General features: G+C 72.2%; 105 protein-coding genes, 1 tRNA gene, 6 pseudogenes and 1 riboswitch (2 of these 113 running past the window's edge). Of the genes and pseudogenes, 67 read left to right on the top strand and 45 right to left on the bottom strand.

What is annotated here, in order from left to right; all coding sequences use genetic code 11:
• The 6 genes in view from ACTMS0_RS03475 to ACTMS0_RS03450 are tightly spaced (at most 12 nt apart) and all read right to left on the bottom strand, a layout consistent with a single transcriptional unit that may run on beyond the window.
• Positions 1 to 332: the 5' portion of an ATP/GTP-binding protein gene (locus tag ACTMS0_RS03475; protein WP_441153599.1), read on the bottom strand. The gene continues 1144 nt to the left of window position 1, outside the view; 332 of the gene's 1476 nt are visible here — the first part of the coding sequence; its start codon is at positions 330 to 332; the stop codon falls past the left edge of the window.
• A gap of 9 nt (positions 333 to 341) precedes the next feature.
• On the bottom strand, positions 342 to 1811 hold the full coding sequence (locus tag ACTMS0_RS03470) for an SCO6880 family protein (protein ID WP_441153598.1): 1470 nt from the start codon (positions 1809 to 1811) through the stop codon (positions 342 to 344).
• A complete protein-coding gene (locus tag ACTMS0_RS03465; protein WP_441153597.1) occupies positions 1808 to 3088 on the bottom strand; it encodes a hypothetical protein in 1281 nt (426 codons plus the stop codon). Before ACTMS0_RS03465 ends, ACTMS0_RS03470 begins: the two co-directional genes overlap by 4 nt.
• Before the next feature lie 12 nt (positions 3089 to 3100).
• Entirely contained in the window at positions 3101 to 3844 is a 744-nt protein-coding gene (locus ACTMS0_RS03460; protein ID WP_441153596.1) for a hypothetical protein, read from the bottom strand.
• Between the two features lie 11 nt (positions 3845 to 3855).
• Entirely contained in the window at positions 3856 to 4149 is a 294-nt protein-coding gene (locus ACTMS0_RS03455) for a hypothetical protein (protein ID WP_441153595.1), read from the bottom strand.
• Positions 4146 to 4625 carry a hypothetical protein gene (locus ACTMS0_RS03450; RefSeq protein WP_441153594.1) on the bottom strand — a complete coding sequence of 160 codons (480 nt, stop codon included), beginning with the start codon at positions 4623 to 4625 and terminating at the stop codon, positions 4146 to 4148. Before ACTMS0_RS03450 ends, ACTMS0_RS03455 begins: the two co-directional genes overlap by 4 nt.
• A 537-nt stretch (positions 4626 to 5162) precedes the next feature.
• Between ACTMS0_RS03450 and ACTMS0_RS03445 the strand changes: the two genes are divergently transcribed.
• Both ACTMS0_RS03445 and ACTMS0_RS03440 read left to right on the top strand, forming a co-directional pair.
• Positions 5163 to 5420, top strand: coding sequence for a hypothetical protein (locus ACTMS0_RS03445; RefSeq protein WP_441153593.1), 258 nt, complete (start codon positions 5163 to 5165; stop codon positions 5418 to 5420).
• Positions 5417 to 6556: a M23 family metallopeptidase gene (locus ACTMS0_RS03440; RefSeq protein WP_441153592.1), complete on the top strand. Its 1140-nt coding sequence runs from the start codon at positions 5417 to 5419 to the stop codon at positions 6554 to 6556. Before ACTMS0_RS03445 ends, ACTMS0_RS03440 begins: the two co-directional genes overlap by 4 nt.
• A gap of 71 nt (positions 6557 to 6627) precedes the next feature.
• Here ACTMS0_RS03440 and ACTMS0_RS03435 read toward each other — a convergent pair whose 3' ends face one another.
• The gene (locus ACTMS0_RS03435) at positions 6628 to 6885 is read right to left on the bottom strand and encodes a hypothetical protein (RefSeq protein ID WP_441153591.1); all 258 of its coding nucleotides are present in this window, start codon (positions 6883 to 6885) and stop codon (positions 6628 to 6630) included.
• 77 nt (positions 6886 to 6962) lie between these two features.
• Between ACTMS0_RS03435 and ACTMS0_RS03430 the strand changes: the two genes are divergently transcribed.
• The gene (locus ACTMS0_RS03430; RefSeq protein WP_441153590.1) at positions 6963 to 8033 is read left to right on the top strand and encodes a hypothetical protein; all 1071 of its coding nucleotides are present in this window, start codon (positions 6963 to 6965) and stop codon (positions 8031 to 8033) included.
• Between the two features lie 47 nt (positions 8034 to 8080).
• On the opposite strand, the pseudogene argS (ACTMS0_RS03425) reads toward ACTMS0_RS03430, so the two are convergent.
• From argS (ACTMS0_RS03425) to ACTMS0_RS03415, 3 genes and pseudogenes are all read right to left on the bottom strand, one after another.
• Positions 8081 to 9792 (bottom strand): annotated as a pseudogene (argS, locus tag ACTMS0_RS03425) (arginine--tRNA ligase).
• A gap of 297 nt (positions 9793 to 10089) precedes the next feature.
• Entirely contained in the window at positions 10090 to 10845 is a 756-nt protein-coding gene (locus ACTMS0_RS03420; protein WP_441153589.1) for a serine/threonine protein kinase, read from the bottom strand.
• A pseudogene (locus ACTMS0_RS03415) lies at positions 10839 to 11036 on the bottom strand (SitI3 family protein); the annotation flags it as partial. The pseudogene ACTMS0_RS03415 and the gene ACTMS0_RS03420, both read right to left, overlap by 7 nt.
• Before the next feature lie 103 nt (positions 11037 to 11139).
• On the opposite strand from ACTMS0_RS03415, the pseudogene ACTMS0_RS03410 reads away from it, so the two are divergent.
• A pseudogene (locus tag ACTMS0_RS03410) lies at positions 11140 to 11517 on the top strand (FkbM family methyltransferase); the annotation flags it as partial.
• On the opposite strand, the gene ACTMS0_RS03405 reads toward ACTMS0_RS03410, so the two are convergent.
• From ACTMS0_RS03405 to gltX, 3 genes are all read right to left on the bottom strand, one after another.
• The gene (locus ACTMS0_RS03405) at positions 11446 to 11658 is read right to left on the bottom strand and encodes a hypothetical protein (RefSeq protein ID WP_441154023.1); all 213 of its coding nucleotides are present in this window, start codon (positions 11656 to 11658) and stop codon (positions 11446 to 11448) included. The pseudogene ACTMS0_RS03410 and the gene ACTMS0_RS03405 sit on opposite strands and share 72 nt — an antisense overlap.
• 212 nt (positions 11659 to 11870) lie before the next feature.
• Positions 11871 to 13589, bottom strand: coding sequence for an arginine--tRNA ligase (gene argS, locus ACTMS0_RS03400; RefSeq protein ID WP_441153588.1), 1719 nt, complete (start codon positions 13587 to 13589; stop codon positions 11871 to 11873).
• A gap of 123 nt (positions 13590 to 13712) precedes the next feature.
• Positions 13713 to 15116, bottom strand: a complete 1404-nt coding sequence (gene gltX, locus ACTMS0_RS03395; RefSeq protein ID WP_441153587.1) for a glutamate--tRNA ligase — start codon at positions 15114 to 15116, stop codon at positions 13713 to 13715.
• 152 nt (positions 15117 to 15268) lie between these two features.
• Here gltX and ACTMS0_RS03390 point away from each other — a divergent pair, with 152 nt between their 5' ends.
• A complete protein-coding gene (locus ACTMS0_RS03390; RefSeq protein ID WP_441153586.1) occupies positions 15269 to 15619 on the top strand; it encodes a hypothetical protein in 351 nt (116 codons plus the stop codon).
• Between the two features lie 721 nt (positions 15620 to 16340).
• Positions 16341 to 16415 (top strand) — tRNA-Lys (locus ACTMS0_RS03385).
• Positions 16416 to 16835: 420 nt separating this feature from the next.
• On the opposite strand, the gene ACTMS0_RS03380 is transcribed toward ACTMS0_RS03385, so the two are convergent.
• Together ACTMS0_RS03380 and ACTMS0_RS03375 are read right to left on the bottom strand one after the other, a co-directional pair.
• A complete protein-coding gene (locus tag ACTMS0_RS03380; RefSeq protein WP_441153585.1) occupies positions 16836 to 17381 on the bottom strand; it encodes an IS1096 element passenger TnpR family protein in 546 nt (181 codons plus the stop codon).
• Positions 17382 to 17708: 327 nt separating this feature from the next.
• Positions 17709 to 19712 (bottom strand): annotated as a pseudogene (locus tag ACTMS0_RS03375) (DUF5682 family protein); the annotation flags it as partial.
• 295 nt (positions 19713 to 20007) lie between these two features.
• Between ACTMS0_RS03375 and ACTMS0_RS03370 the strand changes: the two are divergent.
• The 3 genes from ACTMS0_RS03370 (at position 20008) to ACTMS0_RS03360 (ending at position 22004) form a co-directional block, all read left to right on the top strand.
• Positions 20008 to 20484 (top strand): anthrone oxygenase family protein, encoded by a 477-nt coding sequence (locus tag ACTMS0_RS03370; RefSeq protein ID WP_441153584.1) that lies wholly within the window; start codon positions 20008 to 20010, stop codon positions 20482 to 20484.
• Positions 20485 to 20549: 65 nt separating this feature from the next.
• Complete coding sequence (locus tag ACTMS0_RS03365) at positions 20550 to 20855, top strand: hypothetical protein (RefSeq protein ID WP_441153583.1); 306 nt, start codon at positions 20550 to 20552, stop codon at positions 20853 to 20855.
• Positions 20856 to 20942: 87 nt separating this feature from the next.
• Positions 20943 to 22004, top strand: coding sequence for an NAD-dependent epimerase/dehydratase family protein (locus tag ACTMS0_RS03360; protein WP_441153582.1), 1062 nt, complete (start codon positions 20943 to 20945; stop codon positions 22002 to 22004).
• Between the two features lie 16 nt (positions 22005 to 22020).
• Here ACTMS0_RS03360 and ACTMS0_RS03355 read toward each other — a convergent pair whose 3' ends face one another.
• From ACTMS0_RS03355 to ACTMS0_RS03330, 6 genes are all read right to left on the bottom strand, one after another.
• On the bottom strand, positions 22021 to 23211 hold the full coding sequence (locus ACTMS0_RS03355) for a GNAT family N-acetyltransferase (protein WP_441153581.1): 1191 nt from the start codon (positions 23209 to 23211) through the stop codon (positions 22021 to 22023).
• A gap of 46 nt (positions 23212 to 23257) precedes the next feature.
• Positions 23258 to 23977 (bottom strand): PP2C family protein-serine/threonine phosphatase, encoded by a 720-nt coding sequence (locus ACTMS0_RS03350; RefSeq protein ID WP_441153580.1) that lies wholly within the window; start codon positions 23975 to 23977, stop codon positions 23258 to 23260.
• A 77-nt stretch (positions 23978 to 24054) separates the two neighbouring features.
• Entirely contained in the window at positions 24055 to 24411 is a 357-nt protein-coding gene (locus ACTMS0_RS03345) for a hypothetical protein (protein ID WP_441153579.1), read from the bottom strand.
• A gap of 29 nt (positions 24412 to 24440) precedes the next feature.
• On the bottom strand, positions 24441 to 24686 hold the full coding sequence (locus ACTMS0_RS03340) for a hypothetical protein (RefSeq protein WP_441153578.1): 246 nt from the start codon (positions 24684 to 24686) through the stop codon (positions 24441 to 24443).
• Between the two features lie 82 nt (positions 24687 to 24768).
• The gene (gene mscL, locus ACTMS0_RS03335) at positions 24769 to 25230 is read right to left on the bottom strand and encodes a large conductance mechanosensitive channel protein MscL (RefSeq protein ID WP_441153577.1); all 462 of its coding nucleotides are present in this window, start codon (positions 25228 to 25230) and stop codon (positions 24769 to 24771) included.
• A gap of 39 nt (positions 25231 to 25269) precedes the next feature.
• Positions 25270 to 25953 carry a FadR/GntR family transcriptional regulator gene (locus ACTMS0_RS03330; RefSeq protein WP_441153576.1) on the bottom strand — a complete coding sequence of 228 codons (684 nt, stop codon included), beginning with the start codon at positions 25951 to 25953 and terminating at the stop codon, positions 25270 to 25272.
• Between the two features lie 125 nt (positions 25954 to 26078).
• Here ACTMS0_RS03330 and ACTMS0_RS03325 point away from each other — a divergent pair, with 125 nt between their 5' ends.
• Positions 26079 to 27380, top strand: coding sequence for an MFS transporter (locus ACTMS0_RS03325; protein ID WP_441153999.1), 1302 nt, complete (start codon positions 26079 to 26081; stop codon positions 27378 to 27380).
• Between the two features lie 4 nt (positions 27381 to 27384).
• On the opposite strand, the gene ACTMS0_RS03320 is transcribed toward ACTMS0_RS03325, so the two are convergent.
• On the bottom strand, positions 27385 to 27741 hold the full coding sequence (locus tag ACTMS0_RS03320; RefSeq protein ID WP_168003172.1) for an STAS domain-containing protein: 357 nt from the start codon (positions 27739 to 27741) through the stop codon (positions 27385 to 27387).
• 434 nt (positions 27742 to 28175) lie between these two features.
• Between ACTMS0_RS03320 and ACTMS0_RS03315 the strand changes: the two genes are divergently transcribed.
• Both ACTMS0_RS03315 and ACTMS0_RS03310 read left to right on the top strand, forming a co-directional pair.
• A complete protein-coding gene (locus ACTMS0_RS03315; protein WP_441153575.1) occupies positions 28176 to 28361 on the top strand; it encodes an ATP-binding protein in 186 nt (61 codons plus the stop codon).
• A gap of 2 nt (positions 28362 to 28363) precedes the next feature.
• Positions 28364 to 29902, top strand: coding sequence for a SpoIIE family protein phosphatase (locus ACTMS0_RS03310; RefSeq protein WP_441153574.1), 1539 nt, complete (start codon positions 28364 to 28366; stop codon positions 29900 to 29902).
• Positions 29903 to 30294: 392 nt separating this feature from the next.
• On the opposite strand, the gene ACTMS0_RS03305 is transcribed toward ACTMS0_RS03310, so the two are convergent.
• Entirely contained in the window at positions 30295 to 31140 is an 846-nt protein-coding gene (locus ACTMS0_RS03305) for an AraC family transcriptional regulator (protein WP_441153573.1), read from the bottom strand.
• A 31-nt stretch (positions 31141 to 31171) separates the two neighbouring features.
• Here ACTMS0_RS03305 and ACTMS0_RS03300 point away from each other — a divergent pair, with 31 nt between their 5' ends.
• From ACTMS0_RS03300 to ACTMS0_RS03275, 6 genes are all read left to right on the top strand, one after another.
• Positions 31172 to 31747 carry a TIGR03086 family metal-binding protein gene (locus ACTMS0_RS03300; RefSeq protein WP_441153572.1) on the top strand — a complete coding sequence of 192 codons (576 nt, stop codon included), beginning with the start codon at positions 31172 to 31174 and terminating at the stop codon, positions 31745 to 31747.
• Between the two features lie 79 nt (positions 31748 to 31826).
• Entirely contained in the window at positions 31827 to 32363 is a 537-nt protein-coding gene (locus ACTMS0_RS03295) for a PadR family transcriptional regulator (RefSeq protein ID WP_441153571.1), read from the top strand.
• Positions 32360 to 33061: an ABC transporter ATP-binding protein gene (locus ACTMS0_RS03290; protein WP_441153570.1), complete on the top strand. Its 702-nt coding sequence runs from the start codon at positions 32360 to 32362 to the stop codon at positions 33059 to 33061. Before ACTMS0_RS03295 ends, ACTMS0_RS03290 begins: the two co-directional genes overlap by 4 nt.
• Positions 33058 to 34575, top strand: coding sequence for an FtsX-like permease family protein (locus ACTMS0_RS03285; protein WP_441153569.1), 1518 nt, complete (start codon positions 33058 to 33060; stop codon positions 34573 to 34575). The genes ACTMS0_RS03290 and ACTMS0_RS03285 overlap by 4 nt, the downstream gene beginning before the upstream one ends.
• Positions 34576 to 34680: 105 nt before the next feature.
• Complete coding sequence (locus ACTMS0_RS03280) at positions 34681 to 35097, top strand: hypothetical protein (RefSeq protein ID WP_441153568.1); 417 nt, start codon at positions 34681 to 34683, stop codon at positions 35095 to 35097.
• Between the two features lie 2 nt (positions 35098 to 35099).
• On the top strand, positions 35100 to 37217 hold the full coding sequence (locus ACTMS0_RS03275; protein WP_441153567.1) for a bifunctional polysaccharide deacetylase/glycosyltransferase family 2 protein: 2118 nt from the start codon (positions 35100 to 35102) through the stop codon (positions 37215 to 37217).
• On the opposite strand, the gene ACTMS0_RS03270 is transcribed toward ACTMS0_RS03275, so the two are convergent.
• Complete coding sequence (locus ACTMS0_RS03270) at positions 37204 to 37383, bottom strand: hypothetical protein (protein ID WP_441153566.1); 180 nt, start codon at positions 37381 to 37383, stop codon at positions 37204 to 37206. The two genes, ACTMS0_RS03275 and ACTMS0_RS03270, sit on opposite strands and share 14 nt — an antisense overlap.
• A gap of 115 nt (positions 37384 to 37498) precedes the next feature.
• Here ACTMS0_RS03270 and ACTMS0_RS03265 point away from each other — a divergent pair, with 115 nt between their 5' ends.
• On the top strand, positions 37499 to 38443 hold the full coding sequence (locus ACTMS0_RS03265) for a threonine ammonia-lyase (protein ID WP_441153565.1): 945 nt from the start codon (positions 37499 to 37501) through the stop codon (positions 38441 to 38443).
• Positions 38444 to 38495: 52 nt separating this feature from the next.
• Here the strand turns inward: ACTMS0_RS03265 and ACTMS0_RS03260 are convergent, their stop codons facing one another.
• On the bottom strand, positions 38496 to 40589 hold the full coding sequence (locus ACTMS0_RS03260; protein WP_441153998.1) for a S9 family peptidase: 2094 nt from the start codon (positions 40587 to 40589) through the stop codon (positions 38496 to 38498).
• 142 nt (positions 40590 to 40731) lie between these two features.
• Between ACTMS0_RS03260 and ACTMS0_RS03255 the strand changes: the two genes are divergently transcribed.
• Positions 40732 to 42081, top strand: a complete 1350-nt coding sequence (locus tag ACTMS0_RS03255) for an FAD-binding oxidoreductase (protein WP_441153564.1) — start codon at positions 40732 to 40734, stop codon at positions 42079 to 42081.
• Positions 42082 to 42131: 50 nt separating this feature from the next.
• Here the strand turns inward: ACTMS0_RS03255 and ACTMS0_RS03250 are convergent.
• Positions 42132 to 44261 (bottom strand): annotated as a pseudogene (locus tag ACTMS0_RS03250) (SpoIIE family protein phosphatase); the annotation flags it as partial.
• Positions 44262 to 44403: 142 nt separating this feature from the next.
• Between ACTMS0_RS03250 and ACTMS0_RS03245 the strand changes: the two are divergent.
• Positions 44404 to 48774, top strand: coding sequence for a HAMP domain-containing protein (locus tag ACTMS0_RS03245; RefSeq protein ID WP_441153563.1), 4371 nt, complete (start codon positions 44404 to 44406; stop codon positions 48772 to 48774).
• Positions 48771 to 49328, top strand: coding sequence for a response regulator (locus ACTMS0_RS03240; protein ID WP_441153562.1), 558 nt, complete (start codon positions 48771 to 48773; stop codon positions 49326 to 49328). The genes ACTMS0_RS03245 and ACTMS0_RS03240 overlap by 4 nt, the downstream gene beginning before the upstream one ends.
• A 126-nt stretch (positions 49329 to 49454) precedes the next feature.
• Here the strand turns inward: ACTMS0_RS03240 and ACTMS0_RS03235 are convergent, their stop codons facing one another.
• Positions 49455 to 49790 (bottom strand): STAS domain-containing protein, encoded by a 336-nt coding sequence (locus ACTMS0_RS03235; RefSeq protein ID WP_441153561.1) that lies wholly within the window; start codon positions 49788 to 49790, stop codon positions 49455 to 49457.
• A gap of 155 nt (positions 49791 to 49945) precedes the next feature.
• On the opposite strand from ACTMS0_RS03235, the gene hemL reads away from it, so the two are divergent.
• The 6 genes from hemL to ccsB are packed head-to-tail and all read left to right on the top strand — an operon-like array spanning position 49946 to position 56017.
• The gene (gene hemL, locus ACTMS0_RS03230) at positions 49946 to 51283 is read left to right on the top strand and encodes a glutamate-1-semialdehyde 2,1-aminomutase (RefSeq protein WP_441153560.1); all 1338 of its coding nucleotides are present in this window, start codon (positions 49946 to 49948) and stop codon (positions 51281 to 51283) included.
• A 4-nt stretch (positions 51284 to 51287) separates the two neighbouring features.
• Complete coding sequence (locus ACTMS0_RS03225; RefSeq protein WP_441153559.1) at positions 51288 to 51935, top strand: histidine phosphatase family protein; 648 nt, start codon at positions 51288 to 51290, stop codon at positions 51933 to 51935.
• The gene (locus tag ACTMS0_RS03220; RefSeq protein WP_441153558.1) at positions 51935 to 52507 is read left to right on the top strand and encodes a TlpA family protein disulfide reductase; all 573 of its coding nucleotides are present in this window, start codon (positions 51935 to 51937) and stop codon (positions 52505 to 52507) included. Before ACTMS0_RS03225 ends, ACTMS0_RS03220 begins: the two co-directional genes overlap by 1 nt.
• Positions 52507 to 53370, top strand: a complete 864-nt coding sequence (locus ACTMS0_RS03215; RefSeq protein WP_441153557.1) for a cytochrome c biogenesis CcdA family protein — start codon at positions 52507 to 52509, stop codon at positions 53368 to 53370. The genes ACTMS0_RS03220 and ACTMS0_RS03215 overlap by 1 nt, the downstream gene beginning before the upstream one ends.
• The gene (gene resB, locus ACTMS0_RS03210) at positions 53370 to 55043 is read left to right on the top strand and encodes a cytochrome c biogenesis protein ResB (protein WP_441153556.1); all 1674 of its coding nucleotides are present in this window, start codon (positions 53370 to 53372) and stop codon (positions 55041 to 55043) included. Before ACTMS0_RS03215 ends, resB begins: the two co-directional genes overlap by 1 nt.
• Positions 55043 to 56017 (top strand): c-type cytochrome biogenesis protein CcsB, encoded by a 975-nt coding sequence (gene ccsB, locus ACTMS0_RS03205; protein ID WP_441153555.1) that lies wholly within the window; start codon positions 55043 to 55045, stop codon positions 56015 to 56017. Before resB ends, ccsB begins: the two co-directional genes overlap by 1 nt.
• 16 nt (positions 56018 to 56033) lie before the next feature.
• Here the strand turns inward: ccsB and ACTMS0_RS03200 are convergent, their stop codons facing one another.
• Genes ACTMS0_RS03200 through ACTMS0_RS03190 form a run of 3 tightly spaced genes read right to left on the bottom strand, consistent with a single transcriptional unit; the run spans position 56034 to position 58389 of the window.
• Complete coding sequence (locus tag ACTMS0_RS03200) at positions 56034 to 56591, bottom strand: hypothetical protein (RefSeq protein ID WP_441153554.1); 558 nt, start codon at positions 56589 to 56591, stop codon at positions 56034 to 56036.
• On the bottom strand, positions 56588 to 57433 hold the full coding sequence (locus ACTMS0_RS03195; protein WP_441153553.1) for an ABC transporter permease: 846 nt from the start codon (positions 57431 to 57433) through the stop codon (positions 56588 to 56590). The genes ACTMS0_RS03200 and ACTMS0_RS03195 overlap by 4 nt, the downstream gene beginning before the upstream one ends.
• Positions 57430 to 58389, bottom strand: coding sequence for an ABC transporter ATP-binding protein (locus ACTMS0_RS03190; RefSeq protein WP_441153552.1), 960 nt, complete (start codon positions 58387 to 58389; stop codon positions 57430 to 57432). The genes ACTMS0_RS03195 and ACTMS0_RS03190 overlap by 4 nt, the downstream gene beginning before the upstream one ends.
• 172 nt (positions 58390 to 58561) lie before the next feature.
• On the opposite strand from ACTMS0_RS03190, the gene ACTMS0_RS03185 reads away from it, so the two are divergent.
• From ACTMS0_RS03185 to ACTMS0_RS03175, 3 genes are all read left to right on the top strand, one after another.
• Entirely contained in the window at positions 58562 to 59239 is a 678-nt protein-coding gene (locus ACTMS0_RS03185; protein ID WP_441153551.1) for a response regulator transcription factor, read from the top strand.
• A complete protein-coding gene (locus ACTMS0_RS03180; protein WP_441153550.1) occupies positions 59229 to 60605 on the top strand; it encodes a sensor histidine kinase in 1377 nt (458 codons plus the stop codon). Before ACTMS0_RS03185 ends, ACTMS0_RS03180 begins: the two co-directional genes overlap by 11 nt.
• A gap of 316 nt (positions 60606 to 60921) precedes the next feature.
• Positions 60922 to 61692, top strand: coding sequence for an AfsR/SARP family transcriptional regulator (locus ACTMS0_RS03175; RefSeq protein WP_441153549.1), 771 nt, complete (start codon positions 60922 to 60924; stop codon positions 61690 to 61692).
• 14 nt (positions 61693 to 61706) lie between these two features.
• Here ACTMS0_RS03175 and ACTMS0_RS03170 read toward each other — a convergent pair whose 3' ends face one another.
• The 3 genes from ACTMS0_RS03170 to ACTMS0_RS03160 form a co-directional block, all read right to left on the bottom strand.
• A complete protein-coding gene (locus ACTMS0_RS03170) occupies positions 61707 to 64901 on the bottom strand; it encodes an efflux RND transporter permease subunit (RefSeq protein ID WP_441153548.1) in 3195 nt (1064 codons plus the stop codon).
• A gap of 34 nt (positions 64902 to 64935) precedes the next feature.
• Positions 64936 to 65322, bottom strand: a complete 387-nt coding sequence (locus tag ACTMS0_RS03165) for a hypothetical protein (protein WP_441153547.1) — start codon at positions 65320 to 65322, stop codon at positions 64936 to 64938.
• A 157-nt stretch (positions 65323 to 65479) separates the two neighbouring features.
• On the bottom strand, positions 65480 to 68695 hold the full coding sequence (locus ACTMS0_RS03160; RefSeq protein WP_441153546.1) for an efflux RND transporter permease subunit: 3216 nt from the start codon (positions 68693 to 68695) through the stop codon (positions 65480 to 65482).
• A 118-nt stretch (positions 68696 to 68813) separates the two neighbouring features.
• Here ACTMS0_RS03160 and ACTMS0_RS03155 point away from each other — a divergent pair, with 118 nt between their 5' ends.
• Genes ACTMS0_RS03155 through ACTMS0_RS03145 form a run of 3 tightly spaced genes read left to right on the top strand, consistent with a single transcriptional unit; the run spans position 68814 to position 69628 of the window.
• The gene (locus tag ACTMS0_RS03155) at positions 68814 to 69041 is read left to right on the top strand and encodes a hypothetical protein (RefSeq protein WP_441153545.1); all 228 of its coding nucleotides are present in this window, start codon (positions 68814 to 68816) and stop codon (positions 69039 to 69041) included.
• 3 nt (positions 69042 to 69044) lie between these two features.
• Positions 69045 to 69449 (top strand): DUF5753 domain-containing protein, encoded by a 405-nt coding sequence (locus ACTMS0_RS03150; protein ID WP_441153997.1) that lies wholly within the window; start codon positions 69045 to 69047, stop codon positions 69447 to 69449.
• Complete coding sequence (locus ACTMS0_RS03145; protein WP_441153544.1) at positions 69440 to 69628, top strand: DUF397 domain-containing protein; 189 nt, start codon at positions 69440 to 69442, stop codon at positions 69626 to 69628. Before ACTMS0_RS03150 ends, ACTMS0_RS03145 begins: the two co-directional genes overlap by 10 nt.
• An 87-nt stretch (positions 69629 to 69715) precedes the next feature.
• Here ACTMS0_RS03145 and ACTMS0_RS03140 read toward each other — a convergent pair whose 3' ends face one another.
• Positions 69716 to 70306 carry a protoglobin domain-containing protein gene (locus ACTMS0_RS03140; protein WP_441153543.1) on the bottom strand — a complete coding sequence of 197 codons (591 nt, stop codon included), beginning with the start codon at positions 70304 to 70306 and terminating at the stop codon, positions 69716 to 69718.
• A 185-nt stretch (positions 70307 to 70491) separates the two neighbouring features.
• Here ACTMS0_RS03140 and ACTMS0_RS03135 point away from each other — a divergent pair, with 185 nt between their 5' ends.
• Both ACTMS0_RS03135 and mqnP read left to right on the top strand, forming a co-directional pair.
• Positions 70492 to 71952: a menaquinone biosynthesis decarboxylase gene (locus ACTMS0_RS03135; protein WP_441153542.1), complete on the top strand. Its 1461-nt coding sequence runs from the start codon at positions 70492 to 70494 to the stop codon at positions 71950 to 71952.
• Positions 71952 to 72863 (top strand): menaquinone biosynthesis prenyltransferase MqnP, encoded by a 912-nt coding sequence (mqnP, locus tag ACTMS0_RS03130; RefSeq protein WP_441153541.1) that lies wholly within the window; start codon positions 71952 to 71954, stop codon positions 72861 to 72863. Before ACTMS0_RS03135 ends, mqnP begins: the two co-directional genes overlap by 1 nt.
• 3 nt (positions 72864 to 72866) lie before the next feature.
• On the opposite strand, the gene ACTMS0_RS03125 is transcribed toward mqnP, so the two are convergent.
• Positions 72867 to 73829 (bottom strand): terpene synthase family protein, encoded by a 963-nt coding sequence (locus tag ACTMS0_RS03125; protein ID WP_441153540.1) that lies wholly within the window; start codon positions 73827 to 73829, stop codon positions 72867 to 72869.
• A gap of 171 nt (positions 73830 to 74000) precedes the next feature.
• Between ACTMS0_RS03125 and ACTMS0_RS03120 the strand changes: the two genes are divergently transcribed.
• Complete coding sequence (locus tag ACTMS0_RS03120; protein WP_441153539.1) at positions 74001 to 74630, top strand: UbiX family flavin prenyltransferase; 630 nt, start codon at positions 74001 to 74003, stop codon at positions 74628 to 74630.
• Positions 74631 to 74698: 68 nt separating this feature from the next.
• Here ACTMS0_RS03120 and ACTMS0_RS03115 read toward each other — a convergent pair whose 3' ends face one another.
• Positions 74699 to 74965 carry a BldC family transcriptional regulator gene (locus ACTMS0_RS03115; RefSeq protein ID WP_441153538.1) on the bottom strand — a complete coding sequence of 89 codons (267 nt, stop codon included), beginning with the start codon at positions 74963 to 74965 and terminating at the stop codon, positions 74699 to 74701.
• 268 nt (positions 74966 to 75233) lie between these two features.
• Here ACTMS0_RS03115 and ACTMS0_RS03110 point away from each other — a divergent pair, with 268 nt between their 5' ends.
• Genes ACTMS0_RS03110 through ACTMS0_RS03100 form a run of 3 tightly spaced genes read left to right on the top strand, consistent with a single transcriptional unit; the run spans position 75234 to position 77728 of the window.
• Positions 75234 to 75692 carry an Lrp/AsnC family transcriptional regulator gene (locus ACTMS0_RS03110; RefSeq protein ID WP_441153537.1) on the top strand — a complete coding sequence of 153 codons (459 nt, stop codon included), beginning with the start codon at positions 75234 to 75236 and terminating at the stop codon, positions 75690 to 75692.
• A 55-nt stretch (positions 75693 to 75747) separates the two neighbouring features.
• Positions 75748 to 76614, top strand: a complete 867-nt coding sequence (locus ACTMS0_RS03105; protein WP_441153536.1) for an SDR family NAD(P)-dependent oxidoreductase — start codon at positions 75748 to 75750, stop codon at positions 76612 to 76614.
• Positions 76615 to 76636: 22 nt separating this feature from the next.
• Positions 76637 to 77728, top strand: coding sequence for a PLP-dependent cysteine synthase family protein (locus ACTMS0_RS03100; RefSeq protein ID WP_441153535.1), 1092 nt, complete (start codon positions 76637 to 76639; stop codon positions 77726 to 77728).
• Between the two features lie 89 nt (positions 77729 to 77817).
• Here the strand turns inward: ACTMS0_RS03100 and ACTMS0_RS03095 are convergent, their stop codons facing one another.
• The 4 genes from ACTMS0_RS03095 to ACTMS0_RS03080 all read right to left on the bottom strand — a co-directional run bounded on the left by ACTMS0_RS03095 (position 77818) and on the right by ACTMS0_RS03080 (position 83500).
• Positions 77818 to 78438 carry a putative glycolipid-binding domain-containing protein gene (locus tag ACTMS0_RS03095; protein WP_441153996.1) on the bottom strand — a complete coding sequence of 207 codons (621 nt, stop codon included), beginning with the start codon at positions 78436 to 78438 and terminating at the stop codon, positions 77818 to 77820.
• Between the two features lie 140 nt (positions 78439 to 78578).
• Positions 78579 to 80153 (bottom strand): DEAD/DEAH box helicase, encoded by a 1575-nt coding sequence (locus ACTMS0_RS03090; protein ID WP_441153534.1) that lies wholly within the window; start codon positions 80151 to 80153, stop codon positions 78579 to 78581.
• 186 nt (positions 80154 to 80339) lie between these two features.
• The gene (locus ACTMS0_RS03085) at positions 80340 to 81803 is read right to left on the bottom strand and encodes a hypothetical protein (RefSeq protein WP_441153533.1); all 1464 of its coding nucleotides are present in this window, start codon (positions 81801 to 81803) and stop codon (positions 80340 to 80342) included.
• A 131-nt stretch (positions 81804 to 81934) separates the two neighbouring features.
• A complete protein-coding gene (locus ACTMS0_RS03080) occupies positions 81935 to 83500 on the bottom strand; it encodes an NlpC/P60 family protein (protein WP_441153532.1) in 1566 nt (521 codons plus the stop codon).
• Between the two features lie 242 nt (positions 83501 to 83742).
• Between ACTMS0_RS03080 and mqnE the strand changes: the two genes are divergently transcribed.
• From mqnE to ACTMS0_RS03065, 3 genes are read left to right on the top strand one after another with little or no spacing between them, the layout of a single operon-like run.
• Positions 83743 to 84912, top strand: coding sequence for an aminofutalosine synthase MqnE (gene mqnE / locus ACTMS0_RS03075; RefSeq protein ID WP_441153995.1), 1170 nt, complete (start codon positions 83743 to 83745; stop codon positions 84910 to 84912).
• A gap of 22 nt (positions 84913 to 84934) precedes the next feature.
• The gene (locus ACTMS0_RS03070; protein ID WP_441153531.1) at positions 84935 to 85357 is read left to right on the top strand and encodes a hypothetical protein; all 423 of its coding nucleotides are present in this window, start codon (positions 84935 to 84937) and stop codon (positions 85355 to 85357) included.
• 39 nt (positions 85358 to 85396) lie between these two features.
• Positions 85397 to 85660 carry a DUF4229 domain-containing protein gene (locus tag ACTMS0_RS03065; protein WP_441153530.1) on the top strand — a complete coding sequence of 88 codons (264 nt, stop codon included), beginning with the start codon at positions 85397 to 85399 and terminating at the stop codon, positions 85658 to 85660.
• 41 nt (positions 85661 to 85701) lie between these two features.
• On the opposite strand, the gene ACTMS0_RS03060 is transcribed toward ACTMS0_RS03065, so the two are convergent.
• Complete coding sequence (locus ACTMS0_RS03060) at positions 85702 to 87048, bottom strand: peptidase C39 family protein (protein ID WP_441153529.1); 1347 nt, start codon at positions 87046 to 87048, stop codon at positions 85702 to 85704.
• Between the two features lie 217 nt (positions 87049 to 87265).
• Here ACTMS0_RS03060 and ACTMS0_RS03055 point away from each other — a divergent pair, with 217 nt between their 5' ends.
• From ACTMS0_RS03055 to ACTMS0_RS03040, 4 genes are all read left to right on the top strand, one after another.
• Complete coding sequence (locus ACTMS0_RS03055) at positions 87266 to 89143, top strand: M14 family metallopeptidase (protein ID WP_441153528.1); 1878 nt, start codon at positions 87266 to 87268, stop codon at positions 89141 to 89143.
• A gap of 177 nt (positions 89144 to 89320) precedes the next feature.
• Positions 89321 to 89382: riboswitch (cobalamin riboswitch) on the top strand.
• 111 nt (positions 89383 to 89493) lie between these two features.
• Positions 89494 to 90432, top strand: coding sequence for an ABC transporter substrate-binding protein (locus ACTMS0_RS03050; protein ID WP_441153527.1), 939 nt, complete (start codon positions 89494 to 89496; stop codon positions 90430 to 90432).
• 13 nt (positions 90433 to 90445) lie between these two features.
• Positions 90446 to 91537 (top strand): FecCD family ABC transporter permease, encoded by a 1092-nt coding sequence (locus ACTMS0_RS03045; protein ID WP_441153526.1) that lies wholly within the window; start codon positions 90446 to 90448, stop codon positions 91535 to 91537.
• Positions 91534 to 92316, top strand: a complete 783-nt coding sequence (locus ACTMS0_RS03040; RefSeq protein WP_441153525.1) for an ABC transporter ATP-binding protein — start codon at positions 91534 to 91536, stop codon at positions 92314 to 92316. Before ACTMS0_RS03045 ends, ACTMS0_RS03040 begins: the two co-directional genes overlap by 4 nt.
• A gap of 93 nt (positions 92317 to 92409) precedes the next feature.
• Here ACTMS0_RS03040 and ACTMS0_RS03035 read toward each other — a convergent pair whose 3' ends face one another.
• Positions 92410 to 93183 carry a VOC family protein gene (locus tag ACTMS0_RS03035; RefSeq protein ID WP_441153524.1) on the bottom strand — a complete coding sequence of 258 codons (774 nt, stop codon included), beginning with the start codon at positions 93181 to 93183 and terminating at the stop codon, positions 92410 to 92412.
• Positions 93184 to 93357: 174 nt separating this feature from the next.
• Positions 93358 to 95421, bottom strand: a complete 2064-nt coding sequence (locus ACTMS0_RS03030; RefSeq protein ID WP_441153523.1) for a HelD family protein — start codon at positions 95419 to 95421, stop codon at positions 93358 to 93360.
• A 168-nt stretch (positions 95422 to 95589) separates the two neighbouring features.
• Here ACTMS0_RS03030 and ACTMS0_RS03025 point away from each other — a divergent pair.
• The 3 genes and pseudogenes from ACTMS0_RS03025 to ACTMS0_RS03015 all read left to right on the top strand — a co-directional run.
• Positions 95590 to 95763, top strand: a pseudogene (locus ACTMS0_RS03025) (type II toxin-antitoxin system RelE/ParE family toxin); the annotation flags it as partial.
• A gap of 12 nt (positions 95764 to 95775) precedes the next feature.
• Positions 95776 to 96165 (top strand): hypothetical protein, encoded by a 390-nt coding sequence (locus ACTMS0_RS03020; RefSeq protein ID WP_441153522.1) that lies wholly within the window; start codon positions 95776 to 95778, stop codon positions 96163 to 96165.
• A complete protein-coding gene (locus ACTMS0_RS03015) occupies positions 96117 to 96968 on the top strand; it encodes a menaquinone biosynthetic enzyme MqnA/MqnD family protein (protein ID WP_441153521.1) in 852 nt (283 codons plus the stop codon). The genes ACTMS0_RS03020 and ACTMS0_RS03015 overlap by 49 nt, the downstream gene beginning before the upstream one ends.
• Before the next feature lie 12 nt (positions 96969 to 96980).
• Here ACTMS0_RS03015 and ACTMS0_RS03010 read toward each other — a convergent pair whose 3' ends face one another.
• Positions 96981 to 97916: a hypothetical protein gene (locus tag ACTMS0_RS03010; protein ID WP_441153520.1), complete on the bottom strand. Its 936-nt coding sequence runs from the start codon at positions 97914 to 97916 to the stop codon at positions 96981 to 96983.
• The gene (locus ACTMS0_RS03005) at positions 97916 to 98872 is read right to left on the bottom strand and encodes a hypothetical protein (RefSeq protein ID WP_441153519.1); all 957 of its coding nucleotides are present in this window, start codon (positions 98870 to 98872) and stop codon (positions 97916 to 97918) included. The genes ACTMS0_RS03010 and ACTMS0_RS03005 overlap by 1 nt, the downstream gene beginning before the upstream one ends.
• 349 nt (positions 98873 to 99221) lie before the next feature.
• Here ACTMS0_RS03005 and paaA point away from each other — a divergent pair, with 349 nt between their 5' ends.
• The 17 genes from paaA to nuoF all read left to right on the top strand — a co-directional run.
• Positions 99222 to 100274, top strand: coding sequence for a 1,2-phenylacetyl-CoA epoxidase subunit PaaA (gene paaA, locus ACTMS0_RS03000; protein WP_441153518.1), 1053 nt, complete (start codon positions 99222 to 99224; stop codon positions 100272 to 100274).
• Entirely contained in the window at positions 100271 to 100558 is a 288-nt protein-coding gene (gene paaB / locus ACTMS0_RS02995; RefSeq protein WP_441153517.1) for a 1,2-phenylacetyl-CoA epoxidase subunit PaaB, read from the top strand. Before paaA ends, paaB begins: the two co-directional genes overlap by 4 nt.
• 236 nt (positions 100559 to 100794) lie before the next feature.
• Positions 100795 to 101520: a 1,2-phenylacetyl-CoA epoxidase subunit PaaC gene (paaC, locus tag ACTMS0_RS02990; RefSeq protein ID WP_441153516.1), complete on the top strand. Its 726-nt coding sequence runs from the start codon at positions 100795 to 100797 to the stop codon at positions 101518 to 101520.
• Positions 101520 to 101993, top strand: coding sequence for a 1,2-phenylacetyl-CoA epoxidase subunit PaaD (gene paaD / locus ACTMS0_RS02985; protein ID WP_441153515.1), 474 nt, complete (start codon positions 101520 to 101522; stop codon positions 101991 to 101993). Before paaC ends, paaD begins: the two co-directional genes overlap by 1 nt.
• Complete coding sequence (gene paaE, locus ACTMS0_RS02980) at positions 101990 to 103096, top strand: 1,2-phenylacetyl-CoA epoxidase subunit PaaE (protein ID WP_441153514.1); 1107 nt, start codon at positions 101990 to 101992, stop codon at positions 103094 to 103096. Before paaD ends, paaE begins: the two co-directional genes overlap by 4 nt.
• A gap of 31 nt (positions 103097 to 103127) precedes the next feature.
• Positions 103128 to 103406, top strand: a complete 279-nt coding sequence (locus ACTMS0_RS02975) for a type II toxin-antitoxin system Phd/YefM family antitoxin (protein WP_441153513.1) — start codon at positions 103128 to 103130, stop codon at positions 103404 to 103406.
• On the top strand, positions 103403 to 103813 hold the full coding sequence (locus tag ACTMS0_RS02970; protein ID WP_441153512.1) for a type II toxin-antitoxin system VapC family toxin: 411 nt from the start codon (positions 103403 to 103405) through the stop codon (positions 103811 to 103813). The genes ACTMS0_RS02975 and ACTMS0_RS02970 overlap by 4 nt, the downstream gene beginning before the upstream one ends.
• 75 nt (positions 103814 to 103888) lie before the next feature.
• Positions 103889 to 105079, top strand: coding sequence for a cyclic dehypoxanthinyl futalosine synthase (mqnC, locus tag ACTMS0_RS02965; protein WP_441153511.1), 1191 nt, complete (start codon positions 103889 to 103891; stop codon positions 105077 to 105079).
• A 443-nt stretch (positions 105080 to 105522) separates the two neighbouring features.
• Positions 105523 to 106233, top strand: coding sequence for a demethylmenaquinone methyltransferase (locus ACTMS0_RS02960; RefSeq protein WP_441153510.1), 711 nt, complete (start codon positions 105523 to 105525; stop codon positions 106231 to 106233).
• Between the two features lie 63 nt (positions 106234 to 106296).
• Positions 106297 to 106521: a hypothetical protein gene (locus ACTMS0_RS02955; RefSeq protein ID WP_441153509.1), complete on the top strand. Its 225-nt coding sequence runs from the start codon at positions 106297 to 106299 to the stop codon at positions 106519 to 106521.
• 116 nt (positions 106522 to 106637) lie between these two features.
• Positions 106638 to 107912 carry a geranylgeranyl reductase family protein gene (locus tag ACTMS0_RS02950; RefSeq protein ID WP_441153508.1) on the top strand — a complete coding sequence of 425 codons (1275 nt, stop codon included), beginning with the start codon at positions 106638 to 106640 and terminating at the stop codon, positions 107910 to 107912.
• Between the two features lie 130 nt (positions 107913 to 108042).
• Positions 108043 to 108408 carry an NADH-quinone oxidoreductase subunit A gene (locus ACTMS0_RS02945; RefSeq protein ID WP_155329297.1) on the top strand — a complete coding sequence of 122 codons (366 nt, stop codon included), beginning with the start codon at positions 108043 to 108045 and terminating at the stop codon, positions 108406 to 108408.
• A gap of 14 nt (positions 108409 to 108422) precedes the next feature.
• Complete coding sequence (locus ACTMS0_RS02940; protein ID WP_441153507.1) at positions 108423 to 109100, top strand: NuoB/complex I 20 kDa subunit family protein; 678 nt, start codon at positions 108423 to 108425, stop codon at positions 109098 to 109100.
• Complete coding sequence (locus ACTMS0_RS02935) at positions 109097 to 109822, top strand: NADH-quinone oxidoreductase subunit C (protein ID WP_441153506.1); 726 nt, start codon at positions 109097 to 109099, stop codon at positions 109820 to 109822. Before ACTMS0_RS02940 ends, ACTMS0_RS02935 begins: the two co-directional genes overlap by 4 nt.
• A complete protein-coding gene (locus ACTMS0_RS02930; protein ID WP_441153505.1) occupies positions 109819 to 111144 on the top strand; it encodes an NADH-quinone oxidoreductase subunit D in 1326 nt (441 codons plus the stop codon). The genes ACTMS0_RS02935 and ACTMS0_RS02930 overlap by 4 nt, the downstream gene beginning before the upstream one ends.
• On the top strand, positions 111141 to 112136 hold the full coding sequence (gene nuoE, locus ACTMS0_RS02925; protein ID WP_441153504.1) for an NADH-quinone oxidoreductase subunit NuoE: 996 nt from the start codon (positions 111141 to 111143) through the stop codon (positions 112134 to 112136). Before ACTMS0_RS02930 ends, nuoE begins: the two co-directional genes overlap by 4 nt.
• A protein-coding gene (nuoF, locus tag ACTMS0_RS02920) for an NADH-quinone oxidoreductase subunit NuoF (RefSeq protein WP_441153503.1) crosses the window boundary here: on the top strand, positions 112133 to 113127 show its 5' portion. Its footprint extends 322 nt past the window's final position; 995 of the gene's 1317 nt are visible here — the first part of the coding sequence; its start codon is at positions 112133 to 112135; its stop codon lies off the right edge, out of view. The genes nuoE and nuoF overlap by 4 nt, the downstream gene beginning before the upstream one ends.

Below are 113127 nucleotides of genomic sequence, written 5' to 3'. Positions count from 1 at the left end.
CGGCGCACGGCGGTGGACTTGCCCATGCCGGGCTCGCCCTCGATCCACACCGACGGGTTGTTGATCAGCCGGGCGCGGGTGTACCAGGAGATCGGGTCGAAGCACACCGCGCTGCCGGTGTAGAGGTGCCGGCCGACCGGCACGCCGATCATCGGCGTGGAGGCGCCGGTGCCGAACGGGAACAGGCCGCACACCTGCACCGTCGTACCGCGGTACTCGGTGGGCGGCTCGATCCACGACCACTGTCCGCCGCCCGGGCCGGGGTAGCCGAGGCGGCCGGGCCGGCGGCCGGCTGGTCGACGCGGCGAGGGAGGAGTGGCCCGGGTGCTCATGCCGGCGTCCTAGAAGGGAATGGTCGCGTGGGTGGGCAGGACCACGCCGGCGGGCAGGCCGGCGGCGAACCCGGCGGCCTGGCAGCCGTACATCGGCCGCAGCACCAGGCGGGCCTCGCCGGCGCGGGCCCGGATGACGCCGGTGGCCCCGTCGAGCTGCTTCTCGTCGGCGACGGTCGCGGTGACCAGCACCGTGAACCGGGTGACGCCGGCACCGGCGGCCTCCTCCTCGGCGGCCTGCTCGGCGGCGGCCAGGTCGGTCAGGTCCCGGGCGCTGGGCCGGTGCTTCTTGCCGGCCAGGAACCGGGCGTCACGCTTGTCGGCCTCGACCAGCCGGGCCGCCTCGCCCGGGGAGTACGGCCGGTAGATCATGGTGACTCGCTTGCGCAGCAACTGCGGGTCCGGGTCGGTCAGCCGGGCGAACAGCCGCGAGTACACCACCCCACGCGGGGCCTCGACCATGCACCAGGTGCGCGAGACCCCGGAGTCATGCCGGTAGGAGTCCCAGCTCTCCCGGGTGGCCACCGGCCCGGCCTGCGTCCAGTCGGGGGTGAGCTGCGGGTCCCGGGCGAGGTCCAGGGCGGCGGCCGGGTCGTACGCGGCGCGCACCACCGCGACGAGGCTGCGCGCGGACATCGGCACGATGCCCGAGCCGGTCGCGCCGGTCAGCCCGGCGTGCAGGTTCGGCAGCCGGGCGGCGACCTCCCGGCAGACGTCCTCGTGCGACATCGACCGGCCGGGCGGGGCGGTGTAGGTCAGCGACACGCGGGTGTCGACGGTCGCCGAGCCGGCCGGGTAGGACTGCACGACGTCGTTGAGGACCTGCAGGGCCAGAGCCGGCGCGTCCGGCCGGGAGGCGGCGGCCACCTCGGCGGCCAGCCGGGTGCCGGGATCCGGCGTGGTTTCGACGGTGACCTGCGCCTGCACCAGCTGCGGCTCGCGGGACAGCGCCGCCAGCCAGGACGCCAGGTGCCCGACGCGGGCGTCGATGACCGCCTGGTCGACCAGGTCCATCCCCTCCGGGGCGCAGCGCAGGGTGACGGTGTAGTGCCGGCTCTGCGGCACCACGACCACGGCCACGACCCCGGAGCGGCCGGTCTCCACCTCGTACACCTCGGAGCGGGCCAGCACTCCGGGCAGTTGGTGGGCGGCGGTGACCTTCGATGCCACGCCGGAGACGTAGACGTGGTGGCGGCGGGACCGGGCCAGCCACCACGCCACCCGGGCGGTGATGACCTGGAATCCGGTGCGCCCGTTGACCCGGACCGCCAGCGGGGCGAGGACCAGCAGACCGATGATCGCGGTGATCAACGCGGCGAGGGTGGACACCGTCAGCAACGCGGCGGCGAGCACCATGACCAGGAACGCGGCGATGGTGCCGGCCGGACCGAGTCCGAACAGGCCGGCGCCGCGGCCGAGCCGCCAGTTGCCGTAGGTGCGCTGCTGCTCGCCGGTGCGCTCCCGAACCCCGGTGCTCATCCGCCCTCACCGTCCACCGCGCCGGCCGCCGTCCCGCCGACCTTGCGCACGGCCGCGGGACCAGCCTGAGCCGCCGCCACGCCAGCACCCGCAGCGAGACCGACTGGGCCGGCGGCGGCGGATCCTGCTCCTGCCGCCGTGCCGCCGGCAGCGGCGGTCGTGCCGCCGGAGGCGCCCGCCTGCGTCCCGGCGGTACCGGCTCCTGCCGCTGCGGGACCCGCCGGGCCACCCGGACCGGCCGCGCCAAGCCCGGTGCCTCCACCGGAAGGGCGGGGCGCCGGCACGGGCGTGGACGGAGTCGCTCCACCTGGGCGGCCCGGGTCGCTGCCGCCCCCGCTGCCGGATCGGCCGCCGCCGTTTTGGGCCAGGCGCACCGCGCCGGAGGCGAGCTGCCCCGCCCCGGTCACGGCGGCGATCGCCACGCCGCCGGACCCGCCAGCGGACAGTACGGCTACGGGCGGCGCGATCAGCCGCATCAGGGCCGGAAGCGCCACGATGGCCATGCCGAACATCACCATGCCGGTCAGCAGGTCGGTGAGTGTCTGTCCCTCACCGATGAGCCAGAACACCGCGGCGTAGATCGTGGCCGCGGCCGGTTTGTAGAGCACCAGGGCGAGCAGCCATGTCAGGTACCGGCTGCGCACGGAGCCTCCGACCGCGGCGGCTGCCGGCAGCAGCCCGGCCAGTAGCACCAGGCCGGCGTTGCGGGCCAGCAGCATCAGTAGCTGCACCATCGTCGACAGGAACATCACGATCGAGATGCCGATCACCATCAAGGGCGACAACTGACCAGTGGCGCGGCCGGCTGGGGCGAGCAGCAGCAGCCGTTTACCGAGGTTCTTGTTGGCGGAGGCGTCGAGGATCCAGTTCGAGTACTCGTCGCCGATGGCGACGAGTAGTTGCACGGCCGGCACGCCGGCGCCGGCGATCACGACCAGCAACACGAGGTTCTTGGCGAACGTGCCGGCTTCCCGGCCGTTGCGTTCCAAAGCCATCTTGATGGCCGCGACCAGCACCGCGCCGACCGCGATCGCCGCGACCGCCCAGTTCGTGTATTCGCGTAGGTAACCAACGGCCCCCTCGCAGGCGAGCTTCCCGGCCTCGTCGAGCCGGCAGGCATCAGACGTCTTGGGTGTAGGGATGGCCAGCCAACCGGCGACCAGCGTCTCGAGCATCTCCGCAGCGGCCTTGGACGCCTGCTCGGCCAGCTCGTCGAGGAACCGGCTGGCCGTGTTTTCCGCGAGCTGGCCGCCTATGCAGGCGAAGTCGACCGGCAAGCACTCGGGCATCTATCGTGCCCCCCACTCGACGACTCCGGTGAGATCGTTGGTGACGCGGTTGACGGAGGTCCATGCCCCGCCGGGGGGTGCCTGCATCCGCCAGTCGCCGTCGCGCCAGAGGAGAGTCGTGGAGAGCACGTGGTAGCGCGGGGTTCCGGCCGACGGTGCGCGGAGCACGATTCCGATCACGGCGGTGTCGGGGGTGTAGGACTGGTAGCTGAAGCCGGCGATCTGGCTCAATGTGCCCGGGTCTGACGGGCTGGTGTCAGTGGCGCGCAGGGTGGCCAACATCCGGTCACGGTCGGCGCTGGGCACGAACTGCCGCTCGATGGTGGGCTCCCAGTAGTCCCGGCCCAGCGAGTAGCTGGACCGCATGCCGATCTGCGCTGCGGCGATCAGGGCGCCCTCAGGGGTGTGCGCAAACCCGGACGCGGTGGTCCCGGTGACCTGCCTCGGGCCGGCGGTGGCACTGACCGGTACGGCGAGCGAACCGACTAGTTCCCACCGCACCCCCGCTGGCGCGGTGGTCGGCACGGCGGTGGGCAACGCCTGCTGCGGACCGCTCTCAGCCGGCGCCGGGTTCACCGGCGGGGTGCCGTCAGCGATGTCGTTGCCATCACCTCCGGGGGCGAGCACGGCGACCAGCAGCCCGGCGACGATGACGATCAGCACCAGTATCGCGGAGGCGATGAAGCCGGGCCGCGTCCACGGCGGACGATCGGCGAAGTCCTGGGGGGCAGACGAGCGCGGCATCGGCGTTCCTCCTAGATCAGCGCGGAGACAATGGAGAACGCGCTTCCGATGAGGATGCAGGCGGCGAACACCCAGCCGAGCTGGGAGAGGTTGGTGTCGTCGCCGCGGCGGTGCGCCAGGGCCATCTTTCCCGCGGTGTAGAGCAGCCCGCCGACGCAGGCGGCGCTGGCCAGGTAGGCGACCCACCGCAGGATCGTGAGGACCTTCTCGCCCACCTTGGGCGGCGCCTCGCCGCTACCCGGGTCCGGGACGGCAACCGTTGTCCAGGCGAGTTGAAGCTGATCCAGATGGTCGAGCAGGGTCATCGTTTCCCTTCCCAGGATGTTTGCACCGTCTGCCAGATCGCGTTGCGCAGCGCCTCGACCTCTGGGGGAGCGCCGACATCGCGGGGGTCGTCGGCGGCGAGGAGCGCGTCGACCCAGCCGACGCGCCAGATCTGCGGCGCCCACCCGCGCAGCAATTGCAGCCGTTCGGTGGCGATGCGCGGGGGCCGCCGCGGCGATGCCGCGACCGCGACCACTCCCACCACTTTGGTCACGCCGGTCATGCCGGCACGGCGACGCCACTGCTCGATCGCACCGGTCGCCGCCCAGGCGCCCTGGGCTGACGCACGGCAGACCAGGACCACGTTCGCGGCTGGCATCGCGGGTGTCACCAGTGGCCAGGCTTTGCCGAAGTCCAGGCCGAAGCCGACGAGCCGGGCCAGTGTGCTCGTCCCGGCGCCGCCGTGGCATCCGACCCACCACACCGGAGGCCAAGCGTCGAGATTCTGCGGAATCATCGCGACGGGCAGCTCCGGGGCGGGACCAGGGCGCGTACGGGAGGCCGCGACAGCAGCTGGCTTCACCGACGGTCCCGCGAGCGCACGCCGGACATTCCCGTCATCCGATGCCTCCCCCGTGTTCCAAGGTCACCGACGAGTACCCGACAGTAGCACTGCGTTTCCAAATGGACCTATGGTGTTTGCTCTGCCACGACAGGACGCGACAGGCACCACGGGGGAGGCGTCGACATGGCACGCAGTGCGCGAATATCCACGCAAGTCGATGAGGTGGGTCGGCTGACGCGAGCAGCCGGCGGCGTTGTTGTGGCCGCCGTGATGCTGACCGGCTGCGCGCCCGCCGCGCAGTCGGGCGCACCGGCGCCGGAGGTCAGCGGGCCGGTCTATCCGACGGCCGGCGCGGGTGACGGATCACCGCGGCCGGAGGAGCAGCCAGGCGGTGACGACCACGGCCACGACACGCCGGCGCCTGCGCCGCCGGCGGCGCAGGCGGCGCCTGTCGCCGCGGCGTTCGCCGCGGCGTGGGCGCGTCCAGACTTGCCCGCGCAGGCGTGGTGGCAGGGGGTCGCGTCGAGCTGCGACGAGGGCTTCGCCTGGGCGCTGCGCACCGTCGACCCGGCGCGGGTGCCAGCGACACGGGTGACAGGCCGCCCCGTGGTCAAGCAGGCACCGAAGGGCGGCGTAGCGGTGTACGAGGTGCCCACCGACGCGGGGATGCTGACCGTCACGCTCGTCGGTGTCAACGGCCGGTGGGTGGTCACCGGCAACGACTTCACCCGGTCGGTGACCCGATGAACCGCCGGCCGCTCGCGCTGGCCGCGGCGGTGCTGGCGGCCGTCATGCTGCTGTGCGGCGGCATGGTCGGGTTGCCGCTGCTGATGTTCGGCCAGTCGGAGGCGGAAGCGGCAGCGTGCGAGGTGCCGTCACTGCCGGGATCATCGCCGGTACCGGGAGCGGGCGCGTGGGACGGCGTCCAGACGACGAACGCCGCCACGATCGTCGCGGTCGGCCGGCAGCGCCGGGTGCCGCCGCGCGGCTACGTCATCGCGCTGGCGACCGCGATGCAGGAGTCCACGCTGCGCAACCTGGCCAACGCCAACGTGCTCGAGTCGCTGGCGCTGCCGCATGAGGGCGTGGGCCGCGACCACGACTCGGTCGGGCTCTTTCAGCAGCGCCCCGGGTGGGGCAGCGTGCGCGAGCGGATGACGCCCACCTACGCCGCGGGGAAGTTCTACGAGGCGTTGGTCCGGGTCGACGGTTGGCAGCGGATGCGGTTGACCGACGCGGCGCAGGCGGTGCAGCGCTCGGGCTATCCGGAGGAGTACCAGAAGTGGGAGGACGACGCCGAGCAGCTCGCCACGCATGTGCTCGGTCTGCTGAGCATTGACGACATCGGCGGTGGCGCGCCGACGGCGCCGTGCGGCGTCAACGACCTGGGGCCGGTGCCGGTCGGGCCTGGCGGCTGGGTGCAGCCGATCCAGGCCATCGTTGGTAGTGGCTTCGGTCCTCGCGGCCGGAACTTCCACGCCGGTGTCGACATGTCGAAGGCCGACGTGCGGGGTGACCCGATCCGGGCGGCGTCGTCCGGTGTGGTGGAGCAGGTCAAGTGCGACTGGTACACCACGTGCGACCGTGACGGGAACACCAGCGAGCGCGGCTGCGGCTGGTACGTCGACATCCGCCACCCGGGCAACATCGTGACCCGGTACTGCCACATGATTCAGCGGCCCGAGGTGTCCATCGGCCAGCAGCTCAAGGCCGGGACGGTCATCGGGTTCGTGGGCAACAGCGGCGGTAGCTCCGGGCCGCACCTGCACTTCGAGGTGCACCTGAACGTCCCGTCGGGGCCGTACAACGCCGACCGCAGCAACGCCGTTGACCCGGAACGGTTTATGCGCGCCCAGGGCGCTCCGCTCGGAGTGGGCACGTGACCGCCCCGGGCACGACGGCCTCCCCTGCGGCAGCGGAGGAGGCCGTCGGCGTGCCAGCGAGGACGCCGCGGCTACGGGTGTGCGGCGTTGGCCGGCGTCGCCTGCTCACCCGGCTGGTGCGCCGACGGCGGCGTCGGCCGCGGTGGGCGGCGTCGCCGGGCCGGCCCGGACTCCGGCGCGTCCAGGCCGAGCTTGGCCAGGTCGTCTGCGGTCCAGCCGCACTGCAGGGCCGCCCTGTACCGCTCGGTGTAGCGGGCATTGGCCTCGCGCAGCGCCTCGGCGAGCTGGTCACGTTCGTGATCGGGCCGCCGGACCGGCGGCCCGATCACGCGCCGAGCCCGGTTCGGCCTCGCGTCGACCCGATGGTCGACCGGGAGATGCAGCGGTGAGGAAACGGGGAGAGGTAGTGGCCGACAACGAGATGGCCGAGATCCACCAGCGGGCCACCGCAGCCGTCACCGCCGCGATCCAGGCCGCCGGTCAACTGGCGCAGGTGCTCATCGACGCCCGCATCGCCCAACTGCAGCGGGGCGCCCGAACCAGCGAGGACCAGGCCCGCCAGATCCGCGCCCAGGTCCGCGCGGCGCAGCAGGCCGACGCGGCGATCTGGCGGCCGGCGATCCGCCCGTCGTGGTGGCGCCACGCGTCGGCCGACGACATCGCCCGCGCCTGGCGAGCCAGCGCCGGGTGGGCAGCCGTCGACCCCCGGGCGAGGGAGGCCCAGCGCGTCATGGCCCAGCGGCTCGCCGAGCGCGGGGTACGTGTCGAGCCGGCGGCCGGGGGCCGGCCTGGTGACGCGACGTGGCTGTCGGACCAACTCGATCGCGCCGCCCTCGACGACGGCGACCGGACGCCCGATCCCCGGCCGGATCCGGAGGAGGCCGGCGAGCGGCGCCGCACCGCCCAGCAGCGCCAAGAGGAGATGGCGATCTACGTCCGGGAGGTCTGGACCGCCGACCGAGCCGAGCGGGTCATCGGATCGGCGGCGTGGCCGGCGCTGGCGTACAAGCTCGACCAGTTGGAACGCGCCGGCCACGACGTCCGCGACCTCCTGCGGCAGGTGCCCGGCTTCGTCGACCGGGCACACACCCCCGCCGCGTACGCGTTCCGGGTCGTCGACGACTACGCCGCAGACGTCGGCCAGGCCGTCGCGGGGGAACGCGCCACCGCCGACACGCAGCGCGCCGAGGAACGCGCCTCGGTCACCCTCGACGGGGAGTGGCGGGAAACCCGAAGCAACCCCTCGGGCGCCGCCGACGCGCCCGCCCAGAATGCCCGAGCCGACGCCGGCCGGGCCTCCGCCGGAGCCGCCGAGCACGATGTGCGTGCCGCCCAGCTTGCCGCGCGCGCATTCCCGACGTCGACCAAGTCCGCCATCGCGGACACCACGGCGGCGGCCCCACCGGTGACCGGGGCGCAGCAGCGACCGGCACGGTCAGCCGCGCCGACAGTGCCCACCCAGACTGCGGGCCGATAGCCTCACCGTGCGGGGCACAGGCGACAGCAATTCAGATCCGGTTCCGACTACATCCGTTCGGGGGTCCGAATGCCGAGCAGGTAGAGGCCCTGCCGGAGCACTCGTGCGGTCAGGTCGCAGAGCACCAGCCGGCTCTCCCGCACCAGCCCCTCGGCCCGCAGCACCGGGCAGCGCTCGTAGAACGCGCTGAAGGCGGCGGCCAGCCGGTACAGGTACCCGGCCAGGTGGTGGAACTCCAGGCTGTCCGCCACGTCGGTGACCACCCCGCCGAAGCCGATCAGCTCGAAGGCGAGCGCCCGCTCGGCCGGCTCAGCCAGCGAGACCACCGCGTCCGGCTGAGCCGTCACCCCGGCGTCGCCGGAAGATCGACCGGATCCGGGAGTACGCGTACTGGAGGTAGGGCGCGGTGTTGCCGTCCAGCGAGAGCATCCGCTCCCAGTCGAGCACGTAGTCCTTGTGCCGGTCGCTGGACAGGTCGGCGTACTTGACCGCGCCGATGCCGACCGCCCGGCCCACCTCGGCCGCCTCCGCCTCGCCCAGCTCGGGGTTCCGCTCCTGGGCCAGCGCGGTGGCCCGGGCCACCGCCTCCTCCAGCAGCCCGACTAGCTTCACCGACTCGCCGGCCCGGCTGCGCAGCATCCGCCCGTCCGGCCCGAGGATCGACCCGAACCCGACGTGCTCGGCGCGGGCCGGCGGGGCCAGCCAGCCGGGCGGCGGCGTACACCATGTCGAAGTGCCGCCGCTGCGGCAGCCCGACCACGTAGAGCAGCCGGGTCGCACCCAGCGTGCCGGTCCGGTGCCGGATCGCCGCCAGGTCGGTCGCCGGGTAGCCGTACCCGCCGTCGGACTTGCGCACGATCAGCGGCAGCGGCTGGCCGTCGCGGCCCACCGAGCCGGGCGGGAACACGCAGGCCGCGCCCTCGCTCTCCCGGAGCAGCCCGAGCCGGTCCAGGTCCTCGACCACCGGGCCGAGAAGGTCGTTGTAGCTGCTCTCACCGTGGAAGTCCCGCTCGGTGAGGGTCACGTCGAGCAGGTCGTACACGGTCAGGAAGTAACGCTCGGACTGCGCCACCAGCAGCCGCCGCAGCCGCAGCGTCGCCTCGTCGCCGCCCTGCAAGGCCACCACCCGCAGCCGGGACCGCTCGCGGAACGCCTCGTCGGCGTCGAACTTGGCCCGGGCCGCCTTGTAGAACGAGTCCAGGTCGCCCATGGACAGCTCCTGCGCCGCCTCGGCCTCACCCAGGTCGACCAGGTGCTCGATCAGCATGCCGAACGGCGTGCCCCAGTCGCCCAGGTGGTTGGCCCGGACCACCCGGTGCCCCAGCCACTCCAGCAGCCGGGCCGCCGCGTCGCCGATCACCGTCGACCGCGGGTACCCGACGTGCATCTCCTTCGCCACGTTCGGCGCCGAGTAGTCGACCACCACCGTCTCCGGCTCGGCCACCACCGGCACCCCAAGCCGCGAGTCGGTCGCCAGCCCGGCAACCAGCCCGGCCAAGGCCTCGTCCGCGACGGTCAGATTCAGAAAGCCTGGCCCGGACACCTCCGCAACGGTGCACAGGTCGGCCATGTCCGCGCGGTCCAACACCTCGGCGGCGATCGCCCGCGGCGGCCGGCCGAGCCGCCGGGCCAGCGCCAGCGCCGCGTCGGACTGGAAGTCCGCGCGCTGGGAGCGCCGCACGACCGGGTCCACCCGTACGCCGGCCACCGTCTCGAACGCCGGCGCCAGCCGGTCGGTCAGCAGTTTCTCCAGATCCATGGGTACGCCGATCTCGCTCGGATCCGCCACACGCGGATCACCAGACTTCGGATGCGGGCGGACCGAGGACGATCGGCGGTGACCGGCGGCTCGATCCGCCGGTCGCAGGTGAGGAATGCTCAGCGCAGGCGGTCGCGGGACCGCCGGCGTCGCAGCGCGCCGACCTGGACGTCGGGGGACGTCGTCGGGTACGCGTGCGAGATGGTCATGGCAGCAGCCTAACCAGCCGGCCCGGGGCCGGCGCAAGGCCGTAACCGGACCGACCGGCGGCCCGCCCGGTGTTGACCAGCGCGCGTCTCACGTCGTCAGCGCAGTTCGCCAGGCGGCGACCAGTGTCGTCACGTCCGGGTGTCGATCTCCGGGTGTCGCGCGGGTGGCGTGGGCCACGAGCCGACCTTGGGCCGGGGAGCCCCGCCAGCCGTGTGGGGAGTCGAGCAGGTGCTGGATGGTGCGGCCGAGGGTGTACACCGTGGTGCGCTGGTCGATGACGGCACCTCGGACGAACTCTTCCGGGGCCATGTAACGGCGGGATCCGGGGAGGCGGTCGGCGTCGAGGACGAAGGGGCCGGGTCGGTATTCGTCCAGGTCGATCAGCCACATCTGTCGTCTGTCCAAGTCGTAAAGGAAGCAGCCGTCGTACAGGTCGACCGCGACGTAGCCGGCTGCCGTGACGGCCAGGTGCGCGTCGAGGATCGTGGTGATGGCTGCCTCGACGTCCGGGAGGGGTAGCTGCTGGAACCGGGCCAGTGCGGTGCGGTCCGAGCCGTGCGTGGTGGCGTGGTTGAGAACTGTGCCGTCGTGCCATGGGTAGACCAGCACTGGCCCGTCGGGGCCGTCGAGGACCTGCTCGGGGCGGATGATCGCCGGGTGCTGGACTCCGGTGTGAAACTGGGTGGCCCGGATCAGCGAGAGGCGGGCCTGCGGGGTGGTGGGCTTCTTGACGAACCAGCGGCGCCCGGCATCCTCGACGCCGTAGGACAGGCATCCCGAGTCTTGGGCGTCGAAGACCGCGAACGCGGACGCGAGTGACAGGTCGGTTCTGTCCCTTACCACGGGATGAGGTGATCCACACCGTAGTGGGCCCACCACTGCGGTCGGTGCTTGCGTAGCGTCCCGTCGACGCGGGTGAGTAACAGCCAGTTGCCGTTGAGCACCAGCGTCGCGTCCTCGGTTCGGTCGGTCAGTACCCGGGCCACCGTGGTCACCATGTTCGGCACCCCCTTGTCGGCCATGTCATCGGTCTGACAGCATCACCGATGCACTCGGCTGGCAGGCGCTGCGGCGCAGCTGGTCACAGCGCTGGCTCGATTACGCCCGCGAGCAGGACCTGATCCATCGGTGGCGGGGATGATGGCGATGCTGCCCTACACCCAACCCGCGCCGTACCACTCGCAATGGGGCGAGGACCGCTGGCTCGCAGAGAACTACCATCTTCCAGCGCACGGAGTATTCGTCGACATCGGCGCTGGCGACGGTGTACGCGGCAGCAACAGCCTCTACTTCGAGAACCGTGGCTGGCGCGGTCTCTGCGTGGACGCCGACCCCCGCAACCACCAACGGCTCCGGCACCGCTGCTGCGCCGTGGACACCTGCGCCGTATCCACGACCCCCGGGCTTTGGCCATTCGGCATGTACGCCCACAAGCCCTCCTGGTCAGGTCTGCAGCGGCGCGGTACGGACTACGAAGAGATCCTCGTCGCCTGCCGGACTCTGGAAGACCTCCTCGGCCAGTGGTGCATCGACCAGATCGACCTGCTCAGCATCGACGTCGAAGGCAACGAACTCTGCCCCGAGCGGCGCCGCAGACGGAAGCCTTGTCATCACCCCGTCGCCGCGCGGCTGGCTGCTGACCGCGACCCTTGCCACCGACCGGCTCCCGAGCGGTGGCCGGGTCGGACCTTGGGCACCCGAGGTCTTCCGGCTCAGCGACGAGGTCCTCGGCACCAACTTCGGCAACCTCGCACCCCCATTCGACACACGGTCCACCTTCTGCCTGCCGGGAGCCCGGCTCAGCTCCGAGTCCGCAAGGGAGTAGACCTGCCAGCCAGGCGAGCGGGCGTGGTTCAGGGCGCGACTGGCTACATACGGTCCGGAGTGGCGATGCCCAGCAGGTACAGGCCGTGGTGCAGGACCCGGGCGGTGAGGTCGCACAGGGCCAGCCGACTGTTCCGCACCTCGCCCTCGGCGCGTAGGACCGGGCAGTGTTCGTAGAAGCCGCTGAAGGTGGCGGCGAGGGTGTGCAGGTAGCCGGCGAGCCGGTGGAATTCCAGGGTCCGCTCGACGCCTGTGACGACGGTGCCGAAGTTGACCAGTTCGAGGGCGAGGGCGTGTTCAGCCGGGTGCACGATCGAGATCGAGGTTGCGGTGAACTGCTCGATCTCGGCGCGGCGGAAGATGGACCGGATCCGGGCGTGGGCGTACTGCAGGTACGGTGCGGTGTTGCCGTCCAGCGACAGCATCCGGTCCCAGTCGAAGACGTAGTCCTTGTTCCGGTCGGTGGACAGGTCGGCGTACTTGATGGCGCCGATGCCGACCGCGCGGGCGACTTCGGCGATGGCCGCTTCAGGGAGGTCGGGGTTCTTCTGCCGGGCCAGATCGGCGGCCCTGGTCACAGCCTCGTCCAGCAGTCCGACAAGTTTGATCGAGCCACCGGCCCGGCTGCGCAGCATCTTGCCGTCCGAGCCGAGGATCGAGCCGAAACCGATGTGCTCGGCAGCCGCTGGCGGGCTTAGCCACCCGGCCTGCCGAGCGACCGCGTACACCATCTCGAAGTGCTGACGCTGCGGCAGCCCCACGACGTAGAGCAGCCGGGTCGCGCCGAGATCCCGGGTCCGGTGGCGGATCGCCGCGAGGTCGGTGGCACCATAGCCATATCCGCCGTCACGCTTACGCACGATGATCGGCAACGGCTGCCCGTCGCGCCCCGTGAAGCCCTCCGGGAAGACGCAGGCCGCATCGCCGCTATCCCGCAGCAACCCGAGCCGGTCCAGTTCGTCGGTCACCGGGGCAAGCATGTCGTTGTAGTAGCTCTCGCCGTAGAAGTCCTTCTCGGTGAGCAGGACGCCGAGCTGGTCGTAGACGGTCAGGAAGTACTTCTCCGACTCGGCGACAAGCAGCCGCCACAACCGCAAGGTCAGCTCGTCGCCGCTCTGCAGGGCTGCCACCCGCCGCCTGGCCCGTTCCTTGAACGCGTCGTCGGCGTCGAACTTGACCCTGGCCGCCTTGTAGAACGAGTCCAGGTCACCGACGGACAGTTCGTGGGCGGCCTCCGACTCGCCCAGGTCGAGCAGGTGCTCGATGAGCATCCCGAAGGGTGTGCCCCAGTCGCCCAGGTGGTTGGCCTTGATCACTCGGTGCCCGAGCCACTCCAGCAGCCGTACGGCGGCGTCACCGATGACGGTCGACCGGAGGTGCCCCACATGCATCTCCTTCGCCACGTTCGGCGCCGAATAGTCGATGACCACCGTCTCGGGAACGGCGCTCAACGCGACGCCGAGCCGGGTGTCGGCGGCCATCCTCGACAGCAGCATGCCGAGAGCCGGGTCGGCGACCGTCAGGTTGATGAACCCCGGACCGGACACCTCCACGGCCGAGCAAAGGTCCGCCAACGCCGCCTGGCCGAGGACCTCGGTGGCGATGTCCCGTGGCGGGCGACCGAGCCGACGCGCCAGGGACAGTGCGGCGTCGGACTGATAATCCGCGTGCTGCGACCGCCGCACGACCGGATCGACCGGTCCGCCAGCCACGGCTGAAAACGCCTGGGCCAGCCGGTCGGCCAGCAGTTTCTCAAGATTCATGAAAGGTACGCCAATCTCGCTCCGATCCGTCTCGGGCAGGGAGGCGGATCTTCCGGAAATGCTCAGGGAGCGGATCGATCGACGACAGGTTGACCGGCGGATCGATCCGCCGGTCGCAAAGGGTCAGCTCAGGCGGTCGAGGACGGCTCGCAGGCGAGCCAAGGTTCGCTCACGTCCGAGGACCTCGATCGACTCGAACAGCGGCAGCCCGACGGTGCGGCCCGTCACCGCGACCCGCACCGGCGCCTGCGCCTTGCCGAGCTTGAGTCCCCGCTCGGCGCCGATCGTCTCCAGCGTTGCCTTGAGCACCTCGGCCCGCCACTCGCACGTCTCATACGCCTCGACCACGGCGGCCAACAGCGCTGGGGCGTCGGCTTTCATGGCCTTCGCCCACGCTGCCTCATCGGCGGCCGGCTCGTCGAGGAACAGAAAATCGACCATCGGCACGATCTCGGAGAGCACAGCGATCCGGGTCTGAGCCAGTTCGGCGACAGCAGCGAACGCGCTGGCGTCGTACGCCTCCGGCCGCCACGGCACGGTCTCAGCTCCCAACCACGGCTGGCATGCCTCGACAAACGCCTCAACCGACAACGCCCGGATGTAGTCCCCGTTGAAGGCTCGGAGCTTCTTCACGTCGAAAAACGCTGGCGAGGGGTTGACGTCCTCCAGCCGGAACTCCGCCACGATGTCATCCCAGGGCAGGATCTCCCGATCGCCGGACGGCGCCCACCCGAGCAACATCAGGTAGTTCCGCATCGCCTCGGGGAGGTACCCCTCGGCGCGGAAGTCCTCCAGGGCCACTCGGTCCCGGCGCTTGGACAGCTTCTGCCGCTTCTCGTTGACCAGGATCGGCGCGTGCACCCACACCGGTGGCTCAGCTCCCAGCGCCTCCCACAGCAACTGCTGCTTCGGCGCGTTGGGCAGGTGCTCCTCAGCCCGGATCACGTGGGTGATGCCCATGACCATGTCGTCGACCACGTTCGCCAGCAAGAACACCGGCGACCCGTCGCCGCGGGCGATCACGAAGTCCTCGATCAGCGCGTTGTCGAAGGTCGGCTTGCCGCGTACCAGGTCGACGATCACGGTCGAGCCGTCGTCCGGCGTACGGAAGCGCAACGCCCGGCCTTCCCCAGCGGTCAGGCCACGGTCCCGGCAGAAGTCGTCGTAGCCCTTGTGTTCGCTGCCGGTACGCGCGATGACCTGATCCCGGATGCAGTCGCAGTAGTAGGCGCGCCCGGCGGCGAGGAGTCGGTCGATGGCGTCGCGGTGCTGCTGGACGTAGTCGGACTGGAACAGCGGACCCTCGTACTCACTCGGGCCTATACCAAGCCACTCCATCGCATCGAGGATTCCCTGGACCCATTCCGGGCGATTCCGCGCCGCGTCCGTGTCCTCAATCCGCAGCACCATCGTTCCGCCCGACTGTCGGGCCAGCACCCAGTTAAACAGGACGGACCGAGCATTGCCGACGTGGAACATGCCCGTCGGGGAGGGCGCGAAGCGCACGCGGAGGTCGGAACTGGCCACGGACAGCAGGCTACCGAACCACGGACGTAAAGCCTGACCGATATCCGGGTCAGAGCTTCCGGGATGGGGAGGGCCGCCCTCGTCCCGGCGGACATGCCGCAACCGGGACCAGGTCGTCCTCCCCGCCCTCGACCCCGCTTCGGCCCCCGGACTTGATCCTGCTCTCCTGCGGCTTCGACGGCGGCGTCCTGGACCCCCTCGGCCGGCAGATGCTCACCGCCAGCGCCTACGGCGCCATGACCCGCCGGCTCGTCGACGCCGGGGACCGGCTGCGCGGCGGGCGGATCGCCATGGCCCACGAGGGCGGCTACAGCCCCGACTACGTTCTGCGCCCTCGCCACCCTCAAGGCACTGGCCAGCGCCACCACGAACGTCACCGATCCCCTAGCCCACATAATCGCCGGCTGGGCCAACGACCCCTACTCGACCACCAGCGGGCCGCCGTCGACGAGGCCGCCCCTCTCGTGGAGCGGATATCCACAGCCCCCGTCGCCATCGCTTGACCTGCGGCCGGCCCGACAGCTCACCCGCGAGCCGCGTGCGGGTGCCCGCAGGCCGCTGACCGCACGAGCCCCTACCACTCACGACGAACCATCCGCGCCCGCAAGGCCAGCTGATCCCCGAAGGGGCACCCCCGGGCACAGCCGACCGCCGCGTCAGGCGGGGACAGCGGCCGGTTCGTGGCCGGCGGCAGCGAGGCACTTCCCCCGGTGTCCCGTTCGCCGCCGGCCACAGCCGGCACCCGAAGACAAGGACACACCCACGCCCGGCGCGACGACGGACCTCCACGCTCAGCTCATCCCCGCGGCCTGCCATCTGGTTCAACCCACCACGCTCTCGACCACCAGTCACAGTTGGACGGCGGCGTTCGTCGCCGGCGTCGTCGCGGACGTCCATCACCGCCAGGCCACCGAATCCACCCTCCACCGGGCGGTCGGCGCCGCCGCCCGCACCGAGGGGCCTGTCGCCCTCGACCGTCCTGGTCTGGATCACCGCCACCACCCCCGACAAGGGCTCGGTGCCACCGGACCTACTCGCCTGCCGCCACTGCGCCAACACGATGATCATCGTGCGGCTGCTCCACAGCGACGCGGTCTACATCTGCCGGCCCGCCTGCCCACGCCGCCCACTACCCGCCGCGCAACTCAGCGCCCAGGGCCTCGCCGCCGGGCGCTCGGACGGACGCCAACGGCGGGGCGGGCTTCGGGTAGCCTGTGGCGCAACGGGCCGTTAGCTCAATGGCAGAGCTGAGGACTTTTAATCCTTAGGTTCTGGGTTCGAGTCCCAGGCGGCCCACCAGCACTTCTCTTCGTTGATCTCGTTCCGAGTGCAGCCAACCGATCACGCCGTACCCTTTCTCGGCCAGAACCCGGTCGACCCCGAGGTAGCCTGAGGCGCTTGCGCCGGCAGGACGAACGGACCGTGCTGCCACTGGCTGTGCTGCCCTGCCCTCGGCCACGTGCGCCCGTGCCCGGCTGTGGCGCGGGCAGGCAGAGCCTCGCGGTCCTCACCCGGTCCAGGTGAGGTGACCTGTCGCCGAGCGCCCCGGGCCGGGGCAGACATTCAGAGCCTGGCCGGCAACAGGCTGCCCCTTTACCTCTTCCGGTCGGACCTCTTCCGGTCGGTCACCTCGTCGATCACTAGCCTGTAGCGTTGCCTCGCCCCGGGCAGCGACGGGTCAACACGCCAGAACGATTGCCGTCCGACGACCTCGGACCGCTACTGTTCGCGTTGGCGGGGTCCCCACCACGGCAGCAGCCGCGGAAGCTCGGCAAGCGGCCGTCGCGGCCGTTCCGGCGGCGGTGTCTCGCCGTCGTCGCCGTCCCAACGCCGCCCGTACTGATCGGGCAGGTCACCCCACCCGAAGTACGGCATCGGCTCGCTGGGCAGCACGCCGAGTGTCTCCAGCGGATCGATGCGGGACTCGGCGACCGTGCACAGGTGCGCCCAGTCGTCACCGAAGTCGAACACGTACGCGAACTGCTCGCCGCCACCCAGGCGACTCAACTTGGTCCGGTCGCTGTCGATGCTGCCCTCGGGCGCCTCGCCGTCCCACAACTCAAGCGGCGTGACCTGGGTTCGGTCGGCCAGTGTGAACATGTGCATGTGGGCCAGGTCCCAGCGGGCGAACGCCGAATCGATCGCGTCAGCGAGCTGGGCGAAGGTATGCGACCGGCACGCCGCGACCCTGCCCGGCCGAGGCCACAGGTCGACGCCGCGACCGGAGACCAACTCGACCCGTACGGACAGCCAGGTACGCGCCACCGCTCACCCTCCCACCGACAACCGCCGCCACCACCGCCTGAACACTACGAAACGTCACCGCCGCCGGCCACGTCCGTCTCCTAGGGTCGGGCCTGGTTGACCGGCTGACGCCCCATCAGCGGAAGCGTGACCGGCCAGCCTCGACGGCGCCGCGACACGCCGGGATAGATCAGGCTGCGGCACCCGAGCGTCACCGACGCGGGAGCGACCGGGCCGTCGTGGCCGCCGCCAGCCTGACAAGCTCCTTTTCGGACGAGCCGTATGTCTCCCTGACTTCCTTGACGAGGGGAAATCCCCCGTCGGCCTGGCCGGACGCCTCGCCGTCGCTCACGTAGGGTCCGCCGTCAGGAGGTCGACCACAGCTGCTGCGGTGTCCGGGTGCTGGGTGAGAAGCGCCGCCACCTCGGTGTGGGTGGGTTCGTCGTGTCGTCGCCACAGGCCGGGGCAGCCGAGCAGCGTGGCGACCGCGTCGACGGCCTCGGGATGGTCGGTCAGCAGGCTGACGACCGGCCCCGCCGGCACGACCGGCGGTGCCGGCGTCGGTGCGGGTGCGGCCCAGGGTGGCACCCAGGTGTCCAGCGCGGGCAGGCTGCCGGGGAAGGTGCGTGCCGCCTCGCGGACCAGCAGTGGCACCAGCTCTGGGCCGTGCTCGCGCAGCGTGGTGATGAGGGTGGGTAGCCAGGGCAGCAGGATCGGGTCGGGCAGCTGGGCAAACGCGGTCGACATCAGCTCCACCACGAACGGTGCCAGTCCGGGTACCGGGTCGAGGGCCTGCACGAAGCCGGAGAGGTACTGCGGGAAGGTCGGCACCACCAGCGGGTTGGCCAGCAGACCGTGGCAGCGGGCGCGTAGCTCGGCCAGCGGCAGCAGGCCCAGCTGGTGCCGGGCCGCCCAGTGCAGGGCGACCTTGGCGGGTGTCTCCGGGTGTGACTGTGCGATCGCGAGTTCGAGCTGCGCGCGGTCGCAGCCGAGGGACAGTGCCAGGCCTTCCATGTTGAACAGGAAACCGAGCATCGCGCCGACTTGCCGGACGCCGGTCTGCTCGTCGACGAAGGCGGTCGGCAGCAGGGTGCAGTAGTGCGCGTACCCGGCGGTCACGAACGCTTCGCACCAGGCCGGCAGGGCCGCCGCGGTGGTCCGGTAGTGGGCCAGCAGCCGCCGGATGCGGCGCAGCACCTCCGGGGCACCGTCGACGGTGCGTTCGGCGGCGAGCAGCTCGACCGCCCGGGCGCCGAGTTCGTCGACCAGGCGGGGGCTGTCGAGTAGCCGGATGGCGTCCTCGACGGCCGCGAGGGCGCCGGCCGCGGTGGCCTGCGGCCCGCGGACTGCCCGACGTAGCCGCTGCTCCAGCACCTGCTCCACGGTGACGCCCTCGTAGCCCAGCTCGATCAGGGCCCGCTGGTCGCGGCCGAGGGCGACGTCCCAGCTCTCCTGGATGGACCGGTGTCCCAGCCGCCGCTCCCCCATGATCGGACGGACCGCGTCTGGTGGGAGCAGGTGCCGCAGCATCCACAGCAGGTCCGAGCAGGGCGCCAGCCGGGGTTCGGCGTGCAGGTCGAGCAGGGCCCGCTGGACGGTGCGTTTCTCCAGGTCCAGGCCGAGCGGGCGGAGGCGGTCGAGGACGTCGCGGGCCAGTGGTGGGAGTGCTTCGTAGCCGACCTGGCCGACCCGGTCGCCGCCGAGCAGGATCTCGCAGAGCCGGCGGATGTCCCGCCGGCCGGGGACGACGTCCTTCTCGATGCAGGTGACCGCGGCGTCGGCGAAGTCGTATGGGGTGGGGCGGGCCCGGTTACGCAGCCCGGCGAGGAGGATCGCGGTCTCGAAAACGGCGATCGCGTCGGCCGTGCTGGCAAGGTAGCCGTTGCGGCGGGCGAGCCGGACGATGTCGACGCACCAGCCGCGCAGCTCCGCCTCGTCGAGGCCGCCGGGCTCGGGTGGTGCGGCGAGGAACCCGGAGAGCCGGTCGGTGACGCCGGTGGTGGGTGCGGCGCCGCCGGCGGGCCTGTGGGAGCGGGAGCGGGTGCCGCGCTGCCCGTCGAGCCGGTACGGGGTCAGGCCGGAGCGGGTCAGCGCCTTCGTCCAGGTCGCCGCGGCGATGGAGACCGAGCCGGGGGCGAGGCCGAACTGGACCTCGATGGCGGAGTGGCTGGACGGGATCAGCCCGTAGTGCCAGCGGGTGCCGGTGCGGGGGCTGATCTCGTAGGCGGGCGCGTCGGTGGCGAGGCCGAACTGCTCGACGTGGCTGGCGGCGTGGAAGGCGCCACAGACGTAGAGGCAGTCGGCGGGATCGACGCCGGAGGTGGTGAGGTGGTCGCGCATCCGCGTCCACACGGCCTCCGGCGGCCGGGCGGGAGCCGGTTTCGCCGGTCAGAGACGGGCGGGGCGGCGGCCACGTCGCCGACGCGAGATCTTGGAGGATCTCGGCCCCTGGAGGGGCCGTTTGCTTCCAAGATCTCGGGGAGCGCCAGCGCCGAGACGCTTGCGTATGGGGGCGAGCGGGGCGGCCATGGGCGTACGGCTCGTGGGGCGGTTGACTGGGTGATGACGTGAACGAGTCAGCTCCAAAGGATGCCGAGGCACTCATTCCCGCGAGCCGACCCACCGCAACAGGAACGGGGGTAGTCCCATGTCGAGCCGTCTCGTCGCGCTCGCCGGCGCGACGTTCACCAGCGGGCTGATGGCAGGGGTGTTCTTCGCGTACGCCTGCTCGGTCATGCCGGGTCTGGCCGCGACCGACGCGCGGACCCTGGTCGGCACGATGCAGTCGATCAACCGGAAGATCCTCAACGGCTGGTTCCTGGCCGCGTTCCTCGGTGCCCCCGTGCTGACCGCGCTGGTCGCCGCGCTGCACCTCGGCGACGGCCCGGTGCTGGCCTGGACGCTGGCCGCGCTGGTGGCGCACCTGGTGATGTTCGGCGTCACGACGCGGATCAACGTGCCGCTCAACAACCAGCTCGACGACGCCGGGCCGGTGGACGGGATCGGCGACCTGGCGGCGGTGCGGGAGCGGTTCGAGGGGCCGTGGGTGCGGTGGAACCTGGTCCGCACGGTCGCCTCGGTGGCCGCCTTCGCCGCCCTGATCGGCGCCCTGCTCGCCCGCTGAGTGTGATCTCGACGGCGTCGCGGCGGGCTGGCATGGGCGGCGGCCGGCGGGGGAACCGTTCCGGCATGAGGATGACCAGCACCCCGGCGGTGGCGGCGTCGAGCGAGGGGACCGGGCCCGACGGGGTACGGGAGCCGGCCGGCGAGGTGCACGCCTGGCAGCCCGGCCAGAACCAGACCGTGTGCGGACTGCCGCTCAGCCGCACCCGGCTGCGCCGGTTCCCGCACGTGCGGTTCGAGTACACCGGCACGGACGTGCTCACCGAGGCGGACCCGGTCGGCTGGGTCTGCCCCCGCTGCCTCGCCGCCACCAGCGGGCGCCGGCAGCGGGACGAGCGGCGTACCTGGGTCCGCAACGCTCCTCGCCCGTGAGCCCAGCGGCGGTCCGCGTCGCGTCGGACGGCGTTCAGGCCACCGCCGGGGCGGTTGGGGTGCGGCTGACCGGGTACGGGGTCGGACATGCGGATCGTGGTGGTGGGGGCGAGCGGCAACGCCGGTACGGCCCTGTTGCGCCGGCTGCGCCGGGAACGCGGGCTGGACCTGGCCGGGGTGGCACGACGCCTACCCGGCCCGGACGCCGGTGAGCCGTACGACCGGGTGGAGTGGCACTCCTGCGACATCGGCGCGCCGGGCGCCGCCGAGCAACTCGCCGAGGTGTTCGCGGGTGCCGGGGCGGTGGTGCACCTGGCCTGGCAGATCCAGCCCAGCCACGACCAGCGGGTGCTGCACCGCACCAACGTCGGCGGCAGCGGAGCGGTGATCGACGCCGTGGTCCGGGCGGGTGTGCCGGCCCTCGTGTACGCGTCGTCGGTCGGCACGTACGCGCCCGGTCCGAAGGACCACCCGGTCAGCGAGCGCTGGCCGGCGACCGGGGTGCCCGCGTCGTCGTACAGCCGGGACAAGGCGGAGGTCGAGTCGCTGCTGGACCGGGTGGAGCGGGAGCACCCGGAGCTGCGGGTGGTCCGCCTGCGGCCCGGGCTGACCTTCCAGCGGGCGGCGGCCACCGAGATCGCCCGGTACTTCCTCGGCCCGTTCGTGCCGGTGCGGCTGCTGAAGTTCGGCCGGCTGCCACTGGTGCCGACCAACCGGCGGCTACGGATGCAGGCGGTGCACGCCGACGACCTGGCCGACGCGTACGCCCGTGCGGTCCTGGGTGACGCGCGCGGCGCGTTCAACGTCGCCGCCGACCCGGTGCTGACGCCGGAGCTGGTGGCCCGGCACTTCCACGGCTGGACGGTGCCGGTGGCCGGGCCGGTGCTGCGCGCCGCCGCCGCGCTCACCTGGCACGCCCGGCTGCAACCCGTCGACGCCGGCTGGGTAGAGCTGGCCCTGAACGCGCCGCTGATGTCCAGCGAGCGCGCCGAGACCGAGCTGGGCTGGACACCCCGCCACGACGCGCTCACCGCGCTCAAGGAACTCTTCGCCGGCATGGCCGACGGCGCCCACACCCGTACCCCGCCGATGGCCCGGGCCCTGAACGCCCCCCGCCACCCCGTCCCCGGCCACGGCAACCCCTACTAGGACCGGTAACCGGTAATCAGAAGTCGGCGAAGAGGTACGGCAGCCGGCGCGGGAACAGGCGACGCAGCTCGACCCCGGCGTCGACGGGCACGTCACCCAGGCCGCGCAGGTGCACCTCCACCGGGTCCAGCACCCCGTACGCCAGCCCGGAGAGCCCGGCGGCGGTCAGCGTCGCCGACGGAGCGCTGCCGGCGTCGCCGCGGACCAGCTCCAGCGCACCGGTCGTGCCGTCGAGCAGGTACGCACCGGCCAGCCAGCGGTCCCCGGTCAGCTCCACCCGCACCCGGCCGGCGCCGGCGGGCAGCCCGGCGAGCGCGTCCACCGCGAGCAGCCGGGCCATCGGCGCGGAGGAGCCCGGCCGGGCCACCCGCGTCTCGACGTGCACCTCGAGGTCGGTGAGCCACAGCTCGGGTGCCGCACTGACGGGTACGTCGAACCGGACCGTCGCCACCTGGTCGACGTGCCGGGCGAAGAACTGCAACAGCAGCGCCCGGGCGTACGGGTCGGCGGCGAGCAGGTCGTCGGCGGCCAGCGTGCCCCCGTGGTCGTCGATCCGGTAGGTGACCGCCCCGGCCACGGCGCCGCCGACCCGTGCCGTCACCAGCCACCGCTCGTCCCGGTCGCGCAGCGCGACCGCCCGGTAGTCGGGGAGGAGCGCGAAGCCGTGCCGCTCGCGCAGGCAGCGCTCGGTGAAGTCCCGCCAGGTCGGATAGCCCGCGCCGATCCGCTCCCACCCCACCTCGCCGGGCAGCTCCGCGCGCAGCAGCGGGGCCAGGTCGGCCACCGGCAGCGTGACCGTACGCGGCATCGGCAGCCCGACGTAGCCGAAGCGCTCGTAGAACGACGGGCGGAACGGCCAGAGCGCCGTCAGCTGGTGCCCCTCGTCGCGCATCTCGTCCAGGAGCTGGTGCATCAGGGTGCGTACGTGCCCCTGCCGGCGGGCGAGCGGATGGGTCGCCACCCCGGCGACGCCGGCCATGGGCAGCACCCGGCCGCGCAGGTTCTGCCGCATCGGGATGGCCGAGACCGCCGCGCGGGTCTCGCCCGCCTCCTCGACGACCAGCGTCCGGTTGCCCTGGTTGTACGGCAGGTACTCGCGGAACTCCTCGGCCCGCGCCGCGCTCTGCGGGGAGGCCTCGAAGGCGTACGCCTGGAGGGGGAAGCTCGCGGTGAGTCGCTCCTCGGCGGAGAGCGCGCGCACGGTCATCCGACCATCCCAACCCGGCGGCCCTGCCGCCGCAACCGCATTGGGGCTACGGCTGGGTGACGTCGGAGACCACGACGGTGACGTTGTCCGGCGCGCCGGCCTGGTGGGCCAGCTTGACCAGCTGCTCCCCGCAGAGCTGCCGGTCGCCGTAGCCGGCCAGGGCCGTGGCGATCGCCTCGTGCTCGACGTAGTCGGAGAGCCCGTCGCTGCACAGCAGCAACCGGTCGCCGGGCACGACGGTGAGCGTCCCGATCGCCGGCGGGGTGTCCGAGCCCTGCACGGCGCGGGTCACCAGCGACCGCTGGGGGTGGTGCCGGGCCTGCTCGGGAGAGAGCGCGCCCTGGTCGACCAGCGCCTGCACGAACGTGTCGTCCCGGGTGAGCTGGGTCAGCTCCCCCTCCCGCAGCAGGTAGCAGCGGGAGTCGCCGACCTGGGCCAGCACCAGCGTCTCACCGGCCAGCAGCGCGGCGGTCAGCGTCGTACCCATGCCCTCGCGGGCGGGATCGACGGTGATGGCGGCGTGGATGCGCTGGTTGGCGGTGCTGACCACGGCGCGCAGCGCGTCGGCGGCCTCGTCGGGGGTGGTCGGCGGGGTCAGCTCGTCCAGGATGCGGATGACGATCTCGCTCGCCACTTCGCCCGCCGGCAGGCCGCCCATGCCGTCCGCGACCGCGACGAGGCGCTCGCCCGCGAGGGCGGAGTCCTCGTTGTTGGTCCGGACCAGGCCGATGTCGTTGAGGATGGCCGAGCGGAGGATCAGCGTCATGGGATCAAGCTTGCCAAGAACACCCTCAGTTCGTCTCTACGCACCGGTCGGTGGATTATGAAAGTTGCTGACGCCTTTCACTCCTCGGTGGGCAGATCCGTCAGCGGGACGTCGAGGCGGACCGCGTCGGTGACGGTGGCGATCTGGTCGGCGAGCACGTAGACCGCGCCGGTGCGGACCCGGTCGGTGGAGACCTTCAGGTAGCCCGCGTGCAGCAGCCGGGCCGCCAGGTCGGCCGGGACGTCCGGCTCCTCGACCGCGGTCGACTCGATCAGCTCGTCCAGGCTGCTGCCCGGGTCGGCGGTCGGCGCCTGCACGGTCACCGCGTTCGGGTCACCGCGCTGGACCAGGTCCACGGTGCCGATCTCGGTGCCGGCGGCGTCGACCACCCGCATGCCGGTGGTGACCCGGGAGAGGACCTGCTGCTGGCTCATACAGGCGCGGTTCCCGGCCGGTCCTCGCGCTAAACGCGACCCCAGCCGCCCGGCGGGCGGGGCGACAGCTCGCGCCACGTGTCGGTGCCGTGGAGCAGCGCCCGGACCGTCTCCTCGGCGTCCTCAGCGCTGTCGTACTCGTAGAACTGCGAGACCCCCTCCGACCCGCCGGCGCGCTGCTCGACGTACCACCGGTCGGCGTCGACCCGGAGGAAGACGTCCCGCCGGGCCAGGCGGCCCCATTTCCCGTTCCACCAGTGCTTCCGCTGCTCCATGGCGGGGACTCTATCGAACAGGCGTACGAAAATGTGGGGCCCCCGCGGGATTCCCGCGAGGGCCGTTGTGCGTGTGCCGGGTTCAGTACCTGGCGGGCGGTTCCTCCCGCCGGCCGAGCACGTCGTCGAGGGCGCCGCGCTGCTGGGCGGGGGTGGTCCGGCCGGCCGCGACCAGGGCGTCGCGGATCTCGGTGAGCAGCTTGATCTCCTCGCTCGGCGCCTTCGGCGGCGGCTCCTCGCCCCGCTGCCGGCGCTCGGCCAGCTTGTTCATCGGGAACACGACGAGGAAGTACAGCACCGCGGCGGTGAGCAGGAAGGTGATCAGCGCGTTGAGGAATTCGGCCCAGGTGATGAGGTTGTCGTCACTGATTTTCCACGACCCGGCGAATTGGTCGGTGCCGCCGCCCATGAACTTGATCAGCGGCTTCAGGAACGAGTTGGTGAACGACGTCACCACGCCGGTGAACGCGGCGCCGATGACGATGCCGACCGCGAGGTCGACGACGTTCCCGCGCATGATGAAATCTTTGAAGCCCTTGAGCATCCGTACTCCCGAGGTGTCCGGTCTTCCGTCCGACACAACCTATGCCCGGGACGGGGGCTCCAGAAAAGCGCCCGCCTCGACGGCTGCCCGCTCGGGATCGCCGGCCCGGATCGCGGCCACCAGCCGGGAGTGGTCGACGTAACGCTCCGGCTCCAGCGCGTCCCCCATCGCCGCGGCGACGGTGCTGCGCAGCGCCGCGCCGACCGAGGCGTAGAGCTCGGCGAGCATGCCGTTGTGCGCGGCGGCGACGACCGCGGTGTGCAGCGCGGCGTCGGCCTCCACGAACTCGTCGACCCGACCGCCGCGCCAGGCCGCCTCGCGGGCGGCGAGCGCGCCGTCGAGCGCTGCCAGATCCTCGGGGGTACGCCGCAGCGCGGCCAGCCGCGCCGCCTCCACCTCGAAGGCGCGCCGCACCTCGACGACCTCGGCCATCCGGTCGTCGGTGAGCCGGCGGGCCACCACCGGGGCCAGCTCGTCGGTCGACACCACGTACGTCCCGGAGCCCTGCCGGCACTCCAGCACCCCGGCGTGCACCAGGGCGCGGACCGCCTCGCGGACGGTGTTGCGCCCCACGCCGAGGGCCGCCACCAGCTGCGGCTCGGTCGGGATGCGGCCGCCCACCGGCCACTCGCCGCCGAGGATCCGCTCCCGGAGCTGGGTGATCGTCTCCTGTACGCGCCGGCCGCGCGGCGGCACGGCGACGGAATCAGCCGCGGGTGGCACTGGTTACAACCCCTGCCCGAAATTCATCCCATGATTGTAGGTTCGGACGCATGACCCCGCCACCACCACCCCCCACCGCCACCGCCCGCTCCGGTGCCGCCGCCACCCTCCCGACGGGGGCGCACATTCACGGAAAGAGTGGCCACGGGAGCGCGGAAGGGGCCTCTTTCCCGGAAAGTGCGGGGGCGAGCGTCCCGGGGAGTGCCGGGACGGGGTCGGGAGCGGGTGCGGCGGCGGGGAGTGCGGTGCGCGGGGGCGTGCTGGTGCTGGTCGGGATGCTGCTGGTGGCGCTGAACCTGCGGGCCGCCGTCACCAGCCTCGGCGCGCTGCTCGACGAGGTGCGCACCGGGCTGGAGCTCTCCGGGGCGATGGCCGGCCTGGTCACCACGCTGCCCACGATCGCGTTCGCGGGGCTGGGGGCGCTGACGCCGTGGCTGGTCCGCCGCGTCGCCCCGGCCCGGGTGCTGGTGGTCGCCATGGTCGCGCTCGCCGCCGGCCAGGTGCTGCGGGTGGTCACCGGCTCGGCGCTGGTCTTCGTGCTCACCAGCGCGCTCGCGCTGGCCGGGATCGCGGTGGCGAACATCCTGCTGCCGATGCTGGTCAAGCAGCACTTCCCGCACCGCACCGGGCTGGTCACCGGGGCTTACACGATGGCCCTGACCGTCGGCACGACGGTGGCCGCCGCCTCCGCGGTGCCGATCGCACACGCCGTCGGCTCCTGGCGGGTCGGGCTCGGAGTCTGGGCCGGGCTGGCCGCGGTGGCCGTACTCCCGTGGGTGCCGCTGGCGCTGCGGGCCCGCGCCGCCGCACGGCGGGCGACCCCGACGGCGACCGCCACCCGGATCCGGGTACGGCCGGCGCGGACCCGGCTCGGCTGGGCGATGGCGGTCTACTTCGGTGCGCAGTCGCTGAGCGGGTACGCGATCATGGGCTGGCTGGCGCAGCTGTTCCGGGACGCCGGTTACCAGCCGGAGACGGCGGGCCTGCTGCTCGCCGGGGTGACCGCCCTGGGTGTGCCGATCGCGCTGCTCATGCCGACGCTGGCCGGGCGGATGCGGACGCTGCGGCCGGTGGTGCTGTCGTTGACCGCCGCGTCGACACTCGCCTACCTGGGGTTGGCGGTGTCGCCGCACGACGGCGCGCTGCTCTGGGTGGCCCTGCTGGCGCTCGGCCAGGGAGCCTTCCCGCTGATCCTCACGACCATCGGGCTGCGGGCGCGCACCGCCGAGGGGACGGTGGCGTTGTCGGCGTTCGCGCAGAGCACCGGCTACGTGATCGCGGCGCTCGGGCCGCTGCTGGTGGGCGTCCTCTACGAGGCCACTGGTGGCTGGACGGCGCCGATCGGGTTCCTGTTGGCGGCGCTCACGGTGCAGACCGGCGCGGGGCTGGTGATCGCCCGCCCCCGGTACGTCGAGGACGAGGCCTGAGGGGTCAGGAGGAGGCGGGAGTGGGGTCGCCGGCGACGGCCTGCTCGACCGTCGGGTACGTCTGCAGCACCTCGACGAGGCCGCTGACCTCCAGGATGCGCAGCACACCCCGCTGGGGCGCGGCCAGCCGGACGACGCCGCCGGCCTCGTCGCAGCTGTTCTTGGCGCGGACGAAGACGGACAGCCCGGTGGAGTCGCAGAACGAGACCTCCGCCAGGTCGAAGACCAGCCGGCTGCGGCCCTTGTCCAGCAGGTCGGTTATCTGGTCCTGCAACTGCGGTGCGGTCGCCATGTCCAACTCGCCCGCGACCGACACGACGACGACGTCGCCGCGCTGTTCCGTGTGCACCGTCAAGGACATTCGCCAGACCTCCCGTTATCGGGGAAACGGTATCCCACGACGGGGGTGGCACGCAGATCGGGAGCGATGTCCGGTGGCCGCCGTCATTCCTTTGCACTGCGGCAAGTAGTTGACCGGTGTGCGGTGATAGAGTCCGCCCGGTCCAGGTCGAGGGGGCCGGGAGGTCGCGGCGGCCGTCGGCCTGGAACACCAGGACCAGGTACGCCTCCCCACCGCGCTCAGCGAGGTGGCCCGCGACCTGCTGCGGGGCGTCGGCGGGGCGGACGTGACGCTCCACGGTCGGCGACGCCGTTGACGGTAGGCATCACCTCCGGGTCGATCTCGCCCCGGTCGGGCCGTTGCCCGACGGCCGGTACGAGCCGCACTCGGGCGCGGTGGCGCGCCTGGTGGACAGCCTGGGCGTGTTGAGCGAAGGGGGGGATACGGTCGTGAGGATGTCCCGACGTGTCCCGGCTTCCGCACCGGCGCTGACCCCCGAGCGCCACGCCGAACTGCGCGCCGCCCTCGGCCTGCCGTACGCGCGGCGCCTGGTCACCCTGCTCGGCGGCACGCTGGAGCTGACCAGCACACCCGGTGCGGGCAGCACCTTCACCGTCTTCCTCCCCGCGGACGGAGTCTGACCGTGGACGGCGGTCCGGCGACCGTCCTGGTGGTCGACGACAGTCGCACCAAGCGGTACCTGCTGGTGAGCTGGCTCTCCCGGGCCGGCTTCACCGTGCTGGAGGCGGAGACCGGCGGCGAGGCGCTGGCCCGGGTCGGGATGGACCCGATCGACCTGGTGGTGCTCGACGTCCGCCTGCCCGACCTCAGCGGCTTCGAGGTCTGCGAGCGGATCAAGGCCGACCATCCGGCCATGCCGGTGATCCACGTGTCGGCGCACGCCGTGGACGTGGTGGACCGCGCGCAGGGGCTCACCCGGGGCGCGGACGCGTACCTGGCCGAGCCGATCGAGCCGGAGGAACTGGTCGCCACCGCACACGCCGTGCTGCGCTACTACCGCGCCCGGCAGCGGGCCGAACTGCTCGCCGAACGGCTGCTGGGGCTCGCCGACACCACCGTCGCCGTGCACGCCGCACCGAACTTCACCCGGCTGATCGAGGAGGCGGCCGCCGGTGCCGCGCAGATCTTCCGGAGCCCGGCCGCCGTGATCGCCGAGACCTTCGACGGCGACTGCCTGGCCAGCGTCGCCACCGGTCCCGGCGCCAGGGCGGACATCGTGCCGTGGATCGTCGACGACTCGGGCATACCGACCGGAGCCACGGTCCGTGTGGAGGAACCGGCCCGGTGGGGGCTGGTCGACTGGCCGGCCGGCGACACGGTGACGGTGGCCGCCGCCCGGCTGCGCGAGGACCGGGCCCCGCTGTACGTGGTGGTGCCGACCGCCACGCAGACCGCCCGTACGCCGGTGCTGGTGCAGCTCGCCCAGGCCGTCGCGGCGGCGGTCGAGGCACAGCGCTCCTTCGACGAGGAGCACCGCATCGCGGTCACCCTCCAGCGCAGTCTGCTGCCCCGCCGGATCCCGGAGATCGCCGGGCTCGACCTCGCCGTCCGCTACGAGCCGGCCAGCGCCCAGACCGAGGTGGGTGGGGACTTCTACGAGCTGGTGATGCTCGACGGTCATCTGCTGCTCGCGATCGGGGACGTGGCCGGTCACTCGCTGCACGCGGCGACCGTGATGGCTGAGCTGCGGCACGCCGTGCGGGCGTACGCGGTCGAGGGGCACCAGCCCGGCGAGATCCTGCACCGGGTGAACGAACTGATGCGCACGCTGCTCCCGGCCGAGCTGGCGACGATCTGCGTCCTGCTGCTGCACCCGGGCACCGGCCGGGTCCGGATGGCCACCGCCGGCCACCTGCCGCCGCTGCTCAGCGCCGATGGCCGGGTGGAGTTCGTGCAGCAGTCCGCGCCGCTGCTCGGGGTCCGCGCACAGCGACCGCCGGACCTGGAGTTCGTGCTGCCGCCCGGCGCCACGCTGGTCTTCTACACCGACGGCCTGATCGAGCGGCGGGACGCCACCATCGACGAGGGGTTGAGCGCCCTGGCGGCCGCCGCCAGGCGGATCGACGACGACCTGGACCGCTTCTGCGCGCGGCTCCTCGTCGAACTGGCTCCGCCCGAGATCCACGACGACGTCGCCGTGGTGGCCCTCCGCCGCCGCTGACCCGCCCGCGGTCGCCGCCCTGACCGCGCCCGCGCTCGTCGGCCCGACTGTCACCGGCCCCGGGCGATCGCCACGGACGTCTGGCGCTGGCCGCCGTCACCGACGGTTGCGTTGGGGTTGGCGTCACAGTCGGTGACATCCGTTCCGCGCCCGCAGATCATGCCGCGCTCCTTTGCTCTGCTTACACATACGCACCGGTCGGCTGAGCTGGGGCGCAGGCCCGAGCGCGGTGGAGGAGCTGTACCGGGCACGCTCACCCTCCGTGACCGGTGCGTCCGTTGAAGCAGAGCAAAGGGAGCGAGGGGCACATCGGCTGGCGTGGCAAGCGTGACGGAACGTCAGGGGGCAAGCGGCGCGACGTCCGCGACGTCCCCGTGGGAGTTCAGGTGGGGTCAGGTGAGCGAGCGGGCGTACGCGGCCGGGGTGCGGCCGGTGACCGCGCTGAACTCGCGGACCAGGTGGGACTGGTCGCTGTAGCCGAGGTCGGCGGCGAGACGCGCCCAGTCGAGCGGGCCGCCGGCCGCCTGCTCGATGGCCTCCTGGAGGCGGTAGCGGCGGATCACCCACTTCGGGCCGACGCCGACGTGCGCCAGGAACAGCCGTTGCAGACGCCGGACCGAGGTGCCGTGGCGGCGGGCGACGTCGTCGACGCGGACCACCGTACGGTCGCGGCGGATCGCCTCCACCAGGTCGATCACCTCGTCGTTGACCGGGTCCGGCTCGGGCGCCCAGCCGGTGAGCAGAGTGTCCAGCGCACCGCAGCGCTCGGCGTCCGTACCCCCGCAGAGTCCGGCCGGGGACGGGCCGGCGCTGGCGGGCCCGGCGCCGACCACGGCGGCGGCCGGCGCCCAGCGGTCGGCCAGCGCGGTAAACGGCCAGCGGCCCCCGGTCAGCTCGGCGACCGACCCGCGCCAGAACGGATGGAAGCCGCCCGGCCGGAACTGCACCCCGCTGACCCGTCCGCTGCCGGCGAGGGTGATGGAGAAGAGTTCCCGCCCGACCCCGGCGACCTCGCCGGCCTCCGGGCCGTCGCCGTCACGGCGGAAGACGACGTTCACGGCGGGATGCGGCACGATCTGCTGAGCGAGCGGCTCGGTCAGGTCCCAGTCGATGAGCCAGTAGTGCTCCACCCAGCGACGCAGCTCCGGGGCGGGCAGGTGCCGGCGGAAGCGGACCGCCCGGCGCAGCCGCGCCGGGTCGAGGATGCCCCGGTCGTCCGCGCGCGGCTGCTGTCGCATTTCTTCAAGACCACCTTCATACGCTGGCCCTATGGCCACACACACTAGCGACCTCCTGGCGACCGCCGCCCCGCGAACCGTCGCGGTGGTGCGCGGCATCGCCGACGACCAGCTCGACCTGCCCACGCCGTGCGCCGAGTACACGGTGCGTGACCTGCTGAACCACCTCTTCGAGGTGGTGGTGAACTTCCAGGGGTTGGCGGCGAAGCGCCCCACCACGTGGGCCGACAAGCCCGACCACCTGGGCGACGGATGGCGGGACCGGTTCGAGACCGAGACCCGACGGCTGATCGACGCCTGGTCCGACCCGGCCAGCATGGAGGGCGTCTCGCCGGGCATGGGACTGCCGCAGGAGACGGTCGGCGGCATGGCGCTGCTGGACCTGACCGTGCACGGGTGGGACCTGGCGGTCGCCACGGGCCAGCCGTACGAGCCGGCACCCGAGGCGGTGGACGCCCTGCGCGAGCTGGTCGAGCAGCTCGGCCCGCTACCCCGGAAGATGGGCGTCTTCGCCGAGGTGGTGCCGACCTCGCCCGGCCTGCCGGACGTGCACCGGCTCCTCGCCGCCACCGGCCGCGATCCGGCCTGGACGGGCGCCGCGCGCTGACCTCCGTCGGTCCCGGTGGCGCGACGCGCGCCGCCGGGACCGTTGACAATGGCTATTCACTCAGTGAATAGTGACGGACGTGTCCACACCGCACGTCCTCCTCGGGCTGCTCGCCACCGGCACCAAGCACGGCTACGAGCTGAAACGCGCCCACGACGAGCGGCTGCCCCGGGCCCGGCCGCTGGGCTTCGGGCAGGTCTACGCCACCCTGGGCCGGTTGCAGCGCGACGGTCTCGTCGAGGCGGCCGGGCAGGAGCGCGAGGCGGGTCCGGACCGCACGACGTACACGCTGACCGGCGACGGTCGCGCCGCGCTGGACCGCTGGCTCACCGAGGTCGAGCCGCCGATGCCGTACGTCGCCAGCACGCTGTTCGCGAAGGTCACCGTGGCACTGCTGGTGGCCGACGTGGAACGGGCCCGGGCGTGGCTGATCGCCCAGCGGCGGGCGCACACCGACCGGCTGCGCGAGCTGACCGCCGCCAAGTCGGCCCCGTCCGCCACGCTCGACGACGTCGTCGCCCTCGACTTCGCCATCGCCCATCTCGACGCCGACCTGCGGTGGCTGCACACCACCCTCGACCGGGTCGCCGACTGGCACCGGGAGGTGCACTCGTGACGCAACTTCAGGCTCGTGGAGTGGTCAAGGCGTACGGGCCGACACCCGCCCTGCGCGGGGTCACGCTCGATGTCGCCGAGGGCGAGATCGTCGCGGTGACCGGGCCGAGCGGCTGCGGGAAGTCGACGCTGCTGCACTGCCTCGCCGGCATCCTGCGCCCCGACGCGGGCGAGGTGACGTGGCGAGGCCATCGCATCGACACCTGGTCCGAGGCGGCCCGGTCCCGGCTGCGGCGGACCGAGTTCGGCGTGCTGTTCCAGTTCGGCCAGCTCGTCGCCGAGCTGACCGCGGCGGAGAACGTCGCGCTGCCCCTGCTTCTCGCCGGCACGGGGCGGCGAGAAGCACGGACGGCGGCACTGACCTGGCTGGAACGCCTCGGGGTGGCGGAGTTCGCCGACACCCGGCCGGGCGAGATGTCCGGTGGCCAGCAGCAGCGCTGTGCCACCGCCCGGGCCCTGGTCACCGAGCCCCGGGTGCTCTTCGCCGACGAGCCGACGGGTGCGCTGGACACGCTCACCGGCGAGCAGGTGTTGACGCAGCTCGTCCGGCTCGCCCGCGAGCAGGGCACGTCGGTCGTCCTGGTCACGCACGAGCCGCGCATCGCCGCGTACGCCGACCGCGAGGTCGTCCTGCGCGACGGCCTCGTGGACCACACCGGCCTGGGGCTCGACGCGCCGCTGCTCGGGGAGCGGCGGTGAGGCCGGGTACCGCGCTGCGCCTGGCCCTCGCGGGCACCCGCACCGACGCCGCCCGCGTCGCGCTGACCGCGCTCAGCGCACTGCTGGCCACCCTCGCCGGGCTGGCCGCGCTGACCGTGCTCGCCATCCCGACCCCGCTCGGTGCCGGCCCGGACGATCCGCGCTGGTCCGAGCAGTACAGCACCGCGCTGCTGCGGGAGCCCGGCCTGCGCGGCGGGACGGCGTTCGCGCTGCTGCTGCTCACGATCCCGGTGCTGGCGCTGGCCGGGCAGTGCGCACGGCTCGGTGCGCCGGCGCGGGACCGCCGACTGGCCGCCCTCCGGCTGGCCGGTGCCACGCCGGGCCAGGTGACCGGGATCGCCGTCCTGGAGACCGGCCTGGCCAGCCTCCTCGGCACGGTGGTCGGGCTGGCGGCGTACCTGGGCGGCCGGGAACTGCTGCACCGGCCCGACGAGCGGGGTCAGCTCGCCCTGCCCACCGACGTGCTGCCTCCGGCCGGCGCCGTGGCCGCCGTCGTGCTCGGGCTTCCGGTGCTCGCGGCCCTGGTCACCGCGCTGATGCTGCGCCGGGTCACGACCACGCCGTTCGGGGTGGTGCGCCGGGTGCGGACCCGGGGGCCGCGACCGTGGCCCGGCCTGCTGATCCTGGCGGGGCTTGCGGCGTTCAGCGCGTTCCGACCACTGGGCCTCTGGTACGAACGGCGGTCGAGTGAGCCGCCGGAGTGGCTGCTGCCGACCCTGCTGATCGCCGGTGGCCTGGCCGCGATGATCGGCGTGGTGACCGGCGCGGGCTGGATCTCGTACACGGTCGGCCGGATGCTGCACCGGTGGGCGCGCCGCCCGGCCACACTGCTGGCCGCCCGTCGGCTGACCGCCGACCCGTGGGCCGGCAGCCGCACGTTCGCCGCGCTGCTGGCGGCGGTGCTCTTCGGCGCCGGGGCGGCCGGGCTGCGCGCGCACTTCGAGGCCGCGCTCGTCCTGAGCCGTCGGGTCGGCGGCGGTATGCGGGACGACCCCTTCTACCTCGACACGATGGACCTGGTGGACCTCACCGTCGCCGTGGCGATGCTGATCGCCGCCGGTGGGCTGGTGGTGGCCGTGGTGGAGGGCGTCACCGCCCGACGCCGGGCGTACGCGGCGCTGGTCGCCGCGGGGGTGCCGCGCTCGACGCTGGGCCGGGCCATCGGCTGGCAGGCGCTCGCACCGGCCATGCCCGCGGTCGTCGTCGCGCTCACCGTCGGGCTGCTGCTCGCCCGTGGCTTGTTCGGCACTCCGTCCAGCGGCGGTTACGAGCAGACGATCTGCGACGCGGGGCCGGCGTGCGAAGATCCGGCCACCCAGGCGGCGTACACCCGTACCGAGTGGGTGCCGGAGGTGAGCGTGCCGCCGGCCGTACCGCTGGAGCAGTTGGCGGCGCTCGGCGGCGGTGCCCTGGCTGCGGTGTTGGTGACGGTCGCGGCCGGAGTGCTCCTTTTGCGTGCCAGCACGGCGGTGGAGGAGTTGCGGACGACCTGAGCGGGCGTAACGCGCCGGCCGGGACCGGACGCTGTTGCCACCGGAGGCCCGGCCGACGGGCCCGCGCCGGGGATCCCGGCGCGCGTGGCAACAGGAGTTGACCAGATGCACAACCAGCCGGGCGGACCGCCGCCGGTGTTCGTCGACCGGACGGGCCGGCGGCGCCGGCTCACCGTGATCGCCGGTACCGCGATGGGCCTCGGCCTGCTCACGAGCTTTGTTCTGATCCTGGCCGGCCTCTTCGTCGACTCGTCGGTGTCGGTGCCCGGCTGGTCCGACGACAGTGCCCCGGTCGAGGCGGAGCTCGAGGGCGGCGACGACCTGGGCGGGGCATCGTCGGCGCCGCGCCCGGAGCCGGTGACCAGCACGTCGGCGCCGCTCCCGACGGCCACCCGCGGCGTCGCTCCCGCCGCGACCACCACGGCTCCCGGCTCCCGACCGACCCGTTCTGAGCAGCCGGGCCAGGGTGAGGATCGGCGCAACACCGCGAAGCCGAGCCGCTCGCCGGGGAAGCCGGGCTGACGGTGGCCCGGCACGTCGCCCGCCGCGATCCGCGGGCACACTGGTTCCTGCTCCTGCTCGGCGTGCTGCTGCTGCTCGCGGCGCTCACGCTCAACGCGCTGGTCACCGGGCTCGCCGGCGGCTCCGGATCGGCCGACGGCGCTGCCGGCGAGCCGGCCGCACCCAAGGAGGTGACGACCGGCGGGCCGGTGCTGCGGCTGGACCGGGACGAGCCGGAGAGCCGTGCGATGCCGGACCATACGGTCGCGCTGACCTTCGACGACGGGCCCGACCCGCGCTGGACGCCCCAGGTGCTCGACGTGCTGCGCCGCCACGACGCGAAGGCGACCTTCTTCGTGGTCGGCGCCCGGGTCAACGAGCACCCCGACCTCGTCCGGCGGATCCTCGCCGAGGGGCACGAGATCGGCTCGCACACGTTCACCCACGCGCACCTCGGCGCCGCGTCGACCTGGCGCCGGAACCTGGAACTCTCCCTCACCCGCAAGGCGATCGCCGGCGCGACCGGTCGCGAGGTCACCCTGCTGCGCCCGCCGTTCTCCTCCGGGCCGGGGGCGCTGACCGGCCCGGAGTACGGCGCGCTGCGCGCCGCCGCCGGCACCGGCCACATCGCGGTCCTCGCCGACCGGGACACCAAGGACTGGCAGCGCCCCGGAGTGCCGGCGATCGTGGCGGCGGCGACGCCGCAGCGGGGTCGCGGCGCGGTCGTCCTGATGCACGACGGCGGCGGCGACCGGTCGGAGACCATCGCAGCCCTGGAACGGCTGCTGCCCGACCTCACGAAGCGCGGCTACCGGTTCACCACCGTCTCCGAGGGGGTCGGCGCGCCGTCCTCGATGGTGCCGGCGAGCCTCGACAACCGGGTGAGCGGTACGGCGCTGCGGTGGACACAGACCGGTGCCCGCTGGGCCGCCGGAGCGATCGAGGCGCTGCTCACCGTCGCGCTGGTGCTCGGGGTGGCCCGGCTCGCGGTCCAGGTGGTCTGCGCGCAGCGCCACGTCCGCCGGGTCCGCCGGCCGGCCCGGGGCCGGTACGGGGTCACCGAACCGGTCTCGGTGATCGTGCCCGCGTACAACGAGGCGGCGAACATCGCCGCGACCGTCCGGTCCCTGGTCGCCAGCGCGTACCCGGCGCTGGAGGTGATCGTCGTGGACGACGGGTCCAGCGACGGCACCGCCGAGATCGTCGAACGGATGCGGCTGCGGGGCGTCCGCGTGATCCGGCAGGCCAACGCCGGCAAACCGGCCGCCCTCAACACCGGCATCCGGGCCGCCCGGGCGGGCCTGCTGGTGCTCGTCGACGGGGACACCGTGTTCCAGCCGGACACCGTGTACCGGCTGGTGCAGGGCTTCGCCGACCCGACCGTGGGCGCGATCTCCGGCAACACGAAGGTCGCCAATCGGCGGCGGCTGCTCGGGCGCTGGCAGCACCTGGAGTACGTGATCGGCTTCAACCTCGACCGCCGGATGTACGACGTGCTCGAGTGCATGCCGACGATCCCCGGCGCGATCGGCGCGTTCCGCCGCGAGGTCCTGCTCGCCGTGGGCGGCGTCCCCGCCGACACCCTGGCGGAGGACACCGACCTGACGATGAAGGTGCTCCGGGCCGGCTGGCGGGTCGTCTACGAGGAGGCGGCCATCGCCTGGACCGAGGCGCCCTCCACCCTGCGGCAGCTCTGGCGGCAGCGCTACCGGTGGTGCTACGGCACGATGCAGGCGATGTGGAAGCACCGGCACGCCCTACGCGAGCCCGGTGCCGGCGGCAAGCTGGGCCGGCGCGGCCTGCCGTACCTGACCGTGTTCCAGATCGTGCTGCCGCTGGCCGCGCCGGCGGTGGACGTCTACGCGATCTACGGGCTGCTCTTCCTGCCGTGGACGACGCTCGTGCTGGCCTGGGTCGGGCTGCTCCTGCTCCAGGCGGCGACGGCCGCGTACGCCCTGCGGCTGGACGGCGAACGCCTCGGGCCGCTGTGGAGCCTGCCGTTCCAGCAGGTCGTCTACCGGCAGGTGATGTACCTGGTCGTGGTGCAGTCGGTGGTCACCGCCCTGGTCGGCAACCGGCTGCGCTGGCAGCGCATGGCCCGCACCGGCGACGCCGCCGCCCTCCTGCTCAGCCCGCGCTGAACAGGCCGGCCGAGAGCGCGAGCAGCGTGCCGACGGCACCCGAGCAGCAGCAGACGAGCAGGGCTGCGACCACCGCGAGGATCGCCCAGACCCGCCGGTCCCGCGCCGCCGCCCGCAGACTCGACCGGGGTACGCCGCCCGCCGGCTCGTCGTCCGGCCTGCTCACCGTGCTTTCCCCGTCACGCCGGCAGTCTAGGCGACAGGGCCCGCCCCGCACCCGCGTCATGATCGCGCTCGATCCGGGACATGGTGTCCTCGGTGCCGGGCGGCAGTATGGGGCGATGGAACTGGTGTCGATCGAGGACGTCCGGGGCGCTGCCGCGGACATCGCGGGCGTCGTCCTGCGTACCCCCTTGTTGCGGACGTCGTGGGACGCGGACCTGTGGCTCAAGCCGGAGAGCCTGCAACCCGTCGGGTCGTTCAAGCTGCGGGGCGCCACGCACGCGGTCGCCCGGCTAACCGCCGCCGAGCGGGCGCGCGGCGTCGTCACCCACTCGTCCGGCAACCACGGCCTGGCCCTGGCGTACGCGGCCCGCGCGGCGGGTGTGCCCTGCCGGATCGTGGTGCCGGAGGGTGCCCCGGCGGTCAAGGTCGACCGGATCCGGGCGCTCGGCGTCGAGGTGGTCACGGTGCCGCCGCCCCGGCGCGTTCCCGAGGCGGAGCGGATCGCGGCGGAGACCGGGGCGCTCCTGGTGCCGCCGTTCGACGATCGCCGGATCATCGCCGGGCAGGGCACGATCGGCCTGGAGATCGTCGAGGACCTGCCCGACGTCGACGTGGTGCTGGTGCCGATCGGCGGGGGCGGGCTCTCGTCGGGCGTCGCGACGGCGGTGAAGGCCGTGCGGCCGGCGACGACGGTGATCGGCGTCGAGCCCGAACTGGCCGCCGACACCCGCGATTCGCTGGCGGCCGGGTCGGTGGTGGCCTGGGGTGAGGAGCGCACCTACCGGACGGCGGCCGACGGGCTGCGCCTGCCGCCCTCCGAGCTGACCCTCGCGCACCTGCTCGACCGGCTCGACAGCATCGTCACCGTGTCGGAGGAGGAGATCCGCGCGGCGATGCGCCGGATCGTCGGGGACGCGCGGCTCGTGGTGGAGCCGAGCGCGGCGGTGGCGGTGGCCGCTCGGCTGTTCCGGCGCGCCGAGCTGCCGAGCGGCCGTACGGTCGCGGTGGTGACCGGCGGCAACGTCGACCCGGCGGTGCTCGCCGGTGCTCTCGGGTGCTAGGAGGGGCCCCTTGTACAACGCCAGGCGTTAACAAGGGGCCCTTCCTTGCACCTCAGGCGCGGCGGAGCCGGTCGAGGATCCAGGCGTTGATGAACGCCTCCTCGCGCCAGGCGTCGTACCGGCCGCTCGGGCCCCCGTGACCGGCGCCCATCTCGGTCTTGAGCAGGTAGTCGCCCTGTGGGGCGGTGGCCCGCAGCCGGGCGATCCACTTCGCCGGCTCGTGGTAGAGCACCCGCGTGTCGTTGAGGCTGGTCACCGCGAGGATCGCCGGGTAGTCCACGGCCCGCACGTTCTCGTACGGCGTGTAGGACTTCATGTACGCGTACACCTCGGGGTCGTCGAGCGGATTGCCCCACTCCTCCCACTCGGTGACGGTCAACGGCAGCGACGGGTCGAGGATCGAGGTGAGCGCGTCCACGAAGGGCACCTGCGCGACGATCCCGGTGAACGCGTCCGGGGCCAGGTTCGCCACCGCGCCCATCAGCAGGCCGCCGGCCGAGGCGCCCCGGGCGACCAGCCGGTCGCCGGCCGTCCAGCCGGCCTTGACCAGGTGCCGGGCGCAGGCCACGAAGTCGGTGAAGGTGTTCTTCTTGGCGAGCAGCTTGCCCTGGTCGTACCAGCGCCGGCCCAGCTCACCGCCGCCGCGGATGTGCGCCACGGCGAAGACGACACCCCGGTCCAGCAGGGACAGTCGGGCCACCGAGAACCAGGGGTCCATGCTGGCCTCGTACGAGCCGTACCCGTAGATGACGCACGGCGCGGAGCCGTCGCGCGGCGTGCCGGCCCGGCAGACCAGCGAGATCGGCACCCGGGTGCCGTCGTCGGCGAGCGCCCAGTCGCGGTGCTGCTCGTAGGCCGCCGGGTCGTACGGCCGCCCGTCCGGCCCGGGGAGCACCGGCTTCTGCCGGCGCAGCACCATCTGGCGGGTGACCAGGTCGTAGTCGTACACCGAGTCCGGGGTGACCAGCGACGTGTAGCCCAGCCGGACCTGCCGGGTGCGGTATTCCGGGTTGCTGCCCAGACCGACGCTGTACAGCGGCTCGGGGAACTCGATGTCGTACGGGTCGCCGCCGCCGATCGGCAGCACCCGCAACCCGGTCAGCCCGTTCGTCCGCAGCGTGACGACCAGGTGGTTCTCGAACGCGTCGACCGCCTCCAGGCGGGTGCCCGGCGAGTGCTCGATGAGCGGCACCCAGTCGCCCGGGGCGTCCGCCGAGGTGTACGCGAGCGCGAAGTCCTCCGCGCCGTCGTTGTGCAGGATCAGGAACCGGTGCCCGTGGTGCTCGACGGTGTACTCCACGCCCTGCCGCCGGGGCGCCACGGAGGCCGGCGTGCCGGTCGGGTTGCCGGCGGGGATGACCAGCACCTCGCTGGTCACCTTGCTGTGGATGTCGATGAGGACGAACTTCTCCGAGCGGGTCAGCTCGACGCCCACCCAGAACCGCTCGTCGTCCTCCTGGTGGACCACCACGTCCTCGCTCGACGGGGTGCCCAGCGTGTGCCGCCAGACCCGGTTCGGCCGCCACGCGTCGTCCACCGTCAGGTAGAACAGCACCGAGGCGTCGGCGGACCAGGCGGTGCCGTAGAAGGTGTCCGGCACCTCGTCGGGGAGCAGCTCACCGGTGCTCAGGTCCTTGACCCGCAGCGTGAAGCGCTCGTCGCCGGAGAAGTCCGTCGAGTACGCCAGCCACCGCCCGTCCGGGCTCACGTCGAACGCCCCGAGCGCGAAGAAGTCGTGCCCCTCGGCGAGGAGGTTGCCGTCGAGCAGCACCTCCTCGCCGTCCAGCGGCGCGCCGTCGAGGCTGGTCGGCGGGTCGGTCTCGCCGTCGCGGACCGCCCGGCGGCAGTGCACGCCGTACTGCTGGCCCTCGACCGTGCGGGTGTAGTACCAGTACCCGCCCTTCCGGGCGGGCACCGACAGGTCCGTCTCCTGCGTCCGGCGGCGGGTCTCCTCGAACAGCTGCCCGCGCAGGTCGGCCAGGTGGGCCGTCCGCTTCTCGGTGTACGCGTTCTCGGCGGTCAGGTAGGCGATCGTCTCCGGATCGTCCTTGACGGCGAGCCAGGCGTACTCGTCGACGACGGTGTCGCCGTGGTGGGTGCGTTCGGTCGGCACCCGCTTGGCGACGGGCACGGGCGACGGCTCCAGGTCGCGGCGCGGCGACAGACGCGCCGAGCTGGAGTTGTCGGAAGTCTCGGTGGTCACGGCGCCACGTTACCGGCCGGACACCCGGTCACCCCGTCGTGCGACATGCCTTCCGCAACTTTCGAACATGTGTACGATGACCGGCATGGCGGCAGCAGCGAGTTCCACGGATCGACCCGGAGCCCTCGACATCACCCGGCGGCTGACGGAGATCTGCGGGCCGCCCTTCGCCCGGCTCGCGGGCCCGGCGGACGAGGTGGCCGGCCGTCCGGCCCGCTGGGTCGCCGTCCCGGGCGGGCCGCGCGCCGCGGCCGAGGTGCTCCGGCTGGCGGCCCGGCACGACCTGACCGTGGTCCCGCGCGGGGCCGGCACGAAGATCGACTGGGGTGCCGCCCCCGACCGGGTCGACATCATGCTCGACACCGGCCGGCTCGCCGGCATCGGGCACGAGCCGGTGGGCGCTTCGACCGCCGAGATCGGTGGCGGCACCCCGATGCGCGCCGTCCAGGCCACCCTGGAGCGCACCGGCCAGCGGCTCGCCCTGGACGCGCCGTCCCCCGGCGCCACGCTCGGCGGGGTCCTGGCCGCCGGCGAGGCCGGTCCGCTGCGGCACCGCCACGGCACCGCGTGCGACCAGCTCGTGTCCCTGCGGTACCTGGACGCCGACGGTGAGCTGGTCGGTGCCGGTGGCGGCGCCGAGGGGCTGGAGCTGGCCCGCCTGCTCTGCGGCTCGCAGGGCGCGCTCGGCGTGCTGGTCTCCGCCACCCTCCGGGTGCACGCCGTGCCGGCGAGCCGGATCTGGGTCACCCGACCGGTGTGGACACCCCTGGAGGTGCACGACCTGGTGCGTACGGTGCTCGCCGCCCGCCTCGACCCGGCGGCCGTCGAGCTGGACCTCCCGGCCGGCGCGGGATCCCGGCCGCGGCAGGGGGGCCGGGCCGAGTCGATGGCACGCCACCCGTCGATGACGGGGCGTGCCGCGACCGGCCCGGCCCGGGCGGGCACCCTGGTGGTCCTCCTCGAGGGCGGGCCGGCCGACGTCGCCGAGCGCGCCGACCGGATGGTGTCGCTGCTCGACGGCGGTGCCACGGCGAGTCACGCCGCGCCGGAGTGGTGGCGGCGCTACCCGTTCGGCCCGGGCGACACGGCGCTCCGCCTGGAGGTCCCGATCACCGACCTGCACGCGGCCGTGTACGCGCTGCGCGACGCCGCCGGCACGCCCGTCCCGGTCCGCGGCTCCGCCGGGCTCGGCGTGGTGAACGCGGCCCTGCCCGGGGCGATGCCCGCCGAGCGGGTGGCGTCGATCCTCGCCGCGGTCCGCGGGGTCCTGCTCGCGCGGCAGGGGCGGTGCGTGGTGGTCTCCGCCCCGGAGCCGGTGCGGCGGGCCGTCGACCTGTGGGGCGAGCTGGCCGGGCTGGCCCGGCTCCGCGCCGCCAAGGAACACCTCGACCCGCACCACCGCCTGGCCCCGGGCCGCCTCCCCGGCGGCCTCTGACCGCCCGGCGCGCCTGCGCGGCTCGGCCCCGTGCGCCCGCTCGGCGCCGGTCAGGTGGCGTCGTTGCGGAGGACCAGGATGGCGATGTCGTCGCGGGGGGTCTCGGGGGAGAAGCCGATCGCGGTCGAGCGCAGGCGGGCGGCCACCACGTCGGCCGAGTACCCGGCCAGCGGGGCAGCTGCCTCGCGGAGACGGTCGACCCCGAACAGCTCCCGGCCGCGCCGCCGTTCGGTGACCCCGTCGGTGTAGAAGATCAGCGAGTCGCCCGGGTCGAGCGAGATCTCCGCCGTCGGTGAGGCGATCGAGTCGAGCAGGCCGAGCGCCGTGCCGCCGGTGCCGACGAACCGGGCACCGCCGGAGGACGGCACGAGCACCGGCCGGTCGTGGCCCGCGAGGTGCAGCGACACGTCGAGCTGGTCGCCGTCGCCCGGCCCGACCGCCGCCAGGGCCAGGGTGCAGTACCGGCCGCTGCCCCGCTCCACCAGCGTCTCGTTGAGCCGCGCCAGCGCCTCGGGCAGCGGCTTGCCGTCGCCGACCAGCGTGCGGATCACGTCCCGGACCAGGCCGGTGACCGCGGCCGCCTGCACGCCCTTGCCGGAGACGTCGCCGATGACCACCAGCCAGCGCCCGTCCGGCAGCGGCAGCACGTCGTAGAAGTCACCGCCGACCTCGGCGTCGTCCCCGGTCGGGACGTACTCGGCGGCGAAGCCGATGCCCTCGACCACCGGGAGCACGGGTGGCAGCAGGGACTGCTGGAGGGTCTGGGCGACCCGGCGGCGCTCGGCGTGGATCCGGGCGTTCTCGATCGCCAGCGCGGCCCGGCGGGCCACGTCCTCCAGGACGGCCACCTCGTCCGGGTCATGGCGGTGCCGCTGGTGCCGGCCGACGGCGAGGGTGCCGAGCCGCTGGCCGCGCGCGATCAGCGGGACGGCGAAACCCTCCATCGGCGCGCCCAGCGGCAGCTGGGTGCCGTTGCGGGACGCCTCGCGCAGGCGGGCCTGGATCGACTCCGGCCCGGTCTCGCGGAGCACCGCGTGCAGCTGCGGCAGCACCGACTCGTCGGCGTGGCTCGCCGCCGCCAGGCGCAGCCGGCCCCACTCGTCGGTGGTGTGCACCGCGCACCACTGACCCAGCCGGGGCACCACGAGCTGCGGGACGAGCGCCATCGTCAACTCGACGTCGAGGGACTGGGCGAGCAGCTCGCTCGCCTCGGCGAGGAAGGTCAGCCAGGCCTGCCGCCGGACGTCGGCGCGGCGCAGCCGGTCGTTCTCCAGGTGCAGCGAGAGCCGCTCGGCCATCAGCGCCGCCAGCGGCACGGCGTACGCGGACGGCGCCGCGTCCAGCTCCAGCTCGCCGGCGTACGGCCGGTGCACGGTGAGCGGCACCCGGAGCAGTTCGTGGCTCGCCCGGGGTTGCCGACCGTAGCGCGCCAGCACCTGCGGGCCCTGTCCGTCGCCCCGGTCCAGCCGGACCACGCCGCCGGCCGCGCCGACCATCTCGGCGACCCGGGTCAGCAGGCTGGTCGCGAAATCCGGGAGCGGATCCTCGGCGTACGGGTCGGGGGTGGTCTGCATCAGCTCGCTCATCGCCGCGGCGCTCGGTGCGGAGCTGTCACCGGCCGAGAGGTCACCCCCGGCGGACGGCGCGTTCGGCACGACCCGGGCGGCCCCGGGCGGCGTGGCGCCGGCCTCGGCCGGGCGGTCGAGGCGGAACCAGACACCCTTGCCGGTGGGCAGGTACGTGGTGCCCCAGCGGCTGGCGAAGTGGTCGACCAGCAGCAGACCCCGCCCGCGTTCGGAGATCTCGCTGATGTCGCTGCTCTCGTTGCGCACCCCGACGGTCAGCTCATCCACCGGACCGCCGGCGAAGTCCGACACGGTCACGGTGAGCCCGAACGGGTCGGCGACGACCTCGACGTCAAGCTCGGTGCGGGCGTGCTCGACGGCGTTGGTGGACAGCTCGGTGGTGAGCAGCAGCGCCTCGTTGGTCAGCTCCTCCAGGCTTGCCTCGGCGAGCACGGACCGGACGAGGGCCCGCGCGGCGGCGGGCGTACGCCGGTCGGCGGGGAGCCGGACCCGCCGGACGTGCTCGTCCCGCCCGCCGGTCTCCTCGGGCCCTGCCTCCGCTGACACCCCCGTATCCTCCATCGCCGCCCCCGCGGGTGCCAAGCAGACCTGGCGGACCGATCACCGCTGGCGGTGATCCGGGATGGCACCAGATGTCCGATCCGATCCGCAATGACCGACGCGCCGGGCCTGGCGCAGATCGGGTCACGGGCACAATATGGGATGGCCGACCTGTCGCCCCCGACGTGAGCGAGGAATGATGACCACGGCGAAACAGCCGGTGGCGGATCCGTCCGCGCCGGACCACGAGGCGGTCCTCGTCGAGCTGACCGAGGCGCTGCGGCGAGTCCGCCGCGGTGATCTCAAGGTCCGGCTGCCCCGCCGCGCGGGCCGCGCGGGTGAGGTGGCGGACGCCTTCAACGAGGTGGTCTCGCTCCAGGAACGGCAGTACCACGACCTGCGACGGATCAGCCGGATCGTCGGCCGGGACGGCCGGCTCACCGAGCGCCTGGACGACGAGGGCCTGGACGGCTCCTGGGCCGAGGGACAGCGCGCGGTCAACTCGCTCATCGACGACCTCGGTCGCCCCACCACCGAGATCGCCCGGGTCATCGTGGCGGTCGCCGAGGGCGACCTCTCACAGCACATGGCCCTGGAGATCGACGGCCGGCCGCTGCGTGGCGAGTACCTGCGCATCGGCCGCACGGTGAACACGATGGTCGACCAGCTGTCGTCGTTCGCGGACGAGGTCACCCGGGTGGCCCGGGAGGTGGGCACCGAGGGCAAGCTCGGCGGCCAGGCCGACGTCCGGGGCGTCGCCGGCACGTGGAAGGACCTCACCGACTCGGTGAACACCATGGCGTCGAACCTGACCGGCCAGGTGCGGTCGATCTCCCAGATGGCGACGGCGGTGGCGAAGGGTGACCTGTCGCAGAAGATCACCGTGGGGGCGCGGGGCGAGGTCGCCGAGCTGGCCGACACGATGAACTCGCTGACCGACACCCTGCGACTCTTCGCCGAGCAGGTGACCCGGGTGGCCCGGGAGGTGGGCACGGAAGGCAAGCTCGGCGGCCAGGCCGAGGTGCCGAACGTGGCCGGCACCTGGAAGGACCTCACCGACAGCGTCAACTCGATGGCGTCGAACCTGACGTCGCAGGTCCGCAACATCGCCCAGGTCTCCACCGCGGTGGCCCGGGGCGACCTCTCGCAGAAGATCACCGTCGCGGCCCAGGGCGAGATCCTGGAGCTGAAGGACACCGTGAACACGATGGTGGACCAGCTGTCGTCGTTCGCCGACGAGGTGACGCGGGTGGCGCGCGAGGTCGGTATCGAGGGCAAGCTGGGTGGTCAGGCCCAGGTCCGGGGCGTCTCCGGCACGTGGCGGGACCTCACCGAGAACGTCAACCAGCTCGCCGGCAACCTCACCAGCCAGGTCCGCAACATCTCCCAGGTCTCGACCGCCGTGGCGAAGGGTGACCTGAGCCAGAAGATCACCGTGGACGCGCAGGGCGAGATCCTGGAGCTGAAGAACACGGTCAACACGATGGTCGACCAGCTCAGCTCGTTCGCCGACGAGGTCACGCGGGTGGCGCGCGAGGTGGGCACCGAGGGCAAGCTGGGTGGTCAGGCTCAGGTCAAGGGCGTCTCCGGTACGTGGCGGGACCTGACCGACAACGTGAACTCGATGGCGTCGAACCTGACGTCGCAGGTCCGCAACATCGCCTCGGTGACGACGGCGGTGGCGAAGGGTGACCTGAGCCAGAAGATCACCGTCGACGCCCGGGGCGAGATCCTGGAGCTGAAGTCGACGGTCAACACGATGGTCGACCAGCTCAGCTCGTTCGCCGACGAGGTGACCCGGGTGGCCCGCGAGGTGGGCACCGAGGGCAAGCTGGGCGGTCAGGCCCAGGTGCGCGGCGTCGCCGGCACCTGGCGGGACCTGACCGACAACGTGAACTCGATGGCGTCCAACCTGACGTCGCAGGTCCGCAACATCGCCCAGGTCTCGACCGCCGTCGCCAAGGGTGACCTCAGCCAGAAGATCACCGTGGACGCGCAGGGCGAGATACTGGAGCTGAAGAACACCGTGAACACGATGGTGGACCAGCTGTCGTCGTTCGCCGACGAGGTGACGCGGGTGGCCCGTGAGGTGGGCACCGAGGGCAAGCTGGGTGGTCAGGCCCAGGTCAAGGGCGTCTCCGGTACGTGGCGGGACCTGACCGACAACGTGAACTCGATGGCGTCGAACTTGACGTCGCAGGTCCGCAACATCGCCTCGGTGACGACGGCGGTGGCGAAGGGCGACCTGGGCCAGAAGATCACGGTGGACGCGCAGGGCGAGATCCTGGAGCTGAAGAACACGGTCAACACGATGGTCGACCAGCTGTCGTCATTCGCCGACGAGGTCACCCGGGTGGCCCGCGAGGTCGGCATCGAGGGCATGCTCGGCGGCCAGGCCCAGGTCAAGGGCGTCTCGGGCACCTGGCGGGACCTCACCGAGAACGTCAACCAGCTCGCCTCGACGCTGACCACCCAGCTGCGCGCCATCGCCCAGGTCTCCACCTCGGTGACCCGGGGCGACCTGACCCAGCGGATCGCGGTCGAGGCGCAGGGCGAGGTCGCCGAGCTGAAGGACAACATCAACCAGATGATCGTCACCCTCCGGGAGACGACCAAGAAGAACGCCGAGCAGGGCTGGCTGGACTCCAACCTGGCCCGCATCGGCGGTCTGCTCCAGGGTCAGCGCGACCTCGGCGAGGTCTGCCGGATGATCATGATGGAGGTGACGCCGCTGGTCGACTCGCAGCTCGGCGCGTTCTTCCTCGTCGACCACTCCGAGGGGAGCGTCCGGCTGCGGCTCGCCGCCTCGTACGGCTACGTGGCGCGCGGGCACGACGTCACCTTCGGCCCCGGTGAGGGGCTCGTCGGGCAGACCGCGCTCTCCCGCCGCACGATCCGGGTCAGCGCGGCTCCCGACAACCGGCTCACGCTGCGCTCCGGGCTCGCCGACACGCCGCCGGCCGACCTGGTCGTGCTGCCGGTGCTCTTCGAGGGCGAGCTGCTCGGCGTGATCGAGTTCGCCAGTGTGAAGGCGTTCTCCGAGCTGCACCTGTCGTTCCTGGAGCGGCTGGTGGGGACCATCGGCGTGGCGGTCAACACCATCCAGGCGAACCGGCGTACGGAGGAGCTGCTCGCCCAGTCGCAGCGGCTCGCCCACGAGCTCCAGGAGCAGTCGGCCGAACTCCAGCGCACCAACGCCGAGCTGGAGGAGAAGGCCACCCTGCTGTCGGAGCAGAAGGGCAACATCGAGACCAAGAACCGGGAGATCGAGCTGGCCCGGCTGGGCCTGGAGGAGAAGGCGCAGCAACTCACCCGGGCATCGGCGTACAAGTCGGAGTTCCTGGCCAACATGAGCCACGAGCTGCGTACGCCGTTGAACTCCCTGCTGCTGCTGGCCCGGCTGCTCGCCGAGAACTCGGAGAAGAACCTCACCCCGAAGCAGACCGAGTTCGCCCGGACGATCCACAGCGCCGGCTCCGACCTGCTCTCGCTGATCGACGACATCCTCGACCTGTCCAAGATCGAGGCGGGTCGGATGGACGTCGAGCCGACCGCGATCCGGTTCGCCGAGATCCGCAACTACGTCGAGCAGGCGTTCGCGCCGCAGGCCGAGGAGAAGGGTCTGGACTTCGAGGTCCGGGTCGGCGAGGGACTGCCGGAGGCGATCGTCACCGACACCCAGCGGTTGCAGCAGATCCTCCGCAACCTGCTCTCCAACGCGGTGAAGTTCACCGACACCGGCGCGGTGCGGCTCGAGATCGCTCCCGCGCCGGAGAACGCGGTGTTCGACGTACCGGCGCTGACCAACGCCCGGCAGGTGATCGCGTTCACCGTGGCGGACACCGGCATCGGCATCTCCGACGACAAGCTGTCGATCATCTTCGAGGCGTTCCAGCAGGCCGACGGCACCACCAGCCGCCGGTACGGCGGCACTGGCCTGGGCCTGTCGATCAGCCGGGACCTGGCCCGGCTGCTGGGCGGCGCGATCAGCGTGTCGTCGGTGCCCGGGCAGGGCTCGACGTTCACCCTCTTCGTACCCGATGTGCTGGCCCCGGACGCGGTCGTGGCGCCGGCGCCGCCCTCGCCCTCGCGGGCCGGCCTCCCGTCGTCGCTGCTCATGCCGCCGGTGGAGCTGCTGCCGGAGGCGTCGGAGGCGCCGGCCACGCGCCAGCTGGAGGGCGCGACGGTGCTGATCGTGGACGACGACGTGCGGAACGTCTTCGCCCTGACCAGCGCACTGGAGTTGCACGGTATGACCGTGTTGTACTCGGACAACGGGGTGGACGGCGTCCGCCTCCTGGCCGAGCACCCCGAGGTGGACATCGTGCTGATGGATGCCATGATGCCCGACCAGGACGGATACGAGACGACGCGACAGATCCGGCGCAACCACCGGTTCGCCGATCTGCCCATCGTCTTCCTGACCGCCAAGGCGATGCCTGGTGACCGGGAGTCGGCTCTGGCCGCCGGGGGTAGTGACTACATCACCAAGCCGGTCGACTTGGACGAGCTGATCGAGCTCATGTCGTCCTGGATCAGCGGCAGCCGGAACGAGGAGAGTTCGTGACCCAGATGGCGAAGGCACTCCTGGTGGACGACCGCCGGGAGAACCTGATGGCCCTGGAGGCGATCCTCCAGGGGCTGCCGGTGCAGTCGGTGGCGGTGGAGAGCGGCGAGGCGGCCCTGAAGCAGCTCCTCGTCGACGACTTCGCGGTGATCCTCCTCGATGCCCAGATGCCCGACATGGACGGCTTCGAGACGGCCAGCCACATCAAGCGGCGCGAGCGCACGCGGCACGTCCCGATCATCTTCCTCACCGCCGCCGACCGGGACGCCCAGTTGGCGCTGCGCGGGTACGCGGTCGGCGCGGTGGACTACCTCACCAAGCCGTTCGACCCGTGGGTGCTGCGTGCCAAGGTCTCGGTGTTCGTGGAGCTCTGGGTGAAGACGCGGCAGCTCGCGGCGCAGTCCGACCTGGTCCGGGAGCGGGACACGCAGTGGCGGCTGCTGACCGACGCGGTGGACGAGGCGACCGCCCTGCTGCGCGGCGAGGCGGACCCGGAGGCGGTGGCCCGCGCGATCGACCTGCTGGAGCAGGCCCGCTGGGGCAACACCGACTGACCAACCGCCCGACGCCCGACCACCGATGATCCACGCACTTTCACGGAAAGAGTGGCCTCCCGAGCCGGAATGGCCACTCTTTCCGTGAAAGAGCGCGCTGCGGGGCGCGCGGGGGCGGGTGGTGCGTCAGCTGGTGGGGGCGTCGTTGCGGATCATCAGGGCGCTGCGGAGGCCCGTGATGTCCAGGACGCGGAGCAGGAAGTCGCCCACGTTCGTCAGGACCAGGAGGCTCTGGGCGTGACTGGCCTTGCGGCTGAGCACGACCAGCGTGCCCAGGCCCTGCGAGTCGCAGAAGGTGACGCCGCCCAGGTCGAGCACGATCCGCGGCGGCGGGTCGGTCAGCACCTCGTTGACGATGGTCGAGAGCTGGGCGGCCGTGAGCATGTCGATCTCACCGGCGAGGCGCAGGACAGCGTCGTCACCCGACCGGTGCAGCGTGACGGACAGTTCGGCACGATCCACCCGGTCACCCTATCGCGATCTCGACGCACCGGCCTCTCGAGGCGGAGCGGGCCCGACGACCGGCGGCGGGGGACGACCGGCCCGGGTGAGACTGGTAACGCCCGGTACGGGGTGCCTGCCGATCCGGCCTCCGACGCTGACACAATGGCGGCATCGTGACCGATCTGTTTCCCGCCGGATCCGGCCGCTACCCGGCCGACGCACCGGCCTCCGAGGCCCTGTTCGACCGCGCCCGTGCCATCGTGCCGGGCGGGGTGAACTCCCCTGTGCGCGCCTTCCGGGCGGTCGGCGGCACCCCGCGCTTCATGGTCCGGGGGGAGGGGCCCTGGCTGTACGACGCCGACGGGCGGCGCTACGTCGACCTGGTCTGCTCCTGGGGGCCGTTGGTCCTCGGGCACGCCCACCCGGCCGTGGTCGAGGCGCTGCGCGAGGCCGCCGCCCTCGGCACCAGCTTCGGCACCCCCACCCCGGGCGAGGTGGAGCTGGCGGCGGAGATCGTCGACCGCACCCCGGTCGAGCAGGTGCGTCTGGTCAACTCGGGCACCGAGGCCACCATGTCGGCGATTCGGCTGGCCCGCGGCTACACCGGGCGCTCCAAGATCATCAAGTTCGCCGGCTGCTACCACGGTCACTCCGACGCGCTGCTCGCCGCCGCCGGGTCCGGCGTCGCCACGTTCGGCCTGCCCGACTCGCCCGGCGTGACCGGTGCGGCGGCCGGCGACACGATCGTCCTGCCGTACAACGACCTCACCGCCGTGGAGGCGGCCTTCGCCGCCGAGGGGCCGCACATCGCCGCGGTCATCACCGAGGCCGCCGCCGGCAACATGGGCGTGGTCGCCCCGCGCGACAACTTCAACCAGCGGCTCGCCGCGATCGCCCACGCCCACGGCGCGCTGCTCATCGTCGACGAGGTGATGACCGGGTTCCGGGTCTCCCGCTCCGGGTGGCACGGCCTCGACGCCTCCGACGCCGACCTGTGGACGTACGGGAAGGTCATGGGTGGCGGCCTGCCCGCCGCGGCCTTCGGCGGGCGCACGGAGGTCATGGAGCGGCTCGCCCCGGCCGGGCCGGTCTACCAGGCCGGCACGCTCTCCGGTAACCCCCTCGCGTGCGCCGCCGGCCTCGCCACCCTCCGGCTCGCCGACGACGCGCTCTACCGCAGGCTGGACGACACGGCCGCCGTCGTGGGCAAGCTGGCGGGCGACGCGCTGGCCGCCGCCGGGGTCCCGCACCGGCTGTCGTACGCGGGCAACATGTTCTCGATCTTCTTCACCGACGCCGACGTGGTCGACTACGACAGCGCGCGCACCCAGCAGGTGCCGGCGTTCAAGGCGTTCTTCCACGCGATGCTCGCGGCCGGGGTCTACCTGCCGCCGAGCGCGTTCGAGTCGTGGTTCGTGTCGGCGGCGATCGACGACGCCGCCCTGGAGCAGATCGCCGCGGCGCTGCCGCCGGCGGCGGCCGCGGCGGCAGCGGCGGGTCACGGGGGGTGACGCGGTGAGCAAGACGGTGGTGCACGTGCTGCGACACGGCGAGGTGTACAACCCCGAGGGCATCCTCTACGGGCGGCTGCCGGGGTTCCGCCTGTCCGAGCTGGGCGTGCAGATGGCGAAGGCCGCCGCGCAGGGGCTCGCCGAGCGGGAGGTCGTGCACGTGGTGGCCAGCCCGCTGGAGCGCGCCCAGCAGACCGCCGAGCCGATCGCCGCGCAGTTCGGGCTGCCGGTCGGCGTGGACGAGCGGCTGATCGAGAGCGCCAACTGGTTCGAGGGCAAGAAGGTCTCCCCGGGTGACGGGTCGTTCCGCGACCCGCGCAACTGGTGGGTGCTGCGCGACCCGGTGACGCCGAGCTGGGGTGAGGCGTACCAGGCCATCGCCGAGCGCATGTTCGCCGCCCTGCACGCCGCGCGGGTCGCCGCCGAGGGACGGGAGGCGGTCCTCGTCTCCCACCAGCTGCCCATCTGGACCCTGCGCCGGTACGTCGAGCGCAAGCGCCTGTGGCACGACCCGCGCCGGCGGCAGTGCGGGCTGGCCAGCCTCACCTCGTTCCACTTCGACGGCGCCAAGGTGGTCGGCATCGGCTACTCCGAGCCGGCCGCGCACCTGATCGCGATGTCGCCGACCGCCCGGACGGCCAAGGGGGCCTGATGAAAGCCCGGAGGTGGACCGCCGGCCTGCTCGCCGCCGTCGCCACGGCGGCGCTCGCCGCCTGCTCGCCGTCCGGCGCGGAGGAGGCCTGCGACAACCGGGACGGGATCATCGAGTGCGCCCCGGACCAGCGCTCCGCCGCCCCGAAGCTCGCCGGTGAGCTGCTCGGCGGCGGCAGCTACGACGTCGCGCGCGACCGCGGCCAGGTCGTGGTGGTCAACTTCTGGGGTTCCTGGTGCGCGCCCTGCCGGGCCGAGGCCGACGACCTGGAGGCGACCTACCAGGCCACCAAGGGCTCGGGTGTGACGTTCCTCGGCATCAACATCCAGGACCAGCGGGACAAGGCGAAGGCGTTCGAGGAGGGCCGGGTGACGTACCCGAGCCTGTTCGACCCGCCGAGCCGGCTGGCGCTCGCGCTGGACATCCCGCCGAACACCATCCCGGCCACCGTCGTGCTCGACCGGGAGGGCCGGATCGCCGCCGTGATCCGGGCCGCCGTCAAGCAGGACGGCCTTCAGCCCATCGTCGAGCGGATCGCCGCGGAGTCGCCCGCGCCGACCGGCCAGCGCTGATGGGCGAGACGTTCCGCGAGCTCGCGCAGTCCGGTCCGCTGCTGCTCGCCATCGGCGCGGCGGCCCTGGCCGGTCTGGTGAGCTTCCTGTCCCCGTGCGTCCTCCCGCTGATGCCGGGCTACCTGTCGTACGTCACCGGCCTGGCCGGCGCCGACCTCGAAGGCCAGGGTGCAAGGAAGGGCCCCCTCTTAACGCCTGAGGTAGAAAAAGGGTCCCTTCCTAACACCTCCCCTGCGGGGGGCGTCGCGGTACGGGAGCGGACCGAGCGGACGGCCACGGCGGCCGTCAAGGGCCGGGTGCTCGCCGGCACGCTGCTCTTCATCGCCGGCTTCACCGCCGTCTTCACCGCCACCGCGATCCTGTTCGCCACGGTCGGCAAGGTCTTCTTCCAGTACGAGCGCACGCTGGAGATCGTCGTCGGCGCGCTGATCGTCGTCCTCGGGCTGAGCTACGTGGGGCTGCTGCCCGGGTTGCAGCGCGAGTTCCGCATCCGGAAGCTGCCGTCCGCCGGGCTGCTCGGTGCGCCCGTGCTCGGCGCGGTGTTCGCGCTCAGTTGGGTGCCCTGCACGGGACCGACGCTCGGCGCGGTGCTCGGGATGGCCGCCGTCGAGGGCCAGACCGACCGGGCCGTCGTCCTGGCCGTGGCGTACTGCCTCGGGCTGGGGGTGCCGTTCGTCGTCTTCGGGCTGGGCTTCCAGCGCCTGCTCGGGGTCTTCCGCGCCGTACGGCGCAACAGCCGGTGGGTCACCCGGGTCGGCGGGGTGCTGCTGGTCCTGATCGGCCTCGCTCTCGTGACCGGTGGCTGGACCAACTTCGTGAGCTGGTTGCAGGCCACCGTCGGTGCCGGTGAGGTGAGCATCTGATGACCGTCGTGGACGATCGGCCGGCCCCGCCGGCCGAGGCGCCCCGGCGCCGCCCCAACCCGGTTCTCGCGCTGGTGCGCAACTCGTGGCGGCAGCTCACCAGCATGCGTACGGCGCTGGTGCTGCTCTTCCTGCTCGCGGTCGCGGCGATCCCCGGCTCGGTCCTCCCGCAGCGCGGCGTCAACCCGGAGGACGTAGGGGACTACTTCACCGCCCACCCGGACCTGGCCCCGGTGCTCGACCGGCTCGGCGCGTTCGAGGCGTTCGGCTCGGTCTGGTTCTCAGCGATCTACCTGCTGCTGTTCACGTCGTTGATCGGCTGCATCACGCCCCGGCTCCGCGACCACGTCCGGGCCCTGCGGGCGGCTCCGCCGCCCGTCCCGAAGCGGCTCGACCGGCTGCCCCAGCACGCGGTCCTCGCCGCCCCGGCCGGCGGTGCCGCCGCGATCGCCGAGTCGCTGCGCCGCCGTCGCTGGCGGGTGGTGGTCCGCGGCGACGAGGTCTCCGCCGAGAAGGGCTACCTCAAGGAGACCGGCAACCTGCTCTTCCACACCTCGATGATGGTCGTGCTGGTCGGCGTCGCGCTCGGCTCGTGGTACGGCTGGAGCGGCAACCGCCTCCTGGTCGCGGGTGCGGAGAACGCGTTCTGCAACACCCAGCAGCAGTACGCCGAGACGAAGTTCGGCCCCCGCGTGGGCAGCGCCGACCTGCCTGGCTTCTGCATGCGGCTCGACGACTTCGAGGCGCGTTTCCTGGAGTCCAACGGCCAGCCCGAGTTCTTCAAGGCCACCGTCACCGAATTCGACGAGTCGGGCGCGTACCGTCAGCAGGCGGACTTCTCGGTCAACTCGCCGCTGCGCCTCGACGGCGCGAACGTCTACCTGCTCGGCCACGGCTACGCGCCGGTGGTCCGCTACACCGACCGTTTCGGCCGCAGCCAGACCAGCACGACCCCGTTCCTCGCCATGCAGGACGTCGGGATCACCGGCGAGGGCGTGGCGACCTTCCCGGACGCCAACGTCGACCCGGCCACCGGCAAGCGGGACCCGGACCTCCAGATGGCGTTCTCTGGCCTGTACCTGCCGACCGCGCCGCGGGAGGGGCCGTTCGTCCGATCCGAGTTCCCGACCGAGCGCAACCCCCTGCTGAACCTCGTCGCGTACCGCGGCAACCTGGGTCTGGACGCCGGCATCCCCGGCTCGGTCTACGAGCTGGACGAGCGGCAGGTGCGTTCGGGCAAGGTCAAGGAGGTCGGCGCCAAGCTGCTCAAGGTCGGCGAGACCTGGACGCTGGACGACGGCAGCCGGCTGGAGTTCCTGGGGACCGAGCCGTACATCGTGCTGTCGGTGCGGTACGACCCCGGCTCGGCGCTGCTGCTGGTCAGCTCCGGCACGCTGCTGCTCGGCCTGATGGGCTCGCTCTTCGGCCGCCGGCGGCGGGTCTTCTTCCGGGTGCTGCCGGCGGGCGCGGCGCCGGCCGGCGACCCCGCCAATGGATCTCCGACGGGCGGTAGTAGTTTGGTCGAGGCCGGTGGGTTGCCGCGCACCGACCATCCCGGGTTCGCCGACGAGTTCGCGCAGCTCGTGGCCGCTGTCAGCGGCGACGGGACGCGGGACGAGCGGGCCGGTGCCGGTCCCGACGACCGGGCCGGGGCGCGAGAAGGAGCCGAGTGATGTCCGCACTCTCCGACCAGCTGGTGACGTTCGCGATCCTGGCGTACCTGGTCGCGATGATCAGCCACGCCGTCGAGTACGCGCTCGGCAACGCCCGTACCCGCGCCGCCGCGCCCGCCCGCGAGCTGGTCGGCGCGGGCGTGGGAGCGCCCGGCGACGTGGTCGCGAAGGTTCCGGCGACCGGCGGTACGACGGTGGCCGAGCGGACCACCGCGCGGGCCCGGCTGGCCGGCCGGGTCGCCGTCGGCGCCACCGCCGTGGCCGCCCTGCTGCACCTGGGCGCGCTGGTCACCCGCGGTCTCGCCGCCGACCGGATGCCCTGGGGCAACATGTACGAGTTCGTGCTGACGGTCTCGTTCATCGGGGCCGCCGGCTGGCTCGCCGTGCTGTGGAAGCGCCCGTCGCTGCGCCGCCTCGGGCTGTTCCTGACGCTGGTCATGGTGCTGCTGGTGGCCACCGCCGAGCTGGTGCTCTACACGCCGATCGTCCCGCTGGTGCCGGCGCTCAACTCGTACTGGTTCGTCATCCACGTCTCGACGATCGTGTTCAGCTCCGGGCTCTTCCTGCTCGGCGTGGTGCCGGCGGTCGCGTACCTGATGCGGGCCGGCTGGGAGCAGGGCCGGCGCAGCTTCCCGTACACCCTCGCCAAGCGGATGCCGGCGGCGGCGGCCCTGGAGCGGCTGACCTTCGTGCTGCACGCGTTCTCGTTCCCGATCTTCACCTTCGCGGTGATCGCCGGGGCGATCTGGGCCGAGGCGGCCTGGGGGCGGCCGTGGGGCTGGGACCCGAAGGAGACCTGGGCGTTCATCTCCTGGGTCGTGTACGCGGGCTACCTGCACGCCCGGGCCACGCCGAGCGTGAAGCGGAACGTCGCGACCTGGCTGGCCGTGCTCGGCTTCCTGACCGTGCTGATGAACCTGTTCGGCGTGAACATCTTCTTCGAGGGCCTGCACTCGTACGCCGGCATCGACTGAGCCCGGTCCGCTCGCGTCAGTCCGAACGCCGAAGGCGGAACCGGGCGGCCGCGGCCACCAGGCCGAGCACGACCGGAACGACGACGGCGACCGGCAGCGAGCCCGCTGCCGTCAGGGTGCGCTTTCCGGCGACCGTCAGGTGCAGCGGCTGGCTCACCACCAGCGGGCCGGTGCCCGCAGTGGAGGTGCCGTTGGGCATGACCACGACGTAGATGTCGAAGGTGCCGGTGTTGACGGCCTGGAACTCCCAGGACAGCGACCTGCTGCCGCCCGCCGCCACCGGCGCCACCTCCCGCGTCACGTCCGCCGACCAGTCCTCGAGGTCGACGTAGACGCCCTGCAGACTCGCGACGTTGAGGTGCGCCACCAGCGGGTCCGTCGGTGCGCCGGCCGAGTTGACCACACGGGACTCCACCGTCAACCGCTCGCCCACGACGGTGCTGAGCCGATCCTGGTCCAACACGATCTCCACGACGCCGGGCAGTGCCGGCGGCGCGGCTGCTGCCGAAGCGGCCAGGCCGAGGGAAGCCGTCAGCGCCGTCAGCAGCGCGGCGAGCGCGAACCTCGTCTTCATTCTCCGCTCACCCCTCCATGCAGGCGGACGATCCGGGTGCTGGCGACGACCAGAACGCCCCCGGCCAGGACAGCGGTGCAGAGCGGGGACAGCAGGTAGGACAGATCCCGCGTCCAGGCGTGCCCGGTGACGAGCACCGCCGTCAGGTAGTGCAGCGCCGCGTCGACCGGGTTGATCCGGACCAGAACTTCCCCGAACCAGCCCTTCGGCGCGCCGCCGGGCAACTGGGTCGGCGCGAAGAGCGCCAACAGCAGGAACAGGCTCACGGCGAGACTGACCTTGTTGGAACCCGACAGGGCGCTGATCAGCAGACCCAGCGCGGCGAGAGCGACCGCCAGCAGCGTGCCGACGAGCAGGCCCAGCAGCAGCGCCAGCCCGACGAGGGACACCCCGCGACCGAGCACCCACAGATACGGCACGCTCACGACGAAGGTCGCGAGCCAGAGTGACAGTGCCGCAGCCATCTTCCCGATGACGATGGCGCGGCGGGAAACGGGCGTGAGCAGCAGGCTCTCCAGCGTTCCCCGCTCCCGCTCCCCGCTGATCGCGTCGGCGCCGACGACGAGCGTGACGAGAACGCCGACCGCCACCGCGACCTGCAGGGTGAGGTTGACGGCCTCCCGCTGTTCGAGGAAGTTGAGCACCTGGTTGGTTCCGGCAAGGTAGGTCATGACGCTCAGGACGACGCTGAACGCGAAGAGCAGTCCGGGCCCGCGTCCGCTCAACCACAGGTCGCGGCACTCCTGTTCGGCGACGACACGCCAACCCGCACCATCGCCGGGGACCACCGAGCCCGCGTCGGCTTCGGCGTTCCGGACGCGCCCACGGAGTTCCGTGCTCATCGGGCACATTCCCCCGTCATCGCGAGGAACGCGTCGCTGAGCCGTGCGCCTTCGACCTCGAAGGCGAGGACCGGCACGCCGGCGCTCAGCACCGCCTGGAGAGGTCGGTTCATTCCCGCGTCCGAGGTGACCGGCTTTCCCTCCACGGACATCCGGAGGATGTCGGGGCGTTCGTCCATGGGCTCCACCGTCAGGCCGGCGACGCCGGCGAGCGCTTCCCGGGCACGGTCGGTCAGCTCGACCGGCACGCGCATCTGCGCGTACCGCAGCGTGACGACGGCCCGCGTGACGTCACCGACGGTGCCGGCGGCGACGATGACTCCCTTGTGGAGAATCAGCACGCTCGTGCAGACCTCCTCGACCTCGGGGAGGGCGTGGGTGCTGAGGACCACGGTGACTCCTCTCCGTACCGCGATCTCCCGGACGATCGCCAGCACCTGGCGCTGCCCGGCGGGGTCGAGCCCGAGCGTCGGTTCGTCGAGGAAGACGACAGCGGGATCGTTGACCAGCGCCCGGGCGATACCCAGGCGCTGGCGCATGCCCCGGCTGTACGTCGAGATCCGGGACGAGGCGCGCTCGTTCAGGCCCACCTCCGTCAACAGCCGCGCGGCGGCGCGCGCGGCGTCCGGGCGGGACAGGCCGAACAGCCGCGCGTGATAGCGCAGGTACTCCATCCCGGTCTGGTGCCCCGGATAGCCGGTGCTCTCGGGCAGCACGCCGACCCGCCGTCGAATCTCACTCGGCCGGGTCCAGGGCACGCCGGCCACCGAGAACTCCCCGCTCGTCGGTGTGAGCACCGTGGTGAGCAGTCGGATGGCCGTCGTCTTACCCGCCCCGTTCGAGCCGAGGAGTCCCATGACCTCGCCCTGTCGTGCCGTGAAGCTCAACCCCTCGACGGCGGTATGGTCACCGAAACGCTTGGTGAGTCGCACGGCCTCGAGTTGCACGCTGCCCATCGGCGTATCCCTTTCCCCTGAGCGCGAGGGTGACCTGCGCGACCCGCGCGATCAGGACGTCATGGCGAACGTACGGGGGGTCGGCTGAATGCCGGCTGAACGTGAACGCAACCTGAGCACTCCACCGTCGGCGTTCAGCGGGCGGTAAGCCGGCGGGTGGCACACTCTGGTTGTGCGGATCCTCGTGGTCGAGGACGACAAACACCTCGCCCGATCAATCAAACGAGGATTGGAGGCCGAGGGGTTTGCGGTTGACGTCGTCCTCGACGGGGTTGACGGTCTCTGGCGGGCCACAGAGGGCGACTACGACGTCGTCGTCCTCGACATCATGCTTCCCGGCAAGAGCGGCTACCGGGTGTGTACCGAGTTGCGCGAGGCCGGAAACTGGACGCCGATAATCATGCTCACGGCGAAGGATGGCGAACTCGACGAGGCGGAGGCCCTCGACACGGGAGCCGACGACTACCTGTCCAAGCCGTTCTCCTACGTGGTCCTGGTCGCCCGTATCCGGGCGCTGCTGCGTCGGGGCTCGCGGGAGCGCCCCGCCACGCTGAACGTCGGCGATCTGCGGCTCGACCCGGCCGCTCATCGTGCCTGGCGGGGGGAGATGGAGGTGTCACTCACTCCTCGTCAGTTCGCCCTCCTCGAGTTCCTCATGCGACGCGCGGGCGAGGTGCTGTCCAAGGGCACCATCCTCGACCACGTGTGGGACTTCGCGTTCGACGGCGACCCCAACATCGTCGAGGTCTACATCCGGCACCTGCGCAAGAAGATCGACGAGCCGTTCGGGCGTAGCGCGATCCAGACCATCCGTCTCGTCGGCTACCGGCTGGACCCCGATGGCGGCTGATCGCAACTGGCGCCGCGTCCGCCTGACCACGGTGCGGGCCCGCACCACCATTGCCGCGACCATGGTGGTCGGTGCCGCTCTCGTGGTCACCGCCGTCAGCCTGGTCGTGTTCGTACGCGGTTCGCTCGTGGAGCGAGTCGATGCCATCGCGACGGTGCGTGCCCAGGATGTGGCGGCCCTGGCCCGCCAGGGGTCACTCCCCGCGGAGCTGGCTGTCGAGGCCAGCGATGACGGCAGCATCAGCCAGGTCGTGGACGGGTCCGGCCGGGTCGTCGCCGCCACCGCGGGGCTGCGTCGCGACCAGTCTCTCGCCCGGTTCCGTCCGTCCAGGCAAGGCCCGGAGGTCCGTACGGTCGACGGCCTCCCGCTCGGCGAGGGCGGCAGCTACCGGCTCATCGCGATGTCGACCGAGACGCCGGCCGGGCCGGTGATCGTCTACGTGGCGGCGAGTCTCTCCCCGGTCGATGACGCCACCGACGCTCTGCAGGGCGCCCTCGCCATCGGCGCTCCACTGCTGCTGGCCCTCGTCGCGTTCACCACCTGGATGGTCACGGGCCGCACCCTGCGGCCGGTGGACGCCATCCGGGTCGAGGTAGCCGACATCTCCGAACGGTCACTCGGCCGGCGCGTCTCCGTGCCACCGACCGACGACGAGATCAGTCGCCTCGCGGACACCATGAACATGATGCTGGACCGGTTGGACGCGGCCGCCGAGCGTCAACGCCGCTTCGTCGCGGACGCCTCGCACGAGCTGCAGACGCCGTTGGCCGCGGCGCGCACCGACCTGGAGGTCGCGCTCGCCCATCCGGAGAGCACCAGTTGGAACGACATCGCCGCCGACCTGCTCGTGGCGAACCGTCGCATGGAACGACTGGTGCGGGACCTGCTGTTCCTCGCGCGGGCGGACGCCGGCGCCCCGCGCACCGCGGCGCGTCCCGTCGACCTCGACGACATCGTGCTCGCCGAGGCGGCGCGGATTCGCGGCGGCGGCACGGTGCGGGTCGATACGAAAGCGGTCTCGGCGGCTGCCGTAGTCGGCCGTCCCGACGACCTGACGCGGGCGGTACGCAACGTGCTCGACAACGCCGAGCAACATGCTTCCGCCCTGGTCCACGTGGAGCTTTCCAGCGACGACCGCAGCGTCACGCTGGTCGTCCAGGACGATGGGCCGGGGATCACGCCCGAGGACCGCACGCGCATCTTCGAGCGATTCACGCGACTCGACGACGATCGGAGCCGTCGAACCGGTGGCACCGGTCTCGGGCTGGCCATCGCCATGGAGATCATCGAGGCGCACGGCGGGTCGATAGTGGTCGAGGACTCGGTACGCGGTGCGCGGTTCGTTATCCGCCTGCCCGCGTCCTGACCGACCGCCCTCCCGGTTCATCTCGCCGATCCGGGAATATCGGATGCGCCCTGAGCGGGCTAATTTCACCAGAACTTAGCCGCCAGCCACGAATCAGGTCATTGACAGTCGGGCGGCAACTCTGTTAGTGGTCGTTTAGGGCGCGTTAGACCATATTGGCGAGCGCTTGCCAAGTTTCCGCCACGGCTGGTGGAATGCGGAGAACGTGAAGAATTGTCGACTGGAACGGTTGTCAGGCGTATCCACGGCGTGAATCTGAGACCCCTGCGCGGCGCGGCGGAGGAGGCGCAGACCATCAGGCGCGGGGGGTGAGGAATTGGAGTTCCGGCTCTTGGGCGCTGTGGAGGCATGGGCGGGGGATCGGCAACTGGATCTCGGTCCACGCCAACAGAGACTTCTGCTGGCGGTGCTCGCGTTGCAGGTGAACCAGCTCGTGGCGGTCGACCGTCTGGTCGACCTGACGTGGCCCGAGTCGCCCCCGCAGACCGCCCGCCATGCGATCCATGTCCGCGTCTCCCAGCTGCGCACCATCCTGGCCATGGCCGGAGCGGATGCCGATGGCGTCAAGATCGCCACCTGTGGCCCCATGTACGCCCTGCGGGCCGACCCGATGTCCGTCGACGCGCACCGCTTCCGCGCACTCGTCGCCGCGGCGCGTGCCCAGCAGCACGACGAGGAGAGGTCCAGGCTGTTGCGGCATGCTCTCGACCTGTGGCGCGGAAGCCCATTGGCCGATGTGGCGACACCGCGCGTCGAAGAGTTGTCCCGGAGACTGCAGGAAGCGCGGTTGACGGCCCTCGAGGAGTGGCTGAGCGTGGAGTTGCGGCTCGGGCGGCACGACGAGGTCATCGACGAGGTCGGTGAGTCCGTCGTGCAGCACCCGTACCGCGAACGATTGCTCGCGCAGCTCATGCTGGCCCTGTATCGTGCCGGCCGCGCTCCCGAGGCGCTGGTGACTTACCGGCGTGCACGGAACCGGCTCGCCGACGAACTCGGGCTCGAGCCCGGGCCGGAGCTGCGGAAGTTGGAACGAGCCATCCTTCGCGGCGATCCTGCGCTCGACCTTCCGCCGGAGCACGCGACGTGAAGCCGGTCCGCCGGTCAGGTCAATGACCTGTCGGGAGGCCAGGCCCCGAGCCAGCGGAGCGCTGCAACCGCAGGTCGCCGAAGCGTGAGCGATTCGGTGTGCCGGCCGAAGCGCAGGTAGAGCGACGGCAGGACGAACAGGTTCAGCAGCGTTGAGGTGACCAGGCCACCCAGAATCACGACCGCCATCGGGTGTTCGATCTCGTGACCGGGAAGGTCGCCGTAGATGATCAGGGGAACGAGGGCGAGCCCGGCCGCCAACGAGGTCATGAGGATCGGCGAAAGCCGCTCCTTCGCGCCGCGAAGGACGAGAGCAGGGCCGAACTGTTCGCATTCCTCCCGTTCCAGATACTGGAAGTGATTGATCATCAGGATGCCGTTGCGCGCGGCGATGCCCAGCACGGTGAAGAATCCCACCAGCGAGCCGAGCGAGAGGATGCCGCCCCCGACGTACGCCGCCAGGACGCCGCCGACCAGAGCCATCGGCAGCGTGAGGAGAACGAGGAGCGCCAGCTTCCAGCTGTTGAAGGCGGTCGCCAGAAGGAAGAGGATCCCGATCACCGCGACGCCGGCGTAGAGCAGCAGCCGATCCTGGGCGCTGGTCGCCTCCTTGTACTCACCGAGCAGCTGCGGGTGGTAGCCGGGCGGGAAGGCCACGGTGGCGAGGCGGCGCTCGACCTCGGCCGCGACGTCGCCCAGCGCCTTGCCCGCGGCCACGTTGGCGCCCACGTTGATGTACCGCGACCCGTTCTCCCGAAGGATCTGGTTCGGTGTGGGGGCCGCCTTGACCTCGGCCAGCTCACCGATGGGGACCTTGCTCCCGTCCGCTGCGTCCATGAGCAGGTTGCGGACGCTCTCGATGCTGTATCGCGCCTGCGGCACACTCCACACGTGCACCTCGGTGTTCTTGCCGTTGCGCCAGATGTCGCCCGCCTCCTCGCTGGCGATGAAGGTGGCGGCCGTCCGGCGTACGTCGCCCGGCTTGATCCCGTACCGTGCCGCCTTGGCCAGGTCGACCTCGACCTGCACCTGAGGGATGTCGGTCTGCAGCGTCACGTGCTCCTCGATGATGCCGTCGATCCCCGCGATGAGGTCCTTGACCTCGTTGGCCTTGTCGCGGAGGACGCCGAGGTCGTCGCCGGAGATACGGACGATGATGGCGTCGCTGGAACCGGTGAGCACCTCCTTGGTGCGCTCCTTCAGGTACGTCTGCACGTCGCGCTGCAGCCCGGGGTAGCCGTCAACCACCCGCTGGACCTCGGCGACCGTCTTGTCGTAGTCGACGTTCGGGTCGATGCTGATCCAGTTCTCACCGAAGTTCATGCCGACGACCTCGTCCGAGAGGGTCCCCTGCCCGATGTGGGCGCCGAAGTTGCGGACCCCGGGGATCGCTCGGAGTTCCTTGCTGGCCTGAATGGCGATGCGGACGCTCTCCTCCCGGGACGCACCGGGCTGGAGCACCCAGTGCATCAGGAAGTCGCGCTCCTTGAACGCGGGGAACAGGTTCTGCCCGAGTTGCGGCACCACCAGGGCGCCGCCCGCCACGACGAGGATGACGGTCGCGTAGGCCAGGGCGGCACGAGGGATGATGCGCGCCAGCTGCGCCGTGTAGCCCCGCTGGAGCCAGCGCACCAGAGGTGACTCGCGTTGCTCGATCGACGACCTGGCCAGCAGCATCAGGGCGAGCGCCGGGACGACGGTCAGCGCGACCAGCAGGGAGGCCAGGATCGCCAGTCCGTAGGCGAATGCCATGGGCCGGAAGAACGAGCCGGTGAGCCCGGTGAGCATGAAGATCGGGATCGTGGAGACCAGGATGATCAGTGTGGCCTGGACGATCGGGCCCCGCACCTCCAGCGATGCCTCGAGAACGATGGAGGCGGTCGACTCGGTGCTGCCCGCCCGCCGACGCTCTCGGATGCGGCGCACGATGTTCTCGACGTCGATGATGGCGTCGTCGACGAGTACGCCGAGCGCGATCACGAGCCCAGCCAAGATCATCGTATTTATGGTGGCCCCGGTCCAGTGGAGCACCAGTCCCGCCGCGACGAGCGAGAGCGGGATCGAAATGGCGCTGATCAGCGCCACGCGCCATTCGAAGAGGAAGAGCACAAGAATCAGGACCACCAGGATGAACCCGATGACCATCGCCCGGCCGAGGTTGTCGATCGAGGTTTCGATGAAGGTGGCCGGACGGAAGATCTCGGTGTCGACCTGCAGGCCCTGCATACCCGGAGCGGAGTCCTTCAGTGCCGCCTCGACACCGCGGGTCACCTCGAGGGTGTTTCCCCAGGGCAGCTTCTCCACGATGAGCATGAGGCCCGGGCCGTCGTTGATGACCGCGTCGCCGATGAGCAGGGACGGCGGCATGATGTCGTCGGTGATGTAGGCGACGTCCCTGAGGTAGACCGGCTTGGCGCCCTTCGGCACCTCGATGGGAATCTCGGCCAGTTGCTGCCCGGTCAGGGCGGGCAGTTGGTGCTGCACCTGGAACCGGTGATTGGCGGTGTCGATGAACCCGCCGGTGCCGATCTCGAACCCGCCGCGGAACTTCAGCTGGCCCACGTCCACCGCGTCGCCGGCGGCCTCCATGACCTGGGCCAGCGTGACGTTGTGTTTCTTCATCAGCTCCGGGTCGACCAGGGCTTGCTTGACGTGCCAGCGGTCGCCCCAGATGCCGACGTTCGCCACCCCGGGCACCCGCATGATGCGGGGGCGCAACGTCCAGTAGGCCTGCAGCGCCATCTCGACGTGGGCGGCGTCGGACTTGTCCGCCTGGGAAATTCCGATCTTCATGACCCGGCTGGTCGACGACAGCGGTTGGATCATGAAGGGCGCATTGGCCCAGCGGGGTAGGCGCGGCGTGATGGCGGTGATCCGCTCCTGCACCAGCAGGCGCGCCTTCATGATGTCGGTTCCCGGCTTGAAGATCATCAGTATCGAGGAGAGCTGGGAGACCGACTTGGAGCGCATCACGTCCAGGCCCTCGATCCCGGCGAGCCCCTGCTCGAGCGGGACGGAGACGAGTTCCTCGACATCCTTGGCGGACAGCCCGATGCAGACCGTCTGGATCTCCACCCGGGGTGGCGCGAACTCCGGGAAGGCGTCGATCGGCATGTCGCGAATCTGCACGACGCCGAAGAACATCATCATCGAGGCCCCGACGACCACGAGGAATCGGAGCCTGAGGCTCGTTCCAATGATCCAACGCATCATGGCCAGGGTCCCTGTCCTCGTACCGACCGGATTACTTGCCGACTCCGAGTTCGGCGCCGTAGAGCTCCATCACGCCCACCGTCACGACCGTCGTTCCCACCGGCGGCCCCCCCGACAGCACCGCCTCGGTCCCATCGGGCCCGCCCACCGTCGCAACCACGACCTTCTCCCGGATGTGGGTCAAGGGTCGGGGAACCGTGTAGACCCAGGCGGCGCCGTCCGGGGTGTACAGCACCGCGGAGTACGGCAGGACGGTCGCCGCGTTGGCCCGCTGGCCGCCCGGCGTGGGCGAGGCGCCCGGAGACGACCTCATCGCCCCCGGTTCGCGGAGCTGGACCGTCTCGATGCCGAGGCGATCGGCGGCCTCCCGGGTCAACCGCACGCTCCGGACGCCGTTGGCATCGGCTTCGCCGATCACGGCGGGCGCCTGGTGGTGAAGTCCGCTCGGCGGGGCCGTCTGACATCCCGACAGGACCAGGCCTGAGGTGATCAGTACCGCTGCCGCCCATCGACCACTGTTTCGCATGTGGTCGCCTCCTTGTCCGTGCATGGAACTCTCCTGCGTCCGATCGGGCTCACGCGGGGCTCGTACCTGTCTGTTGGCCCGCCGCATCCGGTTGTGGCCGGGGCGCGGGGAGCGACCCGGGCGGTGGTTGAGACCCGGCCGGCCGTGGGGACGGGGTTGCGAAGCGCAGGTAGAGGCCGGGCAGGACGACCAGATTGAGCAGCGCCGTGGTGATCAGGCCGCCCACGACGACCAATGCGAGCGGGTTCACGATCTCGAGACCCGAGACACTGCCGTAGAGCGCCAGCGGCACCAGAGCCAGCCCGGCCGCCAGGAGGCCCACCACCGTGGGGATGAACCGCTGCCGTGAGCCGAGCGCGACCAGGTCGGCGCCCGGCTTGTGGCCTTCCTCCTCAAGCCGCTGATACTGCCGGATCTGCAGTACGCCGCCACGAACGGCCATCGCCAGCACGGTGAGCAACCCCAGCAGCGAGACCGCCGAGACGGCGCCCCGATCGAGGACCGCCAGCAGCAGCCCTCCCGCCAGCGCGGTCGGCAGGAGCAGGAAGTACAGCGACGCCACCCGCCAGCTGCCGAAGCCGGCCTGCAGCAGGAAGAAGATCAGGATCACGGCGCCAATCACGAAGGTCCACACCCGGAATTCGGAACTGGCCTGTGCCTGGCCCTCTCCGAGCACCTCAAGGTGGTGCTCACGGGGGAACGTCACCGGCTGGAGGCGATTCTTGACCTCGCCGGTGACCGCGCCCAGACCACGCCCGCGCACGTTCGCGACGACATCGATGCTGCGGGAGACCTGATCGTGGGTGATGACTGCGGGCTTCGCCACGACTCTGACGTCGGCGACATCGCCCAGGCGCACCTGCGTCGGGCCGCCACGCAGGCCGCCGACCGGCGCGTCGATCCGGAGATCCTGGATCGTGGACAGGTTCTGCCGCACCGCCGGGACGCCCCACACGACGACCTCGAACACCTTCTGGTCGTCGAAGAGGTTGCCCGCGACCGTCGCCGCCACGAGGGTGGCCGCCGCCCGGCGCACATCGCCCGGCTTCAGACCGTACTTCGCCGCCTTGGCGACCGAGACCTCGATCTCCACCGTGGGCGCGACCTGATGCGTGCGGATCCGTGGTTCGGCGACGCCGTTGATGCCGGAGATGATCCCGAGCACCTCCCGCGCCTTCTCATTGAGGACGTCGTAGTTGTTGCCGTAGATGCGCACGACGAGGTCCTCCGCGACACCCCGGGTCACCACCTCGCGGATCCGCTTGTCCGAATAGGTGATCACGTCGCTCTGCACGCCGGGATAGCCGTCGACCACCCGCTGGACGGCGGCCAGGGTCGTGCCGTAGTCGGCCGCTGGGTCGATGCTGAGCCACACCTCGCCGGCGTTGATGCTGACGATCTGGTCCGACGCCAGGGCCCGCCCGGTGTGGGCTCCGACGTTGCGGACCCCTGGCACGGCCCGCAACTCGATAGTGAGCGCGGACGTGATCCGGTTCATCTCCGGCCGGGACGTACCAGGCACCGCCGCCCAGCTGATCAGCAGGTCCCGCTCCTGCAGCGTCGGCGACAGCGGCCGTCCGCGCAGGAACGGCAGGGCGACCAGGCTCGCCACCACGAGCAGGCCGACCAGCGCGTACGACCAGGCCGGCCGGCGGAGCAGGTTGGGCAGCAGCCCGGCGTAGGCCCGTTCCAGCCGCCCGGCGAGCGGCGACTCGCGGTGCGGCAGGGACGGGCGGGAGAGCAGAAGCGCCGCCAGCACCGGCGCGATGGTCAGCGCGACCAGCAGCGAGACCGTCGTGGCCACCAGGAAGCCCTGTGCGACCGGCGTGAGGAACGCGCCGCGCACCCCGTCCAGGATGAGGAGCGGCACCACCGAGACCGCGACGATCACGGCGGCGACGAAGAGCGGGCCGCGCACCTCGAGGATCGCGGTGCGAATGGTGTCGGCTACCGGAACGTCGGAGGACTCGTCGCGGCGCTGGCGCAGCCGCTTTCGGACGTTGTCGACGCCGACCACCGCGTCGTCCACGACGATGGCGAGGGCCATCACCAGCCCCGCCAGGGACATCATGTTGAGGCCGACGCCGAACCACCCCAGGACGAGCACCGTCACGGCTACCGACGCCGCGATCGTCACGAGGCTGACCAGCGCGGCGCGCCAGTCGAACAGGAGCGCACCGAGCACCAGCACCAGCAGGATGGCGCCGAGGATCAGCGTGATGGTCAGGTTGTCGACCATCTTCTCGATGAAGGTGGCAGGGCGGTAGACCGTCGTGTCGATCTGCACGCCCGGCATGGCGGGTCGCATCTGGTCGAGTGCCGCCTCCACGTCCCGGGTCACGTCCGCGACCTTCGCGCCCGGGAACCGCTCCACCACGAGCATGAGGCTCGGGGTGTCCTCGACGAGGGCGTCCCCGATGAGGAGTTGGTGATCTTCGACGATCTGGGCGACGTCACCGAGGAGCACCCCTCGGTCCTCCGCGCCCTGGACGGTGACCTTGGCCAGATCCTCGGCAGTCTTGATCGGCTGGTTGTGCTGGATTTCGATCCGCTGGTTGGCGGTGTCGATGAATCCGCCCAGTCCGGGGGTCGATGCCTCCACAAAGGTCAGTGGCGAGGTCCACAGCGCGTTCGCCGACGTGCGCAGCACCTGGTCCAGCGTGACGCCGTGCCGCACCAGTTCGGGGGGATCGACCTGCACCTGTAGTTGCCGGTCGCGGAAGCCCCAGATGGCCACGTTCGCGACGCCGGGGACGCTCAGCAGGCGGGGAACGATCGTCCAGCGGGACAGCAGCGACATGTCGATCAGTGAGCGCTCGTCGGATGAGAGCCCGATCATCATGAGCCGACCGGTCGACGACAGTGGCTGCACCACCAGCGGCGGCTTCGACGAGGCCGCAGGGAGCATGGCGACCATCGTCAGACGCTCCTGCACGACCTGCCGGGCCCGGATCGGGTCGGTGCCCGGCTCGAAGGTCATCTCCATGGACGCCAGCCCCGGAATGGTGCGGGACTCGAGCTTCGCCAGCCACGGGATCCCGTTGAAGAACTCGTTCTCCATTGGGTTCGTGATCAGGTTCTCGACCTCTTCCGCGGAGAGCCCGAGCGCCTCGACCTGCACGTCCACCCGTACCGGCCCGAATTCCGGCAGGGCCTCGACCGTGGTGTTGCGAAGCTGAATGAAGCCAGCCGCCATCAGGGCCACGGCGACGGCGAGCACCAGCCGTTGATACTTGACGCTCGATCCAGCGATCCACCGCATCATGGCCCGAAACCTCTCGGTTAGAGACTTGTCGGTTGCCAACCAGAGCCACAGACTGACGGGGATCGCTCACGGTCCGCTCACACCCGGCTCACGCACTGCCCACCGGTATCAGGCCGTCATGCGGCCGGTATGGATGGCACCGGAGCAGCGGCGCGGGGCGGACGTCTGGCGCCGCTCCCAGCGTCGGTACACCAGCACCGTGCTCGGCCCCAGCTTCGAGGAGACCGTCCGGCAGTGGGCGCTGCGATTCGCGGATCCGGAGACGATCGGTGGCGTCGTCGTCGAGGCGACGCCCGGCCGTCCGCACCGATCCGTCGACCCGGCGCGGATTTACGCCGGCGACTGACGACTGCCCGACGCGGCGCGGCAGGCGGTGCTGACCGGCGAGCGACCGCCACAACTCGTCACGGTGTTGGACGAGCATGTGCTGTGCCGCCCGGTCGGCGGTCCGCTGGTGATGCGCGAGCAGCTGCAGCGCCTGGTGAAGGTGGCCACGGACCATCCCCGGGTGCGGCTGCATGTCGTGCCCGCCACGGTCGGCGCATATCCCGGTGTCGCCGGGGCCTTCGTGCTGGCTGCGCTTCCCACCAGGGAGGACGTCGTATACCTGGACGACCAGCTCAAGGGCCAGGTGATCGACCACACCGAGGACGTACTGGCGGTCCGGGCGTCGTGGGAGGCGATCCAGGGCGAGGCGCTCCCGCCCCGGCAGTCGGTCGAGTTGCTATCGAAAGTGGCGGAGACATGGACCTGACCGGCGCCCGGTGGCGCACCAGCATCCGGAGCAGCACCAACGGCGGCGACTGCGTCGAGGTGGCCGACAACCTGCCCGGCGTGGTCGCCGTACGCGACAGCAAGGACCGCGACGGCGGAAACCTGACCTTCGACCCGGCGGCCTGGCGTGCCTTCGTCGCCGAGCTCAAGAGCCGCTGACCGAGCCCCCGAACGGGCGCTCGCCGCTACCGCGATTGGCGGTCCGGGTGGACGCGCCCTCTCGGCAACAGTTGTCCGGACCGGCGATCACCAGCATCCGGTCGCGGTGAACGGCCTGCTCCACAGGGCGACCTGGAGGACGACCGACTTCAGCCACGCCTGGTGCATGGCCTCGACATCCTCCGCGCTGTGCCCCTTCTTGGCGAGGAACGGCCGGATGGTCGTGGTGATCGGGACGATGAACGCGATGATGTGCCGGAGGTTGATCAACGGAACCGACGGGGCGTTGTCGGTCGCGTTCTTGCGTCGCGGAGTGTGCCGTAGTCCGATCTCCTCGGCGTAGTCCAGCCACGCCAGGTCATAGGGGCGGTTGCAGGTGTCCAGGATCCACTGACCGAACCGGCCACGTACGCGCTGCTGATAGTCCTCGATCGGCTGGCCGTCGGGGGTGGCGAAGTACGAGGCGAGATGCGGCTGGGAGCTCACGAAGCCGTACCAGACATCGAGAATGTCTTCGATCTGATCGGCCAGGACCTCGCCCGCCAGGCGCAATGCCGCCTCGTCGCTCGAATCGAACATGGCGCTGGTCTTGATCTGGTCGAGGTCGGCGAGGGTGACGGGGGATCGGGCGACCTGATCCGTGCCGTACGTGTATCCGGCGACCTTGGTTCCCGTCATCGTTGGCAGACCTCCGTCTCTCGACTTCCTTGCGGAGCAGAGTACGTTCTTATTCCCGACAAGTACGCCAAAGCGGACAGGAACCCGCGGCGAGGGTTCAGCGCGACGAATGGTCACGTGCCGTCGCGGGGGCTCGGGGGACCCGCCTCGGCCGGCCACGACCGGGGTGCGGGAGACTGGCGGGTATGGCGGCTCGTGGCTTCCCGTACACCGATCTCAAGGACTTCCTCGCGGCGCTGGAACGCGCGGGCGAGCTGCGCCGGGTGGGCGTCCCCGTCGACCCCACCCTGGAGATCAGCGAAATCGTCACCCGCACGGTCCGCGCGGGTGGCCCGGCGCTGCTCTTCGAGCGGCCGACCCGCGGCGAGATGCCGGTGGCGATCAACCTGTTCGGCACCGAGAAGCGGATGGCGATGGCGCTCGGTGTGGAGTCGCTGGACGAGATCGGGGAGCGGATCGGCGGGCTGATCAAGCCGGAGCTGCCGGTCGGGTGGTCCGGCATCCGCGAGGGCCTGGGCAAGGTCATGCAGCTCAAGTCGGTGCCGCCGCGCAAGGTGAAGACCGCGCCCTGCCAGCAGGTCGTGTACCGAGGCGACGACGTCGACCTGAACCGGCTGCCCGGCCTGCAGGTGTGGCCGGGCGACGGCGGGGTCTTCCACAACTTCGGCCTGACCCACACCAAGCACCCGGAGACCGGCAAGCGCAACCTCGGCCTGTACCGGCTCCAGCAGCACAGCCGGAACACGCTGGGCATGCACTGGCAGATCCACAAGGACTCCACCGCCCACCACGCGGTCGCCGAGCGGCTCGGCCAGCGGCTGCCGGTCGCCATCGCCATCGGCTGCGACCCGGTGGTCTCGTACGCCGCGAGCGCCCCGCTTCCCGGTGACATCGACGAGTACCTGTTCGCCGGCTTCCTGCGCGGCGAGCGGGTCGAGATGGTCGACTGCCTCACCGTGCCCCTCCAGGTGCCGGCGCACGCCCAGGTGGTGCTGGAGGGCTACCTCGAGCCCGGCGAGCGGCTGCCGGAGGGCCCGTTCGGCGACCACACCGGCTTCTACACGCCGGTGGAGCCGTTCCCCGTCCTGCACGTCGAGACCATGACGATGCAGCGTGACCCGGTCTACCACTCGATCATCACCTCGAAGCCGCCCCAGGAGGACCACGGCCTCGGCAAGGCCACCGAGCGGATCTTCCAGCCGCTGCTCAAGCTGCTGATCCCGGACATCGTCGACTACGATCTGCCGGCCGCCGGCGTCTTCCACAACTGCGCGATCGTGTCCATCCGCAAGCGCTACCCGAAGCACGCGCAGAAGGTGATGAACGCGATCTGGGGCGCGCACCTGATGTCGCTGACCAAGCTGATCGTGATCGTCGACGAGGACTGCGACGTGCACGACTACAACGAGGTCGCCTTCCGGGCCTTCGGCAACGTCGACTACGCCCGCGACCTGCTGCTCACCGAGGGGCCGGTGGACCACCTCGACCACTCGTCGTACCAGCAGTTCTGGGGCGGCAAGGCGGGCGTCGACGCCACCCGCAAGCTCCCCGAGGAGGGCTACACGCGGGGCTGGCCCGAGGAGATGACCATGTCGCCGGAGGTCGTGTCCCTGGTCGACAAGCGGTGGAAGGAGTACGGCGTCTGATGGCCGTCGTCGACGCGCCGGTCCAGCGTCCGGGCCGGGTGAAGTCCTTCCTCAAACTCGTGGCGATCGAGCACTCGGTGTTCGCGCTGCCGTTCGCGTACCTGTCGGCGTTGACCGCGATGCAGGTCGACGGCGGGCGGGTGCGCTGGCTCGACCTGCTGCTGATCACCGTGGCGATGGTCGGGGCGCGGACGTTCGCGATGGCCGCCAACCGGATCCTGGACCGGCGGATCGACGCGCGGAACCCGCGTACCGCCAACCGGGAGTTGGTGACCGGCGCGGTGAGCGTGCGGACGGCCTGGACCGGGGCGGCCGTCGCACTGGTCGTGTTCCTGGCCGCCGCCGCGCTGCTCAACCCGCTCTGCCTGGTGCTCGCGCCGCTCGCGGTGGTGCCGCTGGTCGTCTACCCGTACGGCAAGCGGTTCACCAACTGGCCGCACGCGATCCTCGCGGTGGCGCAGGCGGTCGGCCCGGTCGGCGCCTGGCTGGCGGTGACCGGCACCTTCGCCGGCTCGTGGCCGGCCTGGCTGCTCGGGGTGGCGGTGGGGCTGTGGATCGGCGGTTTCGACCTGATCTACGCCTGCCAGGACGCGGAGGTGGACCGGGAGATCGGCGTGCACAGCGTGCCGGCCCGCTACGGGCTGCGCTTCGCGCTGCGCGCCTCGACGGTCGCGCACGTGGTGACCTTCGCGCTGTTCATCTGGTTCGGCGCCCTGGTGGGCTTCGGTTGGCTCTGGTGGATCGGGCTGGCGCTGACGGCGGTCGCCTTCGCGTACCAGCACGTGGTGGTGAGCCCGACCGACCTGAGCCGGGTCAACCGGGCGTTCTTCACGGCGAACGGGTTCGTCGGCATCGCGCTCTTCGTCGTCGCCGTTCTCGACCTGGTGGTCCGCCTCGGGCTGCGCCCCTGACGGTCAGCGCGCGCCCGCGTAGCGGCTGCTCTCGAGGGTCCAGTCGATGGTGCCCCGGACGGCGTTGGCGACCACGTCGAGATGGTCGCCGACCGACGCGTCCAGCGCCGGGCCGAACGACGGCACCTCGGCCCGCAGCCGCACGAAGCGGCGCATCGACTCCCGCCAGCGGTCGGCCACCAGCTCGACCGCCTCGGCCAGCGGCACACGCCGCTCCGCGGCGATGGCCAGCACCAGGTTGTGCCCCACGGCGGTGGGCTGCTCCCGCTCCAGCGAGGCCAGGTCGTTGTACCAGGAGAGCAGGTCGTTGCCGGTGTCGGCGACCCGGCGCAGCGCCGGATGGTGGTAGACCGGGTCCGGCAGCGGGCGCCCGGTCACGAACTCCACCAGCGGGTACGACAGGTACGCCGCCGAGGTGGCGCGCCGCAGCTCGACGTACTCGCTCACGCCCGGCCGGCGGCCGGCGGCCTTCCCGACCGCCTCCCGCCAGGTGCCGTCGAGGTGGTGGGCGACCGCGTCGGCGACGCGGGCCCGCCACCGCGCCGGCATCCGGCGGCGGGGCTCCCGCCACGCGCGGACCAGCAGTCGCCGCAGCCCGCCGTCCAGCCCGGGGGACCGGAGGCGGGCCCCGCCGTGCAGCACCGTCACCGTCCCGGTGCGCAGCGCGCGGATCTCGTCCGGGGCGAGCCGCTGCGGCCCGTCGCAGGCGTCGTCGACGAGGAAGAACCAGGTGAAGAGCGCGGTGAGCACCCGCAGATCGGCCTCGGTGGCGCCGGGGTAGAGCCGGCCGGCGTACCGGGCGACGCCGGCGGCGGCCAGCCGTCTCCGGGCCGCGGCGTCCAGCGGCAGGTCGAGGTCGGGCAGCAGCTCGTCGACGAGCCACCGCTGCACCGCGTCGGCGTACGGCGAGATCCGGGGCGCGATCGGGCACTCGGCCCGTAGCGACCAGAGGACCGCGCCGGTCATCACCGATTCCTCCCGCGTGCGAGCTGCCTACGATGCAAATCGCCGCGGAAAGCATGTCAGGTCGGCGGGACACCCGCCCTCCCGGGCGGACAAGGGGGCTGAGCAGGTGGCAATCTCCCCCAAACCGGGGGTGCCCACCGCCGGGCCTCGACCACCAGGCAGTCTGAAGGCATGCGCGAACCATGGGTGGTCGGGGTGTCCGGGGCATCCGGTACCCCGTACGCGGCGGCTGTCGTCCGGGCGCTGCTCGACGCCGGCGAACCGGTGGACCTGATCGTGTCCCGGGCCGCCCGGTTGACCATCCTGGACGAGACCGGCCGGTCGTTCCGGGACGGTCACTGGGCCGAGGACCTCGCCGCCTGGCTGGGGCGGGACCTCGCCGGCACCGACGTACGCCACTGGCCGGCGGGCGACCTCGCGGCCGGGCCGAGTAGCGGCTCGTACCGGGTACGCGGAATGGCGGTCGTCCCGGCGAGCACGGCCGCCTGCGCCGGCATCGCCATCGGCCTCTCCAAGGACCTGCTGCAACGGGCGGCCGAGGTCAACCTCAAGGAGCGCCGGCCGGTGGTCGTGGTACCCCGCGAGACGCCGGTGACGCGGAGCCACCTGGAGCACCTCATCGCCCTGCACGACGCCGGTGCGGTGGTGCTACCGGCGAGCCCCGGCTTCTACGGCGCGGGAGCGGCGGCCTCCGCCGCGCAGCTCGTCGACTTCGTCGCCGGCAAGGTGCTGGACGCCCTGGGCGTACCGCACACGCTCTTCCGCCGCTGGGCGGGTGAGTTGGGCGCGGCGCGCGACTGAGCGCCCGCCGGGTCCGGCCGGCACGCGGACCGGTTGCCAGCGTCCGGTCCGCGCGCCGTCACACCGATTCAGTACATCCCGGCGTTGGCCGGGCCGGAACCGGTCGAGGCGGTGGGGCCCACGTTGCGCGGCTTGCCCATGTCCTCCGTCTCGTCCAACATGCCCTCCCCCTCGAGCAGGGCTCGCACCTCGGATTCCCGGAACCGGCGATGCCCGCCTGGAGTCCGGATGCTGCCTATCCGGCCCGCCGCCGCCCACCTCGTCACAGTCTTGGGATCAACCCGAAACAGCGCGGCGACCTCACCCGGTGTCAGCAGGCGATCTCCAGTGTCCACAGCCCCCTCCTCGCGTCGACGAAGCCCCCGGCTGAACACACTGCCCCCGGCCGGTGCGAGCCCAGAGCCGTCATGAGGGACGTATGGCAATTACAGCACCGGCGACCTGGCTTGTCCGCCAAACGCGAAAAACCCACTGAGTGGGAAGTTAGGAAATGTTACCCGCGAACGTCCGTCTTGACGGCCGGTTTGTGAACAATTACGCTCCGTATGCTCATCCGGGACCGCGCACTCGGCGTGACGACGGTACGACTAGGGTCTACAGTCCGTGGACGCGATCGACCTGAGCCTCGTTGAGCTGCTGCGCGGCAACGCCCGCCTCTCGTACGCCGAGCTTGCCCGACAGGTGGGCCTCTCCGCCCCGGCCGTGCACGAACGGGTCGGCAAGCTCGAGTCCAGCGGCGTGATCCGCGCGTACCGGGCCGAGGTGGAGCCGGAGACCATCGGCCTGGGGGTGACGGCCCTCATCGGCATCGTCGAGGACTCGGCCGCGGACACCGACGACGTGCTGGAGTCGTTCCGGGCCATCGCCGAGATCGAGTCCTGCTACTTCATGGCCGGCGTCGAGTCGTTCCTGCTCAAGGCCCGGGTCGGCACCATCGCCGAGCTGGAGCAGCTCATCGTGCGCCTGAACCGCACCCCCGGCGTGGCGTCGACCCGCACCAGCATCGCCCTGTCGACCAAATGGGAGAACCGCCCCCAGCCCGTCCCCCCGCTGCCAGCCTGAAGCGTCGCTGTCGCGGCTCTGGCGGCAGCCGGACCAGCGGTAGTAGCGTGCGCCGATGACCACCCCGACGACCGGCGCGGGCCCCGCCGCCACCGGTACCGCCACCGCCCCCGGAACCGCCGTCGTGACCGGTGCGGCCGGTGGCCTGGGGCGGGCCATCGCCGCCGCGCTGCACGCCGACGGATGGCGGGTGCTCCTCACCGACCTCGACCCCGACGCGGTGGCCGACGCCGCGGCGCCGCTGGGCGGCTGGTCCCGCGCGCTCGACGTCCGCGACGAGGCGGCCTGCGCCGACATCGCGGCCGAGGCGGCCGGGCGCGGCGGTCTCGGGCTCTGGGTCAACAACGCCGGCATCCTGATCACCGGGCCCTCCTGGGAGCACGACGCGGCCACCCGACGCCGGGTGCTGGAGGTCAACACGCTCGGCGCGATGAACGGCACCCTGGCGGCGCTGGCGGTCATGCGGACCCAGGGGTACGGGCACGTGCTCAACGTCGTCTCGCTCGCCGGGTTGGTGGCCGCTCCGGGCGAGACGGTCTACGCGGCCAGCAAGCACGCCCTCGTCGCGTTCAGCATCGGCACCCAGGCCGACCTGCGGCTGGCCGGGCACCGGGGCGTACACGTGTCGTGCCTGTGCCCGGACGGGATCTGGACGCCGATGCTGCACGACCGGCTGGACGACCCGGGCGCGGCGGCCTCCTTCACCGGGACGCTGCTCACGCCGGAACGCGTCGCCCGCCGGGCCGCGCGGCTGGCCCGGCGACCACGCCCGGTGGTCGCCGTCCCGCGCTGGCGGGGCGCGCAGGTCCGCCTCCTCGACGCACTGCCCGGCGCGGCGCTGTGGCTCCTGCCGGTGGTGATGCGCCTCGGCCGGGCCGGCCAGCGCCGGCAGCGCCGCCGGACCGGCGCCGAACGGCACTGACCAGGCTTGCTAGGTTTCCGGCGTGACTCATCTCGACCGGTGCGACGAGGCCAGCCGGCGTTGGGTGACCGAGGCGATCGCCGCGGTGGAGGCGGACGCCAACCGGTCGGCCGACACCCACCTGCTGCCGTTCCCGCTGCCCCGGGAGTGGGGGATCGATCTCTACCTCAAGGACGAGTCGGTGCACCCGACCGGCTCCCTGAAGCACCGGCTGGCCCGCTCGCTGTTCCTGTACGGGCTCTGCAACGGCTGGATCGGGCCCGCCACCACCATCGTGGAGGCCTCCTCCGGGTCGACCGCGGTCTCCGAGGCGTACTTCGCCCGGATGCTCGGGCTGCCGTTCATCGCGGTGATGCCGGCCTCCACGTCGCCGGAGAAGATCTCCAAGATCGAGTTCCAGGGGGGTCGGTGCCACCTGGTGGACGACCCGGCCAAGGTGGTCGTCGAGGCGCGCTGGCTGGCCGAGGACTCCGGCGGCCACTTCATGGACCAGTTCACGTACGCCGAGCGCGCCACCGACTGGCGGGGCAACAACAACATCGCCGAGTCGATCTTCTCGCAGCTCTCCCTGGAGCGGAATCCCGTACCGGCGTGGGTCGTCGTCGGCGCCGGCACCGGCGGCACCAGCGCCACCATCGGCCGGTACGCCCGCTACCGGCGGCTGCCCACCAAGCTCTGCGTGGTGGACCCGGAGAACTCCGCGTTCTACCCGGCGTGGCAGGCCGCCGACTGGTCGGTGCGCACCGGACGCGGCTCCCGCATCGAGGGGATCGGCCGGCCCACCGTCGAGGCGTCCTTCCTGCCCTCCGTCGTGGACCGGATGGTCCAGGTGCCGGACGCCGCCTCCCTGGCCGCCATGCGGGCCGGCTCGGCCGTCCTCGGCCGGCAGGTCGGCGGCTCCACCGGGACCAACCTGTGGGGCGCGTTCGGGCTGATCGCCGAGATGCTGGCCGAGGGGCGTACCGGCTCGGTCGTCACCCTGATCTGCGACGCCGGGGACCGCTACGCCGACACCTACTACGCCGACGACTGGGTGGCCGCCCAGGGCCTCGACCTGGCCCCGCACCTGGCGACCGTCGAACGCTTCCTCACCGACGGAGCCTGGCCCGCCTGACGAGGGTGCGCGCTCAGCGCGGCGCTGCGCGCTCAGCGCGGCGCTGCGCGCTCAGCGCGGCGCTGCGCGCTCAGCGCGGCGCTGCGTGCTCAGCGCGGTGCGGCCCGCTCCGCGAGCCCCGGGTAGCGCAGCACGTACCCGTCGCCGTCTACGTCCAGTTCGGCGGTGAACGTGTCGCTGTGGAAACGCACCCGGCCGGGGCCCAGTCCCGTGTAGACCTGCTCGGCGGCGACCACCAACAGGCTCGGCACCAGCACCCAGGCGACCGCGATCCGGTGCGGGGTGTCGGCGGGTGCGCCGGTCAGCCCGAGCCGGCGTACCGGCAGGGTGTTGAAGAGCGCCGACCCGCCGAGGTCGACGTCGAGGGCGTCGGCCAGCCGGTCCGGGTCGTCGGTGCCCGGCAGGCCGGCGGGCGGCTGACCGGCGGCCGCCAGCGCCGTGTCCAGGTCACCCTGCTCGGCCGTGGTCACCCGCCACCGGTCGACCGCCCGTTCCAGGCGTACGCTGCGCAGCCAGCCCGACCCCTCGGCCTCCACCACCAGGCCGGTCGTGACCCAGTCCGGGTCGGTGGTGAGCTGGTAGCGGCACGTGTACGGGATCGGGTCCACGGCGACCTGGGTGCCCCGCGCCGTCAGACCCCGCCCGTCGTCGACGAGAGCGTGCTCGGCGCCGGCGGTGTCCGTCCGGGTCCAGAGGAACGACTTCGGCATGGTCGGCATGAACCGACGCTACAGCGACCCGACGAGGCCGGGCAGCGCAGTCGGCCGCGCCGTCGATGATCGGATACGTCGGACCGGGCCGACACGCCGGCCGGACTGCCGCTCCGACGTATCCGATCACGTCCCGTGGGTCAGTGCCGGCCCGCGGCCGGGCGCCCAGCGACGGGTCGGTCACCCGATCGCCGCTCCGAGCGGCCGTCGGCCGGCCGGCCCGGGTGGCGGCGGTCGTCGAAGCGCCGGTGGTCGGCCCGCTCCCCGAAGCGTCGCTGCTCGCCGCGCTCGCCGAAGCGCCGGTCGTCGGCCCGCTCGCCGAGGCTCCGGTCGCCGAAGCGCCGGTCGTCGGCCCGCTCCCCGAAGCGCCGCTGCTCGCCGTACCGCCGGTGGTCGGCGCGATCCGCCGGCCGCCCGTGCTCGGTGCGCTCGCCGTGGCTCCGGTACGCGGGGCGGCGCGGACCCGAGGACCGGCGCGGCTCGGGCTCGTCCCGGACCGGGACGCCGCTCGGCTCGCGGGCGCCGATCAGCTCGGCCAGGGCCGGGTCACCGGCCCGGACCCGGGTCTCTGCCGGCTCCACGCCGGCCTTCTCGAGCATCGCGAGGGTGGTGCGGCGCTGCTTCGGCAGGACCAGGGTCGCCACCGCACCCGACTCGCCGGCCCGCGCGGTACGCCCCGCCCGGTGCAGGTAGTCCTTCGGGTCCTTCGGCGGGTCGACGTGCAGCACCAGCGAGACGCCGTCGACGTGGATGCCCCGCGCCGCCACGTCGGTGGCGACCAGGACGTTCACCCGGCCCTCGCGGAACTCGGCGAGGGTGCGGGTGCGCATCCGCTGGGTCTTGCCGCCGTGCAGGCCCCCCGCCCGTACGCCGACCGCGGCCAGCTGCTGCACCAGCCGGTCGACACCGAGCTGGGTACGGGCGAACACCATCGTCCGACCCTCCCGGGCCGCGATGGACGCGGCGACGGGGAACTTGTCGTGCGGCGGGATCAGCAGGAGGTGGTGATCCATGGTGGACACGGCCGCCGTCGGCGGAGCGGTGGAGTGGGTGACCGGGTCGGTCATGAACCGCTTGACCAGCGCGTCCACGTCACCGTCCAGAGTGGCCGAGAAGAGCAGCCGCTGCGCGTCCGCCGGGGTCTTCGCCAGCAGTTCGGTGACCTCGGGCAGGAAGCCCATGTCGGCCATCTGGTCCGCCTCGTCCAGCACGGTGACCTCGACGTCGTCGAGGCGGCAGACGCCCCGGTCGATGAGGTCCCCGAGCCGCCCAGGGGTGGCCACCACGACCTCGACCCCGCGGCGCAGGGCGTCGATCTGCCGGTCGTACGGCACGCCGCCGACCGCGGTCTTGAGGAACACGTCGACGGCCTTGCCGAGAGGGAGCAGGGCGTCGTTGACCTGCATGGCGAGTTCCCGGGTCGGAACCAGGACCAGGGCGCGCGGGCGCAGGGGCCGGGCCCGCTCCCCGGCGGCCACGCGGGCCAGCAGGGGCAGGCCGAAGGCGAGGGTCTTGCCGGAGCCGGTCTGGCCGCGCCCGAGCACGTCGCGACCGGCCAGCGCGTCCGGCATGGTGGCGCGCTGGATCTCGAACGGCGTGGTGATGCCCTGCCGGGCCAGGGCCCGGACCAGCGGCTGGGGCAGCCCGAGGGCGGCGAAGTCGATCGTGGTGTCGGAGGCGGACGAGGTCGTGCCAGGGTCGAACGAGGTGGTCAAGAAAGGCCTTTCAAGCGGGGCGCATCTTCGCGATGGCCCGCCGCGGCTGCACGCCGCCGGATCGCCCGCAAGACCGCCCATGGGCGCGCGTCGGGCGCGCCAGGTCAGTGATCTCCACCAGTGTACGACGGTCGGCCCGTACCGCCACGCCGCCGCCGACCGGTAGTGGGGCGACTCACCCGACGCTCACCCGTTCAGGATGCTGCCCACCAGCCCGTCCATCGCGTCGTTGGCGAGCAGGACGACCAGCACGCTGATCGCCACCAGCAGACCCACCGACGCGACCAGGACGAGCACCACGCGGGCGTTGCTGGACCGCTCCTCGGCCGGGGTCTCGGTCCAGCCCTGGGCGAGGATGTGCCCGGTCAGGGAACCCGAAGTCTCCAGGGTGTTCGCCGGGAAGGCGACGGTGGCGAAGCCCGGCCCCTCCGTCCCGCCGCCGTAGATCGAGCCCAGGTCGCCCTCGTACCGGTCCGGCCGGCCGGACCCGCTCCACGCGCCGCCCGCCCGGGTGGCCGGCGGACCGCCGGCGGCGGACGGTGGGGCGGCGGTGGCGGACGACGGGGCGGCGCCGCGCGGGCCGGGCACCGTCGTCGGGGCCGACACCGCGGCGCGTCCGGTGAGCCGTGCCGGCTGCCCGGCCGCCTCGGCGGACGACGAGGTCGCGGGCGGCGGCGGGAACGGGGGCGACGGCATCGGGCCGGGCGGTGGCGGAGGTGGGGGCACCGGCGGACCGGGCGGCGGCGCCGGCGGGACCGGCACGGGCGGGACCGGTCCGGGCGGGACCGGGCCGGGCGGTGTCGGTCGCGGCGGGATCGGGCCGGGCGGGTACGGCCCCGGCGTGGGCGGCGGCGTGGGGCCCGGCACCGGTGGGGTGGGCGACGGCGGGGGCGGCCCGGGGACGGGCGGGGTGGGGGCGGGTGCGGGCTCCGGTTCCGGCACGGGAGGCTTGGGTGGCTGCGCCGGCTCCGGTGGCTGCGCCGGCTCGGGGGGCTCCGGGTTGACCGGCCCTGCCCGGTAGATCCGCGCCTCTCCGGTGACCGACCGGATGGCCGCCGCCTCGGCGACCGAGACCCGGCTCGCCCCGGGCACCGACACGCTGGCCCGCGCGGCGCCCGCGACCTCGCGGACCTCGTCCGCGGGCTTGCCGTCCGGGGCGTCCGCCGGCTGGGCCTCCTCGGCGGCGTCGCTCGTCCCGCGAGCGCCGGCGTCGGGCGCTGCGGCGGTGGGTGCCGGTGTGCCCTCCGCCGGTCCGGTTCCCTCGGCGGTGTCGGTCGTCCCGCGAGCGGCTGCGTCCGGCCCGGTGGAGGCGGGTGTGGGCCTGGAGTCCGGTTCTGACGTGGCGGCGCGCTGACCGGGAACCGCCGGCGACGGTACGGAGGCGGATCCCGTCGCCCGGTAGGTCGTCGCGCCCGCGCCGGTCGGGACCACGCCGTCGGACGGCGGGGCGACCGCGGTGGCGACGCTGACCTGGCCCCGGGTGGGCGCGGGCGCAGCGGACCGGGGACGGGCCCCGTCGACGTCCGGGGTCGGGGGGTGACTGGCGGAGTCGGGCGTGGACGTCGTGCCCGGGCCGTCGCCACCCGGCCCGCCGGGCTCGCCGGTGAGGTCGGGGGCGGACGGGTCCACCGGGACGTTCTGCTCGGCCATGCTCGTCCTCCGCGCCACGCTCGCACCCGGATCGGTGACGCCGGACCGGGTGTGCCTGAGTCTCACCGTGCCACATTCCGTCCCGACCGCACAGCAGGAGTCGGTATCGGACGGTGACCGGGCGGGTCGCGTCAGCTGCCGGTGCTCGCCGAGGCGCTGGCCGACGTGCTCTCCGACGGCGCCGAACTGCTCGCGGCCGTGGTCGGGACGGCGCGGCTGGTCGTCGTGTCCGGCGACGGCGACGAGGGCTCGGTCGCGGGACTCGACGGGGCGGGCGTGCTGGCGGTCGGCGACGGCGTCGGCGAGGTCGACGCGGACGGGGTCGCCGACGGCGAGGTGGACGGCGAGGTGGACGGCGACGGGGACGTGCTGGGCGACGGCGTGGTCGACGGAGTCGGCTTGGGGGTGGCCGACGGCTTCGGGGAGGCCGAGGGCTTCGGGGAGGCCGTCGCGCTCGGCGTGGGGGCCGGCGTGGTCGGCGCGGGGACCCCACCGACGACCCGGGTGGCCGCGTAGAGGCGGGACCAGCGCACCGTCGAGATCTTGACGACGTCGCCGGTGCTCGGGGCGTGGATCATCTTGCCGCCGCCGACGTACATCCCCATGTGGTGGATGCTCGTCCAGCTCGTCCCGGACGCGAAGAAGAGCAGGTCACCGGGGAGCAGGGCGGTGCGGGCCACCGTGCGGTACCGGGTCGCGTAGTACTGGTCGCGGGAGACCCGCGGGAGGTCGTAGTAGCCGGCCGACCGGTATGCGGCCCAGATGAGGCCCGAGCAGTCGAACCGGTCCGGCCCCTCGGCCGCCCACAGGTACGGGTCGCCGAGCTGGGCCTTCGCGTACGCGAGCGCCTGGAGTGCGATCGGGTGCGCGGCCAGCCCGTTCGCCGTCTCGTTGGCGATGTACCCGGCGCCGAGCGCCTGCTCCGCGGCCTCCTGCTGGCGCTCCAGCTCGATCAGCTGTGCCGCGTTGTCCTTGCGCAGCGTGGCGAGCTTCGCCTCCTCGGCGCGGAGCGCCTGCTCGCTCGTCGTGTACGCCGTGCGGGCGGTCTGCACCCGGCCCTGCGCGGCCAGCAGCCCCTGCTGGGCGGCCTGCTCGCCGGTGCGGGCCCGGTTGAGCTCGCGGGTCGCGGCGGTGGTGTCCCCGCCCTCGACCTCCTCGCCGCGGGTGATCCGGGAGAGCTGGCTCAGGTCGTGCAGGTCGGTCGCGAACTCGGCGGGTGGCAGGGCTGCGGCGGCCTTCATCGCCTCGGTGACGGCGCTGTCGGCCCGCTCCTGAGCCCGGGCCAGCGCGTCCCGCGCCAGGGCCAGGTCGCGCTCGGCGGTGACGAGCTGCGCCTCGGCCTCGGTGCGCTTCTGCCGCAGCAGGAGCAGCTCGTCGCTGAGCTGGCCGATGCGCGCCTCGGCGGCGTAGATCTGCGTGGCGAGCGGGCCGTTGACGAGGTTGGTGACCGGCGCGCCGACCGCGCCCGGAGTCGGGGCGAGCGGCATGCCGCCGGGCAGGCTCAGCGGGCCGGACGCGACCGGGCGGGCACCCGTGTCCGGCACGGTGGTGGGCAGCGCCGGCTCGGCGTACGCGGGGGTGCTCAGCACGGCGGCGGCGACGGCCCCGAGGAGGGCGGACCAGAGCTTCGGACGCAGCACCGGCGAGATCACCGGGCTCCGTCGACTCGGCCGTCGTCCGTGCCTGCTGTCGACCATTCCGCTCCCCGTCCGGCGTGTGTGGCCGCGCTCGGTGCGCGCGGCGCCGGGACGCTAACAGTGGTGTGTGTCGCGCCCCATCCTGTCTTACCGCACGCGGGCAGCGATGTCGATGTGTCGCCGGGTTACGGCTCGCTGAGAACGCGGTGAAGTGCGTCGCTGGCCGCCGACCGCGCTGACGGCGGCTCGGCCGGCCGACGTAGGCTCGATCGGGACCGCAGGTGGAAGGGACGTGGCTGGACATGGACGCCGGACTCAAGCGTGAGCTCGAAGCGAAGGTGTACGCCGGCGAGCGGCTGACCCGTGAGGACGGGATCGCGCTCTACGAGAGCGACGACCTCGCCTGGCTGGGCCGGCTCGCGCACCACCGCCGCACCGAGCTGAACGGCGACCGGGTGATGTTCAACGTCAACCGGCACCTCAACCTGACCAACGTGTGCAGCGCGAGCTGCGCGTACTGCTCGTTCCAGCGCAAGCCGGGCGAGAAGGACGCCTACACGATGCGCATCGACGAGGCGGTCCGCAAGGCCAAGGAGATGGAGGACGAGCAGCTCACCGAGCTGCACATCGTCAACGGCCTGCACCCGACGCTGCCCTGGCGCTACTACCCGAAGGTGCTGCGCGAGCTGAAGGCGGCCCTGCCGAAGGTCAAGCTCAAGTGCTTCACCGCGACCGAGGTGCAGTGGTTCGAGAAGATCAGCGGCCTCTCCGCCGACGAGATCCTCGACGAGCTGATGGACGCCGGCCTGGAGTCGCTGACCGGCGGCGGCGCGGAGATCTTCGACTGGGAGGTCCGGCAGCACATCGTCGACCACGCCTGCCACTGGGAGGACTGGTCGCGCATCCACCGGCTGGCCCACAGCAAGGGCATGAAGACGCCGTCGACCATGCTGTACGGGCACATCGAGGAGCCCCGGCACCGAGTCGACCACGTGCTGCGGCTGCGCGAACTGCAGGACGAGACCGGCGGCTTCGCGGTCTTCATCCCGCTGCGCTACCAGCACGACTTCGTCGACTCGGCGGACGGCAAGATCCGCAACCGGATCCAGGCCCGCACGACGATGGCCTCCCCGGCCGAGTCGCTGAAGACCTTCGCGGTGTCCCGGCTGCTCTTCGACAACGTCCCGCACGTGAAGTGCTTCTGGGTGATGCACGGCCTCTCGGTCGCCCAGCTCTCGCTGAACTTCGGGGTGGACGACCTGGACGGCTCCGTCGTGGAATACAAGATCACCCACGACGCCGACTCGTACGGCACGCCGAACACCATGCACCGCGAGGATCTGCTGAACCTGATCTGGGACGCCGGCTTCCGCCCGGTCGAGCGCAACACCCGCTACGAGGTGGTGCGCGAGTACGACGCCGCGCCGACGCTGGCGGAGCGGCGTGCCGAGCCGCAGCAGGTGTGGGCCTGACCGGCACGTAACCTCGTAGGCCATGACCGAGCAGCAGAGCGGCTTTCCCCGGCGCGACGCCGAGGGGCGCATCCTGACCCTGGGCGACCTGCTCGGGGTGAGCCTGGCCGGCCTGGTCGTCGGGCTGCTGGCGGTGGTGCTCTTCGACTGGGCCTTCGCCTCGTTCGGTGCCGGGGAGTTCGGCCGGGCCAACGGGTGGCTGGCGGTGATCCTGCCGGCGTGGCTCTACTGGGAGGACTTCCGCGCCTGGGAGTTCGGCGCCGCCCGGGTGGTGGCCGTGCTGGTCGCCGGCGCGGTGGCGGTGACGGCGGGGCTGGTGGTGGCCGGCCTGGCCGCCGGGCTGCCGCCGCTGCTGTCCGGCGGGCTGGGCGCGGCGGCCTTCACCGTGGCGTACGCGGTGGTGTGGTTCCCCGGCGTACGGTGGCTGGCCCGCCGGACGGGTTGACGCCGCCGCCCGACCGGCGGCGGAGAACGGAGTACGGAGATGAGCGCGGCGGTCAAGTACACGCTGGGCCGGATCGGGCTGTTCGTCATCGTGCTGGCGGCCCTCTGGTTCACCGACCTGAACGTCTTCATCAAGCTGATGCTGGCGCTGGTCTTCTCGGCGGCCGCCTCGTTCTTCCTGCTGAAGGGCTGGCGGGACGAGATGGCCGAGGAGATGGCCGCGGCCGCCGAGCGGCGCCGCGCCGAGAAGGAGCGCCTCCGGTCGGCCCTGGCCGGCGAGGACGAGGAGCCGACGAACCCCTGATCCGGAGGGCGCCGGCACCGGCGCCCTCCGGACCGGAGCCGTCACCAGGTGGTGGAGCCGGGGGCCGAGGGCCAGGGGACGTCGGTGGGCTTGATCAGGTAGGCGATGCCGCCGGAGCCGCCGGACACCCCGCCGCTGGCGTTGATCCGCTTGGTCCGCAGCCAGATCTGCTCGAACTGGTCCCGCTTGTAGACGTTGCGCACCACGTCGTTGCTGGACGAGGCCGGGTCGTTGACGATCACGTCACCGGCCGGCGTGAAGCCGACCACCACGAACAGGTGCCCGGACGTGCCGTAGTTCGCGCCGTCCAGCTCGCTGGCGAGGAAGGACTGGCTGGTCACGACCGGGATGCCGGCGGCGATGAAGCGCTCCACGTCGTCCAGCGAGTGCAGCCGGGTGACCCGTCCCTCCATGCCGGGGAAGGAGGCGGCGTAGGCGGTGTTGAACGGCCAGTTGCCGGCACCGTCGTACTGGTGGTCGTAGACCATCCGGGCGGCGTGGTTGACCGTCGGGTCCGGATAGGACGGGTCGACCCATGCGGTGTCCTCCGCCGAGGCTCGCCGGCCCCAGTACTCGATCACCATGGTGGTCGAGGTGGGGGAGCACCAGGCCTGACCGCCGCCGTCGTACTCGGGGTAGTGACCGGCGTGGACGTTCTGCGAGTACCGGGGCACGGCCAGTTCGGTGCCCCAGGCGATCCCGCCGGTGCTGGCCGGGACGGTGAACCGGTCCGGGACGTACGAGGACATCGCCCCGACCATCCGCAGCACCGGCGAGGCGGTCTGCGCCGGGTCGCGGTAGAGGGTCACCCGGAGCTGGTAGGCGTCCAGCAGCACGCCGGCCGCCGGGTCGTTGATGGAGAAGGTGTCGGTCCAGATGGTCGACCACTTGTCGCTCTGCTTGTCGACGCTGGTGCGCTTGATGTCACCGTCACCCGAAGCCCAGCGACCCATGACGTACCAGGGGGTCTGCGCGCCGGAGGAGTAGGCGCCCTGCAACTCCACCTGGATCCAGGTGCCGGTCGGGGTGTCGGCGTTCCAGGAGGCGACGAGCTCGCTCGCGTCGAAGCCGATGTCGGTCACCGGCGAGGTCCACGTGCCGTACGCCCAGGTCCGCTTGCTCTTGGTGTGCGGGTCCTTGTACGCGACCGTGCCGACCGGCGTGCCGAGGGTGAGGCCGGTCGGGATGGCGACGGTGCCGGCAAGCGTGCCGGCGAGCCAGTCGGTCCCGCCCGACCAGTCGTGGTACGTGATCTGCTCGTCGTGCCCGACGGTGGCGGTGGCCGGCGCGGCGGCGAGCGGCCCCGCGGTGGCCGGTGTCGTGGTGCCGAGGAGGGCGAGCGCGGTGACGCCGGCGAGGGCGGCAGCGCGAAGGCGTGGTCTGGGCATCGGTACTCCACGGGAGAGGTGGGCATCGTTGCCGGTCAGTGTCCCGCTCGGAAGGAATTTTCGCCAGAGGCCGACGCATGGAAAATCATTGCCAGGATGAGGATCCGGCTGGCATGGAAAGTAGAGATGGATGGATGTTGATATGACCATGTGACCGGTGGTGGAGTGTGCTCCACCGAGCGGGAGAGATCTCCCGCGCCTCCCCAGGAGGTTGTCCATGGCCTTCCGCAACCCCGCCCTCCGCCGTCGCCTCGCCCTCGTCATCGCCGCCGGGCTCGGCCTGCTCACCCTCGCCGCGCCGCCGGTCTCCGCGGAACCGGCCCCGGATCGCTCCGGAGAACCGGCCGCCGTGCCCTACCGGGTGCTCGGCCCGCGTACGCTGGCCGACCGCACCGCGGTCGCCAGGACCGGTGCCTCGATCGACTACTCGGAGCACGGCGTCCTGCACGTCTCCGCCACCCGCGCCGAGGCCGCCGCCATCACCCGGCTCGGCTTCCGGCTGGAGGCCGTCGCGGCGCTGCCCACCGACCGGGGCACCGCCGACGGGGAGATCGGCACCCTCGACTTCCCGCCCGCCGACTCCAACTACCACAACTACGCCGAGCTGACGGCGGCGGTGAACAAGGTCGTGGCCGACCACCCGTCCATCGCCCGGAAGATCAGCATCGGCAGCTCGTACGAGGGCCGCGACCTGATGGCGGTGAAGATCTCCGACAACGTCGCGACCGACGAGAACGAGCCGGAGATCCTCTTCAACGCCCAGCAGCACGCCCGCGAGCACCTCACCGTGGAGATGGCGGTCTACCTGCTCAACCTGTTCACCGACAACTACGGCACCGACTCCCGGATCACCGGCATCGTCAACAGCCGGGAGCTGTGGATCGTGCCGACGGTCAACCCGGACGGCAGCGAGTACGACGTCGCCACCGGCTCGTACCGCTCCTGGCGGAAGAACCGGCAGCCCAACAGCGGCTCGTCGTACGTCGGCACCGACCTGAACCGCAACTGGTCCTACCAGTGGGGCTGCTGCGGGGGCTCGTCCGGCTCGACGTCGTCCGAGACCTACCGCGGCCCGTCGGCCTTCTCCGCGCCGGAGACGGCCGCGCTTCGCAACTTCGTCAACAGCCGGGTCGTCGGCGGGACGCAGCAGCTCAAGGCCAACATCGACTTCCACACCTACTCCGAGCTGGTGCTGTGGCCGTTCGGCTACACGTACAACAACACCGCCCCGGGGATGAGCGCCGACCAGTACAACACCTTCGCCACCATCGGCCAGCAGATGGCGAACACCAACGGCTACACCCCGCAGCAGTCCAGCGACCTCTACATCACCGACGGCGACAGCATCGACTGGATGTGGGGCCAGCACGGCATCTGGGCCTACACCTTCGAGATGTACCCCGGCTCCGCCGGCGGGGGCGGCTTCTACCCGCCCGACGAGGTGATCTCGCGCGAGACCTCCCGCAACCGCGAGGCGGTGCTGATCCTCGCCGAGTACGCCGACTGCCCGTACCGGGCGATCGGTAAGCAGGGTCAGTACTGCGGCGGCGGTGGTGGCACCACGGTCTGGTCGGACACCTTCGAGACCGCGACCGGTTGGACGATCAACCCGAACGGCACCGACGCCGCGACCCTCGGCGTCTGGGAGCGGGGTGCCGCCCAGGCGACCACCTCCAGCGGCGCCAAGCAGCTCACCCCGTACGCGGGCAGCAACGACCTGGTCACCGGCCGGCTGGCCGGCGTCGGGGCGGGGGACTACGACGTCGACGGCGGCGTCACCAGCGCCCGCTCCCCGGCGGTGCCCCTGCCGTCGAGCGGCACGCTGACGCTGTCGCTGGCCTGGTACCTGGCGCACGGCTCGAACTCGTCCTCCGCGGACTACCTCCGGGTCAGCGTCGTGCACAACGGCGGCACCACCACCCTGCTCAACCAGGCCGGCGCGGCGACCAACCGCAACGGCTCCTGGGCGGTGGCCAGCCTCAACCTGACCCCGTACGCCGGGCAGTCCGTCCGCATTCAGGTGGAGGCGGCGGACGCCTCCGGGGCGAGCCTGGTCGAGGCGGCCGTGGACAACGTCACCATCACCGCCTCCTGAGAACGGGTGGGGCCCCGTCCCGCCCCCGTCGGGGCCCCACCCACCCCACCCACCCTCTCGTCACAGGCCCGCGGCCAGCGGCGAGAGCGGTCCGGAGCGTGCGCTACCGTGCTAGGGCCTGTTCCACCCGTGCTACCCGGCCCGGGCGGACAGGCGCTACGACCATCCCGCAGCGAAGTCGGTGCGAAACCGGCGCTGTCCCGCAACTGTGATGCCCCGAGACCCGGGGACGAGCCAGGTCGCCTGCGGTGGTGGTCGCGACACGCGCTCTCGAGGAAGGGCGCCTCGCGGACGGGCGCTCCGGCTCCCTGTCGGCGAAGCACCACGCTCCTCGACCGACAGGAGGACCCATGCTCAGACGTACCCCCCGGCTCTTCGCCGCGACCCTCGCGGTGGCCGCGCTCGCCCTCGGCGCCTGCGCCGAGAAGACCTCCGACACCCCCGCGGCCGGCGGCAGCCCTTCGGCCGCCGCCAACTACCCGGTGACGGTCGGCTCGCTGACCCTCGAGGAGCGGCCGGAGAAGATCGTCTCGCTGTCGCCGTCGGCCACCGAGATGCTCTTCGCGATCGGCGCCGGCAAGCAGGTGACCGCGGCCGACGACAACTCGAACTACCCGGCCGAGGCGCCGAAGAGCGACCTGTCCGGCTTCCAGCCGAACGCCGAGGCGATCGCCGCCAAGGCCCCCGACCTGGTGGTGCTCTCCAACGACACCAACAAGATCGTCGACCAGCTCACCGCGCTGAAGATCCCGGTCTTCCTCACCCCGGCGGCCACCACGCTGGACGACACCTACCGGCAGATCACCGAGCTGGGCACGCTCACCGGGCACCCGGCCGAGGCCGCCGACGTGGTCAAGCGGATGAAGGACGACATCGCCAAGCTGGTCGCCGACCTGCCGAAGCGCTCCGCGAAGCTGACCTACTTCCACGAGCTGGGCCCCGAGCTGTACACCGCCACCAGCAAGACCTTCATCGGCTCGATCTACAGCCTCGCCGGCCTGGAGAACATCGCCGACCCGGCCGACGCGGACGGGAAGAGCGGCGGCTACCCGCAGCTCTCCCAGGAGGTCATCGTCAAGGCGAACCCCGACTTCGTCTTCCTCGCCGACACCAAGTGCTGCCAGCAGAGTGCGGACACGGTCAAGGCCCGGGCCGGCTGGGCCGGGATCACCGCCGTGAAGAACAACCAGGTCGTCGGTCTCGACGACGACATCGCCTCGCGCTGGGGCCCGCGCGTCGTCGACCTGCTCCGCACGATCATCGACGCGACCGCCAAGGTGCCCGCGTGATGCTCGCTGCCCGATGATCACAGCACCCCTCACCCGGCCGGCCGGGACGCCACCCGCGTCCCGGCCCGCCGGGCTGCGGCCACGCTGGGTCGTCGCCGGCATGGCCGCGGTGCTGGTCGCGCTGGTCGCGGGCGTGTCGCTCGGCCCGGTCAGCCTGCCGCCGGGCAGCGTCGCGGTCGAGCTGCTCAACCTCCTTCCCGGGGTACGCCTCGACAGCGGGCTGACCGAGCGGGAGATCGCGATCGTCACCGAGCTGCGGCTGCCCCGGGCCGTGCTCGGCTTGCTGGTCGGCGGGCTGCTCGCCCTGGCGGGTGGCGCCTACCAGGGCGTGTTCCGCAACCCCCTCGCCGACCCGTACCTGCTCGGCGCGGCCGCCGGAGCCGGTCTCGCGGTCACCGTGGTGATCACCGCCGGGGTGGGGGCCGGCGGCGCGCTGACCGGGCTGCCGGTCACCGTTCCGCTGGCCGCGTTCGTCGGCTCGATCGGCGCGGTCGTGATGACGTACCTGCTCGGCGCCGCCGGCGGCCGGACCCGTTCCCCGGCGGCGCTGATCCTGGCCGGGGTGGCCGTCTCCGCGTTCCTCTCCGCCGGGCAGACGTACCTGCTGCAACGCAACTCGGACAGCATCCAGCAGGTCTACTCGTGGCTGCTGGGGCGGCTCGCCACCGCCGGCTGGCACGACGTGCGGCTGGTCCTGCCGTACTTCCTGCTCACCGCCGTGGTGGTGCTGCTGCACCGCCGCGAGCTGGACGTGCTCTCCGTCGGCGACGACGAGGCGACCAGCCTGGGCCTGCACCCGCAACGGTCCCGTTACCTGCTGATCGTCGCCGCCTCGCTCGGCACCGCCGCCGCGGTCTCCGCGTCCGGGCTGATCGGCTTCGTCGGGATCATCGTCCCGCACACCGTACGGCTGCTCGCCGGCTCCAGCTACCGGGTGATCCTGCCGCTGTCGATGCTCTTCGGCGGGGCGTTCCTGGCGCTGACCGACGTGGTGGCCCGGACGGCCGCCGCCCCGGAGGAGGTCCCCATCGGCGTGGTCACCGCCCTGCTCGGCGGCCCGTTCTTCGTCCTGGTCCTGCGGACCACGCGGCGGATGCTCGGATGACCGGCACACCTCCGGCCGTCGAGGTTCGTGACCTGCACGTCCGGCTGGACGGCGTGCCGATCCTCGGCGGTGTCGACCTGACCGTCGCGGCCGGCGAGTGGGTCACCGTGATCGGCCCGAACGGCGCCGGCAAGTCGACGCTGCTGCGCGCCGTCGGCGGCCTGCTGCCCGCCGCGGGCGCGGTCGCCCTCTTCGGTACGCCGATCCAGGCGCTGCGCCGCCGCGACCGGGCGCGGGTGGTGGCCACCGTGGCGCAGTCCCCGGTGGTGCCGGCCGGCATGTCGGTGCTGGACTACGTGCTGCTCGGACGTACCCCGTACATCCCGCCGCTGGGTCGGGAGTCCGCCGCTGACGTGGCCGCCGCGCACGACGTCCTCGACCGGCTGGACCTGGCCGGGTTCCACGCCCGGGAGCTGGCCACCCTCTCCGGCGGCGAGCGGCAGCGGGTCTTCCTGGCCCGGGCGCTGGCCCAGGGCGCCACCCTGCTGCTGCTGGACGAGCCGACCAGCGCCCTGGACATCGGCCACCAGCAGGAGGTCCTCGAACTGGTCGACCAGCTCCGGCACGGGCACGGCCTGACCGTGCTCGCCACCATGCACGACCTCTCCATCGCCGGCGAGTACGCCGACCGCATGGTGCTCCTCGCCGACGGCCGCGTCGCCGCCACGGGCCCCCCTCGCGAGGTTCTCACTGAAGAACTGCTGTCAGACCACTACCGCGCCACGGTGAAGGTCATCGAGGGCGACCACGGCCCCCTGGTGGTCCCCGTCCGCCGCTGAACCACCTCCGCGATCTTGCACTTTCCGCCCCGGCGAACCGGTGTGAAAGGGGCGTTCCGGGGGCCGGAAGTGCATGATCGCCGCGGGCTCGGGTCAGGTGGGGGCGGTGGCGGGGAGGGTTATCGCGTTGAAGAGGGCTCCCTGCGGGTCGCGGAGGGCGGTGTAGCGGCCGGCCGGGATCTCGCGCGGGGGGACCAGGATCGAGCCGCCCAGGGCGGCGGCGCGGGCGGCGGCCGCGTCGGCGTCGGTCACCCCGAAGTAGACCGACCAGTACGCGGGCGCGTCGGACGGGAAGTCGCCGAGCGGCACGGTCATCCCGGCAACGATCCGGGTGCCGAGCCGCCAGCCGGTGTGGGCGGCCGACCCCGTGGGCGGGCCGTCCGGATGCCAGCCGAACACGAGCTCGTAGAAGACCTTCGCGCCCTCCGGGTCCGGCGTCACCAGCTCGGTCCAGCTCATCGCGCCCGGGACGTCGAAAACCTCCCCGCCCGGCATCGCCAGCGGCTGCCACACGCTGAAGGTCGCGCCCGCCGGGTCGCTGAACACCGCCATCCGGCCCCGGTCGAACACCTCGAAGGGCGGCACCACCACCTGCCCGCCGGCCCGCTCGACGCGCCCGGCCACCAGGTCGGCGTCGTCGGTGGCGACGTACACCGACCAGATGGGCACCTGGTCGGGGATCGCCGGTGGTCCCGCCCCGGCCACGGCCCGGCCGTCCAGGAGGAAGACCGTGTAGCCGCCCGCCTCGGGCTCGGGCGCGATCTGCCCGGTCCAGCCGAACAGCTCCGGGTAGAAGCGCCGCGCGTCGGTGAGGTCCGGGGTGGCCAGGTCGGTCCAGCAGGGCGTACCTGGCGGGACGGTGCTCACGACGACCCCTCTCGGCCCGGGGCGGCCACCGGCGGCACGCCCTGCCGGCATCGTGGCACCGCCGGTGCCCGGTCCGGCGTACGAACGGAGGAAACGTCAACTGAACCGGCGACCCTCACGCCCGCCCCGCCCGCCCCGGCGCGTACGTCGAGGTCGACGCGGCGGCAGGTCGCCTCAGCCCGGTCCGGCTGAGTCGTCGGTCAGGGGTGCGGGCAGCGGCGCGGCGTGCAGCACGGCCAGCCGGGACACCGCCCGGGTGAGCACCACGTAGAGGCGGTGCAGGCCGCGCGGCTCCGCCGCCACGATGGCCGCCGGCTCGACGACGATGACGTGGTCGTACTCGAGGCCCTTGACCACCGTCGCGGGCACCATCGTGACGCGCGCCCCGGCCGGCGGGTCGTCGGCGGTCGCGGTCTCGATCCCCGCGCCGGCCAGCGCCGCTCGCAGCCCGTCGACCGCGGTGTCCGCCGCGATCACGGCCACCGAGCCGTCGTGCGCGAGCGCCGCCCGCACCTCCGCCACCGTCGCCGCCGGCAGGTCCTCGACGGTACGGACGTCCAGCGCGCCGTCGCGACGCAGCGATTCCGCCGGGGGTACGTCCACCGACAGCGACGGCAGCAACCGGTTGGCGAACGCGACCACGGCGGCGGGCACCCGGAAGCCGACGGTCAGCGGCACCACCGCCGCGTCCGGCTTGCCCAGGTGCCGCAGCGTCTCGCGCCAGTCCCGGGCGGCCCACGGCGCGGTGCCCTGGGCGAGGTCGCCGAGCAGGGTGAGCGAGCCGTGCTCGCTGCGCCGCGCGATGGCCCGGCACTGCATCGGGGAGAGGTCCTGCGCCTCGTCCACCACCACGTGCCCGTAGCCGGCCGGCCGCTCGATCAGGCCGGCGGCCTCGTCCACGAGGACCGCGTCGGCGGCGGTCCAGCGCGTCGCCTTCGCCGTGCGGCCCAGCTTCGTGCCGGTTCCGGGCGCGGTCAGCAGGGCCTGCTCCTCGGCGGTGAGCAGGCCGTCGGCGGCCCCGGCCAGCCGCAGCGGGTCGGTGAACAGTTCGTGCAGCAGCCCGTCCGGGGTGAGCGCCGGCCAGACCTCGTCCAGGAAGGCGGTCACCGGCCGGGACTTCGCCATGCGGCGCAGCCAGGCGTCGCTCGGCGACTCGGCCCGCCGGGCCTCCGCCTGCCGTTGCAGCAGGCCCACCACCCGGGCGCGGACCCGCTCCCGGCCGACCGCGTACGGCAGACCTTCCCGGCGGGTCTCCCCGATCACCCGGTGCAGCGGCTCCAGCCCGATCCGCCACCGGAACGAGCCGTCCGAGACCATGATCGGCTCGGTCGGCTCGCCGATGTGCGCGTCCACCGCCCGGCGCAGCACGTCGGCCATCCGCCCGTCGTGCTTGACGGCCGCGACGGCCGGGTCGTCGACCGCGCGGACCGGCACCCGTTCGACCAGGTCCTCCACCGTCGCCTGCTCCACCTCCACCTCACCGAGGGCGGGCAGGACCGCCGCGATGTACGACAGAAAGGCCCGGTTCGGCCCCACGATCAGCACACCGGAGCGCCGCAGCCGCTCCCGGTGCAGGTAGAGCAGGTACGCGGCCCGGTGCAGGCCGACGGCGGTCTTCCCGGTGCCCGGCGCCCCCTGCACGCAGATGGAGTCGGCCAGGTCGGCCCGGACCAGTTCGTCCTGCTCGGGCTGGATGGTGGCGACGATGTCCCGCATCGGCCCGACGCGGGGGCGCTCGATCTCGGCGGTGAGGATCCGGCTGGCCGTGCCCAGCTCCTCGCCCCGGTCGAGGTGCTCGTCCTCGAAGCTGGTCAGCGCCCCGTTGTTGAACCCGAACCGCCTCCGTACCGCCACGCCCTGCGGGTCGCGGGCACTGGCCCGGTAGAACGACCGGGACACCGGGGCCCGCCAGTCCAGCACCAGCGGCTCACCCCGGTCGTCGGTCACGTGGCGCCGCCCGACGTGGTAGCGCCGCCCGGCGTGGTCCAGGTCGGCGTCGCCGAAGTCGAGCCGGCCGAAGAACAGTGGCGTGGTCGGGTCGTCGGCCAGCTCGGCGACCCGGCGGGCCAGGTGCCGGCCGAGCTGCTCGGCCGTGTACGCGTCACCGGCGACGGTGTCGCCGGTGGCGAAGAGCGCCTCGGCGCGCTCGCGCATCCGGCGCAGGGCGGCGCGGGAGGTGTCCAGATGTCCGCGTTCCGCGGCGAGGTCCTGGTCGAGAGCGAGATCGGCTGCGGTCACGCTGATTTCCCCTTGAGGTCATCGCTGATCGCTCGCGTGTCCGGGGCGGATGGCCGGCGCCCGGCGCGGGGACGTCCGATGCGGTGCGAAGCTCACCTCGGCCGTCAAGCGGCCTGCAAGCCTACGCCGACACCAACCACCCCTCCACCGAATTTGCGGGTTGCTGGCCTCACTGCCTTCACGATCACCAACTTGAAGGAACTTCGACCGCCGTCGGCGGGCAGGAGCGAGATCCGCATCCTGTTCGTATTCGATCCATGGCGCTCGGCGGTACTGCTTGTGGCGGGTGACAAGTCCGGGCAGTGGACCCGCTGGTATCGGGAGGCGATACGTCATCGGTAGCCGCGGCGACCGGTGGCGACGCCGCTCGCCGAGGTGATTGGTCCGGCTGGCCCGGGCGGCGGGATCATGTGGGTGCAGGGCGGTTCGATGGCGGGCTACCTGATCGGTGGCGCACTCCTGGCGGTGGTGCCGCCACGTCCGCTGATCGTCGGTCTCGGGCTGGCGGGCCTGCTGGTCGTGGCGTTGTTCGTACCGGTCGTCGCCCGAGCGGTCCGGCGCGACCGGGCCGGCGGGAGCGCCGCGCCGGTTCCCGACGCCGGCGGGAGCACCGCCCGGCGGCCGTTGGCTGCGGTCTTGGCCACTCCCACCCCGCCCGCCGCGCCGGCCCCGGCGGCGGGGGATACGGTCGGGGCATGGTCGAGCACGTCGCGCGCCCCCGGGTCGGGCACATCCAGTTCCTGAACTGCCTGCCGATCTACTGGGGGTTGATGCGGTCCGGCGCCCTGATCGACGTCGACCTGCACAAGGACTCGCCGGACCGGCTGAGCGCCGCCCTGGTCGCCGGTGACCTGGACATCGGCCCGATCACGCTGGTGGAGTACCTGCGGCACGCCGACGAGCTGCTGCTCCTGCCCGACCTCGCGGTGGGCAGCGACGGCCCGGTGCTGTCGGTCAACATCGTCTCCACCCGGCCGCTGGCCGACCTCGACCACGGTCGGGTCGCGCTCGGCTCGACGTCGCGGACCGGCGTGCTGCTGGCGCAGCTGCTGCTGGCCGAGCAGTACGGGGTGGACCCCGAGTACTTCCGCTGCCCGCCGGACCTGACCCAGATGCTGCTGGAGGCGGACGCGGGTGTGCTGATCGGGGACGTGGCGCTGCGCGCCCTCTACGAGGCGCCCCGCCGTGGCCTCACGGTCACCGACCTGGGGCAGGCCTGGCGCGACTGGACCGGGCTGCCGATGGTCTTCGCCGTCTGGGCGGTACGCCGGGACTTCGCCGCGGCCCATCCGGGCCTGGTGAAGGAGGTCCACGAGGCTTTCCTGCGGTCCCGGGACCTCTGCCTTGCCGAGCTGGACCAGGTCGCCGAGGCCGGTGCCCGCTGGGAGCCCTTCGACGCGGCGACTCTGGCCAACTACTTCCGCGCCCTCGACTTCAGCCTGGGTGACCGGCAGGTGGCCGGTCTCCGCGAGTTCGCCCGTCGCGCCGCCGCCAGCGGCGCCGTCCCCGAGCTCCCCGCCCCCGGCCCGGCCTTCTTCACGGGCTGAGGCGCGGCTCCGCTACGGGCGGATCAGGAGGGCCGCAGTGATCTTCTGGCAGTTCTGCATGCCGTACTCGTAGCCCTTCTCGATCGGGTAGCGCAGCATCACGCCCATCGTCCAGGTGTCGCCGATCGCGAGGCAGTTGACGTGGTTCTCCTGCTCGCGGGTGCGGTCGACCCAGCCGTTCTTGATCGCGATGGTCCTGCGCTCGGCCGCCGGGAACGCCTTGCGGATGCCGAAGTCGCCCGCGCCGCGGACCAGCCGCATCTCGTCGAGCAGCCACTCCGTCCACTTGGGGCCGGCGGCGCGGCCGTCGGCGATGCACTGGCCGAGGCGGGCGATGTCGCGGGGCGAGAGGTTGGTCCGGCTCCAGCCGCCGTCGCTGGCGACGCTGCTGTCGGTCAGCTTGCAGGTGGAGAGCAGCCGCTTGATCGAGGCGGAGCCGCCGAGGCTGGTGTAGAACTGCTGCGTTCGCGTGTTGTCGCTATCCCGGATGATCTTCGTGGCGTCGGCGAGCTTCGCGTCGGTCGGCGTCCTGCCGGCGTCGGCCGTGCGACGCAGGAAGTCGGCCACGATCCAGGACTTGATCAGCGACGCGGTGGTGCTGGTCTCGTCCATGTTGTCCGAGCCGATGATCTCGCCGGTGCGCCGGTCCAGCACGCTCCAGGAGTACCAGCCCTCGATGCCGAGGTCGTCGAGGTCCGTCGCCGCGAAGGGGAGTGGCTCCAGGGACGGGCTGGGCGACGGCGAGGGCCGGTCCCGGCGATCGGTCGGCGCACTGGTGGCGCGGTCCGCCGGTGTCGGCTCGCCCCACCGCGCGGCGGCCTGGGACTGCAGCGGCGAGCCGGGAAGCAGGCGCAGCGACACCACCACGAGCCCGATCAGGATGGCCGCGATCAGGATGATCCGGCCGGCCGGTGTGCCGCCGCGCTTCGTGCGGCGCCGGCGGGCCATCAGAGCTTCCCGGCCGGCTGCTGCGGCACCTTGAGAGCGGCGCCGGGCTGCGGGGTGACGAGTTGGGCGGTGACGCTCGCGCAGACCTGCGCACCGTAGTCGAGCCCGCTCTTCTGCGGGTAGCGCAGCATGACGGCGAGGCTCCACCGGTCCGTCAGGGCGAGGCAGTTGACGTGCCAGTTGCCGTCGTAGTTGAGCGCCGTCCACCCGTTCTTCATGCTGACCGGCCCCTGGCTGGTGATCGACTCGGGCAGGCCGTCGATGATGCCCCACCGGCCACCGCCGGAGCGGGTCTTCTGGTCCTTGGCGGCGGTGGTGCCGCGCACCTTGCTCATCTCGTCGAGCAGGTAACTGGTCCACTTCGGCCCGGCGGCCTTGCCGTCGCCGATGCAGTCACCGAGTCGGACGGCGTCGCGGGGCGACATCCGGGTGAAGCTCCACCAGCCGACGTAACCCGGCACGGTGCCCGGCCCGGTGTCGGTGAGCCCGCACGTGCTGACCATTCGCTTGATGGTGGCCGACTTCCCGATCGCCGCGTAGAGCGCGTTCGCCGCGTCGTCGTTGCTGTCCCGGATGGCGGTGGTGATGTGCTTCTTCATCGCCGCCGGGAGAGGCTTGTCGCCGAGCCGCTTGAGGTAGTCCGCGGCGAACCACGCCTTGATCATCGACTCGGTCGAGTTGGTGGCGGTCATGTTCTTCGCGCCGGAGATCTTGCCGGTCTCGCGGTCCATCAGGGCCCAGGAGAAGAACTCACCCTTGAAGGCCACGGACACCGGCGCGGCCGCCAGGGTCGGCGGTGGCGGCGTGGTGGGGGCGGGCGCCGCGACGCTCCCGGCACCGCCGCCCGCGCCGCCGCCGTCGCCGTCGGAGAGCCGGGCGTACGCGGCGGGGACGAGCAGGGCGCCACCGAGGAGGACTGCCACGACGGCGAGCACCAGTGTCACGCGGGATCGCATGAGTGGGTGAGCTCCAGATGTCAGGGCCGGGGGGCCGGCTGCGTTGTCCGGACGGATCGGGTCGCCGAGGCCGGGGGTGCGGCCTCCCGTGTTGATCGTCGGGAACCGATCGCTGTGCCGGGGGAAGTCTACGTCCGGATCCACGACCCGCCGAGATCTGACACCTGGCAACTTGCCATGAAGGCGGGATATCCGGACGGTATGCGTCTTGTGGGGGGATTCATCTTTTTGCCGTGACTCAACTCACGTCTCGCGGCGTTACGAATCGTATCCGCTGGGTAGGGCGAGACCTCTCGGAACCCTGTTACACCCCCTAGAGTTTTCAGTGGCAAGCTGTAACACTTGAGGCATGTATGGCAATGACTTCCCCGCCGACGACGCCCCCGGCGGCGGTCTCCTCGACGAGGTCGAGGCGGCTGAGGCGGCGCTGCGGGAGGCCGCCGAGCGGGGGCGGCGCGGCGTCACCACCGGCGAGGACCTGGCGGCCTACTTCGCCGAGGTCATCGACGTCGACCAGAAGATCGAGCCGCGGGACTGGATGCCGGAGGCGTACCGGAAGACCCTGATCCGGCAGATCGCCCAGCACGCCCACTCCGAGATCATCGGAATGCAGCCCGAGGGCAACTGGATCAGCCGGGCGCCCTCGCTCAAGCGCAAGGCGATCCTGCTCGCGAAGGTGCAGGACGAGGCCGGGCACGGCCTCTACCTCTACGCCGCCGCGGAGACCCTGGGCGTCAGCCGGGACGAGCTGGTCGACCTGCTGCTGAGCGGCCGGCAGAAGTACAGCTCGATCTTCAACTACCCGACCCTCACCTGGGCCGACGTGGGCGCGATCGGGTGGCTGGTGGACGGCGCGGCGATCGTCAACCAGGTGCCGCTGTGCCGCTGCTCGTACGGGCCGTACGCGCGGGCGATGATCCGCGTCTGCAAGGAGGAGTCGTTCCACCAGCGGCAGGGGTACGAGATCCTGCACACCCTCGCCCACGGCACCCCTTCCCAGAAGGCGATGGCCCAGGACGCGGTGGACCGGTGGTGGTACCCGTCCCTCGCCATGTTCGGCCCGCCGGACTCCGACTCCACCCACTCGGCGCAGTCGATGGCCTGGAAGATCAAGCGCTTCTCGAACGACGAGCTGCGCCAGCGATTCGTCGGCATGTGCGTGCAGCAGGCCGAGGTGCTCGGCCTGACCATCCCCGACCCGGACCTGCGCTGGAACGACGAGCGGCAGGCGTACGACTACACGCAGCCCGACTACGACGAGCTGATGCGCGTGATCAAGGGCGAGGGCCCGTGCAACCGGCAGCGGATGGAGCACCGACGCCGGGCCCACGCCGAGGGCGCCTGGGTCCGCGAGGCCGCCGCGGCGTACGCGGCCAAGCACAAGGAGAAGGTGGCCGCGTGACCACGGAACACACCCCGTTGTGGGAGGTCTTCGTCCGGGCCCGGCGCGGGCTGTCGCACACCCACGTCGGCAGCCTGCACGCGCCCGACGCGGAGCTGGCCCTGCGCAACGCCCGGGACCTCTACACCCGTCGCCAGGAGGGGGTGTCGATCTGGGTGGTGCCGGCGAGCGCCATCACCGCGTCCAGCCCCGACGAGAAGGACGCCTTCTTCGACCCGGCGGCCGACAAGGTCTACCGCCACCCCACCTTCTACGAGGTACCGGACGGGGTGGCGCACCTGTGAGCGAGCGCAGCGAGCGAACCATTCGGCTCAGCAGCGGGGCGCGTCGCGCCGCCGCCGAGCGGAGCGAGGTGGCGGCGTGAGCGAGCGCAGCGAGCGAACCATTCGGCTCAGCAGCGGGGCGCGTCGCGCCGCCGCCGAGCGGAGCGAGGTGGCGGCGTGAGCGAGCGCAGCGAGCGAACCATTCGGCTCAGCAGCGGGGCGCGTCGCGCCGCCGCCGAGCGGAGCGAGGTGGCGGCGTGAGCGGTCCGTTCGACTTCACCCTCCGCCTCGGCGACGACGCGCTGATCGCGGCGCAGCGGCTCGCCGAGTGGTCCACCCGCGCGCCGGAGATGGAGGAGGACATCGCGCTCGCCAACATCGCCCTCGACCAGCTCGGCGCCGCCCGCCTGCTGCTGACGTACGCGGGCGAGCTGGAGGGCGCCGGGCGGGACGAGGACGCGCTGGCGTACCTGCGCGACGACCGCGAGTTCCGCAACTGCCTCCTCGTCGAGCTGCCCAACGGCGACTTCGCGGTGACCATGGCGAAGCTGCTCTTCCTGTCGGCGTACCAGCTGCCGCTCTACACGGCGCTGACCGGGTGCGCCGACGAGCGGCTGGCCGCGATCGGGGCGAAGGCCCGTAAGGAGTCGGCGTACCACCTCGACCACGCCTCGCTGTGGGTGCGCCGGCTCGGCGACGGCACCGAGGAGTCCCACCGGCGGATGCAGGCGGCGGTCCACGAGGTCTGGCCGTACACGCACGAGCTGTTCACCCCGGACCCGGCCGCGCCGGTCGACCCGGCCACCCTGCGGGCCGACTTCGACGCGACCGTGACGGCGGTGATCGACGAGGCGACGCTGACGCTCCCGGAGAACACCTGGGCGCCGGCCGGCGGCCGGGACGGCGTGCACACCGAGCACCTGTCGTACCTGCTCGCCGAGATGCAGGTGCTGCACCGCGCCCACCCGGGAGCCAGCTGGTGATGAGTCCGAGGGAAGCCGTGGCGGCGGTGGTGGACCCGGAGATCCGGGTCGTCACCATCGACGAGCTGGGCATCCTGCGGTCGGTCGACGAGGACCCGGCCACCGGCCGGGTGGTCGTCACCATCACCCCCACCTACACCGGCTGCCCGGCGATGGACGTCATCCGCGCCGACATCCGCCGGGCCCTGGCCGCCGCCGGGCACCCCGACGTGGAGGTCCGCACGGTCTACGCCCCGGCGTGGAGCACCGACTGGATCTCGGCGGATGGGCGGGCCAAGCTCGCCGCCGCCGGCATCGCCCCGCCCGGCCCGGCCCGGCGCGAGGGCGCGGTGCCGCTGAGCCTCGCCGTCCGCTGCCCGCGCTGCGGGTCACCGGAGACCGAGCAGGTCAGCCGCTTCGGCTCCACCGCGTGCAAGGCGCTCTGGCGCTGCCGGTCCTGCTCCGAACCCTTCGACCACCTGAAGGCACTGTGACTGTCACCATCACCCGGCCGGTCCGCCGCCGGCCGGTCTTCCACCCGCTCCCCGTGGCCGCCGTCGACCGGCTCACCGCCGACTCGGTCGCGGTCACCTTCGCCGTGCCGGAGGAGCTGCGCGAGACCTTCGCGTTCGCCGCCGGCCAGCACCTCACCGTCCGTCGCACCGCCGACGGGGAGGACGTGCGGCGGTCGTACTCGATCTGCTCCACCCCGGACGAGCTGGCCCGGCACGGCCGGCTGCGGATCGGCGTCCGGGAGATCCCGGGCGGCGCCTTCTCCGCGTACGCCTGCGGCGCCCTGCGCGGCGGCGACACCGTGGAGGTGCTGCCGCCGCTCGGCCACTTCACCACGGCGTTCGTGCCGGACCGGGTGCGCCACTACGGCGCGGTGGTCGCCGGGTCCGGCATCACCCCGGTGCTCTCGCTTGTCGCGACGGCCCTGGCTGTCGAGCCGGGCAGCACCTTCACCCTCGTGTACGGCAACCGCACGGCGAACACGGTGATGTTCGCCGAGGAGCTGGCGGACCTGAAGGACCGGTACCCCGCGCGGCTGCACCTGGTGCACGTGCTCTCCCGCGAACAGGGCGAGTCACCGCTGCTGTCCGGGCGGATCGACGCGGACCGGCTGGGCCGGCTGCTCGACACCATCGTGCCGGGCGACACGATCGACGAGTGGTTCCTCTGCGGGCCGTACGGGATGGTGGTCGACGCCCGCGAGGTGCTCACCGCGCGGGGCGTGCCGGCGTCGGCGGTGCGCACGGAGCTGTTCCACGTCGACGCGCCGCCGGAGCCGGTGCGGCGCCCGGGTGACGAGCCCGGCGCCGGCGCCGAGGTGACGATCGTGCTGGACGGCCGTTCCTCGACCTTCACGATGGGTCGCGACGAGCGGGTGCTGGACGCGGCGCTGAAGGTACGCGGCGAGCTGCCGTACGCGTGCAAGGGCGGCGTCTGCTCGACCTGCAAGGCGAAGGTCGTCGACGGCGAGGTCACGATGGCCCGCAACTACGCCCTGGAGCCCGACGAGGTCTCGGCGGGCTACGTCCTGACCTGCCAGTCCAGCCCCACCACGGATCGCCTGACGGTCGACTACGACGCGTGACTCGTAGAACGTTTCGTTCTACACTCGGCTCGTGGAGCAGATCGCCATCCGGGAGTTGAACCAGCACACGAGCAGGGTGCTGGCGCGGGTGCGTGCCGGCGAGACGGTCGAGGTGACCGATCGGGGCGAGCCGATCGCCCGCCTCGTGCCCGTCGCGGGCGGCGACGCCCTGCTCGGGCGATTGGTGGCGGAGGGGCGAGCGACGGCCCCTACCGCCTCCGGGCCGCTGCCCCTGCCTCCGGTGCTGGGAGATCCCACCGTCGACGTCGCGGCCGTTTTGGCCGCATCGCGTGAAGAGGAGCGCTGGTGATCTACCTGGACTCGGCGGCGGTCATCAAGCTCCTTCGCCGGGAACAGGAGACCGAGGAACTCGTCGCCTGGCTCAACGATCGCACCACGACGTCACTGGTGTCGTCCGCTCTGGTGGAGGTGGAGGTGCCGCGGGCCCTCCGCCGGGGCGCGCCGCAGGCACTGGTCGGCGTCCCCACTGTCCTGTCGCGGCTGTACCGGGTGGAGGTCGACGCCACCGTCCGAGCGGCTGCCGGCGCGTACCCCGAACCCCTGCTGCGCAGCCTTGACGCGATTCATCTCGCCACGGCGGAGATCCTGGCCCGGCAGGCCGGCACGGAGTTCGCCGCCTTCGTCACCTACGACCGCCGGCTGCTGGACGCGGCCAAGGGTGTCGGGCTGCCGGTGGCGAGTCCCGGCATGAACTGAAGCCGGTCTGGGGTGCGCGTCACCTCGGGTGGAGCGGCGTGCCGGCATTCCGCCGGGGGACGTAGGCTCGGGGGCGTGACGGTGAGCCGGGAGATCGACGACATCCTGCAGCGCGGCGCCGACGGCGGGCGGATCACGCCCGAGGAGGCGCTGCTGCTCTACACCGACGCGCCCTTCCACGCGCTCGGCGAGGCGGCGGACGCGGTACGCCGGCGGCGGTACCCGGACAACATCGTCACGTACCTGATCGACCGCAACATCAACTACACGAACGTGTGCGTCACGGCGTGCAAGTTCTGCGCCTTCTACCGGGCGCCGAAGCACAAGGAGGGGTGGACGCACCCCACCGAGGAGATCCTGCGCCGCTGCGGCGAGGCGGTCGAGCTGGGCGCCACCCAGGTCATGCTCCAGGGCGGGCACCACCCGGACTACGGCGTCGAGTACTACGAGGAGCTGTTCTCCTCGGTGAAGCAGGCGTACCCGCAGCTCGCCATCCACTCGATCGGCCCCAGCGAGATCCTGCACATGGCGAAGGTCTCCGGCGTCAGCCTGGACGAGGCCATCGCCCGGATCAAGGCCGCCGGGCTGGACTCGATCGCCGGTGCCGGCGCGGAGATGCTGCCCGAGCGGCCCCGCAAGGCGATCGCCCCGCTGAAGGAGTCCGGCGAGCGCTGGCTCGAGGTCATGGAGCTGGCACACCGGCAGGGCGTCGAGTCGACCGCGACGATGATGATGGGCACCGGCGAGACCGCCGCCGAGCGGATCGAGCACCTGCGGATGATCCGCGAGGTGCAGGACCGGACGCGTGGCTTCCGGGCGTTCATCCCGTGGACGTACCAGCCGGAGAACAACCACCTGAAGGGCCGCACGCAGGCGACCGCCCTGGAGTACCTGCGGCTGGTCGCGGTGGCGCGGCTCTTCTTCGAGACCGTGCCGCACCTCCAAGCGTCCTGGCTCACCACCGGCAAGGACGTCGGGCAGCTCGCCCTGCACATGGGCGTGGACGACCTCGGCTCGATCATGCTGGAGGAGAACGTCATCTCCTCCGCCGGCGCGCGGCACCGTTCCAACCTGCACGAGCTGATCGGCATGATCCGCTCCGCCGACCGGATCCCCGCCCAGCGGGACACCCTCTACAACCGCCTCGCCGTGCACTGGACGCCGGCCGACGACCCGACCGACGAGCGCGTGGTCTCGCACTTCTCCTCGATCGCCCTGCCGGGTGGCGGCGCGGGCAACGCCCTGCCGCTGGTCGACGCCCGCTGAGCGGTCGATCGGGGTCGGTCGACGGGACGAGCCGCGTCTCCTTCGAACGGGTCCTTTGTCGATGCCGTCGCCGCGTACCGCGGTCGGATCTGCCTACATAAGGGGCATCTCGGGTCGATACGGGCACCGGGTGGCGCGGTCGGGGGCTGGCGACGGAGATCGCCGGCCGCTAACGTGCGGGCGGGTCGCCGCGCGGATCGGCGAAAGCCCTGACGGCCCAGGTCAGGAATGGTGTGATGGCCTGGCCGCACGGATCGGCGGGCGCGGCCCGGAGACCGCGGAGTGTCCTCCATCGACCCGCGAGGGTCGTTCACATAACGCACGGCAGTGGGGGCGGGATGGGTGACCATCCCGCCCCCACTGTCCGTGCCGGACGGCCCGGTTCCTGGCCCACCGCAACGCCCGTCGTGACCTCTGCGGGGGCGGGGTGGCAGAGTGGAGGGGTGAGCCGTACCCCCCAGGGCCAGCGCGCCAGCCTGGACAAGCAGCCGCACGAGGTCGCCGCGATGTTCGACGGTGTGGCCGCCCGCTACGACCTGACCAACACCGTCCTCTCCTTCGGGCAGGACCGGTCCTGGCGGCGCGCGACCCGGGCCGCGCTCGACCTGCGGCCGGGCGAGCGGGTGCTCGACGTGGGCGCCGGCACCGGCGTCTCGACCGAGGAACTGGCCCACTCGGGGGCGTACGCGGTCGGCGCCGACCTCTCCCTCGGCATGCTGCACGCCGGCAAGCGCACCCGCCCGGGTGTGCCGCTGCTGGCCGGTGACGCGCTGCGGCTGCCCTTCGCCGACGCCAGCTTCGACGCGGTGACCATCTCCTTCGCGCTGCGCAACGTCAACGACACCGACGCGGCGCTGCGCGAGCTGGCCCGGGTCACGAAGCCGGGTGGCCGGCTGGTGGTCTGCGAGTTCAGCACGCCGGTGAACCCCGCCTTCCGGACGGTCTACCTGTCGTACCTCATGCGGTCGCTGCCGGTGGTGGCACGTGCGGTCTCCAGCAACCCCGACGCGTACGTCTACCTCGCGGAGTCGATCCGGGCCTGGCCGGATCAGGCGGCGCTGGCGGCGCGGATGGGGGCGGCCGGCTGGGGCCGGGTGGCCTGGCGCAACCTGACCGGCGGCGTCGTGGCGCTGCACCGCGCGGTCCGGAACTGAGCGACAAACCAGTTTTTCGTGAATATTCGGATATAGTCCATTTTGCCCCGTACGCTCTCCCCCATGACGGGACCCGACCGGGCGGACGCCACCACCACCGACGACGACGCCGCCGAACTCATCGCCCAGCTCAAGGAACTGGCCGGGGCGGATCCCGGTGACGTGCGTCAGGTGGTGGCCGAGGTGCTGGCCGCGCTGGACCGGGCGGCCGGCGGCGCGCTGCGGGAGCACCTGCCCGCCACGATCCGCGCCGAGGCCGGCCTCGACACCGCTCCGGCCCCGCGCTGAGCGGCCTGTTTCCGGCAAGTTAGGTACCCCTCACCAGGCGCCGGTGTAACTCCGGTCATAGACTCCACACCGTCTGGCTTGTGAAGCATTTCACGAGCACGCGGGAGGAGGCGCGGATGACCACGGTGGAGAACGACGCCGAGGTGATCGTCGTGGGCGCCGGTCCCGGTGGGTCGGCGACCGCGTACCACCTGGCTCGGCACGGCGTACGGGTGCTGCTGCTGGAGAAGACCGAGTTCCCTCGGGAGAAGGTCTGCGGTGACGGGCTGACCCCGCGCGCGGTGCGCCAGCTGATCCGCATGGGTGTGGACACCTCGACCGAGGCCGGCTGGCTGCGCAACCGGGGCCTGCGGGTGATCGGCGGCGGCGTCCGGCTCGAACTGGACTGGCCCGACCTGGCCAGCTTCCCCAACTACGGCCTGGTGCGCACCCGGCTGGACTTCGACGAACTGCTCGCCCAGCGGGCCGTCGCCGCCGGCGCGAAGCTGCGCACCAGCGTGAACGTCATCGGCCCGGTGCTCGACGGCGACGGCCGGGTGGTCGGTGTCGAAGCGGAGGTCGGCCCCGAGAAGGAGCCCGCCACGTTCCGCGCGCCGCTGGTGGTCGCGGCGGACGGCGTCTCCGGCCGCCTCCCGCTCGCCCTCGGGCTGGCCAAGCGGGAGGACCGGCCGATCGGCGTGGCCGTCCGCCGCTACTACCGCTGCGAGGCGAAGCACGACGACGACTACCTCGAGTCCTGGCTCGAGCTGCGCAGCAAGGGCAGCGACGCCCTGCTGCCCGGCTACGGCTGGATCTTCGGGCTGGGCGACGGCCGGGTCAACGTCGGCCTCGGCGTCCTCAACTCGTCGTCGGCCTTCGGGAAGACGAACTACCGCCGGCTGCTCACCGACTGGCTCGCCAACACCCCCGAGGAGTGGGGGATGACCGACGAGACGAACGCCGAGGGGCCGATCCTCGGCGCGGCGCTGCCGATGGGCTTCAACCGGGTGCCGCACTACACCCGGGGAGTGCTGCTCGTCGGCGACTCCGGCGGCATGGTCAACCCGTTCAACGGCGAGGGCATCGCGTACGCGATGGAGTCGGGTGAGCTGGCCGCGGAGATCGCGGTGCAGGCCCTCGCCCGCCCGGCCGGCGCGGAGCGCGAGCGGGCGCTGATGGCGTACCCGACGGAGCTGAAGGCGCGGTTCGGCGGCTACTACCGGCTCGGCGGTGTCTTCGTGAAGCTGATCGGCCGCCCGGAGGTCATGCGGGCCGCCACGAAGTACGGCATGCCGCACCCGACGCTGATGCGCTTCGTGCTCAAGCTGCTGGCCAACCTGACCGACCCCCGGGGCGGGGACGCGATGGACCGGGTCATCAACGCGATGTCGAAGGCCGCACCGGCCGTGTAGCGGGTGCCCGGGGCCGGTGACGTCCCCGGGCGGACAAAGATCGACCCCCCGCCGGAACGCCCGGCGAGGGACGTGAATAGTGTGATTTTCCTCAAGCACCGAGGGCAGGGAAGGACGAGCAGGAGAAACGATGTCGCTCTCGCCTTACGTACCGATCATCGGGCTGTTCGCCCTCGCCGCGGGGTTCGCCCTGTTCTCCGTGGCGGCCGCCCGCCTCGCCGGCCCTCGCCGCTACAACAAGGCCAAGCTCGAGGCGTACGAGTGCGGCATCGAGCCCAGCCCGCAGCCGGTCGGCGGCGGCCGGTTCCCGATCAAGTTCTATCTGACGGCGATGCTCTTCATCGTCTTCGACATCGAGATCATCTTCCTCTACCCCTGGGCGGTCTCGTTCGACGCCCTGCCGATCTTCGGCTTCGTGGAGATGGTCCTGTTCATCGTCGCGGTCTTCGTCGCGTACGCCTACGTGTGGCGGCGCGGCGGCCTGGACTGGGACTGAGGGAGGAACCTCAGATGGGTATCGAGGAGAAGCTCCCCGCCGGCGTCCTGCTCACCTCGGTGGAGAAGCTGGTCAACTGGTCGCGCAAGTCGTCGGTCTGGGGCGCCACGTTCGGCCTCGCCTGCTGCGCCATCGAGATGATGGCCGCCGGCGGCCCCCACTACGACATGGGCCGCTGGGGCATGGAGGTCTTCCGGGCCTCGCCCCGGCAGGCGGACCTGATGATCGTGGCCGGCCGGGTGAGCCAGAAGATGGCCCCGGTGCTCCGCCAGATCTACGACCAGATGGCGGAGCCCCGCTGGGTGCTGTCGATGGGCGTGTGCGCGAGCAGCGGCGGCATGTTCAACAACTACGCGATCGTCCAGGGCGTCGACCACGTGGTTCCGGTGGACATGTACCTGCCCGGCTGCCCGCCCCGGCCGGAGATGCTCATCGACGCGATCCTCAAGCTCCGCGAGAAGATCATGCACGAGCCGCTGGGCGCGAACGGCCGCAAGATGCTGGAGGCCCGCCAGGCCCGCGGCGACGTGCCCGTGGTGCCGTACGGCTCGATGCCGTCGTCGTACCGCAGCGACAAGGCCCGGCGCGCCGAGTGGACGAAGGCCGTCCGCGAGGGCCGCGAGGAGCAGTTGCGGATCGAGAACTGGATGAAGGCTCAGAACCACCTGCACGAGCACGGGGGTGTGAAGTGACCGCGCCTAACGACGGCGGCGTACCCGTACCGGTGACCCCGGTCGGCGCCACCAGCGGCGCCCCGGCCGAGCACCCGCCGGCCAGCCCGGCCGGCCGCGGCATGTTCGGCAACCAGGGCACCGGCGACGTGTCCGGCTACGGCGGCCTGGTCCGCCCGCGCCGCACCGTCGAGGACTCGCCGCGCCCGTACGGCGGGTACTTCGACGAGGTCACCGACGCGCTGGAGGAGGCGTACCCGGGCTTCGCCGACGCGATCGAGAAGGTCGTGGTCGACCGGGGCGAGCTGACCCTGCACGTCCGCCCCGAGCGGATCGCCGAGGTCTGCCAGGTCATGCGCGACGACCTCGCGCTCCGCTTCGAGCTGTGCTCCTCGGTGTCCGGGGTGGACTACCTCGGCGCCGACGCCCGCCGGCTGCACGTGGTCTACCAGCTCACCTCGATGACGTACCGGCGGCGGGTCCGGCTGGAGGCGGCGGTCTCCGCCGAGGATCCGCACCTGCCCAGCGTGACCGGCGTCTACCCGACCGCCGACTGGCAGGAGCGGGAGACGTACGACATGTTCGGCATCGTCTTCGACGGCCACCCCAACCTGACCCGGATCCTCATGCCGGACGACTGGGAGGGCCACCCGCAGCGCAAGGACTACCCGCTCGGCGGCGTGCCCGTCGAGTACAAGGGCGCCGAGATCCCGCCGCCGGACCGGAGGAGGTCCTACCAGTGACCGCGTCCAACTACGCCACGGAGCGCGAGACCACCGAGGGCAAGGTCTTCACCGTCACCGGTGGGGACTGGGACGAGGTCGTCTCCGGCACCGACCCGATCAACGACGAGCGCATCGTCGTGAACATGGGCCCGCAGCATCCGTCGACGCACGGCGTGCTGCGGCTGATCCTGGAGCTGGAGGGCGAGACGGTCCGCGAGGCCCGCTCCGTCGTCGGGTACCTGCACACCGGGATCGAGAAGAACCTGGAGTACCGCAACTGGGTTCAGGGCTCGACGTTCGTGACCCGGATGGACTACCTGTCGCCGCTGTTCAACGAGACGGCGTACGCGCTCGCGGTGGAGAAGCTGCTCGGCATCGAGGAGCAGATCACCGAGCGGGCCACCACCATCCGGGTGCTCATGATGGAGCTGAACCGGATCTCCTCGCACCTGGTCTGGCTGGCGACCACCGCCATGGAGCTGGGCGCGGTCAACATGATGCTGTACGGCTTCCGCGAGCGGGAGCACATCCTCGAGATCTTCGAGATGATCACCGGCCTGCGGATGAACCACGCGTACGTCCGGCCGGGCGGCGTGGCGCAGGACGTGCCGGACGAGGCGATCGTCAAGATCCGCGAGTTCCTGAAGCTGCTGCCGAAGAAGCTCAAGGAGTACGAGAACCTCCTCTCCGGCCAGCCGATCTGGCTGGAGCGGACGCAGAACGTGGCGGTGCTCGACGTGACCGGCTGCCTCGCGCTCGGCGTGACCGGCCCGGTGCTGCGATCGGCCGGCCTCGCCTGGGACCTGCGCAAGACCATGCCGTACTGCGGTTACGAGACGTACGAGTTCGACGTGCCGACGCACACCGACGGCGACGTGTGGGGCCGCTACCTGGTCCGGCTCGCCGAGATCCGGGAGTCGCTGAAGCTGGTCGAGCAGGCGGTGGACCGGCTCAAGCCGGGCCCGGTGATGGTGGCCGACCGGAAGATCGCCTGGCCGGCGCAGCTCGCCATCGGCGTCGACGGCATGGGCAACTCGCTGGAGCACGTCGCGAAGATCATGGGTCAGTCGATGGAGTCGCTGATCCACCACTTCAAGCTCGTCACCGAGGGCTTCCGGGTCCCGCCGGGCCAGGTGTACGTCGCGGTCGAGTCGCCGCGCGGCGAGCTGGGCGTGCACGCGGTCTCCGACGGCGGCACCCGGCCGTACCGGGTGCACTACCGGGAGCCGAGCTTCGTCAATCTCCAGGCCCTCCCGGCGATGGCCGAGGGCGGCCTGATCGCCGACGTGATCGCCGGTGGCGCCTCGCTGGACCCCGTGATGGGTGGATGTGACCGATGACTGTTTTCACGGATGAGACCCGGGCGCGGGCGCGGGAGATCATCGCCCGCTACCCGGCCGACCGGTCCCGCTCGGCCCTGCTGCCGCTGCTGCACCTGGTGCAGTCCGAGGAGGGGTACGTCTCCCCGGCCGGCATCGCGTTCTGCGCCGAGGTGCTGGGGCTGAACAAGGCCCAGGTCGGCGCGGTCGCGTCCTTCTACACGATGTACAAGCGCCGCCCGACCGGTGACTGGCTGGTCAGCGTCTGCACGAACACGATGTGCAACGTGCTGGGCGGCCAGGAGGTCTACGACACCCTCGCCGAGCACCTCGGCGTCGGGCACGACGAGACCACCGCCGACGGGACGATCACCCTGGAGCACGCCGAGTGCCTGGCGGCGTGCGACTACGGCCCGGTGCTGACGGTCAACTACGACTTCTTCGACAAGGTGGACCCGCAGACGGCGGTCGGCCTGGTCGACGAGCTGCGCGCCGGTGGCCGGCCGATGCCGACCCGGGGCGCCCGGCTCTGCACGCTGAAGGAGATGTCGGTGCAGCTCGCCGGGTTCGCCGACGAGCGCGAGGGTGCCGTCGCCGACGGCGGGCCGGGCGAGCCGACCCTGCGCGGCCTGCGCCTGGCCGAGCAGCACGGCATCTCGGTGCCGGGCTTCGACCCGGCCACGCCGATCAAGCGCCGGGACGCCGGGGAGAAGCCGGCGCCGGCGACCCCCGCGAAGGCCGCGCCGACCGGCAGCACCGCCCCGGACGTCAAGGCGCCGGACGACAAGTCGCCGCAGGTGCGTACCGCGGAGACCCGACAGCCGGACGCGAAGACCCCGGCTCCCGACGCCCCGGGCACGAAGGTCCCGGTCGACGGCGCGGCCCCGGCGCCCCGGGAGGCCCAGGCCGCGGAGGCCGCCGGTACCGCGGCGAACCCACCGGCCGGTGACGGCAAGCCCGCCGGCGACGAGGCCGGCGCCCAGGAGCGCTCCCTCAAGGAGGCCCAGAAGTGACCACTCCTCGGCCGGAGACGCTGGCCAAGCTCACGCCGGTGCTCACGAAGCGCTGGCTGTCGCCGGACGCCTGGCGGCTCGGCACCTACGAGAAGCTCGACGGGTACGCGGCGCTGCGCAAGGCGCTCAGGGCCCACCCGGACGACCTGATCCAGCTCATCAAGGACTCCGGGCTGCGTGGTCGCGGCGGCGCCGGCTTCCCGACCGGTCTCAAGTGGGGCTTCATCCCGCAGGGTGACGGCAAGCCGCACTACCTGGTGGTCAACGCCGACGAGGGCGAGCCGGGCACCTGCAAGGACCTGCCGCTGATGACGCACGACCCGCACTCGCTGGTCGAGGGCGTGATCATCGCCTCGTACGCCATCCGCGCCAACCGCGCGTACATCTACATCCGGGGCGAGGCGGTGCACGCCGCGCGCCGGCTGCGCAACGCGGTGCAGGAGGCGTACGCCAAGGGCTACCTCGGGAAGAACATCCTCGGGTCCCGGTTCGACCTGGATCTGGTGGTGCACTCGGGTGCCGGGGCGTACATCTGCGGCGAGGAGACTGCGCTGCTGGACTCGCTGGAGGGCTTCCGGGGCCAGCCGCGGCTGCGCCCGCCGTTCCCCGCGACCCACGGCCTGTACGCCAGCCCGACCGTGGTGAACAACGTCGGCACCATCGCCAGCGTCCCGTACGTCGTGCTCGGCGGCGCGGACTGGTGGCGGACCATGGGCACCGAGAAGTCGTCCGGGCCGATGATCTACTCGCTGTCCGGCCGGATCGCCAATCCCGGCCAGTACGAGTGCTCGATGGGCATCACGCTGCGCGAGCTGATCGAGCTGGCCGGCGGCATGCAGCCCGGGCACAACCTGAAGTTCTGGACGCCGGGCGGCTCGTCGACGCCGCTGCTCACCGCCGAGCACCTGGACGTGCCGCTGGACTTCGAGGGAGTGGCGGCGGCGGGGTCGATCCTCGGCACCACGGCGACGCAGATCTTCTCCGACCAGGA

The sequence above is a fragment of the Micromonospora sp. H33 genome (assembly GCF_052068455.1).
GTDB lineage: Bacteria > Actinomycetota > Actinomycetes > Mycobacteriales > Micromonosporaceae > Micromonospora.
Note: the sequence above shows the minus strand (reverse complement) of the source record. Positions and strands in the feature narration are given on the sequence as shown.

Bases quoted from the DNA above. Each gene is read 5' to 3' on its own strand.
- ACTMS0_RS03440 (WP_441153592.1), top strand. From the start codon at position 5,417: ATGAACCGCCGGCCGCTCGCGCTGGCCGCGGCGGTGCTGGCGGCCGTC.
- mscL (WP_441153577.1), bottom strand. From the start codon at position 25,230: ATGCTCAAGGGCTTCAAAGATTTCATCATGCGCGGGAACGTCGTCGAC.
- ACTMS0_RS03460 (WP_441153596.1), bottom strand. From the start codon at position 3,844: ATGCCGCGCTCGTCTGCCCCCCAGGACTTCGCCGATCGTCCGCCGTGG.
- nuoE (WP_441153504.1), top strand. From the start codon at position 111,141: ATGACTGTTTTCACGGATGAGACCCGGGCGCGGGCGCGGGAGATCATC.
- ACTMS0_RS03145 (WP_441153544.1), top strand. From the start codon at position 69,440: ATGGACCTGACCGGCGCCCGGTGGCGCACCAGCATCCGGAGCAGCACC.
- ACTMS0_RS03255 (WP_441153564.1), top strand. From the start codon at position 40,732: ATGGCGGCAGCAGCGAGTTCCACGGATCGACCCGGAGCCCTCGACATC.
- ACTMS0_RS03470 (WP_441153598.1), bottom strand. From the start codon at position 1,811: ATGAGCACCGGGGTTCGGGAGCGCACCGGCGAGCAGCAGCGCACCTAC.
- ACTMS0_RS03060 (WP_441153529.1), bottom strand. From the start codon at position 87,048: ATGCCCAGACCACGCCTTCGCGCTGCCGCCCTCGCCGGCGTCACCGCG.
- ACTMS0_RS03010 (WP_441153520.1), bottom strand. From the start codon at position 97,916: ATGGCCCGCCGGCGCCGCACGAAGCGCGGCGGCACACCGGCCGGCCGG.
- ACTMS0_RS03305 (WP_441153573.1), bottom strand. From the start codon at position 31,140: ATGCGACAGCAGCCGCGCGCGGACGACCGGGGCATCCTCGACCCGGCG.
- ACTMS0_RS03120 (WP_441153539.1), top strand. From the start codon at position 74,001: ATGCGCGAACCATGGGTGGTCGGGGTGTCCGGGGCATCCGGTACCCCG.
- ACTMS0_RS03220 (WP_441153558.1), top strand. From the start codon at position 51,935: ATGAAAGCCCGGAGGTGGACCGCCGGCCTGCTCGCCGCCGTCGCCACG.
- ACTMS0_RS03085 (WP_441153533.1), bottom strand. From the start codon at position 81,803: ATGGCCGAGCAGAACGTCCCGGTGGACCCGTCCGCCCCCGACCTCACC.
- ccsB (WP_441153555.1), top strand. From the start codon at position 55,043: ATGTCCGCACTCTCCGACCAGCTGGTGACGTTCGCGATCCTGGCGTAC.
- ACTMS0_RS02955 (WP_441153509.1), top strand. From the start codon at position 106,297: ATGACGGGACCCGACCGGGCGGACGCCACCACCACCGACGACGACGCC.
- ACTMS0_RS03050 (WP_441153527.1), top strand. From the start codon at position 89,494: ATGCTCAGACGTACCCCCCGGCTCTTCGCCGCGACCCTCGCGGTGGCC.
- ACTMS0_RS03065 (WP_441153530.1), top strand. From the start codon at position 85,397: ATGAGCGCGGCGGTCAAGTACACGCTGGGCCGGATCGGGCTGTTCGTC.
- paaA (WP_441153518.1), top strand. From the start codon at position 99,222: ATGTATGGCAATGACTTCCCCGCCGACGACGCCCCCGGCGGCGGTCTC.
- argS (WP_441153588.1), bottom strand. From the start codon at position 13,589: ATGAATCTTGAGAAACTGCTGGCCGACCGGCTGGCCCAGGCGTTTTCA.
- ACTMS0_RS03155 (WP_441153545.1), top strand. From the start codon at position 68,814: ATGCGGCCGGTATGGATGGCACCGGAGCAGCGGCGCGGGGCGGACGTC.
- ACTMS0_RS03005 (WP_441153519.1), bottom strand. From the start codon at position 98,872: ATGCGATCCCGCGTGACACTGGTGCTCGCCGTCGTGGCAGTCCTCCTC.
- ACTMS0_RS03015 (WP_441153521.1), top strand. From the start codon at position 96,117: ATGGTCGAGCACGTCGCGCGCCCCCGGGTCGGGCACATCCAGTTCCTG.
- ACTMS0_RS03450 (WP_441153594.1), bottom strand. From the start codon at position 4,625: ATGATTCCGCAGAATCTCGACGCTTGGCCTCCGGTGTGGTGGGTCGGA.
- ACTMS0_RS03160 (WP_441153546.1), bottom strand. From the start codon at position 68,695: ATGATGCGGTGGATCGCTGGATCGAGCGTCAAGTATCAACGGCTGGTG.
- ACTMS0_RS03300 (WP_441153572.1), top strand. From the start codon at position 31,172: ATGGCCACACACACTAGCGACCTCCTGGCGACCGCCGCCCCGCGAACC.
- ACTMS0_RS03125 (WP_441153540.1), bottom strand. From the start codon at position 73,829: ATGACCGGCGCGGTCCTCTGGTCGCTACGGGCCGAGTGCCCGATCGCG.
- ACTMS0_RS03350 (WP_441153580.1), bottom strand. From the start codon at position 23,977: ATGACGCTGATCCTCCGCTCGGCCATCCTCAACGACATCGGCCTGGTC.
- ACTMS0_RS03095 (WP_441153996.1), bottom strand. From the start codon at position 78,438: ATGCCGAAGTCGTTCCTCTGGACCCGGACGGACACCGCCGGCGCCGAG.
- ACTMS0_RS03245 (WP_441153563.1), top strand. From the start codon at position 44,404: ATGATGACCACGGCGAAACAGCCGGTGGCGGATCCGTCCGCGCCGGAC.
- ACTMS0_RS03355 (WP_441153581.1), bottom strand. From the start codon at position 23,211: ATGACCGTGCGCGCGCTCTCCGCCGAGGAGCGACTCACCGCGAGCTTC.
- ACTMS0_RS03190 (WP_441153552.1), bottom strand. From the start codon at position 58,389: ATGGGCAGCGTGCAACTCGAGGCCGTGCGACTCACCAAGCGTTTCGGT.
- paaD (WP_441153515.1), top strand. From the start codon at position 101,520: ATGAGTCCGAGGGAAGCCGTGGCGGCGGTGGTGGACCCGGAGATCCGG.
- ACTMS0_RS03045 (WP_441153526.1), top strand. From the start codon at position 90,446: ATGATCACAGCACCCCTCACCCGGCCGGCCGGGACGCCACCCGCGTCC.
- ACTMS0_RS03195 (WP_441153553.1), bottom strand. From the start codon at position 57,433: ATGAGCACGGAACTCCGTGGGCGCGTCCGGAACGCCGAAGCCGACGCG.
- ACTMS0_RS03345 (WP_441153579.1), bottom strand. From the start codon at position 24,411: ATGAGCCAGCAGCAGGTCCTCTCCCGGGTCACCACCGGCATGCGGGTG.
- ACTMS0_RS02950 (WP_441153508.1), top strand. From the start codon at position 106,638: ATGACCACGGTGGAGAACGACGCCGAGGTGATCGTCGTGGGCGCCGGT.
- ACTMS0_RS03055 (WP_441153528.1), top strand. From the start codon at position 87,266: ATGGCCTTCCGCAACCCCGCCCTCCGCCGTCGCCTCGCCCTCGTCATC.
- ACTMS0_RS02940 (WP_441153507.1), top strand. From the start codon at position 108,423: ATGGGTATCGAGGAGAAGCTCCCCGCCGGCGTCCTGCTCACCTCGGTG.
- ACTMS0_RS03340 (WP_441153578.1), bottom strand. From the start codon at position 24,686: ATGGAGCAGCGGAAGCACTGGTGGAACGGGAAATGGGGCCGCCTGGCC.
- ACTMS0_RS03040 (WP_441153525.1), top strand. From the start codon at position 91,534: ATGACCGGCACACCTCCGGCCGTCGAGGTTCGTGACCTGCACGTCCGG.
- ACTMS0_RS03200 (WP_441153554.1), bottom strand. From the start codon at position 56,591: ATGAAGACGAGGTTCGCGCTCGCCGCGCTGCTGACGGCGCTGACGGCT.
- resB (WP_441153556.1), top strand. From the start codon at position 53,370: ATGACCGTCGTGGACGATCGGCCGGCCCCGCCGGCCGAGGCGCCCCGG.
- mqnE (WP_441153995.1), top strand. From the start codon at position 83,743: ATGGACGCCGGACTCAAGCGTGAGCTCGAAGCGAAGGTGTACGCCGGC.
- ACTMS0_RS03215 (WP_441153557.1), top strand. From the start codon at position 52,507: ATGGGCGAGACGTTCCGCGAGCTCGCGCAGTCCGGTCCGCTGCTGCTC.
- ACTMS0_RS03455 (WP_441153595.1), bottom strand. From the start codon at position 4,149: ATGACCCTGCTCGACCATCTGGATCAGCTTCAACTCGCCTGGACAACG.
- ACTMS0_RS03180 (WP_441153550.1), top strand. From the start codon at position 59,229: ATGGCGGCTGATCGCAACTGGCGCCGCGTCCGCCTGACCACGGTGCGG.
- ACTMS0_RS03170 (WP_441153548.1), bottom strand. From the start codon at position 64,901: ATGCGTTGGATCATTGGAACGAGCCTCAGGCTCCGATTCCTCGTGGTC.
- ACTMS0_RS03320 (WP_168003172.1), bottom strand. From the start codon at position 27,741: ATGTCCTTGACGGTGCACACGGAACAGCGCGGCGACGTCGTCGTCGTG.
- ACTMS0_RS02945 (WP_155329297.1), top strand. From the start codon at position 108,043: ATGTCGCTCTCGCCTTACGTACCGATCATCGGGCTGTTCGCCCTCGCC.
- mqnP (WP_441153541.1), top strand. From the start codon at position 71,952: ATGGCCGTCGTCGACGCGCCGGTCCAGCGTCCGGGCCGGGTGAAGTCC.
- ACTMS0_RS03135 (WP_441153542.1), top strand. From the start codon at position 70,492: ATGGCGGCTCGTGGCTTCCCGTACACCGATCTCAAGGACTTCCTCGCG.
- ACTMS0_RS03080 (WP_441153532.1), bottom strand. From the start codon at position 83,500: ATGGTCGACAGCAGGCACGGACGACGGCCGAGTCGACGGAGCCCGGTG.
- ACTMS0_RS03360 (WP_441153582.1), top strand. From the start codon at position 20,943: ATGCGGATCGTGGTGGTGGGGGCGAGCGGCAACGCCGGTACGGCCCTG.
- ACTMS0_RS03365 (WP_441153583.1), top strand. From the start codon at position 20,550: ATGAGGATGACCAGCACCCCGGCGGTGGCGGCGTCGAGCGAGGGGACC.
- ACTMS0_RS03105 (WP_441153536.1), top strand. From the start codon at position 75,748: ATGACCACCCCGACGACCGGCGCGGGCCCCGCCGCCACCGGTACCGCC.
- ACTMS0_RS03315 (WP_441153575.1), top strand. From the start codon at position 28,176: ATGTCCCGACGTGTCCCGGCTTCCGCACCGGCGCTGACCCCCGAGCGC.
- ACTMS0_RS03265 (WP_441153565.1), top strand. From the start codon at position 37,499: ATGGAACTGGTGTCGATCGAGGACGTCCGGGGCGCTGCCGCGGACATC.
- ACTMS0_RS03070 (WP_441153531.1), top strand. From the start codon at position 84,935: ATGACCGAGCAGCAGAGCGGCTTTCCCCGGCGCGACGCCGAGGGGCGC.
- ACTMS0_RS03370 (WP_441153584.1), top strand. From the start codon at position 20,008: ATGTCGAGCCGTCTCGTCGCGCTCGCCGGCGCGACGTTCACCAGCGGG.
- ACTMS0_RS03140 (WP_441153543.1), bottom strand. From the start codon at position 70,306: ATGACGGGAACCAAGGTCGCCGGATACACGTACGGCACGGATCAGGTC.
- ACTMS0_RS03280 (WP_441153568.1), top strand. From the start codon at position 34,681: ATGCACAACCAGCCGGGCGGACCGCCGCCGGTGTTCGTCGACCGGACG.